Annotated in this window: 115 protein-coding genes and 5 tRNA genes (2 of these 120 only partly in view); 61 read left to right on the forward strand and 59 right to left on the reverse strand. The window is 68.2% G+C overall.

The window, feature by feature from the left end; all coding sequences use genetic code 11:
• The 7 genes from BOSE46_RS20390 to rpmH all read right to left on the reverse strand — a co-directional run.
• Positions 1-871, reverse strand: partial view of a ParA family protein gene (locus tag BOSE46_RS20390; protein ID WP_159542211.1) — the 5' portion only. 92 nt of this gene lie to the left of the window's left edge; the window shows 871 of its 963 coding nt (coding positions 1-871); the start codon lies at positions 869-871; its stop codon lies off the left edge, out of view.
• Between the two features lie 84 nt (positions 872-955).
• Positions 956-1531 carry a 16S rRNA (guanine(527)-N(7))-methyltransferase RsmG gene (gene rsmG, locus BOSE46_RS20395; protein ID WP_236551826.1) on the reverse strand — a complete coding sequence of 192 codons (576 nt, stop codon included), beginning with the start codon at positions 1529-1531 and terminating at the stop codon, positions 956-958.
• 88 nt (positions 1532-1619) lie between these two features.
• The gene (locus BOSE46_RS20400) at positions 1620-2093 is read right to left on the reverse strand and encodes a R3H domain-containing nucleic acid-binding protein (RefSeq protein WP_236551827.1); all 474 of its coding nucleotides are present in this window, start codon (positions 2091-2093) and stop codon (positions 1620-1622) included.
• Positions 2090-3112, reverse strand: a complete 1023-nt coding sequence (gene yidC / locus BOSE46_RS20405; RefSeq protein WP_159542215.1) for a membrane protein insertase YidC — start codon at positions 3110-3112, stop codon at positions 2090-2092. Before yidC ends, BOSE46_RS20400 begins: the two co-directional genes overlap by 4 nt.
• Positions 3097-3339 carry a membrane protein insertion efficiency factor YidD gene (gene yidD, locus BOSE46_RS20410; RefSeq protein ID WP_159542217.1) on the reverse strand — a complete coding sequence of 81 codons (243 nt, stop codon included), beginning with the start codon at positions 3337-3339 and terminating at the stop codon, positions 3097-3099. The genes yidC and yidD overlap by 16 nt, the downstream gene beginning before the upstream one ends.
• Positions 3336-3671 (reverse strand): ribonuclease P protein component, encoded by a 336-nt coding sequence (rnpA, locus tag BOSE46_RS20415; protein WP_159542219.1) that lies wholly within the window; start codon positions 3669-3671, stop codon positions 3336-3338. The genes yidD and rnpA overlap by 4 nt, the downstream gene beginning before the upstream one ends.
• Positions 3672-3675: 4 nt before the next feature.
• Positions 3676-3813: a 50S ribosomal protein L34 gene (gene rpmH, locus BOSE46_RS20420; RefSeq protein WP_056210619.1), complete on the reverse strand. Its 138-nt coding sequence runs from the start codon at positions 3811-3813 to the stop codon at positions 3676-3678.
• A gap of 345 nt (positions 3814-4158) precedes the next feature.
• Here rpmH and dnaA point away from each other — a divergent pair, with 345 nt between their 5' ends.
• From dnaA to BOSE46_RS20445, 5 genes are all read left to right on the forward strand, one after another.
• Positions 4159-5622, forward strand: a complete 1464-nt coding sequence (gene dnaA / locus BOSE46_RS20425) for a chromosomal replication initiator protein DnaA (protein ID WP_159542221.1) — start codon at positions 4159-4161, stop codon at positions 5620-5622.
• 400 nt (positions 5623-6022) lie between these two features.
• A complete protein-coding gene (gene dnaN / locus BOSE46_RS20430; protein ID WP_159542223.1) occupies positions 6023-7165 on the forward strand; it encodes a DNA polymerase III subunit beta in 1143 nt (380 codons plus the stop codon).
• Positions 7166-7185: 20 nt separating this feature from the next.
• Complete coding sequence (gene gnd / locus BOSE46_RS20435; protein ID WP_159542225.1) at positions 7186-8109, forward strand: phosphogluconate dehydrogenase (NAD(+)-dependent, decarboxylating); 924 nt, start codon at positions 7186-7188, stop codon at positions 8107-8109.
• Between the two features lie 3 nt (positions 8110-8112).
• Positions 8113-9237: a DNA replication/repair protein RecF gene (gene recF / locus BOSE46_RS20440; RefSeq protein WP_159542227.1), complete on the forward strand. Its 1125-nt coding sequence runs from the start codon at positions 8113-8115 to the stop codon at positions 9235-9237.
• Positions 9230-9730, forward strand: coding sequence for a DUF721 domain-containing protein (locus BOSE46_RS20445; protein WP_236551829.1), 501 nt, complete (start codon positions 9230-9232; stop codon positions 9728-9730). The genes recF and BOSE46_RS20445 overlap by 8 nt, the downstream gene beginning before the upstream one ends.
• Positions 9731-9738: 8 nt before the next feature.
• Here the strand turns inward: BOSE46_RS20445 and BOSE46_RS20450 are convergent, their stop codons facing one another.
• Positions 9739-10530: a phosphatase PAP2 family protein gene (locus tag BOSE46_RS20450; RefSeq protein ID WP_159542231.1), complete on the reverse strand. Its 792-nt coding sequence runs from the start codon at positions 10528-10530 to the stop codon at positions 9739-9741.
• A 227-nt stretch (positions 10531-10757) separates the two neighbouring features.
• Between BOSE46_RS20450 and gyrB the strand changes: the two genes are divergently transcribed.
• From gyrB to BOSE46_RS20485, 7 genes are all read left to right on the forward strand, one after another.
• A complete protein-coding gene (gene gyrB, locus BOSE46_RS20455; protein WP_159542233.1) occupies positions 10758-12755 on the forward strand; it encodes a DNA topoisomerase (ATP-hydrolyzing) subunit B in 1998 nt (665 codons plus the stop codon).
• 17 nt (positions 12756-12772) lie between these two features.
• On the forward strand, positions 12773-15328 hold the full coding sequence (gene gyrA, locus BOSE46_RS20460) for a DNA gyrase subunit A (protein WP_159542235.1): 2556 nt from the start codon (positions 12773-12775) through the stop codon (positions 15326-15328).
• A complete protein-coding gene (locus BOSE46_RS21530) occupies positions 15325-16143 on the forward strand; it encodes a DUF3566 domain-containing protein (RefSeq protein ID WP_236551830.1) in 819 nt (272 codons plus the stop codon). The genes gyrA and BOSE46_RS21530 overlap by 4 nt, the downstream gene beginning before the upstream one ends.
• 146 nt (positions 16144-16289) lie before the next feature.
• A tRNA-Ile gene (locus BOSE46_RS20470) sits at positions 16290-16364 on the forward strand.
• Between the two features lie 151 nt (positions 16365-16515).
• A tRNA-Ala gene (locus tag BOSE46_RS20475) sits at positions 16516-16588 on the forward strand.
• Between the two features lie 262 nt (positions 16589-16850).
• Positions 16851-17936: an S-(hydroxymethyl)mycothiol dehydrogenase gene (locus BOSE46_RS20480; RefSeq protein ID WP_159542237.1), complete on the forward strand. Its 1086-nt coding sequence runs from the start codon at positions 16851-16853 to the stop codon at positions 17934-17936.
• Between the two features lie 76 nt (positions 17937-18012).
• Positions 18013-18561: an MBL fold metallo-hydrolase gene (locus BOSE46_RS20485; protein WP_201299696.1), complete on the forward strand. Its 549-nt coding sequence runs from the start codon at positions 18013-18015 to the stop codon at positions 18559-18561.
• 10 nt (positions 18562-18571) lie between these two features.
• Here the strand turns inward: BOSE46_RS20485 and BOSE46_RS20490 are convergent, their stop codons facing one another.
• The 4 genes from BOSE46_RS20490 to BOSE46_RS20505 form a co-directional block, all read right to left on the reverse strand.
• Positions 18572-18736, reverse strand: coding sequence for a DUF3618 domain-containing protein (locus BOSE46_RS20490; RefSeq protein ID WP_159542239.1), 165 nt, complete (start codon positions 18734-18736; stop codon positions 18572-18574).
• Complete coding sequence (locus tag BOSE46_RS20495; RefSeq protein WP_159542241.1) at positions 18733-19137, reverse strand: phage holin family protein; 405 nt, start codon at positions 19135-19137, stop codon at positions 18733-18735. Before BOSE46_RS20495 ends, BOSE46_RS20490 begins: the two co-directional genes overlap by 4 nt.
• Complete coding sequence (locus BOSE46_RS20500) at positions 19134-19499, reverse strand: YtxH domain-containing protein (protein WP_159542243.1); 366 nt, start codon at positions 19497-19499, stop codon at positions 19134-19136. Before BOSE46_RS20500 ends, BOSE46_RS20495 begins: the two co-directional genes overlap by 4 nt.
• Before the next feature lie 98 nt (positions 19500-19597).
• Entirely contained in the window at positions 19598-20254 is a 657-nt protein-coding gene (locus BOSE46_RS20505; RefSeq protein ID WP_159542245.1) for an FMN-dependent NADH-azoreductase, read from the reverse strand.
• Between the two features lie 103 nt (positions 20255-20357).
• Between BOSE46_RS20505 and BOSE46_RS20510 the strand changes: the two genes are divergently transcribed.
• Positions 20358-20843 (forward strand): MarR family winged helix-turn-helix transcriptional regulator, encoded by a 486-nt coding sequence (locus tag BOSE46_RS20510; protein WP_159542247.1) that lies wholly within the window; start codon positions 20358-20360, stop codon positions 20841-20843.
• Here the strand turns inward: BOSE46_RS20510 and BOSE46_RS20515 are convergent.
• From BOSE46_RS20515 to BOSE46_RS20535, 4 genes are all read right to left on the reverse strand, one after another.
• Positions 20840-21703 carry an oxygenase MpaB family protein gene (locus tag BOSE46_RS20515; protein WP_159542249.1) on the reverse strand — a complete coding sequence of 288 codons (864 nt, stop codon included), beginning with the start codon at positions 21701-21703 and terminating at the stop codon, positions 20840-20842. The two genes, BOSE46_RS20510 and BOSE46_RS20515, sit on opposite strands and share 4 nt — an antisense overlap.
• 37 nt (positions 21704-21740) lie before the next feature.
• The gene (locus BOSE46_RS21535) at positions 21741-24407 is read right to left on the reverse strand and encodes a dipeptide ABC transporter ATP-binding protein (RefSeq protein ID WP_159542251.1); all 2667 of its coding nucleotides are present in this window, start codon (positions 24405-24407) and stop codon (positions 21741-21743) included.
• Complete coding sequence (locus tag BOSE46_RS20530; protein WP_159542253.1) at positions 24407-25492, reverse strand: ABC transporter permease; 1086 nt, start codon at positions 25490-25492, stop codon at positions 24407-24409. The genes BOSE46_RS21535 and BOSE46_RS20530 overlap by 1 nt, the downstream gene beginning before the upstream one ends.
• Positions 25493-25603: 111 nt before the next feature.
• A complete protein-coding gene (locus BOSE46_RS20535) occupies positions 25604-27220 on the reverse strand; it encodes an ABC transporter substrate-binding protein (protein WP_159542255.1) in 1617 nt (538 codons plus the stop codon).
• A gap of 613 nt (positions 27221-27833) precedes the next feature.
• Between BOSE46_RS20535 and BOSE46_RS20540 the strand changes: the two genes are divergently transcribed.
• From BOSE46_RS20540 to BOSE46_RS20555, 4 genes are all read left to right on the forward strand, one after another.
• Entirely contained in the window at positions 27834-28466 is a 633-nt protein-coding gene (locus tag BOSE46_RS20540; RefSeq protein ID WP_159542257.1) for a response regulator transcription factor, read from the forward strand.
• Between the two features lie 34 nt (positions 28467-28500).
• Complete coding sequence (gene glyA / locus BOSE46_RS20545) at positions 28501-29778, forward strand: serine hydroxymethyltransferase (protein WP_159542259.1); 1278 nt, start codon at positions 28501-28503, stop codon at positions 29776-29778.
• Between the two features lie 76 nt (positions 29779-29854).
• The gene (locus tag BOSE46_RS20550) at positions 29855-30601 is read left to right on the forward strand and encodes an SURF1 family protein (RefSeq protein ID WP_159542261.1); all 747 of its coding nucleotides are present in this window, start codon (positions 29855-29857) and stop codon (positions 30599-30601) included.
• A gap of 4 nt (positions 30602-30605) precedes the next feature.
• The gene (locus BOSE46_RS20555) at positions 30606-30935 is read left to right on the forward strand and encodes a DUF3817 domain-containing protein (RefSeq protein WP_159542263.1); all 330 of its coding nucleotides are present in this window, start codon (positions 30606-30608) and stop codon (positions 30933-30935) included.
• Between the two features lie 12 nt (positions 30936-30947).
• Here BOSE46_RS20555 and BOSE46_RS20560 read toward each other — a convergent pair whose 3' ends face one another.
• Both BOSE46_RS20560 and BOSE46_RS20565 read right to left on the reverse strand, forming a co-directional pair.
• Positions 30948-31724 (reverse strand): enoyl-CoA hydratase/isomerase family protein, encoded by a 777-nt coding sequence (locus BOSE46_RS20560; protein ID WP_159542265.1) that lies wholly within the window; start codon positions 31722-31724, stop codon positions 30948-30950.
• On the reverse strand, positions 31724-31861 hold the full coding sequence (locus tag BOSE46_RS20565; RefSeq protein WP_159542267.1) for a hypothetical protein: 138 nt from the start codon (positions 31859-31861) through the stop codon (positions 31724-31726). The genes BOSE46_RS20560 and BOSE46_RS20565 overlap by 1 nt, the downstream gene beginning before the upstream one ends.
• 107 nt (positions 31862-31968) lie before the next feature.
• On the opposite strand from BOSE46_RS20565, the gene BOSE46_RS20570 reads away from it, so the two are divergent.
• Positions 31969-32499 carry a peptidylprolyl isomerase gene (locus BOSE46_RS20570; protein WP_159542269.1) on the forward strand — a complete coding sequence of 177 codons (531 nt, stop codon included), beginning with the start codon at positions 31969-31971 and terminating at the stop codon, positions 32497-32499.
• A 95-nt stretch (positions 32500-32594) separates the two neighbouring features.
• A complete protein-coding gene (locus tag BOSE46_RS20575) occupies positions 32595-33326 on the forward strand; it encodes a rhomboid family intramembrane serine protease (protein ID WP_159542271.1) in 732 nt (243 codons plus the stop codon).
• 242 nt (positions 33327-33568) lie between these two features.
• On the opposite strand, the gene BOSE46_RS20580 is transcribed toward BOSE46_RS20575, so the two are convergent.
• Positions 33569-33814: a cell division protein CrgA gene (locus tag BOSE46_RS20580; protein ID WP_159542273.1), complete on the reverse strand. Its 246-nt coding sequence runs from the start codon at positions 33812-33814 to the stop codon at positions 33569-33571.
• An 85-nt stretch (positions 33815-33899) separates the two neighbouring features.
• On the opposite strand from BOSE46_RS20580, the gene BOSE46_RS20585 reads away from it, so the two are divergent.
• On the forward strand, positions 33900-34637 hold the full coding sequence (locus tag BOSE46_RS20585; RefSeq protein ID WP_159542275.1) for a DUF881 domain-containing protein: 738 nt from the start codon (positions 33900-33902) through the stop codon (positions 34635-34637).
• An 8-nt stretch (positions 34638-34645) separates the two neighbouring features.
• Here BOSE46_RS20585 and pknB read toward each other — a convergent pair whose 3' ends face one another.
• The 6 genes from pknB to BOSE46_RS20615 form a co-directional block, all read right to left on the reverse strand.
• A complete protein-coding gene (gene pknB / locus BOSE46_RS20590; RefSeq protein ID WP_159542277.1) occupies positions 34646-36427 on the reverse strand; it encodes a Stk1 family PASTA domain-containing Ser/Thr kinase in 1782 nt (593 codons plus the stop codon).
• 96 nt (positions 36428-36523) lie between these two features.
• Complete coding sequence (locus tag BOSE46_RS20595) at positions 36524-37996, reverse strand: penicillin-binding protein 2 (protein WP_159542279.1); 1473 nt, start codon at positions 37994-37996, stop codon at positions 36524-36526.
• Positions 37993-39366, reverse strand: coding sequence for an FtsW/RodA/SpoVE family cell cycle protein (locus BOSE46_RS20600; protein ID WP_201299697.1), 1374 nt, complete (start codon positions 39364-39366; stop codon positions 37993-37995). The genes BOSE46_RS20595 and BOSE46_RS20600 overlap by 4 nt, the downstream gene beginning before the upstream one ends.
• Complete coding sequence (locus BOSE46_RS20605; protein ID WP_159542283.1) at positions 39363-40661, reverse strand: PP2C family serine/threonine-protein phosphatase; 1299 nt, start codon at positions 40659-40661, stop codon at positions 39363-39365. Before BOSE46_RS20605 ends, BOSE46_RS20600 begins: the two co-directional genes overlap by 4 nt.
• A gap of 3 nt (positions 40662-40664) precedes the next feature.
• Positions 40665-41147 carry an FHA domain-containing protein gene (locus tag BOSE46_RS20610; RefSeq protein WP_159542285.1) on the reverse strand — a complete coding sequence of 161 codons (483 nt, stop codon included), beginning with the start codon at positions 41145-41147 and terminating at the stop codon, positions 40665-40667.
• Complete coding sequence (locus tag BOSE46_RS20615) at positions 41148-41870, reverse strand: DUF3662 and FHA domain-containing protein (RefSeq protein WP_159542287.1); 723 nt, start codon at positions 41868-41870, stop codon at positions 41148-41150.
• A gap of 143 nt (positions 41871-42013) precedes the next feature.
• Here BOSE46_RS20615 and BOSE46_RS20620 point away from each other — a divergent pair.
• Positions 42014-42096, forward strand: a tRNA-Leu gene (locus tag BOSE46_RS20620).
• A 243-nt stretch (positions 42097-42339) separates the two neighbouring features.
• On the opposite strand, the gene BOSE46_RS20625 is transcribed toward BOSE46_RS20620, so the two are convergent.
• From BOSE46_RS20625 to BOSE46_RS20645, 5 genes are all read right to left on the reverse strand, one after another.
• On the reverse strand, positions 42340-42507 hold the full coding sequence (locus BOSE46_RS20625) for a hypothetical protein (RefSeq protein WP_159542289.1): 168 nt from the start codon (positions 42505-42507) through the stop codon (positions 42340-42342).
• A 125-nt stretch (positions 42508-42632) separates the two neighbouring features.
• Positions 42633-44474 (reverse strand): phosphoenolpyruvate carboxykinase (GTP), encoded by a 1842-nt coding sequence (locus tag BOSE46_RS20630; protein WP_159542291.1) that lies wholly within the window; start codon positions 44472-44474, stop codon positions 42633-42635.
• A gap of 95 nt (positions 44475-44569) precedes the next feature.
• Positions 44570-45070 (reverse strand): mycothiol transferase, encoded by a 501-nt coding sequence (locus BOSE46_RS20635; protein WP_159542293.1) that lies wholly within the window; start codon positions 45068-45070, stop codon positions 44570-44572.
• Positions 45067-45363: a DUF4235 domain-containing protein gene (locus tag BOSE46_RS20640; RefSeq protein WP_201299698.1), complete on the reverse strand. Its 297-nt coding sequence runs from the start codon at positions 45361-45363 to the stop codon at positions 45067-45069. The genes BOSE46_RS20635 and BOSE46_RS20640 overlap by 4 nt, the downstream gene beginning before the upstream one ends.
• A 99-nt stretch (positions 45364-45462) precedes the next feature.
• On the reverse strand, positions 45463-45747 hold the full coding sequence (locus BOSE46_RS20645; protein WP_159542297.1) for a WhiB family transcriptional regulator: 285 nt from the start codon (positions 45745-45747) through the stop codon (positions 45463-45465).
• Between the two features lie 104 nt (positions 45748-45851).
• On the opposite strand from BOSE46_RS20645, the gene BOSE46_RS20650 reads away from it, so the two are divergent.
• A complete protein-coding gene (locus tag BOSE46_RS20650; RefSeq protein ID WP_159542299.1) occupies positions 45852-46655 on the forward strand; it encodes a crotonase/enoyl-CoA hydratase family protein in 804 nt (267 codons plus the stop codon).
• 44 nt (positions 46656-46699) lie between these two features.
• Complete coding sequence (locus tag BOSE46_RS20655; protein ID WP_159542301.1) at positions 46700-47464, forward strand: bifunctional 2-polyprenyl-6-hydroxyphenol methylase/3-demethylubiquinol 3-O-methyltransferase UbiG; 765 nt, start codon at positions 46700-46702, stop codon at positions 47462-47464.
• A 16-nt stretch (positions 47465-47480) separates the two neighbouring features.
• Here the strand turns inward: BOSE46_RS20655 and BOSE46_RS20660 are convergent, their stop codons facing one another.
• The 3 genes from BOSE46_RS20660 to BOSE46_RS20670 form a co-directional block, all read right to left on the reverse strand.
• On the reverse strand, positions 47481-47753 hold the full coding sequence (locus tag BOSE46_RS20660; RefSeq protein WP_159542303.1) for a DUF2277 domain-containing protein: 273 nt from the start codon (positions 47751-47753) through the stop codon (positions 47481-47483).
• Between the two features lie 41 nt (positions 47754-47794).
• Entirely contained in the window at positions 47795-48919 is a 1125-nt protein-coding gene (locus tag BOSE46_RS20665; protein WP_159542305.1) for a glycerophosphodiester phosphodiesterase, read from the reverse strand.
• A 229-nt stretch (positions 48920-49148) separates the two neighbouring features.
• On the reverse strand, positions 49149-49676 hold the full coding sequence (locus BOSE46_RS20670) for a TetR/AcrR family transcriptional regulator (RefSeq protein ID WP_201299699.1): 528 nt from the start codon (positions 49674-49676) through the stop codon (positions 49149-49151).
• A gap of 100 nt (positions 49677-49776) precedes the next feature.
• Between BOSE46_RS20670 and BOSE46_RS20675 the strand changes: the two genes are divergently transcribed.
• Complete coding sequence (locus tag BOSE46_RS20675) at positions 49777-51303, forward strand: MFS transporter (protein WP_159542307.1); 1527 nt, start codon at positions 49777-49779, stop codon at positions 51301-51303.
• A gap of 128 nt (positions 51304-51431) precedes the next feature.
• Here BOSE46_RS20675 and BOSE46_RS20680 read toward each other — a convergent pair whose 3' ends face one another.
• Together BOSE46_RS20680 and BOSE46_RS20685 are read right to left on the reverse strand one after the other, a co-directional pair.
• Complete coding sequence (locus tag BOSE46_RS20680; protein WP_159542309.1) at positions 51432-51965, reverse strand: hypothetical protein; 534 nt, start codon at positions 51963-51965, stop codon at positions 51432-51434.
• Between the two features lie 32 nt (positions 51966-51997).
• Complete coding sequence (locus tag BOSE46_RS20685) at positions 51998-52903, reverse strand: LysR family transcriptional regulator (RefSeq protein WP_159542311.1); 906 nt, start codon at positions 52901-52903, stop codon at positions 51998-52000.
• A gap of 72 nt (positions 52904-52975) precedes the next feature.
• Here BOSE46_RS20685 and BOSE46_RS20690 point away from each other — a divergent pair, with 72 nt between their 5' ends.
• Positions 52976-53902, forward strand: coding sequence for an EamA family transporter (locus tag BOSE46_RS20690; protein ID WP_159542313.1), 927 nt, complete (start codon positions 52976-52978; stop codon positions 53900-53902).
• On the opposite strand, the gene BOSE46_RS20695 is transcribed toward BOSE46_RS20690, so the two are convergent.
• Complete coding sequence (locus tag BOSE46_RS20695; RefSeq protein WP_159542315.1) at positions 53841-54392, reverse strand: TetR/AcrR family transcriptional regulator; 552 nt, start codon at positions 54390-54392, stop codon at positions 53841-53843. The genes BOSE46_RS20690 and BOSE46_RS20695 overlap by 62 nt on opposite strands.
• A 55-nt stretch (positions 54393-54447) precedes the next feature.
• On the opposite strand from BOSE46_RS20695, the gene BOSE46_RS20700 reads away from it, so the two are divergent.
• The 3 genes from BOSE46_RS20700 (at position 54448) to BOSE46_RS20710 (ending at position 58848) form a co-directional block, all read left to right on the forward strand.
• Positions 54448-55989 carry a carboxyl transferase domain-containing protein gene (locus BOSE46_RS20700; RefSeq protein WP_159542317.1) on the forward strand — a complete coding sequence of 514 codons (1542 nt, stop codon included), beginning with the start codon at positions 54448-54450 and terminating at the stop codon, positions 55987-55989.
• Between the two features lie 73 nt (positions 55990-56062).
• Positions 56063-57916 carry a biotin carboxylase N-terminal domain-containing protein gene (locus BOSE46_RS20705; RefSeq protein ID WP_159542319.1) on the forward strand — a complete coding sequence of 618 codons (1854 nt, stop codon included), beginning with the start codon at positions 56063-56065 and terminating at the stop codon, positions 57914-57916.
• A complete protein-coding gene (locus BOSE46_RS20710) occupies positions 57913-58848 on the forward strand; it encodes a hydroxymethylglutaryl-CoA lyase (protein ID WP_159542321.1) in 936 nt (311 codons plus the stop codon). Before BOSE46_RS20705 ends, BOSE46_RS20710 begins: the two co-directional genes overlap by 4 nt.
• Here BOSE46_RS20710 and BOSE46_RS20715 read toward each other — a convergent pair.
• The gene (locus tag BOSE46_RS20715) at positions 58836-59213 is read right to left on the reverse strand and encodes a hypothetical protein (RefSeq protein ID WP_159542323.1); all 378 of its coding nucleotides are present in this window, start codon (positions 59211-59213) and stop codon (positions 58836-58838) included. The two genes, BOSE46_RS20710 and BOSE46_RS20715, sit on opposite strands and share 13 nt — an antisense overlap.
• 107 nt (positions 59214-59320) lie before the next feature.
• Positions 59321-59995, reverse strand: a complete 675-nt coding sequence (locus tag BOSE46_RS20720; protein ID WP_159542325.1) for an EcsC family protein — start codon at positions 59993-59995, stop codon at positions 59321-59323.
• Positions 59996-60065: 70 nt separating this feature from the next.
• Between BOSE46_RS20720 and BOSE46_RS20725 the strand changes: the two genes are divergently transcribed.
• The 4 genes from BOSE46_RS20725 (at position 60066) to BOSE46_RS20740 (ending at position 63277) form a co-directional block, all read left to right on the forward strand.
• Positions 60066-61034, forward strand: a complete 969-nt coding sequence (locus BOSE46_RS20725; RefSeq protein WP_159542327.1) for a phosphotransferase — start codon at positions 60066-60068, stop codon at positions 61032-61034.
• On the forward strand, positions 61031-61684 hold the full coding sequence (aat, locus tag BOSE46_RS20730; protein ID WP_159542329.1) for a leucyl/phenylalanyl-tRNA--protein transferase: 654 nt from the start codon (positions 61031-61033) through the stop codon (positions 61682-61684). The genes BOSE46_RS20725 and aat overlap by 4 nt, the downstream gene beginning before the upstream one ends.
• A gap of 105 nt (positions 61685-61789) precedes the next feature.
• Positions 61790-62062 carry an HU family DNA-binding protein gene (locus BOSE46_RS20735; protein WP_201299764.1) on the forward strand — a complete coding sequence of 91 codons (273 nt, stop codon included), beginning with the start codon at positions 61790-61792 and terminating at the stop codon, positions 62060-62062.
• 75 nt (positions 62063-62137) lie between these two features.
• The gene (locus tag BOSE46_RS20740; protein ID WP_159542333.1) at positions 62138-63277 is read left to right on the forward strand and encodes a CPBP family intramembrane glutamic endopeptidase; all 1140 of its coding nucleotides are present in this window, start codon (positions 62138-62140) and stop codon (positions 63275-63277) included.
• A gap of 7 nt (positions 63278-63284) precedes the next feature.
• On the opposite strand, the gene BOSE46_RS20745 is transcribed toward BOSE46_RS20740, so the two are convergent.
• The gene (locus BOSE46_RS20745) at positions 63285-63602 is read right to left on the reverse strand and encodes a rhodanese-like domain-containing protein (RefSeq protein ID WP_159542335.1); all 318 of its coding nucleotides are present in this window, start codon (positions 63600-63602) and stop codon (positions 63285-63287) included.
• 166 nt (positions 63603-63768) lie between these two features.
• Here BOSE46_RS20745 and BOSE46_RS20750 point away from each other — a divergent pair, with 166 nt between their 5' ends.
• The 3 genes from BOSE46_RS20750 to lpdA all read left to right on the forward strand — a co-directional run bounded on the left by BOSE46_RS20750 (position 63769) and on the right by lpdA (position 66586).
• Positions 63769-64164, forward strand: a complete 396-nt coding sequence (locus BOSE46_RS20750) for an ATP-binding protein (protein ID WP_159542337.1) — start codon at positions 63769-63771, stop codon at positions 64162-64164.
• 116 nt (positions 64165-64280) lie between these two features.
• Positions 64281-65138 carry a DUF5926 family protein gene (locus BOSE46_RS20755; protein ID WP_159542339.1) on the forward strand — a complete coding sequence of 286 codons (858 nt, stop codon included), beginning with the start codon at positions 64281-64283 and terminating at the stop codon, positions 65136-65138.
• 47 nt (positions 65139-65185) lie between these two features.
• Positions 65186-66586 carry a dihydrolipoyl dehydrogenase gene (gene lpdA, locus BOSE46_RS20760; RefSeq protein WP_159542341.1) on the forward strand — a complete coding sequence of 467 codons (1401 nt, stop codon included), beginning with the start codon at positions 65186-65188 and terminating at the stop codon, positions 66584-66586.
• A gap of 116 nt (positions 66587-66702) precedes the next feature.
• Here the strand turns inward: lpdA and BOSE46_RS20765 are convergent, their stop codons facing one another.
• The gene (locus tag BOSE46_RS20765; RefSeq protein ID WP_159542343.1) at positions 66703-67701 is read right to left on the reverse strand and encodes an IS481 family transposase; all 999 of its coding nucleotides are present in this window, start codon (positions 67699-67701) and stop codon (positions 66703-66705) included.
• Positions 67702-67941: 240 nt separating this feature from the next.
• Between BOSE46_RS20765 and BOSE46_RS20770 the strand changes: the two genes are divergently transcribed.
• Positions 67942-68541, forward strand: coding sequence for a carboxymuconolactone decarboxylase family protein (locus BOSE46_RS20770; RefSeq protein WP_159542345.1), 600 nt, complete (start codon positions 67942-67944; stop codon positions 68539-68541).
• Here the strand turns inward: BOSE46_RS20770 and BOSE46_RS20775 are convergent.
• Entirely contained in the window at positions 68504-69445 is a 942-nt protein-coding gene (locus BOSE46_RS20775) for a sigma-70 family RNA polymerase sigma factor (protein WP_159542347.1), read from the reverse strand. The two genes, BOSE46_RS20770 and BOSE46_RS20775, sit on opposite strands and share 38 nt — an antisense overlap.
• Positions 69446-69449: 4 nt before the next feature.
• Positions 69450-70631 carry an arginine deiminase gene (locus tag BOSE46_RS20780; protein ID WP_159542349.1) on the reverse strand — a complete coding sequence of 394 codons (1182 nt, stop codon included), beginning with the start codon at positions 70629-70631 and terminating at the stop codon, positions 69450-69452.
• A 97-nt stretch (positions 70632-70728) separates the two neighbouring features.
• Here BOSE46_RS20780 and BOSE46_RS20785 point away from each other — a divergent pair, with 97 nt between their 5' ends.
• Both BOSE46_RS20785 and BOSE46_RS20790 read left to right on the forward strand, forming a co-directional pair.
• Entirely contained in the window at positions 70729-71439 is a 711-nt protein-coding gene (locus BOSE46_RS20785; protein WP_159542351.1) for an HAD family phosphatase, read from the forward strand.
• Positions 71436-73967: a glycoside hydrolase family 65 protein gene (locus BOSE46_RS20790; protein WP_159542353.1), complete on the forward strand. Its 2532-nt coding sequence runs from the start codon at positions 71436-71438 to the stop codon at positions 73965-73967. Before BOSE46_RS20785 ends, BOSE46_RS20790 begins: the two co-directional genes overlap by 4 nt.
• A 130-nt stretch (positions 73968-74097) precedes the next feature.
• On the opposite strand, the gene BOSE46_RS20795 is transcribed toward BOSE46_RS20790, so the two are convergent.
• Both BOSE46_RS20795 and BOSE46_RS20800 read right to left on the reverse strand, forming a co-directional pair.
• Complete coding sequence (locus BOSE46_RS20795; RefSeq protein ID WP_159542355.1) at positions 74098-74847, reverse strand: hypothetical protein; 750 nt, start codon at positions 74845-74847, stop codon at positions 74098-74100.
• 224 nt (positions 74848-75071) lie between these two features.
• Positions 75072-77768: a LuxR family transcriptional regulator gene (locus BOSE46_RS20800; RefSeq protein ID WP_159542357.1), complete on the reverse strand. Its 2697-nt coding sequence runs from the start codon at positions 77766-77768 to the stop codon at positions 75072-75074.
• A gap of 392 nt (positions 77769-78160) precedes the next feature.
• Between BOSE46_RS20800 and BOSE46_RS20805 the strand changes: the two genes are divergently transcribed.
• From BOSE46_RS20805 to BOSE46_RS20820, 4 genes are all read left to right on the forward strand, one after another.
• The gene (locus BOSE46_RS20805) at positions 78161-78550 is read left to right on the forward strand and encodes a hypothetical protein (protein ID WP_159542359.1); all 390 of its coding nucleotides are present in this window, start codon (positions 78161-78163) and stop codon (positions 78548-78550) included.
• A 48-nt stretch (positions 78551-78598) separates the two neighbouring features.
• Positions 78599-79606, forward strand: coding sequence for an adenosine deaminase (locus BOSE46_RS20810; RefSeq protein WP_159542361.1), 1008 nt, complete (start codon positions 78599-78601; stop codon positions 79604-79606).
• An 83-nt stretch (positions 79607-79689) separates the two neighbouring features.
• Positions 79690-80022: a helix-turn-helix transcriptional regulator gene (locus tag BOSE46_RS20815; protein ID WP_159542363.1), complete on the forward strand. Its 333-nt coding sequence runs from the start codon at positions 79690-79692 to the stop codon at positions 80020-80022.
• Between the two features lie 4 nt (positions 80023-80026).
• Positions 80027-80506 carry an SRPBCC domain-containing protein gene (locus BOSE46_RS20820; protein ID WP_159542365.1) on the forward strand — a complete coding sequence of 160 codons (480 nt, stop codon included), beginning with the start codon at positions 80027-80029 and terminating at the stop codon, positions 80504-80506.
• A gap of 98 nt (positions 80507-80604) precedes the next feature.
• On the opposite strand, the gene BOSE46_RS20825 is transcribed toward BOSE46_RS20820, so the two are convergent.
• Positions 80605-82221, reverse strand: coding sequence for a phosphatase PAP2 family protein (locus BOSE46_RS20825; RefSeq protein WP_159542367.1), 1617 nt, complete (start codon positions 82219-82221; stop codon positions 80605-80607).
• A 73-nt stretch (positions 82222-82294) separates the two neighbouring features.
• Between BOSE46_RS20825 and serS the strand changes: the two genes are divergently transcribed.
• Positions 82295-83566, forward strand: a complete 1272-nt coding sequence (serS, locus tag BOSE46_RS20830; protein WP_159542369.1) for a serine--tRNA ligase — start codon at positions 82295-82297, stop codon at positions 83564-83566.
• Between the two features lie 76 nt (positions 83567-83642).
• A complete protein-coding gene (locus BOSE46_RS20835; protein WP_159542371.1) occupies positions 83643-84428 on the forward strand; it encodes an HAD family hydrolase in 786 nt (261 codons plus the stop codon).
• On the opposite strand, the gene BOSE46_RS20840 is transcribed toward BOSE46_RS20835, so the two are convergent.
• From BOSE46_RS20840 to BOSE46_RS20855, 4 genes are all read right to left on the reverse strand, one after another.
• The gene (locus BOSE46_RS20840; protein WP_159542373.1) at positions 84425-84829 is read right to left on the reverse strand and encodes a secondary thiamine-phosphate synthase enzyme YjbQ; all 405 of its coding nucleotides are present in this window, start codon (positions 84827-84829) and stop codon (positions 84425-84427) included. The two genes, BOSE46_RS20835 and BOSE46_RS20840, sit on opposite strands and share 4 nt — an antisense overlap.
• Before the next feature lie 57 nt (positions 84830-84886).
• On the reverse strand, positions 84887-85567 hold the full coding sequence (locus BOSE46_RS20845) for a hypothetical protein (protein WP_159542375.1): 681 nt from the start codon (positions 85565-85567) through the stop codon (positions 84887-84889).
• 37 nt (positions 85568-85604) lie between these two features.
• Positions 85605-86162 carry a WhiB family transcriptional regulator gene (locus BOSE46_RS20850; RefSeq protein ID WP_159542377.1) on the reverse strand — a complete coding sequence of 186 codons (558 nt, stop codon included), beginning with the start codon at positions 86160-86162 and terminating at the stop codon, positions 85605-85607.
• A 74-nt stretch (positions 86163-86236) separates the two neighbouring features.
• Positions 86237-86740 carry a bacterial proteasome activator family protein gene (locus BOSE46_RS20855; protein WP_159542379.1) on the reverse strand — a complete coding sequence of 168 codons (504 nt, stop codon included), beginning with the start codon at positions 86738-86740 and terminating at the stop codon, positions 86237-86239.
• A gap of 85 nt (positions 86741-86825) precedes the next feature.
• Between BOSE46_RS20855 and BOSE46_RS20860 the strand changes: the two genes are divergently transcribed.
• Entirely contained in the window at positions 86826-87884 is a 1059-nt protein-coding gene (locus tag BOSE46_RS20860) for an acyltransferase family protein (RefSeq protein ID WP_159542381.1), read from the forward strand.
• Here BOSE46_RS20860 and BOSE46_RS20865 read toward each other — a convergent pair.
• A complete protein-coding gene (locus tag BOSE46_RS20865) occupies positions 87874-88845 on the reverse strand; it encodes an NAD(P)H-quinone oxidoreductase (RefSeq protein ID WP_159542383.1) in 972 nt (323 codons plus the stop codon). The genes BOSE46_RS20860 and BOSE46_RS20865 overlap by 11 nt on opposite strands.
• Before the next feature lie 58 nt (positions 88846-88903).
• Between BOSE46_RS20865 and BOSE46_RS20870 the strand changes: the two genes are divergently transcribed.
• From BOSE46_RS20870 to BOSE46_RS20890, 5 genes are all read left to right on the forward strand, one after another.
• Positions 88904-89806 carry an alpha/beta hydrolase gene (locus BOSE46_RS20870; RefSeq protein WP_159542385.1) on the forward strand — a complete coding sequence of 301 codons (903 nt, stop codon included), beginning with the start codon at positions 88904-88906 and terminating at the stop codon, positions 89804-89806.
• Between the two features lie 66 nt (positions 89807-89872).
• Complete coding sequence (locus BOSE46_RS20875) at positions 89873-90658, forward strand: carbon-nitrogen hydrolase family protein (RefSeq protein ID WP_159542387.1); 786 nt, start codon at positions 89873-89875, stop codon at positions 90656-90658.
• Positions 90655-91710: a hypothetical protein gene (locus tag BOSE46_RS20880; protein WP_159542389.1), complete on the forward strand. Its 1056-nt coding sequence runs from the start codon at positions 90655-90657 to the stop codon at positions 91708-91710. Before BOSE46_RS20875 ends, BOSE46_RS20880 begins: the two co-directional genes overlap by 4 nt.
• A 42-nt stretch (positions 91711-91752) precedes the next feature.
• Positions 91753-91841, forward strand: a tRNA-Ser gene (locus tag BOSE46_RS20885).
• A gap of 1 nt (position 91842) precedes the next feature.
• A complete protein-coding gene (locus BOSE46_RS20890) occupies positions 91843-92274 on the forward strand; it encodes a hypothetical protein (RefSeq protein ID WP_159542391.1) in 432 nt (143 codons plus the stop codon).
• A gap of 1 nt (position 92275) precedes the next feature.
• Here the strand turns inward: BOSE46_RS20890 and BOSE46_RS20895 are convergent, their stop codons facing one another.
• Positions 92276-93631, reverse strand: a complete 1356-nt coding sequence (locus tag BOSE46_RS20895; protein WP_159542393.1) for a hypothetical protein — start codon at positions 93629-93631, stop codon at positions 92276-92278.
• Between the two features lie 152 nt (positions 93632-93783).
• On the opposite strand from BOSE46_RS20895, the gene BOSE46_RS20900 reads away from it, so the two are divergent.
• Positions 93784-93870 (forward strand) — tRNA-Ser (locus BOSE46_RS20900).
• Positions 93871-94110: 240 nt separating this feature from the next.
• On the opposite strand, the gene BOSE46_RS20905 is transcribed toward BOSE46_RS20900, so the two are convergent.
• Positions 94111-94542, reverse strand: coding sequence for a VanZ family protein (locus tag BOSE46_RS20905; RefSeq protein WP_159542395.1), 432 nt, complete (start codon positions 94540-94542; stop codon positions 94111-94113).
• A 73-nt stretch (positions 94543-94615) separates the two neighbouring features.
• On the opposite strand from BOSE46_RS20905, the gene BOSE46_RS20910 reads away from it, so the two are divergent.
• From BOSE46_RS20910 to BOSE46_RS20935, 6 genes are all read left to right on the forward strand, one after another.
• Complete coding sequence (locus tag BOSE46_RS20910; protein WP_201299702.1) at positions 94616-95404, forward strand: MBL fold metallo-hydrolase; 789 nt, start codon at positions 94616-94618, stop codon at positions 95402-95404.
• 48 nt (positions 95405-95452) lie between these two features.
• Positions 95453-97375 carry a CASTOR/POLLUX-related putative ion channel gene (locus BOSE46_RS20915; RefSeq protein ID WP_159542397.1) on the forward strand — a complete coding sequence of 641 codons (1923 nt, stop codon included), beginning with the start codon at positions 95453-95455 and terminating at the stop codon, positions 97373-97375.
• 113 nt (positions 97376-97488) lie between these two features.
• Entirely contained in the window at positions 97489-98937 is a 1449-nt protein-coding gene (locus BOSE46_RS20920; protein WP_159542399.1) for an MFS transporter, read from the forward strand.
• A gap of 54 nt (positions 98938-98991) precedes the next feature.
• A complete protein-coding gene (locus tag BOSE46_RS20925) occupies positions 98992-99549 on the forward strand; it encodes a hypothetical protein (protein ID WP_159542401.1) in 558 nt (185 codons plus the stop codon).
• A 90-nt stretch (positions 99550-99639) separates the two neighbouring features.
• Entirely contained in the window at positions 99640-99822 is a 183-nt protein-coding gene (locus BOSE46_RS20930) for a hypothetical protein (protein ID WP_159542403.1), read from the forward strand.
• 4 nt (positions 99823-99826) lie between these two features.
• A complete protein-coding gene (locus tag BOSE46_RS20935; protein WP_159542405.1) occupies positions 99827-100087 on the forward strand; it encodes a hypothetical protein in 261 nt (86 codons plus the stop codon).
• Here the strand turns inward: BOSE46_RS20935 and BOSE46_RS20940 are convergent.
• The 5 genes from BOSE46_RS20940 to BOSE46_RS21590 form a co-directional block, all read right to left on the reverse strand.
• Positions 100084-101445 carry a CDP-glycerol glycerophosphotransferase family protein gene (locus BOSE46_RS20940; RefSeq protein ID WP_159542407.1) on the reverse strand — a complete coding sequence of 454 codons (1362 nt, stop codon included), beginning with the start codon at positions 101443-101445 and terminating at the stop codon, positions 100084-100086. The two genes, BOSE46_RS20935 and BOSE46_RS20940, sit on opposite strands and share 4 nt — an antisense overlap.
• A 36-nt stretch (positions 101446-101481) precedes the next feature.
• Entirely contained in the window at positions 101482-101760 is a 279-nt protein-coding gene (locus tag BOSE46_RS20945; protein ID WP_159542409.1) for a PqqD family protein, read from the reverse strand.
• A complete protein-coding gene (locus tag BOSE46_RS20950; RefSeq protein ID WP_159542411.1) occupies positions 101757-102686 on the reverse strand; it encodes a hypothetical protein in 930 nt (309 codons plus the stop codon). The genes BOSE46_RS20945 and BOSE46_RS20950 overlap by 4 nt, the downstream gene beginning before the upstream one ends.
• Complete coding sequence (locus BOSE46_RS20955) at positions 102687-103127, reverse strand: lasso peptide biosynthesis B2 protein (RefSeq protein WP_159542413.1); 441 nt, start codon at positions 103125-103127, stop codon at positions 102687-102689.
• 89 nt (positions 103128-103216) lie between these two features.
• Complete coding sequence (locus BOSE46_RS21590; protein ID WP_256366733.1) at positions 103217-103345, reverse strand: hypothetical protein; 129 nt, start codon at positions 103343-103345, stop codon at positions 103217-103219.
• 188 nt (positions 103346-103533) lie between these two features.
• On the opposite strand from BOSE46_RS21590, the gene BOSE46_RS20960 reads away from it, so the two are divergent.
• From BOSE46_RS20960 to BOSE46_RS20975, 4 genes are all read left to right on the forward strand, one after another.
• Entirely contained in the window at positions 103534-104718 is a 1185-nt protein-coding gene (locus BOSE46_RS20960; RefSeq protein WP_159542415.1) for a nucleotidyltransferase family protein, read from the forward strand.
• Positions 104715-106430: an ABC transporter ATP-binding protein gene (locus BOSE46_RS20965; RefSeq protein WP_159542417.1), complete on the forward strand. Its 1716-nt coding sequence runs from the start codon at positions 104715-104717 to the stop codon at positions 106428-106430. The genes BOSE46_RS20960 and BOSE46_RS20965 overlap by 4 nt, the downstream gene beginning before the upstream one ends.
• A gap of 2 nt (positions 106431-106432) precedes the next feature.
• Complete coding sequence (locus BOSE46_RS20970; protein WP_159542419.1) at positions 106433-107452, forward strand: LLM class flavin-dependent oxidoreductase; 1020 nt, start codon at positions 106433-106435, stop codon at positions 107450-107452.
• A gap of 195 nt (positions 107453-107647) precedes the next feature.
• Complete coding sequence (locus tag BOSE46_RS20975) at positions 107648-108568, forward strand: DUF559 domain-containing protein (protein ID WP_159542421.1); 921 nt, start codon at positions 107648-107650, stop codon at positions 108566-108568.
• A gap of 97 nt (positions 108569-108665) precedes the next feature.
• Here BOSE46_RS20975 and BOSE46_RS20980 read toward each other — a convergent pair whose 3' ends face one another.
• Both BOSE46_RS20980 and BOSE46_RS20985 read right to left on the reverse strand, forming a co-directional pair.
• Positions 108666-110486, reverse strand: coding sequence for a phosphoenolpyruvate carboxykinase (GTP) (locus BOSE46_RS20980; RefSeq protein ID WP_159542423.1), 1821 nt, complete (start codon positions 110484-110486; stop codon positions 108666-108668).
• 237 nt (positions 110487-110723) lie between these two features.
• A protein-coding gene (locus BOSE46_RS20985; protein ID WP_159542425.1) for a hypothetical protein crosses the window boundary here: on the reverse strand, positions 110724-111854 show its 3' portion. 744 nt of this gene lie beyond the right edge of the window; the window shows 1131 of its 1875 coding nt (coding positions 745-1875); its start codon lies off the right edge, out of view — the gene reads right to left on this strand; its stop codon occupies positions 110724-110726.

The following is a 111854-nucleotide window of genomic DNA, read 5'->3' on the forward strand; positions in this document are numbered from 1 at the left end:
TGACGGACTGCTGATAGCTCGGTGCCTCGGAAATGCGGACGGACCGGGGTATCGCGGTCTTGAGCACCTTGTCGTCGAAGTGGCTGCGGACCTCCTCGGCGACACCGGCCGAGAGCCGGGTGCGCGCGTCGTACATCGTCAGTAGGATCGTCGAGATCTCGAGCTTCGGGTTGAGGTGTGACCGGATCAGCTCGATGTTGCGGACCAGCTGGCCGAGTCCTTCCAGCGCGTAGTACTCGCACTGGATCGGGATCAGGACCTCACGGCCGGCGACCATCGCATTGACGGTCAGCAGGCCGAGCGACGGTGGGCAGTCGATGAGCACGTAGTCGATGCGGTCGCCCGCGTCGGCACAGTCCGTCAGGTAGGTCTGCAGGGCGCGGTCCAGGCGCGACTCACGCGCGACCAGCGACACCAGCTCGATCTCGGCGCCGGCCAGGTCGATCGACGCCGGCAGGACCGTGAGTCCCTCGATGTCGGGGCACGGCTTGATCAGCTCATCGAGGTCGGTGCCGTCGACGATCGCCTCGTAGACCCCCGGCGTCCCCTCGGCGTGCGGGACGTTGAGCGCGGTCGAGGCGTTGCCCTGCGGGTCGAGGTCGATCACCAGGACGCGCAGACCCTTCATCGCCAGGGCAGCGGCGATGTTGACTGTTGTCGTGGTCTTGCCGACGCCGCCCTTCTGGTTGGCGACGACGAACACCCGGGTCTCGGCCGGCGGGTCGAACCGCGGCGTGGCGGTGGCCCGCTGCACCAGCGCGATGTGCTGCTCGACCTCCGAGGCCAACGGCGTCGAGTCGTCGTGTGACGGCACCGGGACGCGATAGTTGGATGCTGTGCTCGGACCCGGTGGGGGTGAGGTGCTGCTCATGCGGTCCACCTCGACTCGCGCTCGCTCATGAATTCCCCTCGTTGGTTTCACGTGAAACATGCAGATGGCGGGGCGTCGGGGTGCTCACTTGCTGACCTCCACGACCGTCGTCGGAACGTCGCCGTTCTCGTACGTCGTCACCACGATAGTCGTCGCGCCGAGCCTGTGAAGGGTCGCGGTTGCCGCGGTGACCTCCTCCTGCGCCGTACGACCCTTGAGCGCGAGCAGCACGCCACCCTTCGTCACCAGAGGGAGGCACCAGCGACCCAGCTTGTCGAGCGCCGCCACGGCGCGAGCGGTCACCACCTCGTACGTCTCGTCAACCTCCTCGGCCCGGGCGCGCAGCACTGTCACGTTGTCGAGGCCGAGGTTGGCCACGGCCTCGTCGAGGAACCTGGTGCGGCGCAGCAGCGGCTCGACCAACGTCACGTGGAGATCGGGGCGGGCGATGGCCCAGACGAGCCCCGGCAGCCCGGCGCCCGTCCCGATGTCGGCGACGGACGCGCCCTGGGGAACCCGAGGCGCCACGACCGCCGAGTTCATGATGTGCCGGTCCCAGAGGCGCGGGACCTCCCGCGGCCCGATCAAGCCCTTGACCACGCCATCGGTCGCCAGGATCTGGGCGTACTCCTCAGCCAGCGGCAGGCGGGAAGCGAACACCCCCGCCGCGTGCGACGGGGGTGTTTCACGTGAAACATCCGGGCGGCTCGCGCCGCCGGGATCTGATTCAGGCCCTGTCATCGAGGCACTACTCGGCCGCCGTGTGCACGACGACGTAGCGGTGCGGCTCGGTGCCCTCGGACGAGCTCACCAGGCCGTTGTCAGCGACCGCGTCATGGACGACCTTGCGCTCGAACGGCGTCATCGGGTCGAGCGACACCGACGGCTCGCCGGCCTTGACCTTGTCGATCGCACCCTGGGCGATGGTGACGAGTTCCGCGCGACGCGCGGCGCGGAAGCCGGCCACGTCGAGCATCAGACGGCTGCGCTCGCCGGTCTCGCGATAGACGGCCAGACGAGTGAGCTCCTGCAGCGCATCGAGCACCTCACCGTCGCGACCGACGATGTGGTCGAGGTTGCCCCCGACGATCTCCACGGCGGCGCGGTCGCCGTCGACGTCCATGTCGATGTCGCCATCGAGGTCCGCGATGTCCAGCAGCCCCTCGAGGAAGTCTGCGGCGATGTCGCCTTCCTTCTCCAACTTCTTCGCCAGGTCACTCACTTGGTGCCGTCCTTCTCGTCGTCGTTCTTGCTCGTGATGTCAGGCTTGCGCTTCGGCGGCGCCGGCGGCTTCTTCTTGCGCTGGCTACGAGCCTGGTTCTTGGGCTGCTGCCTCGGCGGCGGCTTGGGCGCCTCCTCCTCGACAGGCTTCAAGGGATCCTCGGTGACGGTCTTGCCGTGCTTGGCGTCGCGCTCCTGCTTCGCCTTGAATGCCGGAGTGCCGGGCGCCGGGTTGTTGCGGATGACGTAGAACTGCTGACCCATGGTCCAGAAGTTCGACGTGGTCCAGTAGAAGAGGACACCGAGGGGGAACGCCACACCGCCGACCGCGAACACGATCGGGAGGATGTAGAGGAGCAGCTTCTGCTGCTGCGCGTACTGACCCGTCATCGCATCGGCCGGCATGTTCTTGGACATCAGCTGACGCTGCGTCGTGAACTGCGTGATGCACATGATGACGACGAGCGACATCGTGATGATCTTGGTCTCGGTCGCCGTCGAGTTCACGAACGTGTCAGCGATGCGCGCACCGAGGAGCACGGCGTTGTGGAGCGACGTGGCGTTCTCGGAATTCATGAACCCCTTGTGGAACTCACCGTCCTTGGCGACGCCCTCGTACTTGGACGCGTGATCGATCACGCGGAACAGCGCGAAGAAGATCGGCATCTGCAGGATCAGCGGCAGGCACGAGGCGAACGGGTTGGTGCCCGTCTCCTTCCACAGCTTCATCTGCTCCTGCGTCAGGCGCTCACGGTCGTGCTTGTACTTCTGCTGGAGCGCCTTGATCTGCGGTTGCAGGAGCTGCATGTTGCGGCTCGACTTGATCTGCTTGACGAACAACGGGATGAGGAGTGTACGGATCGTGACCGTCAGACCGACGATCGACAGCGCCCACGTCCAGCCATTGTTCTCGGGCAGCACTGTCGCGAAGATCTTGTGCCAGACCAGCAGGATCCCCGACACCGCGTAGTAGAGCGGCGTCATGATCGCCGATCCGATGTCGCCTAGGAAGCCGAACATTGTTCTCCTCTATGTGACTGTGGCACCGGGTCGTAGCCTCCGGCGCTCCAGGGGTGGCAGCGCAGGACACGACGTCCGGCGAGCCAGGTTCCGCGCACCGCACCATGAGTCTCCACGGCCTGCAAAGCGTAGGCGGAGCAGGTGGGGTGATAGCGGCAGACCTGACCATAAAGCGGGCTGATGGCGAACCGGTACGCCTTCAGCAACCAGATCAAGGGGTGTTTCATCGAGCACCGGCTCGCGCCAGTGCCGCATCGAGATGCTCCGCGAGCGTCGTGGCGCGCACGCCGTGAGCCGCGGGAAGTGCCCGCACCACGACACGGCTGCCCTCTGGCAGCGCGCCGACGCGATCGCGCATCAAGTGCCGGAGCTGCCGCTTGACCCGGTTGCGGTCGACGGCAGAACCCACGGCCTTGCTCACGACGAAACCGACGGACGTGGGTCCGCCGGTTCCCGGAACGACATGTGTGACGAGGGTTGGTTGTACGCCTTTGGCCCCACGACGAATCGTGTGCCGGAAGTCATCCCCGCTGCGCATGCGTTGACTGCGCGCGAGCAAGGGCTCAGGCAGACAGCTTGGCGCGGCCCTTGCGGCGACGGTCCGCGAGGATCGCGCGGCCGGCGCGGGTGCGCATGCGGAGGCGGAAGCCGTGCTTCTTGGCACGACGACGGTTGTTCGGCTGGAAAGTACGCTTGCTCACGATGTGTTCCTCACGGATCTCAGTCTGGGCCGGTCGACGGCCACCGCTCGCCCACGACCGAGAACTGCAGTTGTCGTGGGCATGCGGCGGAAGTCGTTCTAGGACGACTAGACAACGGTACGGGCGCCCCGGACCCCGGTCAAACTGATCCCCATACGCGTCCAGCCCGCTCTCGTCCACACGACACGCCGATTGCTGGGGACGGGCTGGGGAATTCCGCTTGTACGCGTCCCCCATGGCTGCTAGCGTCACCGCGGTATCGACCTTTTCCACAAGGACGCCTCAACTCTCGAGTTCGCATTCACACCATGTGGAAAACCATGTGGACGTGTCGGGAGGCATTGGATGAATGACGGCCAGGAAACCAGCCCGGAAGAGCATCTCAACCGAGTCTGGCAAGGAGCCGTCGACACGCTTTCCCCCGGCGCCAAGGTGTGGGTCTACTCCGCCAAGCCGCTGACGCTGCACAACAACATCCTCATCGTCGCCGTCCAGGACGACCTCACCCGCGCGCAGCTCGAGTCGCGCGTCAGACCGGCGCTGGAGCACGCGATCAGCACGACGCTGCAGCAGGAGACTCGCCTCGTCGTGACGATCGAGCCTTCCTTGATCGAGACACACCAAAGTCGACAAGACGACATGTCGACAAACACCCACAACGCGTACGGGCAGGACAACGACCTCGATGACGAGGACGATGACGACCAGGACGAGTTCGTGCCGACCTGGGCCGAGCGCAAGACCACGCCGCCGCGCATCGGCAGCGTCGCCGAGGCCAGGCTCAATCCGCGCTACCTCTTCGAGAACTTCGTCATCGGCTCGTCCAACCGCTTCGCACACGCCGCCGCAGTCGCTGTGGCGGAGGCACCGGGCAAGGCCTACAACCCGCTCGTGATCCACGGTGAGTCCGGACTCGGCAAGACGCACCTCCTGCACGCAATCGGCCACTACGTCCTCAACCTCTATCCCTCGTCCCGCGTGCGCTACGTCAACAGCGAAGAGTTCACCAACGACGTCATCAACGCGATCCGCGAGAACCGCACCGCCGCCCTCAAGCGCAAGTACCGCGAGATCGACGTGCTCCTCGTCGACGACATCCAGTTCTTGGAGGGCAAGGAGTCGACCCAGACCGAGTTCTTCCACACGTTCAACGCGCTGCACAACGAGAACAAGCAGATCGTGATGACGTCGGACCGGCCGCCCAAGAACCTCACGACGCTGGAGGACCGGCTGCGCAACAGGTTCGAGTGGGGACTAACGACCGACGTCCAGCCGCCCGACCTCGAGACGCGCATCGCGATCCTCCGCAAGAAGGCCGCCAACGAGAAGCTCACGGCGCCGGCCGATGTGCTCGAGTTCATCGCGAGCAAGGTGCAGACCAACATCCGCGAGCTCGAAGGGGCGCTCATCCGCGCCACCGCGTTCGCCAACCTCAACGGCACGACAGTCGACCTGCAGCTCGCACAGATCGTGCTCAAGGACCTCATCGCCGAAGGTGAGGAGCCCGACATCACCGTCGGCATGATCATGGCGCAGACCGCCGCCTACTCAGAGTTCTCGATCGACGACCTCTGCAGCACCAACCGGAGCCGCAACCTCGTGCTCGCCCGGCAGATCGCGATGTACCTGTGCCGTGAGCTCACCGAGATGTCGCTGCCCAAGATCGGCCAGGAGTTCGGCAACCGCGACCACACCACGGTGATGCACGCCGACCGCAAGATCCGCAAGCTGATGGCCGAGAAGCACGCGGTCTACAACCAGGTCACGGAGCTCACGGCGCGCATCAAGCAGCAGGCCCGCCAGTCATGACCCGTGAATGGCCCGACGGGACCATTCGCACCTGGGACATACACAGCTGGGGATGGCGCTGTGGGAAAACCCACGAGTCACGTGGACATCATCGGTCGCTGTGTGAACACCGTGTGAACGCAGAACCGACATCCACAGAAACGTGTAGTTTCGTCGTCCGGCCGGACACAGGTTGTCCACCGGCCCTCGCGCTCTCTCGCCAGCGCAAATGCGGGTTGTCCACCGAATCCACAGACGCTACTACGACTACTACTCTTCTTTACTTCGGCAACCCCCGCGGAAGTCACGTCACGAGCTGTGTGTGGATGACATCTTCCGCACTTCCCCTGAGTACCCCCGGTCACGGATACCGTGGCAGGATTCATCCCGACGGCTCCCGTCCTCGGAAAGGCCCCATCACGTGAAATTCCGCATCGACCGCGACACGCTCGCCGACGCCGTCGCCTGGACAGCCCGCAGCCTGCCCAACCGCCCGAGCGTTCCTGTGCTCGCCGGCCTGCTCATCGAGACCGCCGCGGACGGGCTCACCCTCTCGGGGTTCGACTACGAGACCTCGACGCGCGCCACCCTGCCGGCCGAGGTCAGCGCCGACGGTCGCGCCCTCGTGTCAGGTCGCCTGCTCGCCGAGATCGTCAAGGCGTTGCCGGCCAAGCCCGTCGACATCGCGCTCGACGGCACCAAGGTCCAGGTCAACTGCGGCAATGCCCGGTTCAGCCTCCAGACCATGCCGGTCGAGGAATACCCGCAGCTGCCCGAGATGCCGACGGCTTCGGGCACCATCAAGGCCGACGACTTCGCCACCGCCGTGTCCCAGGCCAGCGCGGCGGCCGGTCGTGACGAGATGCTCCCGCTGCTGACCGGCGTGCGCCTCGAGCTCGAGGGCTCGACGATCTCACTGATGGCGACCGACCGCTTCCGGGCCAGCCTCCGCGATCTCGAGTGGTACCCCGAGGCCAGCGACCTCTCCGCCCAGGCACTCGTGCCGGCGCGGGTCCTCAACGAGACCGCCCGCTCGCTCACCAACGGTGGCGACGTCACGATCGCGGTGTCGTCGGGCGAGTCCGGTGACGGGCTGATCGGCTTCGAGGGCGTCGTCGGCAAGGGCACCCGCCGCACCACGACCCGCCTGCTCGAGGGCGACTTCCCGCGCGTACGCCAGCTGTTCCAGGCGCAGGCCGAGACTGTCGCCTACGTCGAGACCCAGGCGTTCGTCGACTCGGTCAAGCGCGTGGCGCTCGTCGCCGAGCGCAACACCCCCGTACGCCTGTCGTTCTCCGAGGGCCAGCTGCTCCTCGAGGCCGGCAGCGGTGACGAGGCCCAGGCTTCTGAGTCGATCGAGGCCACGGTCAACGGAGCGGACATCTCGATCGGGTTCAACCCGACCTACCTGCTCGAGGGGCTCGCCGTCATGTCAGACCCCGTCGTGCACCTCTCGTTCACGCAGCACACCAAGCCCGCGGCAATCTCGGGTGTCCAGGAGATCGGGGCCGACCCAGACGTCGCGTTCCGCTACCTGATCATGCCCGTACGCCTGCAGAACTGACTCTCGGAGGGATCTCGCACATGGACATCGGACTCGTCGGACTCGGCAAGATGGGTGGCAACATGCGCACCCGTATGCGTAACGGCGGCGTCACCGTCGTCGGCTACGACCGCAATCCCGATGTCTCGGACGTGTCCGGTCTTGAGGAGCTCGTGAGCAAGCTCCCCTCGCCCAAGGTCGTGTGGGTCATGGTGCCGGCCGGCGACATCACCCGGTCGACCGTCGAGGAGCTCATCGGGCTGCTCGGTGAAGGCGATGTCATCGTCGACGGCGGCAACTCCCGATGGACCGACGACGAGAAGCACGCAGCCCTGGCTGCCGAGAAGGGCATCGGCTACGTCGACTGCGGCGTCAGCGGCGGCGTCTGGGGCCTCGACAACGGCTACGCGCTGATGGCCGGCGGCACCGCAGAGGACATCGCCAAGGTGCAGCCCGCGTTCGACGCGCTCAAGCCCGAGGGCGAGTCCGGGTTCGTCCACGCCGGCCGCGTCGGCGCCGGCCACTTCTCCAAGATGGTCCACAACGGCATCGAGTACGCCATGATGCAGGCCTACGCCGAGGGCTTCGAGCTGCTCGAGAAGGTCGACATGGTCGACAACGTCACCGAGGTGTTCGACTCGTGGCGCGAGGGCACGGTCGTACGTTCGTGGCTCCTCGACCTCCTGGTCAAGGCGCTCGAGGAGGACCCGGGTCTGTCCAAGGTCCGCGGCTACGCCGAGGACTCCGGCGAGGGCCGGTGGACCGTCGAGGCCGCGATCGACAACGCCGTCCCGATGCACACGATCGCGGCGTCGCTGTTCGCGCGATTCACCTCCCGCCAGGACGAGTCCCCGGCGATGCAGGCCGTTGCCGCGATGCGTCAGCAGTTCGGTGGCCACGCGGTCAAGGCTGCCGAGGAAAAGGGTCTCGACCCCGCGGCACCGGACCACTCCGATCCCGTTTAGTCAGTGCACGTCAGTCGCCTGACCCTGCACGACTTCCGGTCGTACGACACCGTCGAGATCGACCTGGAGCCCGGAGCGACCGCGTTCATCGGGTCCAACGGGCAGGGCAAGACCAATCTGGTCGAGGCGATCGACTACCTGTCGCGGCTCGACTCGCACCGGGTGTCAGGCGACGCACCCCTGGTGCGATCCGGTGCGGAGCGGGCGGTCGTACGCGCTGACGTCGTCCGCGGCGACCGGAGCGCCCTGCTCGAGCTGGAGATCACGCCGGGCAAGTCCAACCGGGCCCGCATCAATCGCGGGGCCCTCCCGCGGACCCGCGACCTCATCGGCGTGCTGCGCACCGTGATGTTCTCGCCCGAGGACCTCGCTCTCGTCAAGGGCGACCCGTCCGATCGCCGCAGGTTCCTCGACTCGCTCCTGGTGCTCCGCACTCCGCGGCTCGCCGGAGTGCGCGCCGACTACGACCGGGTGCTCAAGCAGCGCAACACGCTCCTCAAGTCGGCGCGCGGCCGGCGCAACGTCGAGATCGCCACCCTCGACATCTGGGACGAGAACCTCGCGCGTACGGGTGCCGAGCTCGTGTCGACGCGGCTGCTCCTCCTCGACGCGCTCGCGCCGCACCTCGCCGAGGCGTACGTCCGGGTCGCCGCTGCGGCCGCGCCCGATCGCCGCGTCGTCACCGCGACCTACAAGCCGTCGCTGGATCTCGACGCCGACCAACGCGACCAGGAGGCGATCCGGCAGGCCCTGCTCGACGAGATCGCGCGGCGCCGCAACGACGAGATGGACCGGGGCATCAGCCTGGTGGGTCCGCACCGCGACGACGTGACCCTGATGATCGGCGAGCTGCCGGCCAAGGGATACGCCAGCCACGGCGAGGCCTGGTCGCTGGCGCTCGCGCTGAGGCTGGCCTCGTTCGAGCTGCTGCGCGAGGATGAGGACGATCCCGTGCTGATCCTCGACGACGTGTTCGCCGAGCTCGACCAGGGCCGCCGCCAGCAGCTCGCCGAGCTCGTCGGCGACGCCGAGCAGGTGCTGGTCACTGCCGCGGTCGCCGATGACGTGCCCGAGGCACTCAAGGGTCACCGCTTCAACGTCGCCGGAGGTGAGGTCGTCCGTGACTGAGCCCACCGAGCCCACACCCGACGACGGACTCGGGCTGGCCCGCGACATCGCCAAGTCCTACCGCGGCAAGGGCTCACCCGTCCCTCCGTCGGCGAAGCGCCGCGTGCGACCGGCCAAGCCGGCGCGCGCTGGCCGCGACGAGCCGAGCCTGCTCGCCGACCTGCTGGGCGAGGTCGTCAACGACCAGGGGTGGGACGAGAGGTTGGCCGCGCAGCGCGTCTTCACCGACTGGGCCGGGATCGTCGGGCCCGAGGTCGCGCAGCACTCCGAGGTCATCTCCTTCGACGACGGCGAGGTCGAGGTGCGTACGGACTCGACGGCGTGGGCCACCCAGCTGCGGTTGCTGGCACCGCGCATCGTCGCCAAGCTCAACGAGCTGATGGGCGACGGCTCGGTGCTCCGCATCGTCGTACGTGGACCGCAGGCACCGTCATGGAAGAAGGGTCCCCGCTCGATCCGGGGCGCCAGGGGCCCGAGGGACACCTACGGATAAGCCGTCGGCTACTCAGCGGGTGAGACTGCGGCGGCGGCCACGACGAAGGCCGCTGTCACGGCGGTGACTGCTCCGAGCACGAGAGACGCCTGGGTGAACCCGACCCAGCCGTACGCCGGGCGCACCCCGATCGCGACGAGGAACGCCAGCGCGGCGCCGCACCCCAGCAGAGCGCTGACGAACGTACCGGTCACCGGTGTGCGAGGGCCGTGCATGCACCACGCGACGAGTCCGGTCCAGAGCAGGCTGACCGCGAGCGCCGCGACCACGTCGGCGGGCCGGTGCCAGCCGGCGACGACGGTCGACGCGCCGGTGAGCGTCGTCGCGAACCCGCCGGCAGCTGCGACCAGTGGACGTATGCCACCGGGTGCCACGAGGAGCGCTGCGCCGACAGCGCTCGCGACGACGGTGGTGTGACCGCTCGGGAGGCTGTTGAGCACGCCCAGGCCGAAGTCGGGCCGGTCGAACACGCGCTTGAGCACCTGCGTCGTGATGTCCGCACCGCCGATGATGACGGCTGCGCCGATCGCGAGCCGGGCCTTGCCCCGCAACAGGGCGACCGCACCACAGGCGATCGCGACCAGGACGATCGCACCGATCGAGACATAGCCGAGTCCGCTCAGCAGGGTGAGCTGGGTGTCGCGACCCGCGACGACGGTGCCCATCGCGTCGTCGTCCCACTGCTGACCTTGCGACGACTGCACGGCGATCCGCACCATGAGGAACAGCGTCACCGCCGCCACGACAGCAACCGACAACGCCGGCAGGGCGGTGTCTCGGCGGGTGGCTGTCGTGGTCATCCCTCTACGATGCCCGATGGGACCCAAGCCCCGCTCGGCGCGTTCACACGGCACGGCCGCATGGGCGACTCGGCGGCCCTTCAGACATACCGGTGATCGGTGGAGGGTCTCCGCCGTCGTCACAGCCGCCGTTTTGTCGCTCTCAGGGGCAACTGACGGTCGCGACGCGCCACCCGGGAACTGTGGGTAAGCGCTGAGACGCACAGAACGGCCCGTATACTGGATAGGTGAGCCAAACTCCAGATCCTGAAGCCTCGTACGACGCCAGCAACATTCAGGTCCTCGAAGGTCTGGAGGCGGTTCGCAAGCGCCCCGGCATGTACATCGGCTCGACCGGTGAACGCGGACTCCATCACCTCGTCTACGAGGTCGTCGACAACTCGGTCGACGAAGCGCTCGCGGGTTACGCCTCCCACATCGCGGTGACCCTCCAGGCCGATGGCGGTGTCCGGGTCGTCGATGACGGCCGTGGCATCCCGGTCGACGAGCACCCGACCGAGAAGATGCCGGCCGTCACGCTGGTCCTCACCTCGCTGCACGCCGGCGGCAAGTTCGGCGGCGGAGGCTACAAGGTCTCCGGTGGTCTGCACGGCGTCGGCGTCTCGGTCGTCAACGCGTTGTCCACCAAGCTGCACGTCGAGATCAAGCGCGACGGCTATCGCTGGACCCAGTCGTTCACCTACGGCGTGCCCGATGCTCCGCTCGAGCGGCACGAGAAGACCGACGAGACCGGCACCACCACGACGTTCTACGCCAGCGCCGACATCTTCGAGAGCGTCGTCTACAGCTACGAGACGCTCAAGACGCGGTTCCGCGAGATGGCGTTCCTCAACAAGGGCCTCGAGCTCGTGCTGCGCGACGACCGCGAGGAGGCCCAGGAGGCCACCGAGGGCGACACCGCGGTCGACGAGATCGAGCGTGACTGCCGCTTCCGGTTCGACAAGGGCCTGGTCGACTACGTCGAGCACATCAACGTCGGCAGCAAGTCACCGATCCACCGCGAGGTCATCTCGATCGAGTCCGAGGACGAGTCCAAGGGGCTGTCCCTCGAGATCGCGATGCAGTGGAACGACAGCTTCATCGAGTCGGTCCACACGTTCGCCAACACGATCAACACGCACGAGGGCGGCACGCACGAAGAAGGCTTCCGCGCGGCCCTGACCTCGACGGTCAACAAGTTCGCGACCGCGCAGGGCCTGATCAAGAAGGCCGCCGACAACCTCTCAGGTGAGGACATCCGCGAGGGGCTCACCGCGATCGTCTCGATCAAGCTCGAGGAGCCGCAGTTCGAGGGACAGACCAAGACCAAGCTCGGCAACAGCGAGGCCAAGTCGTACGTCCAGACGGTCCTCTACGACGAGCTCGGCGCCTGGTTCGAGCAGCACCCGACCGAGGGCAAGACGATCGTCCGCAAGTCGATCGACGCCGCGACGGCCCGCATGGCCGCCCGCAAGGCCCGCGACCTGGCCCGCAACCGCAAGGGCTTCCTGGGTGGTGGAGGCCTGCCCGGCAAGCTCGCCGACTGCTCCTCGCGCAATCCCGAGGAGTGCGAGGTCTTCATCGTCGAGGGCAACTCGGCCGGCGGCTCGGCCAAGGGTGGTCGTGACCCCCGCACGCAGGCGATCCTCCCGCTGCGCGGCAAGATCCTCAACGTCGAGAAGGCCCGCATCGACAAGATCCTGCAGAACGCCGAGGTCCAGGCGATCATCTCGGCGCTCGGCACCGGCGTGCACGACGACTTCGACATCGACAAGCTGCGCTATCACAAGATCGTGCTGATGGCCGATGCCGACGTCGACGGCCAGCACATATCGACACTGCTGCTCACACTGCTGTTCCGGTTCATGAAGCCGCTGATCGACGGCGGCCACGTCTACCTCGCGCAGCCGCCGCTCTACAAGATCAAGTGGAGCAACTCCGCCGACGAGCTGGCCTACTCCGACGCCGAGCGCGACGCGATGCTCAAGGCCGGTGCGGCCGACGGCAAGCGCCTGCCCAAGGAGCTCGGCCAGCAGATCCAGCGCTACAAGGGTCTTGGCGAGATGAACGACAGCGAGCTGTGGGACACCACGATGGACCCGGCCAACCGGATCCTGCGCCAGGTGACGCTCGAGGACGCCGCGATGGCCGACGAGATGTTCACGATCCTGATGGGCGAGGACGTCGAGCAGCGGCGCTCGTTCATCCAGCGCAACGCCAAAGACGTCCGCTTCCTCGACATCTGACCTGACAGGACACTTCAGTGACTGAGACGACACCTCCCGAGCACGACCGGATCGAAGCGGTCGAGCTGCAGGACGAGATGCAGCGCTCCTACATCGACTACGCCATGAGCGTGATCGTGTCCCGCGCACTGCCGGACGTACGCGACGGGCTCAAGCCCGTGCACCGGCGCGTGCTCTACGCGATGTTCGACGGCGGCTACCGCCCGGACCGCGGCTTCTCCAAGTGCTCGCGCATCGTGGGTGACGTCATGGGTCAGTACCACCCGCACGGCGACACCGCGATCTACGACACTCTCGTACGTCTGGCGCAGCCGTGGGTCATGCGCGCGCCGATGATCGACGGGCAGGGCAACTTCGGCTCACCGGGTGACGACGGCGCCGCCGCGATGCGTTACACCGAGTGCCGGCTCGCGCCGATCGCCATGGAGATGGTGCGCGACATCGACAAGAACACCGTCGACTTCCGCCCCAACTATGACGGACGCTCGCAGGAGCCCACCGTTCTGCCGTCGCGCATCCCCAACCTGCTGGTCAACGGCTCGGCCGGCATCGCGGTCGGCATGGCGACCAACATCCCGCCGCACAACCTGCGTGAGGTCGCCGAGGGTGCCCAGTGGGCGCTGGCCAACCCCGACGCGAGCAAGGAAGAGCTGCTCGAGGCGCTGATCGAGCGGGTCAAGGGCCCCGACTTCCCGTCCGACGCGCTGATCGTCGGCACCAAGGGCATCGAGGACATGTACCGCACGGGCCGCGGCTCGATCATGATGCGTGCGATCGTGTCGATCGAGGAGGACACCAAGGGCCGCATCCAGCTCGTCGTCACGGGCCTGCCCTACCAGGTCAACCCCGACAACCTCATGCGCAAGATCGCCGACCTGGTCAACGCGGGTCGCCTCCAGGGCATCTCCGACCTGCGTGACGAGTCGTCGTCGCGCGTCGGACGCCGCATCGTGATCGAGATCCGCAAGGATGCCGTCGCGCGCGTCGTGCTCAACAACCTCTACAAGCACACCGAGCTGCAGACCAACTTCAGCGCCAACATGCTGGCGCTCGTCGACGAGGTCCCGCGCACCCTGACGCTCGACGGCTTCGTCAGCAACTGGATCAACCACCAGGTCGAGGTCATCCAGCGCCGCACCCAGTACCTCCTCGACGAGGCCGAGGCCAAGGCGCACATCTTCCGCGGCTACGCCAAGGCGCTCGACGCCCTCGACGAGGTCATCGCGCTGATCCGTCGCAGCCCGACGGTCGACGAGGCGCGCCAGGGCCTCATCACGTTGCTCGACATCGACGAGCTGCAGGCCAACGCGATCCTGGAGATGCAGCTTCGCCGGCTCGCGGCCCTCGAGCGGCAGAAGATCATGGACACCCTCGCGGAGCTCGAGCGCGAGATCGCCGACTACAAGGACATCCTCGCCAAGCCCGAACGGCAGCGGCAGATCGTGTCGGACGAGCTCGCGGCGATCGTCGACAAGTTCGGCACGGACCGGCGTTCCAACATCATCCCGGCCGACGGCGACCTGTCCGACGAGGACCTGATCCCCGACGAGGAGGTCGTGGTCACGATCACCAAGGGTGGCTACGCCAAGCGCACCAAGACCGACCTCTACCGCGTCCAGAACCGCGGCGGCAAGGGCGTACGCGGTGCGGCGCTGCGCGGTGACGACCTCGTCGAGCACATGTTCCCGACGACGAGCCATCACTGGATCCTGTTCTTCACGACGGCCGGTCGGGTCTATCGCGCCAAGGCGTACCAGCTCCCCGAGGCAGGACGCGACGCCAAGGGCGGGCACGTCGCCGGCCTCCTGTCGTTCCAGCCGGACGAGGAGATTGCGCAGGTCCTCGCGATCCGCGACTATGAGCAGGCGCCCTACCTGGTGCTGGCGACCAAGAAGGGCCTGGTCAAGAAGACCCGGCTCGGCGACTACAACAGCCCCCGCCAGGCCGGAGTCATCGCGATCAACTTCCGCGACGAGGACGACGAGCTGATCGGCGCCGAGCTGGTCACCCCCGAGGACGACCTGATCCTCATCTCGCGCAAGGCGCAGGCGATCCGCTTCCGCGCCGACGACGAGCAGCTTCGTCCGATGGGACGCGCCACCTCGGGTGTCACGGGCATGAAGTTCCGCGAAGAGGACTCGATGCTCTCGATGTCCGTCATCCGCCGATCTGCCGGCGCGTTGGAGTCCGAAGAGGTGCCCGAGGAGGACCAGCTCTACGTCTTCACGGTCACCGACGGCGGCTTCGCCAAGAAGACACCCGTCGAGCAGTACCGCCTGCAAGGCCGGGGCGGTCTGGGCATCAAGGCCATGCAGATCACTGAGAATCGCGGCGAGCTCGTCGGTGGCCTCGTGCTGGTCGACACCGACGACGTCATCTCCGTGACGGCCATGGGTCAGGTCACGCGGAGCCTTGTCTCGGGGGTCAATCCGACAGGCCGTGGCACGATGGGGGTGAGCTTCGTGAAGTTCAAGGGGGATGACCGGGTCGTGACCATCGCGCGCAACACCGAGCTCCCTCAGGACGAGGCGCAGGCCGAACAGACGTCGACCGACGAGGACCAGGATCAGTGACCGAAGACGACAAGCAGGACTCGACCTCAGCGCCGGGCTCCAGTGCGGGAGACGCGGCGCCGACCCAGCAGATCCCCCGCATCCCCAAACCGGTGACCTCACCCGCCAAGAGCTCGACGGGCACCAAGGGTGCGGCGGGCGGCCCCACCAAGAAGGCCGCGGCTGGCAAGTCGGCATCCTCCGGCGGGCCGCAGACCGACAAGGGCCGGCCCCGTCCGGCGCAGCCGGCGAAGGCTGAGCCCGAGGCAGAGGACAAGAAGTCGTCCGAAGGCGACGACACGTCGTCCGACAGCCGCCCCCTCACCGCGGCCGACTACGCGCGTACGACCAAGCCCTCGCCGTCGACCACCGCGGTGATCCCGGCGGTCAAGGACAAGGTCGGCAACGACCGCGAACAGGTCAAGACCAAGTCTGGCGCGACCCTCACGCGCTCGCCCGAGCCGGAGTCGACACGGCGCGCCAGCCTGCGCCTGACCCACATCGAGCCCTGGTCGGTCACCCGCCTGGCCTTCGCGATCTCGGTCGCGATGATGATCGTGGCAGTGGTCGCGGTCTCGATCTTCTGGGTCGTGATGGAGGCGACCGGGGTCTGGGACCAGATCAACGGCAGTGTCACCTCCGTGCTCAGCGATGACTCCTCGAGCTTCAACATCACGGACTACCTCGGCTTCGGCCGCATGGTCGGACTGACCCTCGTGCTGTCGGCGATCAACGTCATCCTGACCACGGCGCTGGCCACGATCGGTGCGCATCTCTACAACTTGGCGGCGCAACTGCTCGGTGGTGTGGACGTCACGTTCGCCGAAGAAAAGTAGGGCGCGCGGCTCGTTCCTCGCCGCCTCAGCGACTTCGTCGCTGCCGGGCTGCGCCCGGGCGCCTGGCCTCGCTGGCGCTCGGCCCTATGGTCGGGGTCCCGATTGGTACTTGGAGAAGTGGTTGAGGTAAAGTTCACCGCTGTTGCGGGCGTATAGCTCAGCTTGGTTAGAGCGCATCCCTGATAAGGATGAGGTCCGAGGTTCAAGTCCTCGTACGCCCACTCGCACAGGAGGTTCCATGAAGAAGATCATCGCCCTCGGGCTCGCTGCGGCCGGTGTCTTCTGGGCCGTGTCGAAGTCCAAGCAGGGCAAGCCCGCCGACACGTGGGCCGCCGCCAGCGACAAGGTCTGACCCGGGACCAGCACGATCACGGGGCCGTGGCGCAATTGGTAGCGCACCTGCTTTGCAAGCAGGGGGTTAGGGGTTCGAGTCCCCTCGGCTCCACTGAATGAGAGACGCCCTCCCACTTGAGTCCAAGTGGGAGGGCGCCTTTTCATGCGGGCCGGGTGGGAGGGCGTCTCTCATTCAGTGAATCCAAGCGAGTGACTCGAGTCGGGCCCCATCAACGCGGACGCCCTTCCGCGCCGAAGGCGCCACCGGTGTTCGCCCGACAAGGGATCCCCGAGGCCCCGAGTCGACCGCTCGCGCGGGTACGTCGCCCTCACCGGCTACCGTGACGTGAACCACGCCATATGAGGGAGCCCGCATGCCGCAGACCGTACGAGGGGTGATCGCCCGCGCCAAAGGTGCGCCGGTCACCGTCGAGAACATCGTGATCCCTGACCCGGGCCCTGGCGAGGCCGTGGTCGACATCGCTGCGTGCGGGGTCTGCCACACCGATCTGCACTACCGCGAGGGCGGCATCAACGACGAGTTCCCGTTCCTGCTGGGCCACGAGGCCGCTGGTGTGGTCGAGTCGGTCGGCGAGGGCGTCACGGACGTGGCGCCGGGCGACTTCGTGGTGCTCAACTGGCGTGCGGTGTGCGGCCAGTGCCGGGCCTGTCTGCGGGGACGGCCCTGGTACTGCTTCAACACGCACAACGCCACGCAGAAGATGACACTGGAGGACGGCACTGAGCTCTCCCCGGCACTGGGCATAGGGGCGTTCGCCGACAAGACGCTGGTCGCGGCCGGCCAGTGCACCAAGGTTGACCCGTCGGCCTCGCCGGCAGCCGTCGGCCTGCTGGGCTGCGGTGTCATGGCCGGACTCGGAGCGGCCATCAACACCGGCAACGTGCAGCGCGGCGACTCCGTCGCCGTCATCGGCTGCGGTGGGGTCGGCAGTGCCGCGATCGCGGGCGCACGCCTGGCCAACGCGGGCACGATCATCGCGATCGACGTCGACGACCGCAAGCTGGAGTGGGCGCGCGGCATGGGCGCGACGCACACGATCAACGCCACCGAGGGCGACGTGGTCGAGGCGGTGCAGGCGTTGACGGGCGGCTTCGGGGCCGATGTCGTGATCGACGCGGTCGGCCGACCGGAGACGTGGAAGCAGGCGTTCTACGCCCGCGACCTGGCCGGGACCGTCGTGCTGGTCGGCGTGCCGACGCCCGACATGCATCTGGAGATCCCCTTGCTCGACGTCTTCGGCCGCGGCGGCTCGCTCAAGTCGTCCTGGTACGGCGACTGTCTGCCGAGCCGCGACTTTCCGATGCTGGTCGACCTCTACCTGCAGGGCCGCCTGGATCTGGACGCGTTCGTGACCGAGACGATCGGCATCGACGACGTCGAGGCGGCCTTCACCAAGATGCACGAGGGCGGCGTCCTGCGATCGGTGGTCGAACTGTGACCTCGGCGCGCATCGACAAGGTCGTGACGTCCGGCCAGTTCGCGCTCGACGGTGCAGCTGGGACGTCGACAACAACGTGTGGCTGATCGGCGACGATGCCGAGGTCATCGTGATCGACGCCGCGCATGACGCCGACGCGATCCTGGACGCCATCGACGGCCGTACGGTGCTGGCGATCGTCCTGACACACGGGCACAACGACCACATCAACGCCGCCGTGGAGCTCGGCCGCGAGTCCGGCGCGCAGGTATGGTTCCCGGCGGCCGATCGCATGCTGTGGGACGCGGAGCACGACACAGCGCCGGACCGGGCGCTGCAGCCCGACGCGACGTTCGAGGTCGCCGGAACCACGCTGCGGGCCATCCCCACGCCCGGCCACTCCCCGGGCAGCACGTCCCTGTACGCCGAGGAGCTCGGCGCGATCTTCACCGGCGACACGCTCTTTGCGGGTGGCCCCGGCGCCACGGGCCGCTCCTACTCGGATTTCGACACGATCATCGCGTCGATCCGAGACCGTCTGCTGACGTTGCCGGGCGAGACTGTCGTGCATACGGGGCACGGTGACGACACCACGATCGGCGCCGAAGCACCCCACCTCGACGAGTGGATCACCCGGGGCAGCTGAACCGGTCACCTCAGCCGAAGCGACGCCAGAGCACGAAGGCGGCCACCGCAGCGACGCCGACCAGAGCCACGATGCCGGCGCGGTGCTTGCCGGTCTCGGCCTTGGCCGCCAGCGCATCAACGGTCTGACCGAGGTGCTCGCGGGTCTGCTCGATGTCGCGCTCGATCGTGCTCATGACGTTGCTCCGTGTCGGGCCGCGGCAACATCGGCCTTGACGCTCTCGACCCGTTCGCGCGGGGCCTCCGCGACCTTGCTGACGCGCATCTTGCCGATGAGAGCGGCCAGGCCGGCGAGGACGAACAGTCCGCCGCCGACGATCAGCGCGGCGAGCCAGGCGTCGAGCGCCTCCGCGATGCCGAGGATCCCAGCCGCGACGAGGGCGCCCAAGCCGTACAGCGCCAGGGTGCCGGCGACGCCGAACAGACCGGCCCCGACGCCGAGCCGCTTGCCGCTCGCGGCCAGGTCCTTCTTGGCCAGCTGGATCTCGTTGCGGATCAGCGTGGAGACGTCCTCGGTGGCCTGGGCGATCAGCTGTCCGGTCGAGGCCTGGGACGTCTGGACGTCGGGACCCGTCATGACATGCCCTGTCGGTGGGCATCCGCAATGGGAGACTCACCCGGGACCGGTGGTGGGCCGATGACCTCGTCGCCCGGACGGTAGTTGTCTGAGGCGGGATCGGTGTCGTGACCCTTGACCTTGTCGGCGATCTTGGACTTGGCTTCGCCGGCAACATCGGCGACCTTGGCGCCGACCTTCGACCCGACCTCGGAGCCGGTGTGCTTGGCCTGGGTCTGGACGTCGTCGACGGCGCTCTGCACCTTGGGATTGTTCCAGACCTTGTCGGCCTGGCGCTTGATCTGCTCGTACCGTTCGCGTCCGGCGCGGGCACCGAGGACGTACCCGGCTGCACCGATCGCGAGCACTGACAACTTCTTCACATTGACCACTCCTTCGAGGCGGGCTTACCCCGTTGAGCAGTGGTCACACATGACGGTGCGCCGGGCCGGGGAGACCTGGCCTCCCCGGCCCGCGGGGGTCAGGCTGCCGAACGGAGCTTGATCGTGACCGACCGGCCGCTCTGGCGCGCCGACTCGTGCGACTCGGCGAGCTGCTCGCGCGCGAGGTCGCGCAGCTCGGCCATCTGCGGCGTGACCTCCGCCAGCGTCAGCTCGGTCTCGATGACGTCGAGGTCGAGACCCCAGACGTCCTCGAGGATGCGGCGCATCCACGCCGTGGCGTGGTCCCAGCCCTCCCGCGGAGTGCCGGCTCCGTATCCGCCTCCACGCGCGGTCACGAGGAAGGCGGGCTTGCCGGTGACCTGGCTCTGGCCGACCGCCAGCCGAGGATCCGTCGCGACGACGTCGTACCAGGTCTTGAAGTGCTGGGACACCCCGAAGTTGTACATCGGCACGGCGAAGATCAGCACATCAGCGGCGACCACCTCGTCGGCGAGTGCAGCCGCGGTCCGCTGCGCGTCCAGCTGAACAGGCGTCCGCTGCTCCTCCGGCGTGAAGCCGGCGAACGCTGCCGCTCCCCAGACGGCGGGATCCACCGGGTCGAGCCCGAGATCACGACGTACGACGGCGGGACTGCCGAGCTCCTCGGCGATCGCGGACTGCAGGGTGTCGGCGACGGCGCGGGTCACCGAGCCCTGCTGGCGGATGCTGGCGTCCAATCGGAAGATCGTGCTCATGCGTGCTCCTTGAACTAGATGGTCTGTCAAAAAGATCATATGCTACCCAGACGATCTAGAAACGTGACGATCGGCACAACGTACGACTGGCTACACTTGCGGCATGACCGAGACAGCTGCGACGCCGACGGAGCAGGCCTCCATCGACTTCGGCCAAGCCCTCGGGAGCATCCTCCGGAGCTATCTCGACAACGCGCGCGACGCCGTCAGTGACCTCCCTGGCGGCCCGCGTGCCTATCAGGTCATGTCGGTCGCCAACGGCGACGAGTGCAGCAACCAGGTCACGATCGCCACACGCCTTGGCATCGATCGCACCGTCATGACATATCTCGTGGACGACCTCGAGAAGGCCGGCCTCGTCACCCGCCGTCCGGACCCGGCGGACCGGCGATCGCGCCAGGTGGTGCTGACCGCCAAGGGCACCAAGACGTTCGCCGCCGCATCCAAGCGGATCGCCGACGTCGAGCGGGCCGTGCTCGGGAACCTGCCCGACGAGGATGCCGACACGTTCCGCCAGCTGCTCCTGCGCGTCGCCGCTGCCGGACCCGTCGTCGAAGCGTGCGACGTGCCCGGCGTCGCCGACTGCTAGTCGCGCTGCGGAGGGCCTGAGCCCATCGCCCAGCGGATCGCCTCGGTGATCACCACTCCGCTCGTACGCACGGCAGTCGCCTCCACGAGCGGCAGGTAGGGCAGCCGCAGCGGCCACCGCGTCCAACGCGGCATCATGCCGACGGCGGCCGCCGACAGCAAACCGTACGGAGCGCGCAGGGTCAGGGGCACCGGTGGGTGCACGAGGATGAACCGGGCTGCGCGTCGCGCCGCCGGGGTCCCGTCGAGCTCAGGGCGATAGTCCGCGAGGACCCGGTCGAGCTCGGCGACGGTCTCCGGCACGTTGACCGCCCCCAGGGCGCGCGCGACGTGCGCGGTCTGTGCGACGTACGCATCACACCCATCGGCGTCGAGCGGCTGCGAGCCGTAGCGGTCATGGGCCTTCAGGAAGCTGTCGATCTCCGCAACATGCACCCACCGCACCAGATGTGGGTCCGAGGCCGCGTACGCCCGCCCGTCCGGCGCCGTCCCCCGCACCCGGTCGTGCACCGCGCGGACGACGGCCACGGCCCGGTCGGCATCCTCGATCGTGCCGAACGTGGTCTCGGCGAGGAAGGTGCTGGTGCGCTGCAGCCGTCCCCACGGATCGCCCCGGAAGCCGGAGTGCGCATCGACGGCGGCCATCGCGAGCGGGTGCATCGACTGCAGCAGCAGCGCTCTGATCCCGCCGACGAACATCGATGCGTCCGAGTGCACGCGGTGGATCGCCGAGCCCGGTTCGAACCGCCGCGGTCCCTCGCTGAAGTGGATGCGGTCGCGGCGGGCCGGTCCCTCTTCACCGGCGACGCGCGAGAAGATCGTCTCGCCCACGCGCCGGCGTACGAGCTCGAGGGGATTCATACCTCGAACGTACGCCGGGCGGCGTGGGTCCGCTTGGTCAGGAGATGTCGGTCAGCAGGTGCCCGCGTGCCTCGCGGCGGCGACGCTGCTCGTCGGGGTCCGGCACCGGCACGGCCGCGATGAGCCGCTTGGTGTAGTCCTCCTGCGGGTTGCCGAGGACCTGGTCGCGCGGGCCGATCTCGACGAGCTTGCCGTGCTGCATCACCGCGACCCGGTTGGCCAGGGTGTCGACGACCGCGAGGTCGTGGCTGATGAACAGGCATGCGAACTGCAGTCGCTGCTGCAGCTCGGTGAACAGCTCGAGCACCCGCGCCTGCACCGACACGTCGAGCGCCGAGGTCGGCTCGTCCGCGATCAGCAGGTCGGGATCGAGGGCCAGGGCGCGGGCCAGGCTGACGCGCTGGCGCTGGCCACCCGACAGCTCGTGCGGGAACCGTTCGACGTACGAGCCGCCGAGCTCGACGCTGTCGAGGAGCGACCGCACCTTGGCGTCGATCTCCGACTGCTTGAGGTCGGTCTGGACGTGCAGCGGCTCGGCGACGCACTGCCCGATCGACATACGTGGGTTGAGTGATGACGCCGGGTCCTGGAACACGAACCCGAATCGCGAGCGGAACGGCCGCAGCTGCCGGTCGGAGAGTCCGGAGATCGTGTTGCCGGAGACGTGGATCGTGCCGCTCGTCGGCTGCTGGAGCCCCACGGTCGTACGCCCGACAGTCGACTTGCCCGAGCCGGACTCGCCGACGAGGCCGAGGACCTCGCCCTTGCGGATCTCCAGCGTCACGTGGTCGACCGCGCGGAAGGCCGGCTGGCCCAGGCCGCCGGGGAACTCGACGACCAGGTCCTCGACCTTGAGCACGAGGTCGTTCTCGTCGACCAGGCCCGGGCCGTTCTCGCGGCCGAGGTGCGGGACGGCGTCGAGGAGCGCGCGGGTGTAGGGGTGCTTCGGCTCGGCGAAGAGCTCGCCCGCCGGTGCCTGCTCGACGATGTTGCCGCGATACATCACGACGACTCGGTCGGCCATGTCGGCGACGACGCCCATGTTGTGGGTGATCAGCACGATCGCCGTGCCGAGCCGGTCACGCAGTGACAGCAGCAGCTCGAGGATCGCGGCCTGGACCGTGACGTCGAGGGCGGTCGTGGGCTCGTCCGCGATGATGACGTCGGGATCGCAGGCGATCGCCATCGCGATGACGACGCGCTGCTTCTGCCCGCCCGAGAGCTGGTGCGGGTAGTAGTCGACGCGGTGCTCGGGATCGGGCATGCCGACCAGCTCGAGCAGCTCGATCGCACGCTTGCGGGCGTCCTTCTTGGACACGTCCTTGTGCGCCTGGATGCCCTCGATGATCTGCCAGCCGACGGTGTAGACCGGGTTGAGGGCCGTCGACGGCTCCTGGAACACCATGGAGACCTGGTCGCCGCGGATCGGCCGGATGTCGTTGTTGGACATGCCGAGCAGCTCGCGGTCGCCGAGTCGGGCCGATCCGGTGACCGCGGCGGTCGACGGCAGCAGGCCCAGGACCGCGCGGGAGCTGACCGACTTGCCGGAGCCGGACTCGCCGACGACGGCGACGACCTCACCGGGCGCGACGTCGAAGCTGATGCCGTTGACGGCATGGATCTGCCCTGCGTCGGTCCGGAACGTCACCGCTAGATCCGTGAGGGCCAACGCGGCGACGCGCTTCTCGGCGTTCGCGGCCTCGTTGCGGACCTCGACGGACGGTTCAATGTCGCCGGTGAGCTCTTCGAACTCGTGGGTGATCTCGGCCTCGTCGGCCGACGTCGTGTCGGCGCCGCGGGTGCGCAGGAGGGGGTTGAGGATGTCGTTGAGGCTCTCGCCGACCAGCGTCACGCCCAGCACGATCAGGACGATCGCGGTGCCGGGGAAGACGCTGGTCCACCAGATGCCGTTGGACGCGTCCGGCAGTGCCTTGTTGAGGTCGAAGCCCCACTCGGCGGCCGCGGACGGCTCGATGCCGAAGCCGAGGAAGCCCAGGCCGGCCAGGGTGAGGATCGCCTCGGACGCGTTGAGCGTGCCGATGACCGGCAGGTTCTGCGCGACGTTGGAGAAGATGTGGCGGCCGAGGATGCGCGGCGTGCGCACGCCGACGACGCGGGCCGAGTCGACGTACGGCTCGACCTTGACGGCGAGCGTCGCGCTGCGGATCACGCGGTAGTACTGCGGCACGAACACCACGGTGATCGATATGGCCGCGGCGAGGATGCCACCGACCGCCCCGCTGGACCCGCCGGTGAGGACGATCGAGACGACGATCGCGAGCAGCAGCGACGGGAAGGCGTACAGGGCGTCCATGACCAGCACGAGGACGCGATCGAGCCAACCGCCGAGGAAGCCGGACAGCAGGCCCAGCGGCACGCCGACCAGGCTCGACAGCACGACCGCGAGGATGATGACCTCGATCGCGGTCCGGGTGCCGTAGACGACGCGGGACAGCACGTCGGTGCCACCGACCGTCGTGCCGAACCAGTGATCGGCCGACGGCGCCTGCTGGGTGCCGAAGAGGACACCGCCCGAACGGTCGTCGTTGAATCCGTAGGGCGCGATCCACGGCGCGAAGATCGCGATGATCAAGAAGGCGGCGATGATCGCGAAGCCCAGGAGCAGCATGAAGCGCTGCAGGCCGTGGGACTGGCGGACGACGGCGGGTACGGCTTTCGACAAGCTCAAGCGGCGGGTAGGCATCAGAACCTCACTCGGGGGTCGACGAGGGCGACGATGGCATCGATCAGGAGACTCGCGACGCAGACGATGACGGCGATCGCGGTGACGATGCCCTGCACGGCGAGGAAGTCGCGGGCCTTGAGGTACTGCGTCAGCTCGTAGCCGATGCCCTTCCACTCGAACGTCGTCTCGGTCAGGACGGCGCCGGCCAGGAGCAGCGCGATCTGCATGCCCATGACCGTGACCACCGGGACGAGCGCGTTGCGGAACGCATGCTTGCGCACGACCCTCCGCTCGGACACTCCGCGAGCTCTCGCCGCGGTGACGTAGTCCATGCGCAGGGTCTGCAGGAGGTTGATGCGTACGAGGCGCAGGAAGACGCCACCAGTCAGCAGGCCCAGCGCGACCGCGGGCAGCAGGGCGTACTGGAGGACCTCGAGGATGATCTTGGGGTCTCCCCACAGGAGCGCGTCCACGATCATGATGTTGGTGTGCGGGTGGACGTTGTCGAGGGTCAGCTCGGTCTGGGTCGAGGAGCGACCTGACGACGGCCAGCCGAACGGCGTGAAGGCCAGCTTGAGGAGCAGGCCGACGAAGAAGACGGGCGCGGCGTAGATGAGGATCGCGAACAGCCGCAGCACGACGTCGGGCAGCCGGTCGCGGTAGCGGGCGGCGAGCCGGCCCAGCGGGATGCCGACGGCGAACGCCACGAGGAGCGCCCAGAACGACAGCTCGAGCGTGGCCGCGCCGTAGTGGGTCAGGATCCCGGAGATCTCACGGTGATCCGTCAGGGTCGTGCCGAAGTCGCCGTGGAGCAGCCCGGTGATGTACTCCCAGTACTGCGTCAGCATCGGCCGGTCGAGCCCGGCTGCGTGCTTGCGCTCGGCGATCTGCTCGGCGTTGAGGCGGCCGCCCTGGGCCGCGGTCACGGGATCGCCGATGACGCGCATCAGCAGGAACACCATCGTGACGAGCACCCAGAGCATCGGGATGATCAGCGCGACACGTACGAGCATGTAGCGGGCGAGTGGGCTGAGGGGGCCACGCCTCTTGCGGGACGGCTGGGCGGGCGTCGGTTCGAGCGGCGCGAGGACTTCGGCGGTCATGAGTTCCTCAATTTCGGTTCTTGAGAGGGTCGGGTCCCTTCGACAGGCTCAAGGACCCTGGAAACAACATACGGAAGGGGCGGGTCCAGTGGACCCGCCCCTCCTTCGTGATTACTTCGACAGTGACGTGAAGCGGAACTTGAACGCGGGGTCGAGAGTCTCCTCGACGCCCTTGACGTCCGTGCCCGCCACCGCGACCTGTGCGCCGGTGAGCAGCGGCAGGATCGGCACCTGGTCAGCGACCAGGTCCTGGATCTTGCCGAGCGTCGCGACACGCGAGGTCTTGTCGGCGTCCGTGGCTTCCGACTTCAGCAGCTTCGTCATCTCCGGCACCGGGTTGTCCTTGGCCGAGAAGTTGTAGTGCGACTGCAGGAAGTTGTTCTCACCGAAGAACGGCGTGACGTAGTTGTCAGCGTCCGGGAAGTCCGGGAACCAGCCGAGCTGGAACATCGGGTAGGCATCCTTGACGCGCTCCTCGGAGTACGTGACGTACTCCGTGGACTGCAGGTCGACCTTGAACAGGCCGGTGTCCTCGAGCTGACGCTTGACCATGTTGTACTCCTCGGTCGACGAGGAACCGTAGTGGTCGGTGTTGTACTGCAGCTTCAGCGTGACCGGGGTCTTGACTCCGGCGTCGTCGAGGAACTTCTTGGCCTCGTCCTTGTTGGGCTTGTCGCCATACTTGTCCTTGAACGGCTCCGTGGCGCCGACCTGGCCCTGCGGGACGGCCGAGTACGCCGGCGTGTAGGTGCCCTTGTAGACCTGCGTCGAGAGCTCGTCGCGGTCCAGCGAGGACGCCATCGCCTGGCGGATCGCCAGCTTCTGGTCGTCGTCGTCGCCGGGCATCGTCTTCATGTTGAAGACGATGTAGCGCAGCTCGCCACCGGCACCCTTGTGGACCTTGACCTTGTCGTCCTTGCTGAGGCTGGCGATGTCGGTCGGGGTCAGCGAGCGCCACGCGACGTCGATCTTGCCGTTCTGGACGTCGAGTTTCAGGTTGTTGGCGTCGGCGTACGTCGACAGCGTGATCGTCTTGGTCTTCGGCTTGTTGTAGGCACCGTCGTAGGTGTCGTTGGCCTTGAACTCGGCGATCTGGCCCTTGGTGTACTTGCCGATCGTGTAGGGACCGGAGAAGCCCTGCGCCTTGACCGCGGCGTCATCGTCCAGGACCTTGTCGGCCGGGTAGGTCTCCTCGTCGACGATCGGTCCGGCGGAGGTGACGAGCACCTGGCCGAACGTCTGGTCGTTGGGCGAGTTGAGGGTGAACGTGACCGTCTTGTCGTCCGTGGCCTTGACCGACTTCATGTTGCCGAGCAGCGAAGCCGGGCCGTTGGGGTCGTTGATCTTGACGATGCGGTTGAAGGAGAACGCGACGTCGGACGCCGTCAGGGCGTGGCCGTTGGCGAACTTCAGCCCGTCCTTGATCGTGCAGACGTACTCGGTCGGCTGCGCGAAGTCACACTTCGACGCGGCGTCGGGCGTGAGCGTCGTGCTGCCGGCCGGGAAGTTGAGGAGGTACTGGTAGACCTGCGTCTGCACCGTCAGCGAGCCGTTGTCGTACGAGCCGGCCGGGTCGATCGAGACGACCTTGTCGGTCGTGCCGACGACGAGGTTCGAGCCACCCGCGTCCTTGTTGTCGTCGTCCTTGCTTTGTCCACACGCGGCCAGCGCAAGGCCGGCGAGCGCAGACACCGCGATGATCGCGGTACCACGACGGAAGTTCTTCATTGCTCTCCTACGAGTCGAGCCGCAACGCGTGGTTGCGGCGGGATTGTCCACATGATGGGACTGAGCCTTCCCGCACGCTACACGCGCCCGTGGTGGCTGAACCGACCTGCCAGATTGCATTTTGGTTACTGATTCGCAGGCCGCGACGGCGGCGCGGGGCGAAAGGAAGAGGCAGGGCGGGCCCTGTGCGGCGGTCGGTGCGACGGCAGCTCAGTCGACGCCCGAGGATGTTGAGAACTTGGGAGTTCCTCGGAGCGAGTACGCGGGAGGGAGATCCCACGGCTGCAGGGCCCTGCCCTGACCCTGCAATCCTTCCGTACGGATCGGCGGATGGGTGAGGGACCTAAGTCCCGAATGCTGTCGGCGTACGGCCCCGCACGCCATCGAAAGGACTAGACCGGACTAGTCATTCCGACGGAATTCGCAGGATCGCCTGGCCCGAACGAGTGGATTCTGCGAGCCGGCGCCCGAATTCGTGACGTTGCCTTCACGCAGGTCGTTAATCTGCGCATCGGAAGGATCCCATGCACGTCACTCCCACGATCGTGGTCGTTGAACCATCGGGTCCGCTTCCGTACGCCCCTCGCCATGCGCTGATGCCCAGGGGCACGCCGTGATCAGGGTCTTCGTGCTCGACGACCACGAGGTCGTGCGTCGCGGCCTGCGGGACCTCCTCGAGGAGGACGGTGACGTCGAGATCGTCGGCGAGGCCGCTCTGGCTGCCGACGCCCTGCTCCGCATCCCGGTCGTCAACCCCGACGTCGCGGTGCTGGAGGCCCGTCTCCCCGACGGGTCGGGCATCGACGTGTGCCGTGCGGTTCGCGCCGCCCACCCCGACATCGCGGTCCTGATCCTGACGGCGTACGACGATGACGAGGCGCTGTTCGCGGCGATCATGGCCGGCGCCGCGGGCTACCTGCTCAAGCAGGCGCGTGCGCCAGAGCTCGTCGCGGCAGTACGTCAGGTGGCGAGCGGCAAGTCGTTGCTGGACCCTGGCGTGACCCAGAAGGTCCTGGCCAGGATTCGCGACGGTGAACCACCCGCCGACCCCCTCGACCTGCTGACTCCGCAGGAGAGCCGCATCCTCGAGCTGATCGGTGAGGGCATGACCAACCGGCAGATCGCCGACGAGATGTTCCTGGCGGAGAAGACGGTCAAGAACTACGTCACGCACCTCCTCGCCAAGCTCGGACTCAAGCGCCGCACCCAGGCCGCCGTGCTCGCAGCGAAGCGGCGCCGGTCCTAGGCCGGCGGCACGGGCGGCCCGATACCCTTGGGTCATGAGCCACAACCAGCATCTCTCCGAGTTCGACCCTGACATCGCCGCGCTCCTCGACGCCGAGCTGCACCGTCAGCAGTCGACGCTCGAGATGATCGCGTCGGAGAACTTCGCGCCCGTCGCCTCGCTCGAGGCACAGGGCAGCGTCCTGACCAACAAGTACGCCGAGGGCTACCCCGGCAAGCGCTACTACGGTGGTTGCGAGTTCGTCGACCAGGTCGAGACCATCGCGATCGACCGGCTCAAGGAGCTGTTCGACGCGGGCTACGCCAACGTGCAGCCGCACTCGGGCGCCACCGCCAACGCCGCAGCGCTGCACGCGATCGCCACTGCCGGCGACACGATCCTGGGCCTCGACCTCGCCAACGGCGGTCACCTGACCCACGGCATGAAGCTCAACTTCTCCGGCAAGCTCTACAAGCCCGTCGCCTATCACGTCGTGCCGGAGACCGGCCTCGTCGACATGGACGAGGTGCGCACCCTCGCGCACGAGCACCAGCCGACCGTCATCATCGCCGGCTGGTCGGCGTACCCCCGCCAGCTCGACTTCGCGCTGTTCCGCGAGATCGCCGACGAGGTCGGTGCCAAGCTGTGGGTCGACATGGCGCACTTCGCCGGACTGGTCGCCGCCGGCCTGCACCCGAGCCCGCTGCCGCACGCGCACATCGTCACGACCACGACGCACAAGACACTCGGCGGACCCCGTGGCGGTGCGATCCTGACCAACGACGAGGACATCGCCAAGAAGATGCGCTCCGCGGTGTTCCCCGGCCAGCAGGGTGGTCCGCTCGAGCACGTCATCGCCGCCAAGGCCGTGGCGTTCAAGATGGCCCTCGAGCCGGAGTTCAAGGAGCGCCAGGAGCGGACGATCGAGGGCGCCAAGATCCTCGCCGAGCGCCTGGTCGCTGCCGACACGCGCGCCGCGGGCGTCAACGTGCTGACCGGCGGCACCGACGTGCACCTCGTGCTGGTCGACCTCCGCGAGTCCGAGCTCGACGGTCAGCAGGCCGAGGACCGGCTCCACGAGGTGGGCATCACGGTCAACCGCAACGCCGTGCCCAACGACCCCCGCCCGCCGATGGTGACCTCGGGTCTCCGCATCGGCACGCCGGCACTCGCCACGCGCGGGTTCGGCGCCGAGGAGTTCACCGAGGTCGCCGAGATCATCGCCGCTGCACTGCTGCCCGGCGACGTCGACATCGAGGGACTGCGCAAGCGGGTGACCGTGCTGGCCGAGCGCTTCCCGCTCTACCCGGACGTCGCGCCCTTCATCAAGTGAGCGAGCGCTAGCGAGTGAACCATCAGGCACTCGCGACGACGCCTTTGTATCGTTGGTCTTCTTCGAAGGCGTCGGAGTGAATCGAGGCACGGCGAGGCTCTGGCTCCGGCCGGGCCTCGTCGGTCTGCACGTCTTCGCCGTCGTCGCTGTGGCGTTCTGCGTGTTCATGGGGCTGTGGCAGCTCGGGGTCTACGACTCCCGCCAGGAGCACGAGCGCGCCGACAAGCAGCACGTGCCCCGTGTCGCGCTGGCCGGGCTGTGGGGTCCGGACCAACCGTTCGAGGCGACACTCAACTACCGCCCGGTGACGGCGACGGGCACGTTCGCGCCGGCGGCGCAGCAGGTGTGGGTGACCGACAAGCAGCAGGACGGCCGCACCGGTGCATGGCTGCTCGCCCCACTGCTCGTCGACGGTGACGACCACGCACTGCTCGTCGTACGCGGGTGGGCACCGTCGGCGACCGATGACCGGCCGCCCGTGCCAGCCGGCGAGGTCACGATCAACGCCGTGCTCCAGCCCGGCGAGGCGGGCGGTGCCGCGTACGACCCGGACCGTCGCGAGATCGGCTCGGTCCGCATCCCGGCGCTGACCAACGAGCTGCCGTACGACCTCTACTCCGGGTTCGCGATCAGCACCAGCAAGGCAGCCGCCGGCGGCCTGGCACTCGTGCCGCCACCCAAGCCGGGTGACGTGTCGTGGACCGTCGGTCTGCGCAACCTTGCGTACGCCTTCCAGTGGTGGATCTTCGGCGCCTTCGCGGTGTTCATGTGGTGGCGGATGGCGACCGAGAGCGTGGCGGCTTCGCGGCCGAAGGTAGCCTGACGAGGTGAGTGGAGTAGCCAAGGCATACCGTGTCGTCGCCTACATCGTGGGCATCAACCTGATCTTCGTGATCGGCGCGTGGCTCGCGCAGCTGAGCACGGACGACTCGTCGTGGTGGAACCGCAACTCAGGCGCGATCGGGATCGTCGACATGATCCACGGTTACCTCTTCATGGCGTTGCTCGTGTTGATCGCCGTGCTTGCCCGTCGGCACCGCTGGAAGCCGGCGTTCATCGTCACCACGATGTTGTTCGCGACGATTCCCTTCGTCAGCTTCTGGGCGGAGCACCGCGCGACCAAAGCAGTACGCGAGGCAGAGTCCGCCACAGTGTGAGTGGGGCCGACTTCAGCGACCCGTGAAGGTGGCCTTGCCGGGGCCGTCGCGCAGGAACGACTCCATGCCGTGCTGCAGGTCCTGGGTGTCGAACAGCCCGGCGGCGATAGCCGTCACATGAGCGTTGGCCTCGGGCACTCCCCCGGCCTCGAAGTGCCGCAGGATGTCCTTGGCAGCGCCGAAGGCCTTGGTCGGCCCGGTAGCGATCTGGTCGACGAACGCCAGCACCGCGGCGTCGAACCCCTCGACCGGCAGGACGCGGTTGACGACGTTCCACCGCTCGAGCGTCGCGGCGCCGTAGAGGTCACCGGTGAACACGAACTCCTTGGCGCGACCCACGCCCGCGCGAGCGGCGAGCCGCTGCGTGCCACCCATCGTCGGGGTGAGCCCGATGACGCGCTCGACCAGGCCGAACTTCGCCTTCTCGGACGCCAGGATGAGGTCGCAGGCGACGGCGACCTCGAACGCCCAGGTCAGGGTCAGCGCATGCGCGGCGAACACCGTCGGGAACGGCAGTGCGTCGATGCGGTTCGGGAGCTCGATCATCCGGTCGTACAGCTGCTGGGTGTCGGCTTGGGTCGTGCGGGCGTGGAACTGCGCGACGTCGACGCCGCCAGAGACGATCTTGCCCTCGGCGCGGATGACGAGTGCGCGCGGCGCGGCCGCCTCGATCTCGTCGAGTGCGCCGTCGAGCTCGTCGTGCAGCTCGAGGGAGTAGAGGTTGACCGGTGGTGCGCTGAACGTGAGGATCGCGACGTCTGAGTCGGTACGTTCGACAGTGACCGGCATCAGCGCTCGTTCGCCTCGTTGGGGTCGTACGAGCCGCCCTTGTCGGAGACCGCGTTGCGGACCGCGACGACTGCGCCGGCGATCAGGGCGAACAGGAAGAACTTACGGACGGGATGTCTGCTTTCCGACTTCGACATGCGGGTCACGATAGCCCTCGAACCCGGCCGTCCCGCGCCCGACCGCCGTCCCTGATCTCTTGGCGTCTCATGAAAAGATGGGCGCAGCAACCGAAAGGAATCCCCCTGTGGCCTCGCAGCTCATCGCGACCTTCACGACCAACCACGGCGCCATCGTCGTGGAGCTCTTCCCCAACCACGCCCCCAAGACCGTCGACAACTTCGTCGGCCTGGCTGAGGGCACCAAGGACTGGATCGACCCGGCCACCGGCCAGATCTCGAACAAGCCGTTCTATGACGGCATCGGGTTCCACCGCATCATCCCCAACTTCATGCTGCAGGGCGGCGACCCGCTCGGCACCGGCACCGGCGGACCGGGCTACGAGTTCGAGGACGAGTTCCACCCCGACCTCCGCTTCGACAAGCCCTACCTGCTCGCGATGGCCAACGCCGGACCCGGCACCAACGGCTCGCAGTTCTTCATCACGCTCGTGCCGACCGACTGGCTCAACCGCAAGCACACGATCTTCGGTGAGGTCGTCGATGCCGACAGCAAGGCCGTGGTCGACGCCATCGGCGCGACGGCGACGGACGGCTTCGACCGCCCGATCGAGCCGGTCGTCATCGAGAAGCTGACGATCGAGCGACGCGAGGCGTGAACCTCCCGGCTTCGGACTATCGCTGCTACCGGCACCCTGACCGCGAGGCGTACATCTCGTGTCAGCGGTGTGAGCGGCTGATCTGTCCGGAGTGCATGAACGACGCGTCGGTCGGGTTCCAGTGCCCGTCGTGCATCGCCGAGGGTGCCAAGTCCGTCAGGGCTCCCCGGACGATGGCCGGCGGCCTGGTCTCGGCCAACACGGCCGTCGTGTCGATGACGCTCATCGGCATCAACGTCGTCGCCTTCGTGCTGCAGCTGGCGTCCGACGACCGGTCGGGCGACATCTACCAGCAGGGCGCGATGCAGGGCTACGCCGTCGCCGACGGCGACTACTGGCGCCTGCTGACCGCCGCGTTCCTGCACGCCAGCATCCCGCACCTCTTCTTCAACATGCTGACGTTGTACTTCTTCGGCCCGTTCGTCGAGCAGGTCCTCGGCGTGTGGCGCTATGTCGTCGCCTACCTGACGATGGCGGTGTTCTCGTCGGTGTTCGTCTACGTCATCAACGACCCGTTGACGGTTACCGTCGGCGCCTCAGGTGCGATCTTCGGCCTCATGGGCATTGCGCTGGTCGTCCTGCTGAAGGCGAAGCAGGACGTGCGGACGCTGCTGGTGCTGCTCGCGATCAACGCCGTGATCAGCACGCAGGGCAACATCAGCTGGGAGGGTCACCTGGGCGGGTTCATCGGCGGCCTGATCCTGGGTGCCGCGTTCGCGTTCGCCCCGCGCGACCGCAAGCTCATCACGCAGGTCGCCGTCATCGCGGCCATGTGGATCGGCATCGCCGTCGCGGTCGTCGTACGGACCGGACAACTCACCGGTTAGTCCACAGATGTGAATGACACGGGTGTGATTATCAACAGCTGTGCACACAGGTGTGGATAACTACAAGGGTGTAACTAGAGGTGTTGTCGGCACGGGCGCCGATGAAGCGAGCGGACCGAAGGTGCCGTCACGGCAAGGCAGAGGAGGGAGACGCACCGGGGTTGTGCGGCGACCGACGATAACGCCGCCGGGGCGGTGCATGCGGTCCGCGAGTCAGGCGACATCCGTGCCGACGAGACCTCTTACTCCCACTTCATGGCGAAGCCGAAGGCCGCCACGATGAAGCCCATGCCGACCACGAGGTTCCAGCTGCCGAGGTCGTCGTACCACTTGAGGAACGACGGATAGTCGATCGTCTGGTTGCTCAGCGTGTAGAACACGACGATCCACACCAGCCCGATGATGCCCGAGGTGACCATCGCCGGACCTGCCCAGCGGTTGCCGATCTTCTGGGTCTTCGGGCCCTTGGGGGCCTTGTCTTTCGCCACGACGTCTCCGGATGGTTGCTGCGGCGGGGCCGCATCGATAGGTGCTCTCGGATAGCCTAGGCCATCGATCTACAAGGAGTTCGGCGTGGCAAAGGCGGGGTCGCACGTACGTCAGCGGTGGCCGCTTGCCGTGCTCGTGATCTTCGCCGTCGCCGGGTTCCTCTTCGTCGCCGCATCGGTCAGTGCGGACGGGGGTGATCTCCGCCCGGCCGGTGGAGATCCCAGCTCGTTGGCCAAGGAACGGGCCGACCGGATCAAGGACCGCCGGGCGGACGCCCGCCAGCTCCGCGACGACATCGACGAGCTGACCGCGAGTGTCTCCAACGCGAAGCTCAAGAAGCTGCGCGCCGAGGCCAAGGACCTCGAGGAGCCGACCGGGCTCACCCCGCTCGAGGGACCGGGCGTCCGGGTGACGCTCAACGATGCCCCGCCGACGGTCAAGCTGCCCGACGGCGAGAATCCCAACCTGCTGTTCGTGCACCAGCAGGACATCCAGGCGTACGTCAACGCGCTGTGGGCCGGCGGGGCCGAAGCCGTCACGCTGCAGGGGCAGCGGCTCATCTCGACAACCGGCATCAAGTGCGTCGGACCGACCGTGGTGCTCGACGGCGTGCCCTACTCACCGCCGTACGTCATCGAGGCGATCGGAGATGTCGGCGCCATGAACACCTCGCTCGCGACGTCGCCGACCACTGTGACGTTCGCCAGCTACGCCGCTGACCCCGAGTTCCAGCTCGGCCTCAAGATCGAGAACGTCGACAACGTCAAGGCACCGGCCTACACCGCTGCCGTCAGCCTCAGCTACGCCAAGGCCACGAGCTAGCCGTACGCCTAGCCGTCCGTGTCGGTGCCGAGCACGTCGGCACCATCGGCACCGCCATCGGTGTCGCCCGGATCGGTGTCCTGACCCGGGTTGGCCGAGACGGTCAGCTGGATCGTCGTGCCGGGTGCGACCTTCTCGTTGGGCGCGATCGTCTGCGCCGTCACGGTGCCGTCAGGTGCCGTGGCCGCTGGATCGTCCTTGGTCGTCACCTTGAGACCGAGGTCCTCCAGTGTCTTGGTGGCCTCGTCGATGGTCTGTCCGACGACGTTGGGGACTGTGACCTGACCCTTGGACACGAACAACGTCACCGAGGATCCGACATCGACCTGCTCGTCGGCGAACGGGGTGCTGTTGATGACGACCCCGCGGTCGGCGCTGTTGTCGACCCATTCGCGCTTGACCTTGAACTTGCCCTCGCCGTTCTCGAGCTGTTCCTTGGCGACCTTGAACTGCAGCTGTCGCACGTCAGGCATCGAGACCTGCTGGGGACCGGCACTGACGATCAACGTGACGGTGCTGCCCTCGTCCTGGCTCTCGCCGGCGGGCGGATCGGTCTCGATGACGAGTCCCTTGTCGACCTTGCTGCTGGCCTGCTCCTGCGTCTTGGGGCTGACGACGAACTTCTTGTTCTCGAGGGCTCGCGTCGCCGTGTCGACGTCCTTGCCGGCGACGTCAGGAACCGTGACCTGCGTCGGCGGCGCGGGCGACTCGGTCGCCTTCCAGATCGCGAACGCGATCCCGGCGAGCAGCAGGACGGCGATCGCGCCGATGATCCACCACTTGGCGCGGCTCTCGGGCTCGTCGTCCTCTTCGTCGGGATCGGGCTCCGCACGGCGGGCACCGCCGGCGACCGGCAGCACGGGTGCCGCCGGAGCGACCGCCGTACCGCCCACGATCGCGGTGGCAGCAGCCGGCGCCTCGACGGCCTGGCCGGCGAGCACACGCTCGATGTCCTTGCGCATGTCGGCGGCGCTCTGGTAGCGGTCCTCGACACGCTTGGCCAGCGACTTCGCGACGATGTTGTCGATCGCGGCGCTGACGTCGGGGTTGAGCTGCGACGGGGGCCGGGCCTCCTCGCGTACGTGCTGGTAGGCCACCGACACCGGGCTGTCGCCGACGAACGGCGGGCGACCGGTGAGCAGCTCGTAGAGCAGGCAGCCGGTGGAGTAGATGTCGCTGCGGGCGTCGACGGTCTCGCCGCGCGCCTGCTCAGGCGAGAGGTACTGGGCCGTGCCGATCACCGCGGCGGTCTGCGTCATGGCCGATGAGGTATCGGCGATGGCCCGGGCGATGCCGAAGTCCATGACCTTGACCTGGCCCGACGGGGTCAGCATGACGTTGGCCGGCTTGATGTCGCGGTGGATGATGCCGGAACGGTGGCTGTAGTCGAGGGCGCTCAGGACGTCGGCCGTGATCGACAGGGCCCGCTCGGGCAGGATCTTGCGACCGTTCTCGGCGCCGCGCAGGATGTCGCGCAGGGTCTGGCCCTCGACGTACTCCATGACGATGTAGGGCACGTGGCTGCCGTGCTTGTCGATCGACTCGCCGGTGTCGTAGACCGCGACGATCGACGGGTGGTTGAGCGCTGCGGACGACTGGGCCTCACGACGGAAGCGGGCCTGGAACGTGTCGTCGGCTGCGAGGTCGCCGCGGAGCTGCTTGACCGCGACGGTGCGGCCGAGGCGGAGGTCGCGGCCCACACGCACATCGGCCATGCCGCCACGTCCGAGCAGACCGCCGAGTTCGTAGCGGTCGCCCAGGCGGATGGTCTCGTCGCCGGATTCGGTCATGGTGTCAGTCTCCCAGACTCATTGGTGCAGTAGTTTTGCCACCCGCGCATAGGCATATCGTCGCCAAGCTCGCTCGTGGACTCACGAAGTTCGTACTCACTTTCCGAGCACCGCTTCCATGACGGACCTCGCGATGGGTCCGGCCAGGCGGCCGCCGGCGATCTCGTCGCGCGCGGTGTCGCTCGACTCGACCAGCACCGCGACCGCGACCTTGGGGTCCTTGGCGGGGGCGAACGACACGAACCAGGCGTACGGCGGACGGTCAGCGGTCGACTGGGCGGTGCCGGTCTTGGCACCGACCTCGACTCCGGCGATCTTCGCCGACGTCGCGGTGCCGACGTTGACCGTGCTGATCATCATCTCGCGGAGCTTTGCGGCGTTGGAGCTGCTCATGGCCTGGCTGAGTCGCTCGGGGTTGCCCCGCTCGAGGACGCGGAGGTTGGGCGACCGGACGGTCTTGACGACGTACGGCTTCATGACGTCGCCCCCGTTGGCGATGCCGGCTGCCACCATCGCCATCTGCAGGGGCGTCGCGGCGACCTCGTACTGGCCGATGCCGGACTGGGCGAGCTGCGGCGCCTCGAGCTTGTTGTCGCCGACGGTGAACCGGCTGGCGTTGGCGGCCAGGCCGTCGAGCGGGTCGGTGCCGAAGCCGAACTTGGCGGCCTGCTCGGCGAGCCTCTTCTGACCGATCTTGCCGGCGAGCGCGCCGAAGGCGACGTTGCACGAGACGTTGAGCGCGCGCTCGAACGTGATGCGGTCACCGCCGCAGTTGCCACCGTTCTCGTTGGGCAGCGTGTACTGGATGCCCGGGAACGTCAGCCGGGAGCCGGCCTTGATCTGGTCGTCGATGTTGTCGACGACGCCGTCCTCGAGGGCCGCTGCGGCCGTGACGAGCTTGAACGTCGAACCGGGGGGCAGCGTCTGCTGGGTCCCGCGGTTGATCATCGGCTGGTTCTTGTCCTTGGTCAGCGCGTCCCACGACTTCTGGACGGCGCTGAAGTCGTGGCTGGCCAGACGGTTGGGGTTGTACGACGGCTGGTTGACCATCGCGAGGATCGCGCCGGTCTGCGGGTCGAGCGCCACGACGGAGCCCTTGGTGTTCTTGCCGAGCCGTTCGAGTCCCTCGGCGGCGGCCTTCTGCGCGAGGGGGTCGATCGTGAGCTCGACGCTGCCGCCCTTGGGCTGCTTGTTGGACACGAGGTCGACGACGCGGTTGACGAAGAGCCGGTTGTCGCTGCCCGACAGGACGCTGTTCTGCGAGTTCTCGAGACCGCCACGCCCATAGACGTACGAGAAGAAGCCGGTGAGGGGCGCGTAGAGGCCGCCGTCGGGGTAGCGCCGCTGGAACTTGTAGTCGTCCTTGGACTTGACGCTCTCGGCGACAGGCTGGCCGTCGACGAGGATCGCGCCGCGGTCGCGGGAGAACTCCTCGTTGATGACGCGCTTGTTGCCGTTCTTGGCGTTGAGGCTGTCGGCCTCGACGAACTGCACGTAGTTGATGTTGACCAGCAGCGCGACGAACAGCACGAGGCAGGCGATGGCGATGTTGCGGATCGGGCGGTTCACGACAGCTTCACCACCTGTGTCTCCTCGTCACTGTCGAACGTGGAGATCTCGGGAGCGGGGCGACGCGTCTGGTCGCTGATGCGCAGGAGCAGGCCGATGATCGCCCAGTTCATCACGACGGACGACCCCCCTTGGGCCATGAACGGGGTGGTCAGGCCCGTCAGCGGAATGAGCCGGGTGACGCCGCCGACCACGACGAAGACCTGCAGCGCGAACGAGAACGCGAGGCCGGCGGCGAGCAGCTTGCCGAACGCGTCGCGGCAGGTCAGCGAGATGCGCAGGCCGCGCTCGACGATAAGGCCGTAGATCACGATGATCGCCATGAGGCCGGTGAGCCCGAGCTCCTCGCCCATCGACGCGGCGATGAAGTCGGAGTAGGAGAACGGGGTGAGCTGCGGACTGCCCTGACCGAGGCCCTGCCCGAGGACACCGCCGTGCGCCATGCCGAACAGGCCGGTCACGAGCTGATAGCCCTTGGGCTGGTTGAACGGGTCCTGCCACGTGTCGAAGCGTTCCTGCACGTGGCCGAACGCGAGGTAGCCGAACCAGGTGCCGGCGGCGAACAGCAGCGAGCCGACGACGAGCCAGCCGGGACGCTCCGTGGCGACGTAGAGCATCACGACGAACAGGCCGAAGAACAGCAGGGACGAGCCGAGGTCGCGCTGGAACACGAGGATGCCGACGCTGATCAACCAGCCGGCCAAGATGGGTCCGAGGTCGCGGCCGCGCGGCAGGTCGATGCCGATGATGCGCCGGCCGGCCAGCGCCAGGGCATCACGCTTGACGACGAGATAGCCCGCGAAGAAGATCGCCAGGCAGATCTTGGCCGCCTCACCCGGCTGGAAGTTGAACGGGCCGATCGCGATCCAGATGCGGGCGCCGTAGAAGTTGCGGCCGATGACCGGCATGAGCGGGAGCACCAGCAGGGCGATCGCGGCGAACCCGAACGTGTAGGTGAACGCCTGGAGCCGGCGGTGATCGCGGATCAGGACCAGGATGCCGGTGAAGGCGACGATGCCGAGCCCGGTCCACATCAGCTGGGCGTTGGCGTGGGGCGAATAGGTGCCGCACCCGCCCTCTTCGCAACCCAGGTCGATCCGGTAGATCATCGCCAGGCCGAGGCCGTTGAGCGCGATGACCAGCGGCAGCAGCACCGGATCGGCGTACGGGGCGACCCGGCGCACGATGAGGTGTGTCGCGATGGCCACGACGATCAGCGCGCCGCCGAGCTTGTAGGTGTCGGCCGGGATCGTGCCCTCAGCGCCGAGGCCCACTGCTGCGTACGCCGCGATGCCGATGAAGACCGCGAGCACGGTCAGGAAGAACTCGGCTCCCCGCCGTTTGCGAGGAACCCATGCGGGTGTGGTCATCGCTGCCATACCGTGTTGGACGCCGTCGACTTGGTGGACTTGGTCGGCGTCTTCTTGGTGGGCGTCTTGCTGGGTGTCGGCGTCGGCTCGACGGCCAGGTCGTCGAGCTCGGCAACGGTCTTCTCGGCGTCGGCCTTGCTGGACGCCTCGATGCCGGCCTCGACCTGCTGGCGCCGGAATGTCGGGAGGCTCGTGAGCTCGACGTCGGTCACCTGCTCGACGTGCTGCAGCGTGATGCCCGGGATGTCGGCCTGCACGCCCTTGAAGATCGCCACCTTGCCGTCCTCGGCGGCGACGAAGTACTGCGTCTGCGACCACTTGTAGGCCCAGGTGCCACCCGCGGCGAGGATCAGGGCGAGCACGACGGCCACGGCGGCCCAGCGCAGCCAGCGCATGCGGCTCGGCGGGCGGGGGGCGTATCGGAGCTCTTCGGGGTCGTACGCGGACGGGGTCGTGGTGGCGGAGTCGCTGCCGCTGGTGCCCTCACCCGTACGCGGGCGGGCCTGTCCTGCAGCAGCGCCGACGAGCTGGGGCTGGCCGTCGGACGACGACAGCCGCTCGTCGGGCTCGGTGCCGGCCTCGACGAACTCGCCGATGACGACCGTGACGTTGTCGTAGCCGCCGGCCTCCAGCGCCAGGCGTACGAGCTCGGTCGCGGCCATGTCGATCGTCTCGGCGAGCAGGGCGCCGCGGATCACCTCGTCGGTGACCATGTCGGTGAGACCGTCGCTGCACAGCAGGTAGCGATCGCCGAGCATGGGCTGGACCCAGCTGAGGTCGGCGCCGTTGTCGTCGCGGCCCAGCATGGCTCGCAGGATCAGGGAGCGGTGCGGGTGGACGCGTGCCTCGGCCGGGGTGAGCCGGCCCTCGTCGATGAGGCTCTGGACGAACGTGTGGTCCTTGCTGATCTGGGTGAGCTCCCCGCCGCGCAGGCGGTAGACGCGCGAGTCGCCGATGTGCGCGAACGCGAACTTCTCACCGTCCCACAGCAGGGCGTCGAGGGTCGTGCCCATGCCCTCGACCGCAGGGTCGTCGGCGATGAGCTGGCCCAGCCGGGTGTTGGCCTTGGTGACGGCCTGCTCCAACGCGGCGACGGCGTCGGCATCGACCGTGTCGGTGTCGAGCTCGCGGATGATGTGCATGACCTCGGACGACGCCAGGTCACCCGCTGCCGCTCCGCCCATGCCGTCGGCGATCACCAGTAGGCGCGGGCTCGCATAGCCGGAGTCCTGGTTGGCGGATCGGCGCAGACCGGTGTCGGTGTGCGCGACGTAGCGAAAGGTCAGAGCGGTCATGGACTACTTCTGCAGCTCGACGATGGTCTTGCCGAGTCGGACGGCGATGCCGAGGCCGATCGGGACGGGTGAGGTGATGCGCTGGCTGCCGAGGTAGGTGCCGTTGGTCGAGCCGAGATCCTCGACGAACCACTGCTCGCCGTTGGTCGCGAAGCGGGCGTGCCGCGTCGAGACGTAGTCGTCGTCGAGCCGGATGGCGGCGTCGGTGCCGCGGCCCAGCAGGATCGGCTTGTCGCCGAGCGGCACGCTCTGCCCGGCGTTGGGACCCGACACGACCTGGAGCTTGGTGGGTACGCCGCGGGGTGCCTTGCGGCTCTTGGCCTTGGACTTCGCGGGGGCCTTCTGCTTGTTCTTGGCCGGGCGCGGTGCGGCCGGTGCCTTGGTGCCGAAGATGTCGGACCGGATGACCGACACCGCCGACAGCACGAACAGCCACAGCACGGCCAGGAAGCCGAGCTTGATCAGCGTGAGAGTGAGCTCAGACATCTAGACGCCGGCCTCGGTCATGCGGATCACGATGACGGTGTTGCCCAGGCGGATCTCGGATCCGTCGGTGACGACCCCCGTCGCGACCTTGTGACCGTTGAGCACGACGCCGTTGGTCGAGTTGAGGTCGACGACCGTCACGGTCGTCTCGGCCCCGCTCTGGTGGATCTTGATCTCGGCGTGGCGCCGAGAGATGCCCGGATCGTCGATCTTGAGGTCTGCCTCGTTGCCACGCCCGATCACGACGCCGGGAGCGTCGATCGGGTGCTTCATGCCGTTGACCTCGAGCAGCACGTTGGAGCTGCGGATCGCCGTCTCGGTCATCCGCTGCCCGGCCACCGGCGTGACGGAGGCGTTGGTCTTGCTGCGTACGCGGAAGCGGCCCGTGCTGAGCTCACCGGTCTTGGTGAACGCGATCTCGAGCGGGCCGGCCATCGTGTAGCGCTGCTCGGACACGTGCTCCTTTACGAGCGTCGCGAGCTCGTCGGCCAGCGTCGTGCTGAACGGGTTGAGCCGGTCGAAGTCGGGCGGCGACAGCTCAACGGTGAAGACGTTCGGCACCAGCATGCGCTCGCGGGACAGGATGTGGGCCGAGTTGTCGACCTCGCGCTGCAGGGCAGCGGCGATCTCGACTGGCTGCACGGCGCTGCGGAACGCCCGCGCGAACGCGCTCGTCACGGCGCCCTCGAGGCGTTGTTCGAATCGCTGGAGCACCCCCGCCATCAGCCTCCACCTTTCCTGTCATCGTGGTTCTACCCTGCGATCGTATCGGGAGTGCCCATCCTCGCTACTTCGCGCAGGGGCGGGCGTGAGGAATAGCACCTGAATCCGCCTGTTAGACTTGCGAACCGGTCCTGCGGGACCACGCGCGGGTGGCGGAATGGTAGACGCGCTGGCTTCAGGTGCCAGTGTCCGCAAGGGCGTGGGGGTTCAAATCCCCCCTCGCGCACAGAATGACAACGGGGCTCCGACATGGTTTTCGTCGGAGCCCCGTTGTCATCTGTAATTGATTGGTGGATTTGGGAGGAGCCGAGAGCGGAGCGGCTGCTCGTTCCTCCAGCCGGTTGGTTGAGTGTGCCGCGTAGCGAAGGCGACGGCTCCCCCCTCGCGCACAGAACGACAGCAGGGCCTCGACATGGTTTTCGTCGAGGCCCTGCTGTCATTCTGTGTCTGATTGGTGACGGGCGAAGCACTATCGGCGCTTGAGGCGGTTCAGCAGGCGGCGCAACCGGCCGACGTGCGGCTGGAACTGGGAGTCCCGTTCGAGCGCGTCCTGCCGGTGCGCGGTGGTCTCACCGACCTGGACCGGGTCGTACGGGTTGTCCGTGCGTCGCGGGTCGGAGTAGCCGAACTCTGACATGGTGCCCCCTCGAGTCGTCGTCCCATCATGCACTGGTTGGAAGCGACCAAGCCGTCTCGAGATGACCCACACAGAAGACACGACCCCCGGACCGCAAGGGTCCGGGGGTCTGTCGTTCCTCGTGGCTACGCCTGATCGGCGTCCAGGGCGGCGGACACGCGACGGTGCGCCTCCCAGATCTCTTCGGGCATGTTGTCGAACTGCTTGAGGTGCTCCTCGCGGAACCCCATCTCCTGGCGCCAGCGCTCGTTGTCGATCGACAGGATCGTCTCGAGGTCCTCGGGCGTGATGTCGACGCCGTCGAGGTTGAGCTCCTCGGCGGTCGGGATGATGCCGACCGGTGTCTGGCGACCGGTGACTTCGCCGGCCTTGAGCTGCAGGAGCCACAGGAGCGGCCGCAGGTTGTCGCGGTAGCCGGGCCACAGGTAGTGACCGTCCCCCGGATCCTTCTGGAACCAGTTGACGTGCGCGAAGATCGGCAGGTCCTTGGCGGCCCCGACGATGTTGAGGTAGTGCTGGGCGTAGTCACCCTCGCCGTACGCCATGAACGGGCGGTTGGACATCGGGTCGTAGCGCAGCATGCCCTCCTTGCCCTCGGCCGCAGACGTGGCCTCGGCACCCAGCGTCAGGCCGTCGTAGACGCCCTCGGCCAGGTCGGTGATGGCGCGGATCAGCGGCTCACGGTCGCGCGTACGGCCACCGAAGATGATCGCGTCGATCGGCACCCCGGCCGCTGCGTTGTAGTCGTCGGCGATGTTGGGCACGTTGTCGAGCTGCGTCGTGAAGCGGCTGTTGGGGTGCGCCCACGGGCTCTCGTCGCCGTACTCGCGATCGGCGATCGGTGAGCCGGTCCAGTCGAGCCAGCCGTGCTTCTCAGCCGGCGGGTGCGGCGTACGTCCCTCCCACCACACCTCGTGCGTCTCGACGTTGTAGGCGATGTTGGTGAAGATCGCGTGCGTGCCCTCGGCGATCGACGCGAGCGCCGTCGGGTTGGTGCCCTCGTTGGTGTCCTTGGCGACGCCGAAGACCCCGTACTCGGGGTTCATGCCGTAGAGCTTGCCGCTCTCCTCGTCGACCCACAGCCACGCGATGTCGTCGCCATAGAACGACACGTGATAGCGGTCGCCGAGCACGTCGGGCGCCAGCATCATGGCCAGGTTGGTCTTGCCCGAGGCACTCGGGAAGCCGCCGCAGATGTGGTAAGTCTTGCCGGTCTGCTTGTCCTTGATGCCGATCAACATGTACTGCTCGGCGAGGAACTTGCGCGACGCCCAGCCGTCGTACGCACCCTGGCGAAGGCCATGGGCGATCTTGCCGAGCAGGGCGTTGCCGCCGTAGGACGAGCCGAAGTGCAGGATCGTACGTTCGTCGGCGACCGTCACGAAGTAGCGCTGGTCGTTGGGTGTGCCTTGGCCAAGGTTCTCCAGGTCGCCGGTCACGTGCACGGCGCGCACGAACTGCTCGGGGTCCTCCAGGGCCTCGAGGAACTCGGCGCCGACGCGGGCCATACGGATCATATGAAGCACAACCGTGCGGGTGTCGGTCACCTGCACGCCGGCCGCCCACGGTGCGAGAGCGTTGCCGGGAGGCGACATCAGGTAGGGGATGACGTACATCGTCTTGCCCGCGGACGCGCCGCGCATGCGGTCCTCGAGCATGGGCCGCATCTCCGACGCCGGGCGCCAGTTGTTGTAGACGCCCTTGTCCTTGGGGTCGTTGGTGGCGACGATCGTGCGCTCCTCGGAGCGCGCGGTGTCCTTCACATAGCTGCGGGAGTAGTAGAGCCCTTCGCCCGCGGGCTCCAGCTCACCCGCCTCCAGAGCCTCGGCGATGAGCCGGGCGTCATCGGCGGCGCTGACCACCTCGACCCGCTCCGCTCCGGTCAGTTCGGCCCAGTGATGCACGTACTCGCGCACGTGTGGGTTCTTGATTCCTGCTTCGTCCAGTGCTGCGTCGACATCAACCATCGCTCGATCATGCCCTCTCGAGCGGCGGAACGCACGGGTCTATTTCACACGTGGCATATGTCTCGTAATTTGTCTTTGCGGACTGCAAATTCGGGTCAGAGCAGACCGCGTACGTACTCGGCCTGGCCGAGGTGTTTCAGGTCGTCTCCGATGACGCTGACGAGGCGAACGGCGAGGGTCACCGGCGGGTCCCACGAGTCGTCGACGACGCGATCGAGGTCGGCGTCGGTGAGGCCCTCGACGTACCGGAGCGTCACGTCGGTGACGGCTTGCGCGTATCCGACGAGCAGCTCGGCCTGGACGTGCACCGTGTCGACGTCGTCCCGGCTGTGGCCGTAGCCGGTCGCCCGCTCGCTGAAGGGCAGGCCGAAGCGCTTGTACCAACCGGCCGAGCTCCAGACCTCGTCCGAGCCGGCGGCGTCGGCGATGTGGTTGTCCTGCACCCGCATGAGGTGCCAGACGAGCCAGCCGATCGTGTTGGCGCCGGGCGCCACGCGCTGGCTGAGCTCAGCGGGTGAGAGGCCGTCGACGACCAGCGCCGAGCCCTCGTTGATGCGACCGAACGCATCGACCATCAGGTCGGCTGGCGACGTCATGAGCCCGGCCACTCACCGGTGGCGCGTTGGAACCCGCGCGCGCCCTGTCGCTGGATGATCGCCTTGACGCCCGAGAAGATCGCGCCCTGCAGGAGCGCCGCGATCAGGATCTCCTTGAACGCGTACTCCGACTGCAACGGCGTGGGCGGGTCAGAGTTGTCGCCGCGGCTCACGCGCTTCCAGATCTGCTTGAACAGCAGCGAGGCGATCAGGCCGCCGACGATCGAGCTGACGATGCCGACCGGGCGGTAGAGCAGCTTGGCGGACGTGCTGGGCTGTTGTGCGGCTGGCATACGCATCAGACCTTCGCGAAGACGTGTCGGGATGTCGGTGTGGTCGTGTCATTCCTTTGTACACCGGGCGCGGCAACCCGGCGGGTGCGTCCGGAGTCGTCAGCTGGCGACCTTGTGACCCGTCAGGGCCGCGCGTTCGCCCTCGGTCATGCCTCCCCAGACGCCGTACGGCTCCTGCACCGTCAGTGCGTGCTCGCGGCAGCGATCGATGACGGGGCACGTGAAGCACACCTTCTTGGCGTTCTGCTCCCGGCGCTCGCGCTTGGCGCCGCGCTCGGCCTCAGGCGAGAAGAACACCTCGCTGTCGGCTCCCATGCAGGCACCTTGGTACTGCCACTCGTACGTCTCCATGAGCGGGAGGGGGAGTCTCTTGACGTTGACCATGCGGGGGTATTGCCCCCAGGTTGCATTTTCAAACATCTGTGGGTGAGGTCTTTCTGCGCTGGTCAGACCGTTGCCGGGCGTACGGGCCGGATAGCCTGACCGGCATGACAGAACCCCGTGTCCTCACTGAGATCGACGGCCCGATCGCGTACGTCTGGCTCAACCGCCCGGACAAGCTCAACGGCGTCGACCTCGAGCTCATCACCGAGCTGATCGCCGCCGCGGAGGCGCTCAGGGGCAACCGCGACATTCGCGCCGTGGTGCTGCAGGGCAAGGGTCGCTCGTTCTGCGCCGGCCTCGACTTCGCCGCGGCGTTCAAGGACAAGCGGCGGGTCGCCAGGTTCTTCTTCGCCGGGCCACGGACCGTCAACCAGTTCCAGAAGGTCACCCAGATCTGGCGGACCCTTCCGGTGCCGGTCATCGCGGTCGTCCAGGGGCATTGCTACGGGGCCGGCCTGCAGCTCGCGGCGGGCGCGGACTTCCGGTTCACGACGCCGGACGCCACGTGGTCGATCCTCGAGGCGAAGTGGGGCCTCGTGCCTGACATGGCGGGCACCGTCCCGTTCGGCGAGCTGCTCCCGGCCGACGTCGCGATGCGGCTGTCGATGACCGGCGAGTCCTTCACGGGCGAACGGGCCGCCGAGCTCGGCCTGGCGACGGAGGTCAGCGACGAGCCCCTGAAGGCAGCCCTCGCCCTCGTCGACCAGATCATCGAACGTTCGCCGGACTCGGTCGCGGCGACCAAGCAGCTGATCTACGGCAACCGTCATCGCGGCCTCCGCGGGGCGTACCGGCTCGAGCGCAAGCTGCAGGCGGCGATGTTCAAGTCGAAGAACACCACGATCGCCCGCAAGGCCGGCACGGCCAAGGAGACCCCGGTCTTCGGGCCCCGTACTTTCGGTTCCTAGCGACGATTTATAGGAGTGCGTGGGTCGTTGTTACTGTGGTCGGCGTGAGTGAAAAAGAGCCTTCCAAGAAGGTCGCCAACCAGTACGAGCGCAACTACGACTACACCAAGTACTGGGACAACCGCGACTACGAGAACGCCGCCGAGCACATCGCGATCCGGCGACTGCTGAAGGGCAACCACTTCCGCAAGGCCGCCGACATCGGTGGCGGCTTCGGGCGCCTGTGCATCCTGCTGCGTACGTTCTCCGACGAGGTCACGCTGGCCGAGCCGGCCGCGACCCAGCTCGAGGCGGCCAAGAAGGTGCTCGAGGGCACGGACATCAAGCAGGTCCAGATGCAGGCCGACGACCTCAAGTTCGAGGACGGCGAGCTCGACCTCATCACGATGGTCCGGGTCATGCACCACCTGCCTGACCCGACGGCGGAGTTCGCCGAGATCTCGCGCGTGCTCGCGCCGGGTGGCACCGCGATCATCGAGGTCGCCAACTACGGCCACTTCAAGAACCGTCGCCGGCACAAGAAGGAAGGCACCCCGCTGCCGACCGAGCCGGTCAACATCCGCAAGACCAAGGCCGATGAGCCCGACGCGATCGCGTTCGTCAACCACAACATCGACACCGTCGTGGGTCAGCTCGGCGCCGCCGGGCTCAAGCTCGAGAACAAGCTCTCAGTGTCCAACCTGCGCAGCCAGACCCTCAAGCGGGCCTTGCCGACCAGCGCGATGCTGGCGGCCGAGCGTCTCACACAGCGTCGTCTGGCGCGCAGCAACTTCGGGCCGAGCATCTTCCTCAAGCTCCGCAAGCCCTGACGCAGTCGGCTGGCTCCTAGGCGGAGGCGAAGCGGGCGGCGGAACGCGCCTTGGCCTTGGCGGCCTCGACCTCGCGGTCCTTGGGTGGCGCGGTCGTCACCAGGTCCTCGAGGAGATGCCCCGTGATGTGGGCGATCTCCGCGACGGCGCGGTTGAACGCCTCCTCATTGGCCTTGGAGGGCTTGGACGCCCCGCTGATCTTGCGTACGTACTGCAGCGCGGCGGCCTGCACCTCGTCGTTGGTGGCGGCGGGCTCGAAGTTGTGCAGGGTACGAATGTTGCGGCACATGCCTCAACCCTAGAACTCCGAGCCCGCCTCCGACAGTCCTGCTAGCTCTCTTCCCACCAGTCGCGCGCGGCGTCGGCGCTGTCGGTGTAGTCGGCGAAGACGCCGTCGAGGCCGGCCTCGAAGAACGTCTTGAGCTCGCCGAAGATGTCGCCCTTGGTGTTCGGATCGGTCCCGTCGCGGAAGTCGGCCGGCAGGAACTGGTTCTCGTCGCGGAACGTGTAGGCGACGACCTTGAGCCCGGCCCGGTGCGCATCCTTGACCAACGGAGTCGGTGTCGTCAGGAACCCCTGGGCGTCACGCGGGATGATGCTGTTCTTCTCCGGACCGAGCCAGCTGGCGTACGTCGCCACGTCGCGCAGACCGGCCGGCGTCATCAGGTCGGCGTACGTGCGGGGGTTGCCGGCGGCGGTGAAGTCGTACGGCGCGCCCGTTGCCGAGGTCAGCTGGACGAGCGGGACGCGGGTCTGCCGGGCGAGCTGTCGCAGGTTCGACACCTCGAACGACTGGATGACGACCTTGCCGTGCCGTGAGTTGCGCCCGGCCTTGGTCAGCGACCGCAGGAGCGGCTTCTCCAGCGGGAGGCCGATCGACCGGAAGTAGGTCGGGTGCTTGGTCTCCGGCGCGACACCGATCGCCCGGCCGCGCTTGTGGCTCTCGGAGTTGGCGAGCGCGAGGACCTCGTCGAACGTCGGGATCTCGTAGCGGCCGTCGTACCGGGTGTTGCCGGGGCGCACGGCTGGCAGTCGCTCCTTGGCGCGCAGCGTCTTGAGCTCCTTGAGGGTGAAGTCCTCGGTGAACCAGCCGGTCTCGGCGATGCCGTCGACGGTCTTGGTCGTCTTGCGCTGCGCGAACTCCGGGTGGTCGGCGACGTCCGTCGTGCCGCTGATCTCGTTCTCGTGCCGGGCGACCAGCACGCCGTCCTTGGTGCTGACGAGGTCGGGCTCGATGTAGTCGGCGCCGAGCTTGATCGCCAGGGCGTACGCGGCGAGGGTGTGCTCGGGCCGGTAGCCGGAGGCGCCGCGGTGCGCGAACACCGTGACGGCCTGGTGATGTGTCTTGGCGGGTGCCTTCTCGGCGGCGGTCGCGGGTACGGCGACGGCTCCGGTGGCGATGGCGGCGACGCCGAAGGCGTGCGCCGTGCGGCGGACGTACGGATGAAGTGTCATGCCACCGAGTCCAGGGGCGGCGAGTGACGTACGCGTGCACGTGGTGCCGCCGGCCGGTGAACGTCTAGGGCATGTCTGCCAATTCACGGCCGGGGTGCGCGGCCCCGCATCCCGCCCGGCGGCGTTATCGTCGGTCGCCGCACAACCCCGGTGCGCCTCCCCCCTCTGCCTTGCCGGATCGGGCCCGGATGCCACGCACCCTCATCGACCGCCAATTGGCAGACATGCCCTAGAGGACGTCGAGGCGTTTCAGCACGGCGCGGACGTGCTTGAGGGCATTCTTCTCGGTTAGCCCCGTGGTGTCGTCGAAGTAGAGGCCGTCGCCGATCAGCTGGATCGTGCGGGCGAGCGACTCGTCACCGAGGTGCTCGCGCAGCACCGTGAACCAGCCCTCGCGGAGATCAGCCAGCGCCGCGGCTGCGCGGGAGTCGTTCTCCTGGGCGATGCGGCCGGCCGCGATGAGCGCCCGGTCGAAGTTGCTGCCGGTGTTGACCGAGGTCGCGAGATAGAACTCGACCGGACCCTTCTTGGCGGTACGCATCTTGGCCACGTCGGCCTCGCCCTGCTCACGGAGCCGGGTCAGCATGCCCTCGACGAGCTCGTCCTTGCTGTGGAAGTGATAGAGGAGTCCGCCCTTGGACACCTCGGCCTCCGCGGCCACCGCATCGAGGGTTGCCGCGCGGCTGCCGGCCGTCACGAGAAGGGTCTCGAAAGCATCGAGCAGACGATCGCGCGTCGAACGCTCGGTGGCCACCATGCGCACACCTTAACGGAGAGGAATATCACGGCCTCTCGGCTCGTTGACTGTACCGTCTGGACGGTATAGTTGGACCGTTCCGAAACGAGAGGAGGCCCCCATGACCACGATCGACCCGCGCTACCGCGCCGAGCAGCTGGATGCGCCCCGAGCAGGACTGCGTGAGTGGTTGGCTCTGGGCGTCCTCATGCTGCCGGTTCTCCTGACCTCGATCGACAACACCGTGCTGAGCTTCGCGCTCCCGCAGGTCAGCACGGCGCTGCACCCGACCGGCGAGCAGCTGCTCTGGCTCGTCGACATCTATCCCCTGATGCTGGCCGGCCTGCTGGTCGCGATGGGCAGCCTCGGCGACCGCATCGGCCGCCGCCGGTTGCTCCTGATCGGTGCCGTCGGGTTCGGTGTCGCATCGGTGTGCGCCGCGTTCAGTCCGAGCGCCGAGGCGCTGTTCGCCTCGCGCGCGCTGCTCGGTGTGTTCGGCGCGACCCTGATGCCGTCGACGCTGTCGCTGATCCGCAACATCTTCACGCACGGCGACGACCGCCGGCTCGCGATCGCGACCTGGGCGGCCATGTTCGCCGGCGGCGCCGCACTTGGCCCGGTCGTGGGCGGCTGGCTGCTCGAGCACTTCTGGTGGGGCTCGGTGTTCTTCATCAACGTCCCGATCATCGCTATCTTCCTGGTCGCCGCGGTCCTGCTGCTGCCGGAGTCGCGCGACCCACGGCCCGGACGCATCGACCTGATCAGCATCGTGCTGTCGATGACGGCGATGCTGCCATTCGTGTTCGGCATCAAGCAGGCCGCCGAGCACGGCCTGAGCGACCCGGCGATGATCGGATTCGGCATCGGCATCGCCAGCGGTGTGCTGTTCGTACGACGGCAGCATCGCCTCGTCGACCCGTTGATCGACATGACCCTGTTCTCCGACCGGGTCTTCAGCGGCGCGATCGTCGCCAACCTGTTGAGCCTCATGGGCTATGCCGGCTTCGTCTACTTCGCTGCGCAGTTCCTGCAGCTCGTGGTCGGCCTCTCCCCGTTGTCGGCGGCGACGGTCCTGCTGCCGGGCCTGCTGGTCACGGTCATCGCAGGCTTCGCGGCGGTCCGCCTCGTGCGGCACTTCCCGGCGCGGGTACTGGTGGCCGGCAGCTTCGGCCTGTCCGCGGCCGGCTATGCCATCGCGGCGTTCATCGGCACGCCGTCGACGATGTCGATCATGATCGCCTTCGCCGTGCTGGGCCTCGGCATCGGCCTGGCCGAGACCCTGACCAACGACCTCATGCTGTCGAGCGTCCCGCCCTACAAGGCCGGTGCCGCCTCGGCGATCTCCGAGACCGCGTACGAGGTGGGTGCCGTGCTGGGCACGGCGGTGCTCGGCAGCATCCTGACCTCGACCTATCGCTCGCACCTGACGATCCCGGCGGTTGCCCAGTGGGGCGAGAACGACTCGTCGTTCGAGACCTTGGGCGGGACCGTGGAGTACGCGAAGTTCTATCCCAACGGTGTCGGTGAGTCGATGCTGCGCTCGGCGCACGAGGCCTTCGACCTCGGCGTGCAGCTCACCTCAGCGACCGCGATCGTCGTCGCCCTCGCCGCTGCCCTGGTGTCCTGGCGGACTCTCAAGGGTGCCTGACCTCTGATCGGTGGTTGACGTGCGGAGGCCGTCCGCGGCCGATGGGGGCACCTCCCGCGAGCGCTAGCGAGTGGGGACTCGAAACCACAGTGGTTTCGAGGCTTCGCTCGCAGAGCTCGCTACGCACCTCAACCACCGGTGGCGACGAAGCCTTGCGCCTTGCTCGCTGAGGTGTCGAGGCTGTCGCCGAGCTTGCCGAGGGCGGCGCCGACGTTGCCGAGGATCTCGGCGAGGCCGACCAGGTCGTCCGCGAGGCCGCCGAGACCCGAGGTCGTCTCGCGGATGGTCTTGGCGGCGCCCCCGAGCTGCTTCGCCGGGCCGCCCATCATCGGGACCTTCTCGACGTCGTCAGCGGCATCGGCGACGAACTTCGCGACGCTCGTGAGGTTGTCGGCGATCGAGCCCAAGGTCGTGGCGCTGCTGCCCAGTCGCGTCGTGGCGCCCGACTTGCCGTCCTCGCCGATCAAGGCGAGCCCGGCGGCTCGAGCCTGGTTGCCGGCCTCGGAGAGGCCACTGGCGAGCGTACGGATGAAGTCGGGGATCTCCTTGGCGAGCTTGGCGCTGTTGGCCAGGTCATCCTTGTTGTCCCACACCAGGTCGACGACCTGTTGCACCTTCTTGATGTCGAGGCTGCCGCCGAGCAGCTTGCCGAGGTTGACCATGGTGCACTCCTGTCAGTCGCCGTGACAGCACCCTAGGCGACGGGCGGGAACAGGTCCTCGAGCTCGCGGTGCACGTGCAGGCGAGCCGGGTTCTCCCGGCTGGAGGCCCGCCAGAGCGAGGCGACCCGGCGCGTCGGTGTGGGGTCGACGACTGGCACGGCCCGGACGCGCGGCGACAGCGACTCCCGGCCGAGTCGCGGGACCAGCGCCACCGCGACGCCGTGCTCGACCATCGCTGCGTGCGTCGAGTAGGACCCGTCGAAGTAGCGCATGTCGGGCCGGACCCCGTGCATCGCGAACATGTGCACGAGCCAGTCGTGGCAGATCGTGCCCGCCGGGGTCGTGATCCAGCGCTCGTGCACCAGGTCCATCGGGGTGACCGAGTCGCGCAGGCTCAAGGGGTGGTTCCACGGCAGCAGCACGTCGGCACGGTCGACGTGCACCTCGTGCTGCTCGAGGGTCGTCGGCACCTCGAGCGGCATCGTGCTCCAGTCGTGCACGATCGACAGGTCGGTGCCGCCGCGTTCGACCAGCGTGACGGCCTCGCGCGGGTCGACCTCGAGCACCGTGACGTCGAGGTCGGGAGCGGTCGCCCGCACCCGCGCCACCAGGGGCGCCACGATGCCACGCGATGCCGTCGAGAACGAGGCGATCCGGAACGTGCCGCGCAGCTCCTCGGCGCCACCGACGGCGATGTTCTCGACCTGCTCCAGATCGGCGAGCAGGAGCCTCCCCCGCTCGGCGAGCAACCGGCCGCGCTCGGTGAGTATGACGCTGCGGCCGACGCGCTCCAGCATCGGCGACCGGCTCTGCCGCTCGAGCTTCTTGATCTGCTGCGAGACCGCCGATGGCGTGAAGTCGAGCGCTGATGCCGCCGACACGATGCTCCCGTGGTCGCGTACGGCGATCAGTGCACGCAGCGCGCCCAGGTCGATCATGAAGCAACTGTACGCTGTTTCATGCAGAGACCGTCGTTGGTGCTTCATGGTTGAGCGAGAGACACTGAGGACATGTCCCCCAAGCACAGCATGCTCGCCGTCCTCGCCATGCTGATCTGGGGCGCCAACTTCGTGGTCATCGACGAAGGTCTCGCCGACGTGCCGCCGCTGCTGTTCCTCGCGATGCGCTTCACCTTCGTCGCCCTGCCGCTCGTGTTCTTCGTGCCGCCGCCTCGCGCCGGCTGGCGCACCGTCGTCGCAGTGGGCACGTTCATGAGTCTTGGCCAGTTCGGCCTGCTCTACCTCGCACTGGACCTCGGCATGCCCGCGGGGCTGGCGTCGTTGGTGCTGCAGGCGCAGGTCATCTTCACGATCGTCATCGCCGCGATCGTGATCAAGGAGGTGCCGAGCCGCCGCCAGGTCGTCGGCGCGACGATCGGCACGGCGGGCCTGGTGCTGGTCGTGGTCGCACACGGCGCGTCAGCGCCGGTCGTGCCGCTGCTCGTGCTGCTGGGAGCGGCGACCTCCTGGGCGATCGGCAACGTCATCGCCCGCCAGGCCGGCGTCTCCTCCGGCTTCTCGCTGGTGGTGTGGTCCGCCCTCGTCGTGCCGCTTCCGGCGCTCGTCCTCTCGTTGCTGGTCGACGGTGGCGGCGAGGTGGGCCGGGCACTGACGCACCTGTCCGGCGTCGCGATCGCCAGCACGGCGTTCACCGCGATCGGTGCCTCGCTCGTGGGCTACGGCATCTTCAACTCGCTGCTCGCCCGCTATCCCGCCAGCGCCGTCGTGCCGTTCGTGCTGCTGGTCCCGGTCATCGGCATTCTCACCGCCTGGATCGTGCAGGACGAGGTGCCGACCGTGCTCGAGCTGGTGGGCGGGACCGTGATGCTGGTCGGTGTTGCGGCAGCGACCATCAGTCGGCGACTCGCGGGCGGCTCTACGCGAGGAGAGCCGATCTCGCCATCAGAGCCAGTCGGGTCCGCATCGCCGACTCGCTGATGCGAGCACTGTGGGGCGTGGAGTTGAGCAGGCCGAAGGTCGCCTGCACCACGGCACGCGCCTCGGCGGGACCGAGGTCGTGGCGCAGCAGGCGTACGACGTCGACCCACACGTCGATGTAGGCCAACTGCAGTGAGCGGACCTCCTTGCGTCCTGCGGCGTTGAGGTTGGCCCACTCGCGTTCCTGGATGACGATGAGCGCGGGGTGGCCCAGGGCGAAGTCGATGTGCCACTCGATGAGGGCATCGAGCGCCGCCGCCGGGTCGGTGGCAGCAGTGGCTCGGGCGGTGCCTTCGGCCAGGAGCTCCTCGCTGATGGCGGTGAGCGCCTGCGTGAGGATGTCGTCCTTGCCGGCGAAGTGCTTGTAGAGCGCCGGGCCCGAGATGCCGCACGCCCCGCCGATGTCGTGGACCGAGACGCCGTGGAACCCCCGCTCGGCGAAGAGTGTCGCGGCAGTGTCGAGGATCTGCTGGCGACGGGTCGTGGTCACCACGACACTCTAAGGCCAGTGGCGCGAAGTGGTTAACAACTGTTAACCTCACGTCATGCGTGAACTCGTCGAGGAGCTGCGTGCGCGGCTCGAAGTCGCCCGTATGGGCGGGAGCCAGGCAGCCCGCGACCGCCACGTCGCGCGAGGCAAGCTGCTGCCGCGCGATCGCATCGAGCACCTCCTCGACCCCGGGTCACCCTTCCTCGAGATCGCTCCGCTTGCCGCCGACGGCGTGTATGACGACGACGTGCCGAGCGCCGGGATCATCGTCGGGATCGGGCGGATCAGCGGGCACGACTGCGTCATCGTGGTCAACGACGCGACGGTCAAGGGCGGCACCTACTTCCCGCTGACGGTCAAGAAGCACCTGCGAGCCCAGACGATCGCGGAGGAGAACAACCTGCCGTGCGTCTACCTCGTCGAGTCGGGCGGCGCGTTCATCCCGATGCAGGACGAGGTGTTCCCCGACCGCGAGCACTTCGGCCGCATCTTCTTCAACCAGGCCCGCATGTCGGCCAAGCAGATCCCGCAGATCGCAGCGGTGCTGGGCTCGTGCACGGCCGGCGGGGCGTACGTCCCGGCGATGAGCGACGAGACCGTCATCGTCAAGGAGCAGGGCACGATCTTCCTGGCCGGCCCGCCGCTGGTGAAGGCCGCGACCGGTGAGGTCGTGACGGCCGAGGCCTTGGGTGGCGGCGACGTGCACGCCCGTGTCTCCGGGGTTGTCGATCACCTGGCCGACGACGACGCGCACGCGCTGCAGATCGTACGGTCGATCGTCGGCACGCTCGAGCGACCGCCGAGCCCTGAGCCGCCGCACGATCCGGTGCCGCCGGCCGAGGACCCCGAAGGCCTGTACGACGTCGTGCCGATCGACTCCCGCACGCCGTATGACGTGCGCGAGGTCATCCGCCGGGTCGTCGACGCGTCCCGGCTCCACGAGTTCAAGCCGCTCTACGGCGAGACGCTGGTCTGCGGCTTCGCCCGGATCTGGGGCTACCCGGTGGCGATCCTCGCCAACAACGGCATCCTGTTCGGTGAGTCGGCGCTCAAGGGCGCGCACTTCGTCCAGCTGGCCAACCAGCGCGGCATCCCCCTGGTGTTCCTGCAGAACATCACCGGCTTCATGGTCGGCCAGGAGTACGAGAACCGCGGCATCGCCAAGGACGGCGCCAAGCTCGTCACGGCCGTCGCCTCGTCGGTCGTGCCGAAGTTCACCGTGGTGATCGGCGGCTCGTACGGCGCCGGCAACTACGGCATGTGCGGGCGGGCGTACGACCCGCGGTTCCTGTGGATGTGGCCCAACGCGCGCATCTCGGTCATGGGTGGCGAGCAGGCGTCGGCGGTCCTGGCCACGGTCAAGCGCGACGGCATCGAGGCTCGCGGCGGTGAGTGGTCGGCCGAGGACGAGGCCGCGTTCCGTGAGCCCATCCGCGAGAAGTTCGAGCACCAGGGCTCGCCCTACTACTCCACCGCACGGCTGTGGGATGACGGGATCATCGACCCGGTCGACACCCGGCGCGTCCTCGGGATGGGCCTCCAGCTCGCCGCCGCCACACCGACCCCCGCGCCGCAGTTCGGCCTCTTCAGGATGTAGTCGCCGAAATGGTTACGTCGCGTTGTTTCTTCCGAACTGAGCTCGTGGTCTCACCACGAGGAGGTGAGATCGCATGAAATTCTCGAGTGTGTTGGTCGCCAACCGGGGCGAGATCGCCCGGCGGGTCATCCTCGCGTGCCGCGAGGCCGGGCTGCGCAGCATCGCGGTCTACTCCGATGCCGACGCGGATGCCCCATACGTACGCTTCGCCGACGACGCGGTGCGCCTCGGGCCGACGCCGGCGACGGAGTCCTATCTCTCGATCGAGCGGGTCCTGGCCGCCGCGAAGGAGTCCGGCGCCGAAGCGATCCATCCCGGGTACGGCTTCCTGTCTGAGCGTGCCGAGTTCGCCCGCGCGGTCACCGAGGCCGGGCTGGTCTTCATCGGGCCGACCGCCGAGGTCATGGACGCGATGGGCCGCAAGGACCGCGCGCGGGCCATCGCGGAGCGAGCGGGCGTACCGGTGACGCCGCAGTTCGACGCCCTCGCCGTGCCGGCCGACGCCTACCCGGTCCTCGTCAAGGCGGCAGCCGGCGGCGGCGGCAAGGGCATGCGCATCGTGCGCGAGGCCGCGGGACTGGCCGCAGCCATCGAGGCCGCAGGGCGTGAGGCGGCCGCGGCGTTCGGCGACGACACGTTGCTGGTGGAGAAGTACGTCGAGGCCGGCCGGCACGTCGAGGTCCAGGTCTTCGGCGACACCGCGGGCAACGTCGTGCACCTCTTCGAGCGCGACTGCTCGGTGCAGCGCCGGCACCAGAAGGTCGTCGAGGAGGCGCCCGCGTACGGACTGACGGACGAGCTGCGCCATACGTTGCACGAGTCGTCCGTCGCGCTGTGCCGCGAGGTCGGCTACACCGGGGCCGGCACGGTCGAGTTCCTCGTCGCCGACGGCCGGGCGTACTTCCTCGAGATGAACACCCGCCTGCAGGTCGAGCACCCCGTCACCGAGGAGATCACCGGGCTCGACCTGGTGCAGTGGCAGCTGCTCGTCGCGGCCGGCGAGCCGTTGCCGTTGACCCAGGACGAGATCACCGCGACGGGTCACGCGATGGAGGTCCGGGTGTACGCAGAGGATCCGTATGCCGGGTTCCTGCCGCAGGCCGGCCACGTGCTCGACGCCGCCTGGCCCCTCGGAGCCCGCGTCGAGACCGATCTCGGCGCCGACCAGGAGGTCTCCACGGCGTACGACCCCATGCTCGGCAAGATCGTCGTCGCCGGCGCCGACCGCGAGGATGCGCGCCGCCTGATGGTCGAGGCCCTGGACGACACCGGGATCTTCGGGGTGACCACCAACCTCGGCTTCGTACGCCGACTGGTCGCGAGCCCCGACTTCGCCGACGGCGACGTGCACACCGCGTGGCTCGACAGCGACGCGTCGATCGACCTGCTGACTCCGCCGAACCTGCCGGCCGAGGCGGCGCGCACCGCGGCGCTGCTGTGGGCGGGCTTCACCGTCTCGGCGGGAGACTCTCCGTGGTCGGCCGGTGACGGCTGGCGCTCGGCGGCGGACCCCGCGCCGACCCGCATCGCGTTGATCGACGAGTCCGGCGCGGCGTGGGAGTTCGGCTTCACCGACGACGACGAGCTCGAGGACGGGCTGTTGGCGATCGCCGACGACGACAGCGTGACGATCGCGTGGCAGGGGCAGAACTGGCGGCTCGAGGCGCCCGATCCCATGCGTGGCGGCCACCGCGCCGGAGCGGCGACGGACGCCGATCTCGTGTCGCCGATGCCCGGCACGGTCCTGCGGATCGACGTGGCGGAGGGCGAGACGGTGGCTCTCGGCCAGCAGCTCGGCGTCGTCGAGGCGATGAAGATGGAGCTCGCGATGCTGGCCCCGTACGACGGTGTGGTCTCCCACGTCGGCGCTGCAGTCGGCGAGCAGGTGCCGATCAAGCACCTCCTCTTCACGGTGGACCCGGCATGACCACGGCAGCGGTTGTCCGCGACCCGGCGTTGCCGGAAGCCGTCACGATCTATGAGGTCGGGCCGCGCGACGGGCTGCAGAACGAGTCCGCGATCGTCATGCTGGACGACAAGGCGGAGTTCATCGGCCGGCTCGTCGCGGCGGGGTTGCCGATCGTCGAGGCCACGAGCTTCGTGCACCCGAAGTGGGTGCCCCAGCTCGCCGACGCCGCCGAGCTCGTCGCCAAGCTGCCGCTCGACGGCCCGACCCCGCTGCCGGTGCTGGTGCCCAACGAGCGCGGCCTCGACCGCGCGCTCGAGGCCGGGTGCAGCCACATCGCGATCTTCGGCAGCGCCACGGAGACGTTCGCCCAGAAGAACCTCAACGCGTCGCTCGACTCGCAGTTCGCGATGTTCGAGCCCGTTGTGAGCCGGGCGCGTGACGCCGGCCTCGACGTCCGGGCATACGTGTCGATGTGCTTCGGCGACCCGTGGGAGGGCGAGGTGCCGATCGACCAGGTCGTGACGACCGGCAAACGACTGCTCGACCTCGGCGCCACCCAGCTGTCGATCGGCGACACGATCGGGGTCGGCACCGCTGCGCACGTCGGCGCGCTGATCGACGCGTTCGGTGCCGCCGGCGTCGGGGTCGACCGGCTGGCGATGCACTTCCACGACACGTATGGGCAGGCGCTCGCCAATGCGTACGCGGCGCTGCAGCACGGCATCACGACGTTCGACGCGTCGGCCGGCGGCCTCGGCGGCTGCCCGTACGCCGAGAGCGCGACTGGCAACCTCGCGACCGAGGACCTGGTGTGGATGCTGACCGGCCTGGGCATCGAGCACGGCGTCGACCTCGAGGCGCTGGTGCGCACCAGCGTGTGGATGTCGGGTGTGCTCGGAAAGGAGCCGGCCAGCGCCGTCGTGCGCGCGCTGGGCTCTCAGGCCGACTGAGCCAGCCGGGCCGAGACCCGGGACGACAGCAGCGTGTATTGCCGGTCGAGCCGCGTCGGACCCGTCGGGCGCACGACGTCGATGCTGCCGACGACATGCTCGTCGGGGCCGAACTGGTCGAGGGTGATGTCGACTTGCTCACCGTCGGGCAGCCGGTTCCACCAGTGGAAGTCGGTGCGCTCACCAGCCGTGAAGACCTCACCGGTGACGAGCGAGCCGCCGAAGAAGTCGTGGATGACCAGGGCCGTCGTGGCGCACTGACCGCGGGCCGGGTTGTCGGGCGTCCAGTCGGCGACGTCCTCCGGCGCGCAGGTGTCTGGTCCCCAGGACTCGCGCAGCGCGAGGATCACGGCTTCGAGCGTCATGCGTACGACGGTAGGTGCCGGGTGTGACATCCTTCGCTCGCTCGTTCCTCGCTCGTTCCTCGCTCGCTCCCGGTCGGCCGCGGGCGGCCTCCCTAGGAACCGGCAGCTCAAGTCACCTTGCGCCGGTCGCGGAGCTCGTCGGCGGCGTACTGGCCGATGTGCCACGTCGCCAGCGCGTCGCTGGAGCCGCCGACGGCACCTCCGAGCAGCGGGACGCGCCGGCCGATCAGCGTGATGGCCCGCCGGCCGGCCGTGCGTGCGACGAGCTCGGCGGTCACCTCGCGCGACAACGTCGCATCGAGCTCGGGGTCGTGCACCGGCGAGGTGGCCAGCGTCATCGGCGAGGACGGCAGCCGGTGCCGCTTGACGAGCGCCTTCACGGCATCCTCGCCGAGCATGCAGGCGAGGATCGCGTTGCGGACGCGCGGGTCCTCCAGGTCGTAGCCGCGCAGGTGCGCGATGCCGGCGACCAAGTGGCACTGCACGAGCGTCACGCCGACGACGTTGGCCGGCACCGACAGCGCAAGAGTCGAGAAGCCGCCCAGGTTGGTGACGAATCCCTGCACCCCGGCGAGGCTCGTGTGCATCCGGACGAGGCCGCGAATGGCCTTCTCGACGTCACCACCGTGGTCGACGAGCTTGGTGTCGGCCGACGAGGCGGCCGACCGCAGCGGGCCGAGGCCGTCGATCGCGTGATCGAGGACCGTGCGCACATGGCCGGAGGCGATCGCAGGAGCCAGCTTGGCGCCCGCGGTGACAGCGACGGTGCGGCGAACTCCCATCCGTCCAGCATAGGTCGGTGCCGCCGGTCGGCATCCTCTGGAGCCGCGTGCGCTGGCCTACGCTGTGGACATGGGCCGCCCCTTCTCCGCGCGCGTGGTGGACGGTGACTGGCGGCAGGCGGCCGAGGCCTGGATCCACGACCGGCTGGACCAGCACGGTGACGTGCTCGACGGTCCGATCGAGCAGCCGCGCGTACGCCCGTGGTCGACGCAGCTCACGGTCCCGACCACTGCCGGGCGGCTGTGGTTCAAGGCGAACGCGGCAGCGCTGGCGTTCGAGCCGGCGCTCCAGCTCGAGCTCGCCGGCCTGGTGCCCGATGCCGTCGATCCGCCCTACGCCATCGACGCGGCACGCGGCTGGATGCTGACGCGCGACCGGGGCGTGACCCTCCGCGAGACCCGGGAGCCGACCCTCGCCGACTGGCAGCGGATCGTGGTCGAGGTTGCCACGATCCAGCAGGCGGCGGCTCCGCACCGCGACCGGCTGCTGGCGATCGGGCTGCCGGACTACTCCCCGGCGACGGTGCTGGGCCGGTTCGACCGCGTCGTCGAGATCTTCTCGCACCATCCCGCCGACCATCCGGCCCACGTCGATGCCGAGCTGCGGCGCCGGCTGGCTGACGCTCGTCCGGTCCTCGCGGATGCCGTCGAGGTGTTGTCGCAGGGCCCGCTGCCGACCACATGGCAGCACGGTGACGTGCATCCCAACAATGTCTTCGCACTCGAGGACGGGTCGATGCGGGTCTTCGACTTCGGCGACGGGCAGTGGGCCAACGCAGCGGAGGCGATGTGCGTGCCGTTCGGCTGGATCACCTCGCTCACCTCGCTGCCGTGGGATCCCGTCCTCGAGGCGTACGCCGACGCCTGGGACCTCGAACCGCGCGTCATGCGAGAGGTGCTCGTCTCGGCGGAGCTGACCCAGGCCGTCAACCGCGCCGCGAGCTGGTCCACCTTCCTCGACGAGGCGACGGCTGCCGAGTGGCAGACGTGGGGCGACGGCCCGGTGCGCCACCTGTCCCGCGTCCTCGATGCGCCATGACCCGCGCCGCACTGCCGCCGACACCGTGGCTGTTCGACCCCGAGGGCTGGCCGGCCGAGGACTGCATCGCCGTCGGCGCCGACCTCGAGCCCGGCACGCTGCTGGAGGCATACCGGCAGGGCGCCTTCCCGATGCCGCACGACGGGATGCTGCTGTGGTGGTCGCCGATGCAGCGCGGCGTGCTCGTCCCCTCCGAGCTCCGCGTCAGTCGATCCCTGGCGAGGTCGCGCCGACGCTTCTCGGTGACGATCGACGAGTCGTTCGAGGAGGTCATCGACGCGTGCGCCGATCCCTCGCGGCCCGGCGCCTGGATCGACTCGTCGATCCGTGAGGCGTACGTGCGGATGCACCACCTCGGCTGGGCCCACTCGATCGAGGTGCGCGACGCGGAGGGGCAGCTCGTCGGCGGCTTGTACGGACTCAGCGTCGGGCGGCTGTTCGCCGGTGAGTCCATGTTCCACTGGGCATCGGACGCCTCGAAGGTCGCGCTCATGGGGCTCGTCGAGGTGGTCGGCGATGAAGGGTTGATCGACACGCAGTGGCGCACCGAGCACCTCGCGTCCTTGGGCGTGACGGAGTGGCCGAGGGACCGCTACCTGCGGGAGATCGCGACGCTCGTCGACAGCGAACCGCCCACGATCTGGGGTTGATAGCAGGTGAACGATCCGGGCTGCTGTGGGGGCGCGATTGAATCGTTGCCGTGACTTCATAGACTGTCGAACACACCCATTCACTCACAAGGAGCTTTTGTGGCTATCTCACGCAACGACCTCGTCGCTGCCCTCGCTTCGAAGGCCGGCACCAGCAAGGCCGAGGCTGACGCAGTTCTCTCGTCCTTCAGCGAGATCCTGCTCGACTCCGTCAGCAATGGCGAGAAGGTCTCGATCCCCGGCATCCTGTCCGTCGAGCGCGTCGCACGTGCCGCTCGCACGGGTCGCAACCCCTCGACCGGCGAGACGATCGACATCCCCGCCGGCTTCGGCGTCAAGGTGAGCGTCGGCTCGCGCCTCAAGGCCGCCGCCAAGTAGGACCGCACGAACCGCGCAGCGCCATCGGGATCTTCCCGGTGGCGCTGTTTCATGTCTGGTGTGAGGATGACGCCCATGTCCACGCGCTATCACCGCCTCGCGCGCGAGACACCCGCGTACGCCTGGTGGAAGCTCCCGCTCGCCGGCCTGCTCGCCGTGCCGATCTACTTCGGCGCGATCATGGTGCTGCTGGTGGTCGCCCTCATTGTGTTCGCCGCGGGTCCGGGGGTCGACCAGCTGGATGCCTGGACCGACGCGTCGGGCGACCTGGACCTGCAGCACCTCGACTTCTTCGCGCTCGACATGGTCGGGCTGGCGCTGATGATCCCGGCGGTGCTGGTCGCGATCCTCATCACCGGACCGCGCCCGATCGGCTACCTCTCGTCCGTCGCCGGCCGTCTGCGCTGGCGCTGGCTGGCCCGCACCGCCGTGATGGCGTTCGTGGTGTTCATCCTGACGATCGGCGGCTCGGTCGCGCTGGGCGAGGTGACGGATCCGTCGGAGGTCAGCTCACCCGACGTCAGCACGCGGGCGCTCGTCGCGATCGGCCTCGTCCTGCTGCTGACGCCGTTCCAGGCCGCCGCGGAGGAGTACGTCTTCCGCGGCTACATCCTGCAGCTCGTCGGCTCGTGGACCCGCTTCGCGATCATCCCGGTCGTCGTCTCGGTGCCGCTGTTCGTCGCCGGTCACACGTACGAGCTGTGGGGCCTCGTCGACGTCGGCATCTTCGGTCTCACGGCGGCGGTCCTCACGATCCGCACCGGCGGGCTCGAGGCCGGCATCGCCGCGCACACCGCCAACAACGTCGTGCTGTTCGTGCTGGATGCCTTCGGCATGATCTCCGCGACGGACGACAGCGGAGCCGGTCCGCTGGACCTCATTCCGACGATCATCTCGAGCGCCCTGTTCCTGGCCTGGGTCGAGTGGGCCGCACGACGTCAGGGGCTGGAGCGGACCCGGCCGCCGATCACACCGCCGCCGACGCCACCGGCACCGATGTGGCCGCCGCCTCCGTACGCCTACTGGTGGCCTCCGGTCCAGCAAGCTCCACCGCAGTGGCAGCCGCCGTCGGCACCCCAGCAGGCGTGGCCACCGCCGCACGTACCCGCGGCACCGCCGACCGCACCTGCTCCTCTGCCGCACATACCCGCTGGCTCCGGGATGCACCCCGAGACGCCGCCCTACCCGGGCGACCTGCCGCCCGACTGGAACTGACGGACAGCTAGTGGGCGACGGGCCTGCCGGCCTGCTCCCAGGCGTCCATGCCGCCCTCGAGGTTGGTCACGTCGTAACCCTGTGCGTGCAACCAGGCCGTCACGCGGGCGGACCGGCCACCGACGTGGCACACGACGAGCGTCGGTGCGGACGGATCGAGCTCGCCCACGCGTGCCGGGATCTCGCCCATCGGGATGTGGACGGCACCTTCGATGTGCCCGGCCGCCCATTCGTGGGGCTCGCGCACGTCGAGCACGACGAGATCGGTCGGAATCACCTCTGGGATGACGGTGATGTCAGTGGTCGGGATGGCCGAATCGCTCATACGACCATGGTCCCTCGCGCCGTGTGATGGGACACGTACGGGGGTCTTCTTTGCCCAGGGAGTAGCGATGAACCCCCTCGAGTAGTTACTTTGGGCTATGTACGTGTCGCTTTCCGAACCTTCGGAACCAGCGGCACCTCCTGTTGATCGGCAGATTGGTGGTGTCATGAAGGCTCATGACACGATTCGTCTGCCCTTCGCGTTCTCGACGCCGGGCATCGCCCGCACCCGTCTCGCGGCGTTCCTGACGGTCAACCGGGCGTCCAACGACGTCATCGACGACGCCCTGATCGTCATCAGCGAGATGATCGCCAACGCGGTCAGCCACGGTGTCCCGACGTCCGACGGCACGATCGAGATCTCGTGGGCCATCAACGGCACGTTGCTCGAGCTCAGCGTCTACGACGCCGGACAGGGCGGATCGCTCAAGCCGATCGACTTCGACGAGGACTCGCTCAGTGGTCGCGGACTCTCGATCATCAACCGCGTCGCCGACCGCTGGTGGGTCGACATGTCGACGGGCACCCGGGTCAACGCCGAGCTCGGCCTCAGCCCCCACTGATCCTCCTTCGGCTCGCTGGCGCTCGCCTCCCGGTCGGCCGCGGCCGGCCTCCCTAGGATCTGGATGACCGCTCCGCGGTGAAGAGACCTCGGACTGGTCGCCTAGACTCGCCCGTCATGGGCAAGAAGTCGCGAATCAAGAACAAGGCCGCCAAGAAGGAACGCATGCCGTTCGTGGCGCGCACCTTCGAAGGGCTCCCCCACGAGGCTGACTGGATCGCCTTGCGGGAGTTCGTGCCCTCAGCAACCGCCACCATCACGCTCGCCTCGGGCGAGACGGTCAAGGTGTGCTCGCTGCTGCCCGGCAACGGCGCCGGCATCGTGCGCCCGGACGGCGAGATCTGGGTCGGCCTGCAGGTCGCCCACAACTTCGGCGACATCAGCCGCGACCTCGCGTACGTCGTGGAGACCGCCCGCGAGATGGAGCCCGGTCAGCCCGTCCCGATGGGCGAGCCCGGGGTCGGCCCGCGCCTGCAGGACCTGATCGACCCGTCGAGCGGTTTCGACGTGACGGTGCACGAGGGCTTCGACTTCTGGGTCGAGGGCACCGATGAGCGTCCCGAGACGGCTGACCTCCTGGCCGAGGCCAACCAGACGATCGCCCCGACGATCAAGCTCGACTCGGTCGAGTCGGCGTACTGGACCGAGATGGGGTCCCAGCGGTTCCTCCGCTGGGTCATGACCGACGACGAGGCGCCGCTGCTCGATGCGCTGGCCCGTCTGCGAGCGCGTGGCGAGGAGACGCTGGGTGAGGGCACCAAGCTGATCGGTCACTTCCGCACTCACGGCCGGCTCGTGCCGGTGTGGGAGTTCCCTTCGACAAGCTCAGGACAAGCGAATGTCGGAGACCTGGAGAAGCCGGCTCAGGAGTTCCGCGCCCGGCTCGACAAGGCACTCGCCGAGGACGCCCCGCTGACGCCGGAGCAGCGCTCGGCCCGCAACGCGATCGTCAGCGGCCAGGTCCCCATCCGCTGAGACGGATCCCCGGGAATCCCGGCCTTCCTCACGCGGTTGAATGAGGTATGACGAGTTCTTTTGACGTGGTCGTGCTCGGCGCCGGCCCCGGTGGTTATGTCGCGGCCGTTCGCGCCGCCCAGCTCGGCCTGAGCGTAGCCGTGGTGGAGGAGAAGTACTGGGGCGGCGTGTGCCTCAATGTCGGGTGCATCCCGTCCAAGGCGCTGCTGCGCAACGCGGAGCTGGCGCAGATCTTCACACACCAAGCCGACACGTTCGGCATCCGCGGCGACGTCAGCTTCGACTACGGCGTCGCGTTCGACCGCAGCCGTGGGGTCGCCGACGGCCGGGTCAAGGGCGTGCACTACCTGATGAAGAAGAACGGCATCACCGAGTTCGACGGCCGCGGGACGTTCACCGGCCCGAACTCGCTCGACGTCGCCCTGACAGCCGGCGGCACCGAGACCGTCGAGTTCGCCAACGCGATCATCGCGACGGGCTCGACCGTGCGCATGCTGCCCGGCGTGAAGCGCAGCGCCAACGTCGTGACGTACGAGGAGCAGATCCTCAACCGCGACCTGCCCCGCACGATGCTCGTGGTCGGTGCCGGTGCGATCGGCATGGAGTTCGCGTACGTGCTCAAGAGCTACGGCGTCGACGTGACCATCGTGGAGTTCCTCGACCGGGCGCTGCCCAACGAGGACGTCGAGGTCTCCAAGGAGATCACCAAGGCCTATCGCAAGCTCGGCATCCCGATCCTGACGTCGACCAAGGTCGAGTACGTGACCGATCACCGTGACGGCGTGACGGTGACCTACACCGGCAAGGACGGCACCAGCACCACGATCGAGACCGACCGCGTGCTCGTGTCGGTGGGCTTCGCGCCACGCGTCGAGGGCTTCGGGCTGGAGACGACCGGCGTGGAGCTGACCGAGCGCGGCGCCATCGCGATCGACGGGCGGATGCGCACCACCGTGCCGCACATCTACGCGATCGGTGACGTCACCGCCAAGCTGCAGCTCGCCCACGTCGCCGAGGCGCAAGGCGTCGTCGCCGCCGAGACGATCGGCAACGCCGAGACCCAGGAGCTGGGTGACTACCGCATGATGCCGCGGGCGACGTTCAGCCAGCCGCAGGTGGCGAGCTTCGGGTTGACCGAGCAGCAGGCACGCGACGAGGGGTATGACGTCAAGGTCGCCAAGTTCCCGTTCACGGCGAACGGCAAGGCGCAGGGTCTCGGCGAGCCGGGCGGGTTCATCAAGCTCATCGCCGACGGCGAGCACCTGGAGCTGCTGGGCGGGCACCTGATCGGCGCCGACGTCGCCGAGCTGCTGCCCGAGCTGACGCTGGCGCAGAAGTGGGACCTCGGAGCGCTCGAGCTGGCCCGCAACGTGCACACGCACCCGACGCTCAGCGAAGCGCTGCAGGAAGGCTTCCACGGCCTCGCCGGCCACATGATCAACCTGTGACCGGAGTTCCCGACCCCTAGGGAGGCCGCCCGCGGCCGACCGGGAGCGAGCTCTGCGAGCGAAGGGTGGCGAGTGACATGCTCGCCCGACCCTTTCGTCGTACGCCCCTTCGGTCGCTAGCTGTGATGTCCGGGCAGGTTGTTGAGTCTGCTGATGGGTGTGCCGCCGATGGCGGAGTGGATCCTGTGGTGATTGTAGAAGTGGATCCAGCCCGGGAGCGCTGTTCGGCGGGCGGTTTCTGAGTCGTAGAAGCGGGCGTATGCCCAGCCGTCGGCCAGGGTGCGGTGGAATCTCTCGATTTTCCCGTTGGTTTGGGGTCGGTAGGGCCGGGTTCGTTTGTGGGTGATGCCGAGCTCGGCGCAGGCGTCTCGCCAGGCGTGGGAGCGGTAGCAGCCTCCGTTGTCGGACAGGACGCGTTCGACGGTGACGCCATGGTCGGCGAACCATTCGATGGCGCGATGGAGCACTCCGACCGCGGTGTCGGCCTTCTCATCGGCGCAGATCTCGACGTAGGCGACGCGCGAGTGGTCATCGATCACGGTGTGCACGAACGCTCTGCCGATCACCGGTTCATATGTTCTGCTTCGCGGAGCTCCGGTGCGCACGATCGTCGCCACGCGGTTCCGGTCTCCCTGCTGTTTGCCGACGTAGCGCCACCCACCACCGTCAGGGATGTTGCCGAACTTGGTGACATCGACATGGATCATCGACCCGGGATGGGGGTGTTCGTAGCGGCGGATCGGTTCACCGGTGACCCTGTCGATGCGGCTGAGCCGGTTCATCCGACACCGCACCAGCACCGCGTGGACCGTCGAGGCCGGGATCCCGAGCCGGCCTCCGATCTGCACCGGTCCGAGGCGGTGCCGCCACCGCAGGCGCACGATCTGCCGCACCACGGCAGGTGGCGTCTGATTCGGGCAGGAACGTGGCCGCGAGGACCGGTCGGCCATCCCGGCCGGGCCTTCGTCTCGGAACCGGGCAGCCCATTTGCGGGCCGTCACGGTCGAGACCATGAACATCTTCGCCGCCTCCGGCGGCGACCAGCGATCCTCAACGATCAGTTTCGCGAGCCTCAAACGGGCACGAGGGGTCAAAGCAGCGTTAGCGTGGGACACGAAGGCCTCCTGTGTGCGGAGCGGTTACTAGACATCTCCACTCCACAACCGGAGGCCTTCGCCGTCCAGCAGATCAGGTCCGTGTCGCGAAACAACGTCCCTGGACATCACAGCTAGCGCTCCCTCCCGCCCTCGTCCCTCGGGCTAGGGGCCGGATCGTAGGCGCTGTCACACATCCTGAGGGTGCGTCGTCTGGGGGGTGAGCGGCGCACAGTGCGCCGCAGGACAGGAGAAGGCGTCATGCCCCGCATTCCCGCACTGGCTCCCAAGGACGCCGGGACGATGGTCAAGATCGGCTACCGGATGGCCCGCAAGCAGCTGGGCGAGGTGCCCGAGCCGTTCGCGATCATGGCGCACCACCGCAAGATCTTCGTCCTGGCTGCGCGGCACGAGCTGGCGCTGCAGAAGGCCATGCACGTCGTGCCGCCCGCGCTGATCGAGCTCGCGGTCTACCGCACGGCGTGGACCGTCGGCTGCTCGTGGTGCGTCGACTTCGGCGCGATGCTGCAGCGCATGGACGGCCTCGACATCGACCGGCTGAAGGAGATCGGCGAGTTCGAGACGTCCGACAAGTTCACCGAGGCCGAGCGCGAGGTCATCCGCTACTCCGACGCCATGACGGAGACGCCGATGGCGGTGACCGACGAGCAGGTCGCCTCGCTCGTCGAGAAGTACGGGCACGACGGCGTGCTCGAGCTGACGTACCAGATCTCGCACGAGAACCAGCGCGCCCGGATGAACCACGCCCTCGGCATCACCGACCAGGGCTTCAGCTCCGGCGACCAGTGCCGGGTGCCCTGGGCTACTGACCTGGCCGAGCCGGCCAGTCAGGCAGTCTGACGCCCGACCACTTCTCGGGGTTGGCGACGTCGTACGTCGCGCAGACCAGGCCGTCGCGCACCGCGAATCCCGCGACGCGCGGCGGCGAGCTCTGCCGGGCCGACTCGCCCTGCCAGCCGTATGTCGCGACGCCGAGCTGACCGTTGACCAGGACGAGCTCCAAGGTCGACAGGGCGTCGGGCCCGTAGCGACTGAGGAGTCCGAGGTAGAACCGGGCGAACTTGGTGGCGCCGTGAATGACGTTGACTGCCGTGTTGGTGGTGCCGTTGGCGTCGCCCATCACCAGCGCGTCGGGGTGCAGCGTTGCGAGGACGGCGTTGAGGTCGCCGGTCGCCATGGCCTCGAGGAACCGGCCGACGGCGGCGTTGTGCTCCTCGTCGGGCACGGGCGGCGGCGGATCCGCAAGGCTCCGGCGAGCGCGCGAGGCCAGCTGCCTCGCGTTGGCCGGCTCGATGCCCAGCACGTCCGCGACCTCGCCGAACGGCACGCCGAACGCGTCGTGCAGCACGAAGGCGACCCGCTGATCGGGTGGCAGGACGTCGAGCACGACCATGGCCGCGAGCCGGTTGTCCTCGTCACGGACGACCGCCTCGAGCGGGTCCGGCGTTGCGCTCGACGACACCAGGGGCGTGACGATGGGTTCGGGCAGCCACTGTCCGACGTACGTCTCCCGGCGCGCGACGGCCGACGTCAGTCGGTCGAGGCAGAGGCGGCTCACGACGGTCGTGAGCCAGGCCTGCATGTTGTCGATGTCCGCTGCGCCGGTTGAGCCCGTCGAAGCCCGGTCCAGCCGCAGCCATGCCTCCTGGACCGCGTCCTCCGCATCGGCGACGCTGCCGGTCAGCCGGTAGGCGACGTTGAGCAGGCGGGGACGCTCGGCCTCGAACGTGTCGACCAGGGTCATGGCTTCAGTCGCGCTCCACCGGGCACGACATGCAGCGCGGTCCGCCACGGCCGGACCCCAGCTCCGAGCCACTGATCGCGACGACCTCGATGCCGTGCTCCTCGAGGCGGGCATTGGTCTGCTCGTTGCGCTCGTACGCCACGGCGAGCCGGGGGCCGATCGCCAGGGTGTTGTTGCCGTCGTCCCACTGCTCGCGCTCCGCCGTGACGGGGTCGAGGCCCGTGTCGATCTGGTGCAGCGTGTCGATGCCCATCGCCTGGGCGGCCGCGGTGAAGAACGACTGCTCATCGGCCACGACCAGCTGGTCGCCGGTGAACGTCACGGCATGGGCGCGGAGGTTGTCGGCCATGTTGGGATAGATCACGACGGTGTCGATGTCGACCATCGTGACGATCGTGTCGAGGTGCATCGTGGCACGCTCCTGGGCGATCGGCACCGCCAGCACGGTGTGCGCGAGGCCGCCGGTCAGCACCTGGCGGGCGAAGCGCTCGAAGCCGGCTGGGGTCGTGCGCTCGCCGACGCCGACCGCGATGACACCGGGAGCCAGCAGCAGCACGTCGCCGCCCTCGACGTGCTCGAGGTGCGGGCCGTGGACGCGCGGGACGTCGGCGAAGCGGGGGTGGTGCTCGTAGATCAGCCCGGTCAGCTGCGTCTCGCGGACGCGGGCCGGCATCGCCAGGCTCGTGACGGCGACGTGGCCGGGCAGCCACACGGACGAGTCGCGGGTGAACAGCAGGTTGGGCAGCGGCTCGATGAGGAAGTCCTCGGGCGGAAGCAGGCTCGTGACGATGCTGCGGAAGCTCGTGACCTCGTCGTTGCGCAGCCCGGCGGTCAGCGTCAGCGCGAGCTCCTCAGGCGCGAGATCCGTCATGACACGGGCGATGTGCTGCCGCAGACCGTCGCCGAGTCGCAGGCTCGCGGTCGTGCTCTCGATGATCGTCGCGCGGGCCTCCTCGACGGCGAGCGACTCGACCAGCAGCTCGACGAGATAGAGCACCTCGACGTCGCGATCCCGCAGCGCCTGGGCGAAGGCGTCGTGCTCGTCCTGGGCCCGGCCGAGCCACGGAATGCCGTCGAACAGCAGCTGGTCGTTGTTGCGCGGAGTCAGCCGTCCGAGCTCGGGGCCCGGCCTGTGCAGCATGACCGTACGCAGGCGACCGACTTCACTGTCCGCTCCGAGACCCATGCAGTTCACCCTAGGGGACGGCGGGGCTCGTTCCTGTGTCGAGAGACGCACCCGATTCCTTAACGGTCGAGGCCCTGTCGGGCATACGCTCGTACGTGTGGATTGGAACGACTACGACGCTGCCCTCTTCGACCTCGACGGCGTGATCACGCCGACGGCCGAAGTGCACATGCGCGCCTGGGCCCAGATGTTCGGCGACTTCCTGAAAGAGCGCGGGATCGCCGAGCCCTACACGGATGACGACTACTACACGTACGTCGACGGCAAGCCGCGCTACGAAGGCGTGCGTTCCTTCCTCGAGAGCCGCGGCATCGAGCTGCCCGACGGCGATCCGGCCGACCCGCCGTCGTCCGACTCCGTCGCCGGTCTCGGCAACCGCAAGAACGCCGACTTCGAGCAGATCCTCGAGACCGACGGTGTCGAGCCCTATCCGGGTTCGGTCACGCTGGTCAACGAGCTGGTCGAGCGCGGCACCAAGATGGCCATCGTCTCGAGCTCGCGCAACGCCCCGGCCGTGCTGCGCGCCGCCAAGATGATCGACTTCTTCCCCGTGATCGTCGACGGCAAGGTTGCCGCAGAGCGCGGGCTCGCCGGCAAGCCCAAGCCCGACACGTTCCTCGACGCCGCCGAGCAGCTCGGCGTGCCCAAGGAGCGAGCCGTGGTGTTCGAGGACGCCCTGTCGGGTGTCGCCGCAGGGCGCGCGGGTGACTTCGGGCTCGTCGTCGGCGTCGACCGCGGCGCCGGCCCGGACAAGCTGCTCGAGAACGGCGCGGACGTCGTCGTCAACGATCTGGACGAGCTGGCATGACCGCGCATCCCAAGACGGAGCACCCCAAGAGCTTCGACGGCGTGAGCGGGCCCTCGCACGTCGCGCCGCAGGTGCACGACTTCCTCGACCGCTCGCGCTATCCCGTCGACGAGTGGGCTCTGGTCGAGAACTACATCAACAGCGAGGACCTCGGCACGACTGAGACGCTGTTCTCCGTCGGCAACGGCTACCTCGGGCTGCGCGGCAACGTCGACGAGGGCCGCGACTCCTACTCGCACGGCACCTACATCAACGGGTTCCACGAGACCTGGCCGATCCAGCACGCGGAGGAGGCGTTCGGCTTCGCGCGCGTCGGCCAGACGATCGTCAACGCCCCCGATGCCAAGGTCATCCGCCTCTACGTCGACGACGAGCCGCTGCTGCTGCAGATGGCCGACCTGATGGAGTACGAGCGTCGCCTCGACTTCCGCTCCGGTGTGATGTCACGCGAGATCCTCTGGCGTACGCCCGGCGGCAAGCGGGTGCAGATCCGCTCGCGCCGCATGGTCTCGTTCACGCAGCGCCACCTGGCGATCATGACGTTCGAGGTCACGATGCTCGACGACTACGCGCCGGTCGCGATCTCGTCGCAGATCCTCAACCGCCAGGACGGCGAGGACGAGTACCACGTGCGTTCCAAGGCGATGGGCGAAGGCGTCGACCCGCGCAAGGCCAGCAGCATGCGGCATCGCGTGCTGATCCCGCAGAGCAACTCCGGCAACGTCGCCGACGGCCGGGTCGGGCTGGGCTACCAGTGCACCGAGAGCGGCATGACGATCGCGGTCGCGGCCGACCACCGGCTCGAGACGGCCAACAACTACACCAAGCGCATCCAGACCGATGACGACCTGGCCAAGATGACCTACCGCATCGATGCCGAGCCGGGTCAGCCCATCACGCTGACCAAGATGGTCAGCTATCACACGTCGCGTGGCGTCCCGTCCCGTGAGCTGCTCGACCGCTGCAACCGTACGCTCGACCGCTCGCAGGACGAGGGCCTCGACCAGCAGCTCGCCGACCAGCGCCAGTGGCTCGACGACTTCTGGGAGCGCTCGGACGTCGAGGTGCCCGGCCAGCCGGAGGTGCAGCAGGCGGTGCGCTGGAACCTCTTCCAGCTCGCCCAGGCCTCGGCCCGCGCCGAAGGCACCGGCATCCCGGCCAAGGGCGTGACTGGTTCGGGTTACGGCGGTCACTACTTCTGGGACACCGAGGTCTACGTCCTGCCGTTCCTGACCTACACGACCCCGCGCGCAGCGCGCAACGCCTTGCGGTTCCGCTACAAGCTGCTCGACGCGGCGCGGACCCGGGCGAAGCAGCTCGCACAGCACGGCGCCCTGTTCCCGTGGCGGACGATCAACGGTGAGGAGGCCTCGGCCTACTACGCCGCCGGCACCGCGCAGTATCACATCGACGCCGACATCTCGTACGCGTTGAGCCAGTACCTCGCGGCGACGGGTGACACCGACTTCCTGACCCGCGAGGGCATCGACGTGCTCGTCGAGACGGCACGCATGTGGGTCGACCTCGGCTTCTGGCGCAACGAGGAGGACGGCACCTTCCACATCCACGGTGTGACGGGTCCCGACGAGTACACGACGGTCGTCAACGACAACCTCTTCACCAACGTCATGGCGCGCTTCAACCTGCGCCGTGCGGCCGAGGCCGTGCGCGACCTCGCGATCCGCGACGGCGTGCAGTACGACCAGGTCGTCCGGCGCCTCGACCTCGACGAGCGTGAGGTCGCCGACTGGGAGCGCGCCGCCAACGACATGGCGATCCCCTATGACGAGCACCTCGGCGTGCACCCGCAGGACCAGCACTTCCTGGAGCGCGAGGTGTGGGACCTGGCCAACACGCCGATGGACAAGCGTCCGCTGCTGCTGCACTACCACCCGCTGGTGATCTACCGGTTCCAGGTGCTCAAGCAGGCGGACGTCGTGCTGGCGCTGTTCCTGCAGGGCGACCAGTTCGATCCCGAGGAGAAGCGCGCCGACTTCGAGTACTACGACCCGATCACGACAGGCGACTCGACCCTGTCAGCGGTCGTGCAGTCGATCATCGCCGCCGAGGTCGGCTACCACGACCTCGCGCTGCGCTACTTCCACTCCGCCCTGTTCGTCGACCTCGCCGACCGGCACCACAACACCTCCGACGGTGTCCACGTGGCATCGACCGGCGGCGTCTGGGGTGCTTTGGTCAACGGGTTCGGCGGTTTCCGCGACTACCGAGGCGTGTTCACGCTCGACCCGCGACTGCCCGAGTCGTGGGACTCCCTGATCTTCCGCGTCACCCTGCGGGGCACGCGCGTACGTGTCACGGTCCTGCCGGACAGCGTCGAGCTCAGCGTCGAAGAGGGCAAGGAGGCCACGATCTCGATCCGTGGCCAGGAGATCACGGTGCTGCCCGGCGATCCGGTATCGGTCCCGCTCGACGGCCAGGGGCCCCGCATCGAGGGCGAGCCACCACCCGTACCGGGCCGCCGGCGGGCCGACGGCACGGTCATCGCGGCCATCGTCCCCGGCACCTGAGCTCGCCGCACGTCCCCCAGCCCAGGGGAGTAGTCCGGGCTGGAGGGCGGCGGTGACACGGGCAATCGCTCCTAGGACGCACAACACCCGTGCCAGTTGGGGGGAGACCTCCGCTACGGGCCTTCGCGGCTCATGTGTCGACCTTCATCGATCGACGGATGTCGGCGAAGTCGTTGGCGACTGCGGTGCTGACCGCTCGGAACGTGTTCTCCAGCAGCTTGGCCATCTCGGCGATCGCCAGGGACGGCACCTCGTCCACGCTCGCGGTGTGGACATGGAGCGTCTCGACCGCACGCTGGGCGCAGGTCGGCATGGCGCCGCCGACGACGAACGACCGAATGTCCGGCCCGCCTGTCGTGCTGTCCGACTCGATGAGCTCGGCGCAGAATGCCACGTGGACGTCCTGGCCGACCTCCAGGCCGCGCTTGGCGAGGGGCCGGACGAGCAGCTCGTGGGTGCACCCGACGTACGTCGTGGAGGTGAGGATCAACAGCTGACCGGGGCGCGCATGCTGAGTGACGGTGGCGCAGGCTCGCTTGAGTGGGTTGAGGTCTGGGGCGAAGTACTCGTTGACCGGCGCGGGCACGCAGATGATGACCGCGCGGGCCTCACCGAGCGTGGCGTGGTCGGCCGTCATCTGGAACCGGTCATCCGTCAGGGCCTGGTCGAGCTGCTCGCGATCCGCGTCGGTCAGGTCAGCCATGCCGGCACCGACCGAGATGAGCCGGTCCGCCGAGGCGTCGATGCCGAGGACGGACAGACCGCTGGCGAAGTACGTGAGCGCGGTGTGCAGGCCGACGTATCCCAGCCCGATGATGCAGACGTCGTACTGGAAAGGTGACTCGTGCGACGGTCGTACGTGGGTGTCCCCGATGGCCATGATTAGCTCCCCTGCTGCTCGATCGCGTGTGTCGAAGTCCTCCCTCGAACTGCCTGGCGGTGTGCGAGCACTTGGGATATCCGAAACACTGCTGCCTCCGCGACTGGCTGGCACGAAAACTGGCGTTTACTACGGACCCCCGCAATGTGCGCACGCGTGGCCTGCGAGATCCCGCTACGGGTTGCGGCTCTCCGCCATCGATTGCGGGCCGATTCCCGGCTTTGTCAGGATTGCGGCTGGGTGCCGTCAGGCGGTGCAGTGCCGGTCGCGACGGCCCCGGTCAACGCTGCGACGAGCTGGGCACGGGACTGCACCCCGAAGGTGCGGTAGATGTGGGTCAACCGCAGCTCGACGGTGCGCACCGAGACGAAGAGCTCCTGGGCGATCTCCCGGTTGCGGTGGCCCTTGATGACCCGGATCGCCACGTCGCGCTCGTCGGAGGACAGCTGGTCGAGGAGCTGGTTGTCGCCGCTGGCCGCAGCGACCACAGTGTCAGGAGGATCGGCGTGCGCCGCCCATGCGTCGGCGCCGGACGCCTCGAAGGCCGCGACGGCGGCCATCCGGGTCAGGCGGCTCTCGACAGCCATCCCGAGCTCGGCCTGGCGGTTGGCGAGGCAGCGCAGCGTTCGGCCGAGCTCGTATGGCAGCTCGTCGCGCTCGAACTCCTTGACGGCTGATTCGAAGAGCGCGAGAGACGGCCGGCCGCTCTCGACCAAGGCCCGACACCGCAGCAGGGCGAGCTCTCCCCACCTCGAGCGATGGACCGACAGGCGCCGTTCCAGCGCCGTCACGGTGGCCGCCGCCTCCTGCACACGACCAGTGGCGATGCAGGCCTCGGTGTAGTCCGCCCAGTGACGCAGCAGCGTGGGGTTGCGGAACCTGGTCGACGCCGCGCTGACCTGTCGCAGGACCATGACCGCCGCATCGGCGTCTCCGGTGCGCAACCGCAGCGCTCCCCGAAGCGCAAGAGCGCGTGCACGGAGCGCCTGGCACGCCTCGGCAGACGCCAGCTCGAGGCACGTGTCGATGAACTCCTCGGCGGCCGTGTCGTCGCCGATCGAGCTCGCGTACCAGGCCTGGATGTAGGCGAATGCCGACGTGCCACGAGTCAGTGAGGGCGCCGTCGCCCCCCACGTGTCCACGGCCGCCCGGGCCAGACGGAACTCGCCCGAAGCGATCTCGTTGCGGATCGTCCCGTACGTGGCGAGGTCCTTGCGGAGCCCGTCGCGGCTCGACGGGTGATTGGCGACCACGGTGAAGAGCTGGCGGGCCTCCTGGTAGGCCTCGCGCACGGTCATGGCGCGGCCGCGGAGGAGGAGCAGGTCCGGGTCGATCGCCATGGAGTCGGCGTCCAGGTCGGTCGACGTGGGTGCGGACTCGATCGCCGTGCCGTCGAGGCCGTCGACGATGTCGCGCATCGCCGTCAGCTTGAGCCGGGTGGACTCGGCCACGTGGTCGGCGAGCATCAGGCCCTGGTTGGTGAGCTTGCGAGCCTCCTCGATCTCCCAGCGCTCCGCACGATAGGCAGCTCCGAGGCAGAGCATGCTGCACGCCCCCTCTGGGTTGGCCTCGGCATGCAGGTCCGCGAGGGTGAGCAGCTCGTCGTTGACGACATGTCGCCTGCGGAACAGGTGGGACATGAGCCTGATGTTCAAGATGTCCATCGACTGCTCAGGCGTCGTGGTGCCGGACCTCGTCTGGGCGCCGTAGCGATCCGCCAGCCCCAACAGGCCGTCCCTCAGCAAGCGGTTGCAGAGCAGGATGAGGAGCGTCGCGTGCTCCTCGATGCGCTCGGCGCGGCCCAGCGCTCGCTCGGTGAACTCGACGGCGGCGCAGGTGCGCGCCTCGTCGATGAACGAGACGGCTGCGCTCAGCAGCTGGTCGACGCTCTGCGGTCCGCGTTCGGCCGAGCCGAGGTGCCAGGTCGCCAGGCGTTCGTCGAGACCGACGTACGCCTTGGCCAGGTTGGCGTGGTGCTCCCGGCGTGACCGAGAACCCTGGTCCCAGTAGAACCGGCTGCGCAGGCGGTCATCGGTGAAGGTGAGGTAGGAGGCACGGCGCTTGAGCACGCCGGAGTCGATGAGGTCCTCCACGTCATCAGTGGCATCGGGAATGACCGCACTGATCGCCGTGGCGTGGGCCATCGGCGACAGCGCAACGAGCTCGAGGATGTCGTGAGCTGCGCTGCTCAACCGGCTCAGAGTGTCGGTCGTGACCTGTTCGATCGTCGGTGTCGGGCGCGGCGGGAGCAGCAGCGGGGCCGTACCGCTGAGCTGGTCGTCGTGCAGTCGGCCGACCTGCTCGGACATGATCCTCGGGTTGCCCCCCGAGTAGCTCGCCAGGATCCGCATCGTCGGTTCGTCGTGGTCGTGCGTGCCGGCGACGACGTGAACGAGCTCGCTGCCGGTCAGCGGTGCGAGTCGGGAGGTCGAGAAACCCGCGACGGTCTCCTTCGACTCGACACTCGTTGCGGTGGCGACGAGCCACAGCGACGTGCCCGCCATGTGCGAGGCGATCGTGCCGAGCACGGTGCGACTCGCGCTGTCCATGCGGTCGAGGTCGTCGATCAGCACGACCGTGGGCGGCAGGTCGAGCCCGCGGATCAAGGCAAGGAGATCGTGGCCGGCAGCGAAGAGGCCTGCGGGCTCTTCGGAGCGCAGCGAGAAGTAGCGGTGGAACTCGGTCGCCGGCGCCTGGCTGAGGGCGGCGAACATGGAGGCGAAGCCGGCCAGCGGGAATCGCGACTCGGCGGGGTGGACACGCACGAGCACGGAAGGGGTTGCCGGGTTGGCATGTGCTCGTTCGAGCAGGTGCGTCTTGCCCGCGCCGTGCTCTCCGAGCAGCAGCAGGGCAGTCTCTTCCCCCGACTGGGGAAGCGACTCTATCGTCGCGAGGAGATCAATTCGACTGATCGACTCCATGCGTCGTCGCTCCTCACGCCTTGGTCCCCTGGCATCACGGCTACGCCGACTGTGATCGGCGCGCACATCCCCTGGATTGACTGCATCCGTTGTCCTGTCTGCTTGAGGCTCGTCAGCGGTTGTGCCGCTCAGAACCTGTCAATTCACGCAATGGTCACTATTAGTTGTGAGAGACGACATACATCTTCGTGACGCAATCTTGATGCAAAAGGTTGTATCATTCGAGGTTTTTCCGCAAAGAGATGTGCTTCGTGGGGCGAGTCTGTGTGCCCGCTGTGCGCCTGGATCATCGCTCTGGTCCTTTCGAGTCATAAATCTGCGGTTCGGACGTCTCCTTCATGCGAACGACCTACCCTGAAATCGGGAGACGAGGCCCAACGAGAGGCAATGCAGTGATCACCGTGATGTGGAAGACCGCCGATGGTGAGACGGGTGAGGTCCTGCTCGACGGCGACGCCAAGTGGACGTTCGGCCGCACCGGCGGGGCAGAAGACCTGACGGTGTCGGTCGACAACCCGGCGGTCAGCCGTACGGCTCTCGTGATCCGCGACGCAGGACCGGGGCCCGTCGTGTTCCGCGGACAGACCGACAACGGCGCCAAGGTCGCCCTCGTCAGTGTCATCGGCTCGATCACGTGGCTCGACGAAGGCACTGCCGGCAACCTGACGGCGGAGGAGAACCGGGTCGAGTTCTCGATCAACGACGAGGTCCTCGTGACGATCGACGTCGAGTTCGAGCAGCGCGGCAGCGTCGTCGAGCGCCAGCAGTCCGCCGGGGCCTGACCCCCCGGTCGCGAAGCCGAGAGAAAGCACGCTCGCTACCCTCGAACCATGTCGTTCGTCTCCGGCCTGCCCAAGGCAGAGCTCCACGTCCACCACGTCGGTTCGGCCTCGATGCGCACCGTCGCCGAGCTGGCCGAGCGGCACGCCGGCAGCACCACGGTCCCGACCGACCCGGAGGCCCTAGCCCGCTTCTTCACGTTCACCGACTTCGCCCATTTCATCGAGGTCTACCTCTCGGTCGTCGACCTCCTCCGCACGCCCGAGGACCTGTGGACACTGACGTACGACGTGGCGCGTGACCTGGCGGGGCAGAACGTTCGCTATGTCGAGTTGACCTGTACCCCCTACACCTCCATCGCAATCGGGATCAGCGCCGAGGCGTACTGCGAGGCGTTGGAGGACGCGCGCCGCCGCGCTGAGGCCGACTTCGGGCTCACGATGCGCTGGTGCTTCGACATCCCCGGTGAGTCCGGCCTGCCGTCGGCCGAGGTCACGCTCGACACCGCGTTGCGTCTGCAGCCCGACGGACTCGTGAGCTTCGGTCTCGGCGGCCCCGAGATCGGCGTGGGGCGCGAGCAGTTCAAGCCGTACTTCCAGCAGGCCAACGCGGCCGGGCTGCACAGCGTCCCGCACGCCGGTGAGTCGACGGGTCCCGAGACGATCTGGGACTCGATCAACCACCTCGGCGCCGAGCGCATCGGGCACGGCATCGCGGCGGCACAGGACCCGGCGCTCATGGCGTACCTCGCCGAGCACCAGATTGCCCTCGAGGTGTGCCCGACGTCCAACGTCTGCACCCGGTCGGTGCCCTCGCTCGCCGAGCACCCGCTGCCCGCGCTGGTCGCTGCCGGCGTGCCGGTGACGATCAACTCCGACGATCCCCCGATGTTCTCGACGACGCTCAATCACGAGTACGAGGTCGCCGCCGAGCTGCTCGGGCTCGACGACGACGGCGTCGCCGACCTGGCGCGCGCGTCCGTACGGTCATCGTTCGCCGACGACGCGACCAAGGCCGCGATCCTCACGGAGATCGACGCCTACGCCGCTGGCGCCTGACCCCCTTTCCCCGGAAGGGTTGACGGGTGCATCACCTCGTGGTTGTCTATAACCATCAAGTTACATAACGGATTGGTTATTGAATGACCGACGACCAGCTCGACCTCGTGTTCGGCGCCCTCGCCGACCGCACGCGCCGCGCCATCCTGGCCAGGCTCGCGCAGGAGGACGCCAACGTGGGAGACCTCACGGCGCTCTTCACGATGTCGCAACCGGCGATCTCCAAGCACCTCAAGGTGCTCGAGCAGGCCGGACTGATCTCGCGCAACCGGCAGGGGACCATGCGCCTCAGCCACCTCGAGGCCGCGCCCCTCAGGGACGCCACCGGATGGCTGGCCGACTACCGGGCGTACTGGACCGAGAGCTACGCGCGACTCGATGAGCTGCTCGAGTCACTCAACGAGAACAAGGAGTAGGACGATGGACACGACGGACACCCTCACGATCACAGCCGTACCGGGCACGCAGAACATCGAGATGACTCGCGAGTTCGACGCCACCCGCGAGCAGCTCCTGAAGGCCCACATGGACCCGGAGCTCTTCGCCCAGTGGGTCGGGCCGCACGGGTACCAGATGGTCATCACGCGGTTCGAGCCGCACCACGGCGGCGCCTACGCGTTCGAGCACCGCAACCCCGAGGGCGATGAATTCGCCTTCCGCGGTGTCTTCCACGGTGAGCCGAGCGTCGAGGGCTTCAGCCAGACCTTCGAGTTCATGGGCGCGCCGGGAGAGGTGTTCTATGAGACCTTCACGTTCGAGGACCTCGGCAACCGCCGCACGCTCTTGCGCGCTGTCTCGGTCGCGCCGTCGGTCGAGGTGCGCGACTCGATGGTCAGCTCGATGGAGACGGGTGTGCGCGACGGCTACGAAAAGCTCGACGCAGCCCTGGCGAACCTCTGACAGCTACCCGTCCCCAGTCTTTGGGCAGTTGTGCACCGATCGCCGGAGCAGATCCGTACGCAAGTGCCGAAAACTGGGGACGTTGGGTCCTCGCTGACTCAGATCGCGGTGGCGGGTGCGGGAGCCAGTGGCACGCGTACGAGGAGCACGCCGGGCTGGACCTCGGCAGTGATCTCCTGGCCCTCCCCCACCGGATCGCCGTCGAGCTGCATCGGCATCATCTTCTCGGCCTTGATGTGCACCTTGTGGCCGGTGAGCCGGTCGAGCCGCTCGTTCGTACGCTTCTGGCGACCGATGACGCGCACGATGATCGCGAGCCAGCCGATGAAGCGCTTGGGCGCGAGCACGACGACATCGAGGCGTCCGTCGTCGATCTGGGCGTCGGGCAGCAGCGGGATGCCGCCTTGCAGGAAGCCGACGTTGCCGACGACGACCGTGCGAGCGCGGAACTTCTTGAACTCACCGTCGTCGACCGAGATCTGCACCTTCATCGCCGGGAAGCGGGCTGCCTTGACCCCGCTGACGAAGTAGGCGAGCCAGCCGACCTTGGCCTTGAGCTGGTCATTCACGCCGGTCATGATCGCGGCGTCCATGCCGAGGCCGGCCATGACGAGGAACGTGGTGTTGGTGCCGGAGTCGGTCTTGAGCGTCGACAGGTCGATCGCCCGATCCTGGCCGCCGAACACGACGTCGAGCGCGTCGCGGGTGTTGAGCGGGATCGACAGGTTGCGGGCCAGCAGGTTGCCGGTGCCGTGCGGGAGGATGCCGACGGCCACGCCGGTGCGGGCGACCTCTTCGCAGACCGCGCGGACCGTGCCGTCGCCGCCGGCCGCGACGATGAGGTCGACGTCAGCACGCAGTGCTGCACTGGCCTGGCCGTGGCCCGGGTCCTCGATCGTCGTCTCGAACCAGAGCGGTTCCTTCCAGCCGTCACGCTGGGCCACCAGTCGCACGCGCTCCTTGAACGCCTCGACATCGGCGATCTTGGACGGGTTGAGCACGACGGCGGCTCGCTTGCGGCCGGTGCCGGTCAGGGCCGCGAGCTCGTGCGGCAGCCGGGCGGCGTCGGTGACCAGCAGGATCCACAGGCCCAGCGCGACGGCGGTGCCGAAGCTGAGGCCCGCGACGACGTCGCTGAGGTAGTGCACGCCGAGGAAGATGCGGCTCGCGCCGACGCCCACGCCGATCAGGGCGAGGAGCGTGATGATGATGCGGCGCTTCCAGCCGCGACCCGTCAGCACGATCGTCAGCAGGATCGCGACGGTGACCAGCATCCCGGAACCTGACGAGTGCCCGCTGGGGAACGAGTAGCCGCCGATCTCGTGGAGCGGCTCGTCGAAGACCGGGCGCTGTCGCTCGTACGCGAGCTTGATCAGTGCGTTGCCGGCGATCGCGACGACACCGCTGGCGACGATCCAGATCGCGACGCGACGCTCGTGGCGCCACAGGGCGTACGCCGCGAGCAGCGCCAGGACGATGCCGGCGCCGAGGTTGCTGAACACGACGGCGACGACCTCGAGGAAGTCGACGAAGCTGCCGTGGCGGGACGCATAGTCGTACGCATCGCGGGCGACGTCGTGGTCGAGGTCGGTGATCGCGTCGGCTCCCATGCCGATGCAGATCGCGAGGATCGCGAACAGCGCCGTGGGGACGGCGAGGACCCACGGGAGGATGGACCGGCGCGCAGGCGCGGCGCGGCGCAGATCGAACGACAAGCTTTCCTCCTCAGGGGTCGACCCAGCCTAATGGACTGATTTGGGAGCGCGAGCCGGGCGATAGGCTGAGGCAGTGATCGACGCCCGAATCCTGCGACAAGACCCCGACTCCGTACGCGCCGCTCAGCGTCGCCGCGGTGAGCCCACCGAGCTGGTCGACGAGCTGATCGTCGCGGACGAGCAGCGGCGCTCGACGATCTCCGCGTACGAGGCGGTCCGCGGCGAGCAGAAGAACCTCGGCAAGCTGATCCCCAAGGCGCAGGGCGACGAGAAGCAGGAGCTGCTCGCCCGCGCCAAGGAGCTCAGCCAGCAGGTCAAGGACACCGAGGCCGCCCAGATCGATGCGGCCGAGACGTTCGACCGGCTCATCAAGTCGCTGCCCAACCTGGCCTCCCCCGACGCCCCCGAGGGTGGCGAAGAGGACTTCGTCGTGCTCGAGACCGTCGGCACCCCGCGCGACTTCGCGGCCGAGGGCTTCGAGCCCCGCGACCACCTCGAGCTCGGCCAGCTGCTCGGCGCGATCGACTCCGAGCGTGGCGTCAAGGTCAGCGGCTCGCGGTTCTACTTCCTCACCGGAGTCGGCGCGCAGCTCGAGCTGGCGCTGACGCAGCTCGCGATGAGCAAGGCAGCAGAGTGGGGCTTCACCCCGATGATCCCGCCCGCACTCGTCAAGCCCAGCGCGATGGAGGGCACCGGCTATCTCGGCCAGGGTGCGGCAGACGACGTCTACTACCTGGAGAAGGACGACCTCTACCTCGTCGGCACGTCCGAGGTCGCCCTCGCGGCCTATCACTCCGACGAGATCCTCGAGGCCGAGTCGCTGCCGCGCCGCTATGCGGCCTTCAGCCCCTGCTATCGCCGCGAGGCCGGCTCGTACGGCAAGGACACCCGCGGCATCTTCCGCGTGCACTGGTTCGACAAGGTCGAGATGTTCGTCTACACGACGCTCGAGGAGTCCTACGCCGAGCACCAGCGCATCCTCGGCTGGGAGAAGGCCTGGCTCGACGCACTCGAGCTGCCCTACCGCGTCATCGACGTGGCGTCGGGCGACCTCGGCCTGTCGGCGATCCGCAAGTTCGACTGCGAGGCGTGGATCCCCACCCAGGGCAAGTACCGCGAGGTCTCCTCGGCCTCCAACACCACCGAGTTTCAGGCCCGCCGTCTCGACATCCGCGTACGCGGCGAGGAGGGCACCACGCCGGCGGCGACGCTCAACGGCACGCTGTGCGCCATGACGCGCACGATCATCGCGCTGCTCGAGAACGGTCAGCAGGAAGACGGCTCCGTACGCCTTCCGGCGGCGCTACACCCCCTGCTGGGCGAGGTCCTGAGGCCCCTCGCGTGACCGAGCGCCAGCGAGGGAACCATCGGACACTCACGGCGCTGCCGTCGTATCGTTGGCTCTTCTTGGCGGTAGCGCCGTGACCTGGAAGCCCCGGCTGATCGCGCTCGACGTCGACGGCACGCTGGTCGACGGCGAGAACGTCATGTCCGAGGCCGTACGTTCCGCGGTGCACGCCGTGCGTGAAGCCGGCATCGAGACCGTCATCGCCACCGGTCGCGGTGTGCCCGGGGTCATGGACGCCGCCGACAACCTGCGGTTCACCGAGGGCTACGGCGTGGCGAGCAATGGCGCCGTCACGTTCCGCTACGACCCCGAGGTCGAGCTGCTCGACGTCGTGACCTTCGACGCCAGCGAGGCCGTACGGCGGGTCCTCGAGCACATGCCGGAGGCGCTCGTCGCGGTCGAGGAGGTCGGGATCGGCTTCCGGCTCAACAAGCCGTTCCCCGACAACGAGATCCTGGGGCAGTTCGTCGTCGAGGACGTCGAGTCGCTGATCGCCGAGCCGGTCGCCCGCGTCGTCATCCGGTCGGCCGAGCACAGTCGCGACGAGTTCACCGCGATCGTCAGGGACCTGGGCCTGACCGGCACCAACTACTACATCGGCTACTCCGCGTGGCTCGACCTCGCGCCCGAGGGGGTCTCCAAGGCCTCGGGCCTGGAGTACCTCTGCGGCAAGCTGGGCATCGAACGGTCCGAGGTGCTGGCGGTCGGTGACGGCAACAACGACCTCGAGATGATCGAGTGGGCCGGCCGCGGCGTGGCGATGGGTCAGGCACCCGACGACGTCAAGGCCGTGGCCGACGCCATCGTGGGCACGATCGACGAGGACGGCCTGGTCGCCGAGCTCAGCAAGTACGTCTAGCCCTGCAGGAAGCTGAGCCGCACCTCGCGGTCGGGGTTGTCGACGTTGGTGTCGACGAGGCACACCGACTGCCAGGTGCCGAGCTGGAGCCGTCCGCCCAGGACCGGCACGGTCATCGACGGGGCCAGGAACGCCGGGACGACGTGATCGCGGCCGTGGCCTGGCGTGCCGTGCTGGTGGACCCAGCGGTTGTCGCGCGGCAGCAGGTCGTCGAGCGCGGTCAGCAGGTCGCCGTCGCTGCCGGCACCGGTCTCGATGATCGCCACGCCTGCGGTGGCGTGCGGCACGAACACGTGCAGCAGCCCGTCCTGCTCGTCGCGGACGAATGCCGAGCACTCCGAGGTCAGGTCGTGGACGACCGAGCGCCCACCCGAACGAACAGAGATCGTCTCACTACGCATACAGACGATCGTTGCACGAGAACGGGGATGAGCCCGATGGTGGTCAGCTGGCGTCGGTCACTGATCCGGGCGAGTCGTGGAGATGCCGTTCCGATCGAGAACCTCGAGTGCGGCTGCGACGGCTTGCTCCGGATCGAGCCTCGGAGAGGCGACGATCAGCGTGCCGCCGCTCGCCTTGATGAACTCGACCCCGTCGACGGCAGCGACCGGGGAACCCAGCTCGCTGCCCACCCACGTGACCTGTCCGACGAACGGTGCCCAAGCTCCCCGGCCCTTTGACGCCATGGTCGCCCGCTCGTCCCGCACTGATGCGGAGGTCGGCGACCATGCCTCGGTGAACACCCGGAAGAGCGCAACGATGTCGTCGTGGCGAGGGCCTCCCGTGAGGAAGAGGGTGAAGCGATTGGCCGGTACGCGTCGGCCAGGAACGCCACGGCCAGCCTTCACCGTGAGGCCGACGCCGAGTCGGCCCTGCTTCGAGACCGACATCGAATATCCGTCCTCGGGGACCGGGTCGCCATGGTCGTCGCGGCTCATGTGTGCGGCGACAAACGGCTCCAGGTCGACGGAGGGGTCGATCGGCTCGCCATCGGGCGTGACCCACGTTCCACCTGCACCGAGCTGGTCGATGCCGTCGAGCGCGCGCTTCAACCGCACGGCGAGCTGGGTCGACGACTCTGCGCGAGTGTCCCAGACCCCTACGGCCATCGGGCTGGGGTCTGTCCAGAGCGGCTTCATGACTGCCGCTCACTTTAGGCGATCGGGCCGCGCCAGCTCAGGCGACCTTGCTGGACTCCAGCTCGTCGAACATGTCCAGCACGGCGTCGACCGACGGCAGGCTCGGCGCCGAGGGGGCGACCGCGTCCTCACGCTTCTGCTCGCGAGCGCGACGCAGGTGGCGCTTGATCGTCGAGGTCGAGCAGCCCAGCCGGTCGGCGAGCTGGTGGCAGGTGTCCTTGGGGTACGCCTGGCGCGCCGTCATGACGGCCTCGTGGCTCACCGGTCCCCCGCCGACGCGGGCCGCGCCGTACGCCACGGTCGTCGGCTCATGGATCTCGATGCCGAGCCGGCGCCGGATGCTGAGCCGGTCACTCTCGGTCGTACAGGCGACGTAGCCCGAGACGTCCATCTCGACGACTGCCCGGTAGAGGCACTCGACCATGAGGGGGCAACCCGCGCACTGCCGGTGCGCCGTCGCTCGTTTGACTGTCAGCTTCTCCCACTCGGCGGCGGTGATGTCGGTCCGCGCTGGTGGTGAGTGCAACAGCTCGTCCTGATAGACCTCCGGCACGAATGCGCACGGAGGTGTCGTTGTGTCGACCACGATGGTCATGGGCTCCCTCTTCCCAATCGAGAACCGAGGCGGCGACACTCCTGCGCCGTTCTCCGTTCACATCGTGGACAACTCTAGAGGTACATGCCCCCTGAGCCACCATTTTCGCCCGACGTTTCCGAATCTTCACCTTTGGTGTCGTTTGGACCCGGTAGAGCCAGCCTCATGTTCTGGAACTGCGCCTGCGCCTGCACCTGCTGGGCGTAGAGGGCGGCCTGGATGCCGTGGAAGAGGCCCTCGAGCCAGCCGACGAGCTGGGCCTGGGCGATGCGGAGCTCGCCCTCGCTGGGCGTCTCCCCGTCGAACGGCAGGCTCAACCGCTCGAGCTCCTCGATCAGCTCAGGAGCGAGGCCGTCCTCGAGCTCCTTGATCGACTGGAGGTGGATGTCGCGCAGGCGTACGCGGCTCGCCTCGTCGAGCGGGGCTGCCTTCACCTCGTCGAGGAGCTGGCGGATCATCCCGCCGATGCGCATGACCTTGGCGGGTTGCTCCACCAGGTCTCCGAGCGGCGTGGTGTGCGCCGAAGGAGTGACGGCCGTGCCGTCGGGACCGATGATCTCGGGCGATTGCTCAGTCATTTCTCCAGCCTATCCAGCCGATGATCGAGCCGCCGATCTGGAACGTGACGACCGTCTCTTGAACGGGGTTGCCATGGTGGGAGAGATGCCCCGAACCCGTGATCGCCGACTCGACCTGCTCAAGGGACTCCTCATCGCCGGCGTCGTGCTGGGCCACTTCCTCGAGACCTCCGGTGGCCAGGCCCCGGGCGCGCTCTACTCGGGATGGCACCACGAGCCGCAGCGATGGATCCTGACGTTCCTCTACCTGTTCCACATGCCGCTGTTCGTGTTCCTCGCGGGCGTCACGGCACGTCCGCGCCGGCTGGCTCACCGTCTGGTCGAGATGGTGGGTCTGTACGTCGTGCTCCAGACGACGTACGTCGCGCTGCGGTTCGGCGTGGCCGACCTGAGCGTGGAACGCCTGCTCCATCCGACGTACGCGTTGTGGTTCCTGCTCGCGATGGGGTGGTGGCTCATCGCGCTGCCGTTCGTCGCGCGCCTCGGTGCGTACGCGTTGCCGGCCGCGACAGCCGTGGCGGTCCTCGCGGTGCTGCTGCCCTACCCGGACGGCGACCTGGTCGCCTGGTCGCGTGCGCTCTGCTACCTGCCGTTCTTCGTCGCCGGACACCTGTACGGCACGGGCGCCCTCCGGCGTACGGCCGAGACCTCGACGATCGTCATGGCGTCGGCGGCCGCCTGTTTGGTGACCGTGACGACGGTCGTGGTCCGCACGGGCCTCGATCCGCGCTGGATCCGCGGCGCCGACACCGCCGTGTCGATGGGCGTGACGGGTCCTGAGGCGATCGCGTTCCGGGTGCTGTGCCTCGCCCTCGCGACCCTGTGCGGCGCGTGCATCCTCGCCGTCGTGCCCTCCCGGCTCCGCCACATGGAGGGGCTGGGTCGTCGCAGCCTGGCCGTCTACGCGTTGCACATCCCGGTCGTCTTCGTGCTGCAGGACACCTTCCAGGGCGCAGGCGTCGCTCAGGTCGAGGCGACGCTGCTGGCCCTGGCGGTCACGGTCGTCGTGCTCCGGGTGCTCGCACACCCGTTCTTCGACCGCGCCATCCGGCGTACGACCTCGACGATGGCTCAGGTCGCGTTGCCGCCACCGCTGCTGCAGGCCGGCGAGCGCGTCGTCGAGCGGGTCAAGGTCAAGGCGTGAGCAGGACCTTGCCGATGTGGCTCGACTCCTCGAGCACCTGGTGCGCCTGACGTACGTCGTCCAGTGCGTACGTCGCGTGGATGATGGGCCGCACCGTGCCGTCGGAGATCAGCGGCCAGACCTGGGCGACCATCGCTGACACGATCGCCGCCTTCTCGGACGACGGACGGGCGCGCAGCGTCGTCGCCATGACCGCTGCGCGCTTGGACATCAGCGCGCCGAGGTTGAGCTCGGCCTTGACGCCACCCTGCAGGCCGATCACGACGAGGCGTCCGGCGGTCGACAGCACCGAGACGTTCGCCTCGAGGTACTTCGCGCCGATGATGTCGAGGATGACGTCGGCGGTGACGCCGGCCGCCTTCATCTCGGCGGCGAAGTCCTGCTTCTTGTAGTCGATCACCACGTCGGCACCGAGCTCTCGGCAGAAGTCGCCCTTCTCCTTCGAGCCGACCGTGACGATCACGCGGGCACCGAAGGCCTTGGCCAGCTGGATCGCCATCGTGCCGATCCCGCTGCCGCCGCCGTGGATGAGCAGGGTCTCGCCGTGCTGCAGCTTGCCCATCATGAAGACGTTGGACCAGACCGTGGCGGCGACCTCCATCAGCCCGCCGGCGTCGACCAGCGAGATGCCCAGCGGCACCGTCGCCACCTGCCCGGCGGGCACCGTGACGTACTCGGCGTAGCCGCCACCCGCCAGCAGCGCCACGACATGTGTGCCGGGCGGCAGGTCGGTGACTCCCTCGCCGACGGCGACGATGTCGCCGGAGCACTCGAGCCCGAGGACGTCGGAGACTCCCGCCGGTGGCGGGTAGAGGCCCTGGCGCTGCAGCAGGTCTGAGCGGTTGAGGCCGGCCGCAGCGACGCGGATCAGCACCTCACCCGGCCCTGGCTCGGGCTGGGGCAGGTCGACGACCTCGAGGACTTCGACGCCTCCTGGCTTGGGAGCGATGACGGCGCGCATCCCCGCAGGTTAGCCGCCCGGTGCCCTCCGCGCTCCCCTCACCTCTAGCATTTCTCCCATGAGCCGCGTGGACGTGCGCTTCGCATCGGGACCGGGCTGGTGCGCCGGCTGGTGGTACGAGCCGGAGTCCGGCAATGCCCCAGGCCCGGTCGTGATCATGGGACACGGCCTCGGTGGCGTGAAGGCGATGCGCCTCGATGCGTACGCCGAACGCTTCGTCGCCGAGGGCTATCGCGTGCTGGTGTTCGACTACCGGCACTTCGGTGACAGCGACGGCGAGCCTCGCGACCTGCTCGACATCCAGCGACAGCTCGACGACTGGGCCGCGGCGATGCACCACGTCCGCTCGCTCCCGCAGGTCGACCGCAAGCGGATCGTGCTGTGGGGCACGTCGTTCGGCGGCGGCCACGTGATTGAGGCAGCGAGCCGCGACGGGGGCGTCGCCGCGATCATCTCGCAGTGCCCGTTCACCGACGGGTTCGCCTCGTTGCGCACGATCGGCTTGCGGAGCCTCGTGAAGCTGACCGTCCTCGGCGTACGCGACGCTTTGCGCGGATTCCGTGGCCGCCGTCCGGTACGCATCGCAGTGGCCGGGCGTCGTGGGGACGCCGCGCTGATGACCGCGCCGGACGTGCTCGACGGCTATGCGGCGCTCGTCCCGGAGGGCCAGGCGCAGCCGGGCAAGGTTCCGGCGCGGGTGGCCCTGCGGATCCCGCTCTACTATCCCGGGCGCGCGGCCGCCTCGTTGGAGTGCCCCGCACTGTTCTGCGTCGCGATGAAGGACAGCGTCGCCCCGTCCCGGTCGACCATCTGGCACGTACGCAAGGCGCGGCACGGCCGGATCAAGCGCTATCGAACGGGCCACTTCGACCTCTACGTCGAGCCATGGTTCGACGAGGTGGTCTCCGACCAGATCGACTTCCTGCGCGAGAACGTCCCGGTCTCTCGACACGCTCCTTGAGCCTGTCGAAAGGCGGGAGCCCCGACCTCGCACCGCCCTCAGGGCGCACCTGCGAAGATGGAAACCATGCGCGTTGCACTGGTTCAGCTCGTCTCGGCGACTGACTCAGCGGCCAACCGTGAAGACATCCGGTCTCGAATGGCAGCGCTCGATCCCGCCGATCAGCTCGACCTCGTGGTGCTCCCAGAAGCTGCGATGCACGACTTCGGAGCGACCGACCACGACCTCGCCGCCGTGGCCGAGCCGCTCGACGGCCCTTTCGTCCAGCTCATCGCGGACGAGGCCCGGCGACTGGGTGCGACGGTCGTGGCGGGAATGTTCGAGCGTACCGACGACCTTCCGTTCAACACCTTGATCGTCGTCGGACCCGACGGCGCGCTCCGGCAGACATACCGGAAGATCCACCTCTACGACTCGTTCGGCTACAAGGAGTCCGACCGGCTGCGCGCCGGCGACATCAGTCCGGTCGTGGTGGACATCGCCGGCACCCCGACGGGCCTCATGACCTGCTACGACCTGCGGTTCCCGGAGCACGCACGGGCGCTTGTCGACGCCGGCGCTGAAGCGATCGTGCTGCCGGCCGCGTGGGTGGCCGGCGACCTCAAGCTCGATCACTGGCGCACACTGCTCGCGGCCCGCGCGATCGAGAACACCGTCCACGTCGTGGCTGCAGCGCAGGGTGGTGACCGATACACCGGCCACTCCTTGGTTGTCGATCCGTGGGGCTCTATCGTGGGCGAGGCGGATCTGGCTCCCGACATCATCCGTGCCACCCTCGAGCCCGAGGTGCTGGCGCGTGCGCGGGAGATCAACCCGTCACTGGCCAATCGAAGGATCCTCAACCAACCATGAGCCGCGCCCCCAAGGGTGGACGCCGTCGTCTCGACGCGTCCGTTCCCCCGGAGTACGACCTCCCGACCCGTGAGCCGCGCATCGAGTCGGCGCGGACGGCTCGGTTCCTCATGGGCGTGGTGTTCCTCGGCTGGCTCGCCGGGACTGCGGGTTCGGCCACCTCGATCCTCGCGGTCGACACCCCCGCCTGGATCGAGCGCCCGTCGGCCGCTCTGCTGATGGTCGTCTTCGCGATCGGCCTGACCCATCGCGGTGGTGGTCACATGCGCTTGTGGCTGCCGATGACGGCGGTGCTGGGCGCCGCTGCCGTGGGGCTCGAGACCAACGTCCTGCTGGCGGCAGCAGCTGCCGTCACCGCGGTGCTGGCCTCGGTGTGGGCGGTCCTCGTCACGCGACCGGTGGCGACCGTGGTGGGTGCGATCCGTGAGTACTCCCTGGCCCTGTTGGTCGCGCTGAGCGGCACGGTCGGTGTTGCCGCCTGGAACGCGCCGGTCAACTACCAGCGGTTCAACCTCATCGTCCTCACGGTCTCGCTCGGCCTGGCGATCACGCTGGTGTGGAACCTCGGCGCCGGACTCCACGGCCTGGGTCGACAGAACCTCGCGATCCTGCTGGGTGTCGCGGGGCTCGTGATGCTGGTCATCGCCTACAGCAGCTTCGTCCGTACGCATGGCTCGCAGTCGCTCGTCCAGGCGTTCACCGACACGGTCCTCTGGACCCGGCGGACGTTCCACGGGGCACCGCGGCCGATCGAGGTGCTCATCGGGTTCCCGGCCCTGATCGTCGGTGTCTCGCTGCGCTCCAAGCGGCGAGAGGGCTGGTGGGTCCTGGTGTTCGCCGTCATCGGCACGGCGGTGCTGACGACGTCGCTGGTGTCACCCGGTGCGTTCCCCAAGTACATCGCGCTCTCGACGCTCTACTCCGGTGTCCTGGGGTTGGTCGTGGGGCTCGTGCTGCGGCGTCAATTCATGAAGGAGCCCTCGTCCCGGGCGGCCCGAGCCATCGCGCCGGTCGCACGCGTGGAACCTCCCCGTTTCGCCGCGCTCAAGTAGTGCGATAATCGACGCGGCGCAGCGCCTTGGTGCTGCCACCCAGGAGGGGTGCCGGAGCGGCCGATCGGAAGCGCCTTGAAAGCGCTCGCTGGCAGCAATGTCAGCCGCGGGTTCGAATCCCGCCCCCTCTGCTTGACGAACTATCGACTCGACCGCAGATTCGTGCTGCTCGCTGTCGGCACCAACGTGATGGTCGCCGGCGTCGCCGCAGCCCTGGCCCTCTTCCTGTCATCCGTCGCCGTGCTGGCCTGGATCTTCGGCCTGCTGGCCCTCGCCGCAGTGGTGAACGCCGTGCGAGTGTTCGCCTTCCCCCCGGTGGTCGTGCGTACGGATCCGGGTGGCTTGCGCCTCGGCGGACCGCTCACGGTCAAGCCGATCCACGTGCCATGGCTCGACGTCGAGGACGTCACGATCGACAGTGCACGCCTGTTCGTCGACCGCGGCGGTGACGCCGTGATCGCGTTCCCGCTGGCGTACGTCGGCAGTCGTGCCACCGAGCTGCTCCGCGACATCTACGACCGGCTCAACACCGCCAACGGCTACCGCCGCTTCACCCCCAGCTGAGTCAGTCGACCTTGACGCGTCGTAAGTACGTGCTGCCAGCAATGGTGCTGGTCGATGAGAGAGTCGCCCGGAAGTAGAAGTACTTGTGTCGTGGGAGGTTCTTGACCGTGATGGTCGCCTTGCCCTTGCGGAACGTGACCGTTCGACTGGCGTTGGGATACCGCGAAGAGAGGCCATAACGCAGCTTGACCTTGCCTGCCGGCGACGTGATGCCGGTGACCTTGACCGTGAGCTTGAGTGTGACCTTGCCCTTCGAGGGCGAGGTGCCGGACAGGTATACCGATGAGCCGCGTTTGACGGATCTGCTGAGATTGCTGGTTGCCTCGACGCTGGGAGTGCCTGCCTGCGAAGCGGTGACCACCACCTGCAACTTCTTCCCGATGTCGGTGGAGGATACGCGCCTGGTGTTGCTCGTGGTGGGCTTGCCGAGTGGCGTCGAAACGCCGTTGCTCACCCTCATCCACTGGTACGTGTAGGTCGCGCTGTTGGAGGACCAGTCCCCTTCCCAAACACGGGCAGTGCCACCCGCGGAGAGGTCCCACGAAAGCTGGGGTGCGTCCGTGTTCGAGAGCGGAAGCGGTGCGAGGACCGCATCCTTGCCTGTGAGTGCGACACCGGACGTGGCGTCGAGCGCGGTGGCTTCAGCCCACGAGGTGGTGTGATCGAAGTACTGGTCGACGTAGCCCCCGCTGTCCTGGGAGAAGTGCAGCCAGAGGGGTTTGCCCCGCGTTCGCAGGGTGTACTGCCCCTGCTCGTTGGTGTATGTCTGCACGTCGGGGTCGTAGTTCTTGGGTTCCTCGTCGCCGTAGGTGCGGGACGTGGAATAGCCGTAGACCTCTGCGAAGTCGACCGGTTTGCCGTCGACCCCCGTGACAGTGCCGCTGATCGTCCCTCCGGTGTAGCGCAGGTGGACGTCGTCAGCAGCGGTCGATGCGTCAGCGGTGACCTCGAGGGACTGTCCCGTTTCAACAGTCTGCGCGTCGCCGTAGAACTGTCCCTTGAGCAACCCCTCCAGGATCTCGCCCTCAGACCCGACAAGGAAGCCCAGCCGATAGGTGCCCGGGGGCAACGTGATGTCGTACTTCCCGACGAGCTCCGGATGCGTGCCAGACGGATCGTCGAAGGTCTCGTCCTCCCGCTGCAGGCGCTGCCATGGGTGGTCTGGGTCAGAAGTGGCTTTGAAAACCACGACGTCGACCCCCTTGACGCCCTTGCCGTCCGGACCGAACACGAAGCCACTGATCGTGCCGTCGCCGTCCGCTGCCTGAGAGACCGATGACGTCAGGCCGATGAAGCCGACGACGAGGAGAAGTGAGGCGCACGCGGCGAGGGCGCGGCGCAGGGCATGCGAGAGCAAGAGGTGCCTTCCGAGACAGCCGCCAAGACTGGCTGTCTGGGCTTCGAGAAACTCTATAGATCATCCTGGACCAACGGAGCGGAATGCCCGATTCGTCGGACTGGAGTCGCGGTCGGTATCCTGTTCCGGTTGCCGGTTTCGATCGGCGGCGGGGAGGTGTCGCATAGTGGCCTAGTGCGCCCGCCTGCTAAGCGGGTTGAGGTTTAAACCTCTCGCGAGTTCAAATCTCGCCACCTCCGCTGCCACGCAAGAAGCAGCAGCGAAAATGACCAGTCACCCAAGGTGGCTGGTCATTTCGTTTGGTGACGACAGAGGAGCTTGCTCCGCGACAGGAGTCGCATGCCCGACGAAGGAAAGACCGCGACCTGCCAAGCCCGCCGACCAGTCACCCAAGGTGGCTGGTCATTTCGTTGGTAAGGACAGAGGAGCTCGCTCCGCTCCGGGATATGAACGCTCGCCGCGGGAAAGACCGCGAGCCATCAAGCTCGTCGTGCCCGCCTTCGCGCGTACCGGCGCCACACCACGACGCCCAGCGCGCCGATGATCCCGCCGAGCGTGTTGTTCAGGACGTCCCGGAGGCTGGCCGTACGACCAGGCAGCGCCACGCCCTGGAACAGCTCGATGCCGATCGAGACCACGAGAGCCACCGCCGTGGCCCGGAGCCAGGTCATGCGCAGCGAGCCCAGCATCAGCAACGCACCGAACGGGATGAACAGGATGACGTTGGCCGAGGCCTCGACCAACTCGTACGCCCGATTGGGCGGCAGGCCCAGCTCGATGAGCCACGTGCCCGGAGGCGAGTCGAGGGAGTTGATGTTCTCGTCGACGTGCGACGGCCAGGCCGCGATGAGGGCCAGGGTGAGGCCGTAGATCGCGGCCGCCAGGAGAACGAGGCGCGATCGGCGAGTCACGGTTGAATCGTAGCCACGCCCGAAATACGCGTTCGGGTGACGCGTCACGGGCAACTCCGACAGGATCGAGCCCATGCGCGTTCACCACCTCAACTGCGGGTCCTTCCACCCGCGCGGCATGCCGGAGGTCGTCTGCCACGTGCTGCTGTGCGAGACCGCGGACGGGGTCGTGCTCGTCGACAGTGGTCTCGGCCGGCACGACATTGCTGACCCGAAGCGCATGGGTCCGGCCAGGTTCGTGATGCGACCCAACCGGGACGACGCCAGAACCGCGATCGGACAGATCGAGGCGAGGGGCTTCGCCGCCTCGGACGTGCAGCACATCGTCCTGACGCACATGGACTTCGACCACATCGGCGGCCTCGCCGACTTCCCGGAGGCGACGGTCCACACGACCGCCGACGAGTACGACTGGGCAGTCGTCAATCCGGACTTCACCGCACGCCGTCGCTACTCCCTGAAGCCGTTGTCGCACGGCCCCCGCATCCAGACCCACGCCGGACCTGGTGAGCAGTGGCGGTACGGCCTTCGCGGCATCGAGGTGCTGCCCGGCATCACCTACCTGCCGATGCCGGGTCACACCAAGGGCCACGCGGCCGTCGCCGTCGAGTCGCCTGACCGCGACCTGCTGGTCCACGCTGGCGACGCAGCCTTCGACGTCACCTCCTACTCGCCGACATTGCCCTCCGGCACCTCCGTGTCGAAGTCCAGGAGCCTCAGGGCCATCGAGACGTTCGCGGCGGTCGACCGCAAGCAGGTCATCGCCAACCACACCACGCTGCGCCGCCTCAACGAAGAAGCCGGCGTCACGGTGTTCACCGCGCACGACAAGCGCATCCTCGACGATCTCCTCGGGAGCTGAACCATGGGTAGAACCGGTCAACAGATGCGGCAGCGGACGCTCAAGACCATGAAGCAGTCCGCGACTGCAACGCGTACGAAGCCTCGCAAGACGCCGGACCGCAACGCCCGGCTGCGCTACTGGTTCGACGGGACGATGGCCCGAGGCACGTCGGCGTTGGTGATGTGGCTCGCCGCCGTGACCTTGGTGCTGATCCTGGTGTTCACGGTCTTCATCCTGATCACGCAGTGGGCGCCGGAGAACGAGGACGGCAGCAAACCGGGCTTCTTCAAGCAGCTCTTCAACAGCCTGATGCACGCGCTCGACCCCGGCACGGTCGCCGGCGACACCGGCGGTTGGTCGTTCCTCATCACGATGCTTCTGCTGACTCTCGCTGGTCTCTTCATCGTGAGCGCGTTGATCGGCGTCATCGCGACGGGTATCGACTCCAAGCTCGACGACCTGCGGCGCGGCCGTTCGCTGGTGATCGAGAACGATCACACGGTGATCCTGGGGTGGTCCGACTCGGTCTTCGCGATCGTGCGGGAGCTGTCGATCGCCAACGAGAGCCGCCGCAGGCCGGCGGTCGTGATCCTTGCGGAGCAGGACAAGGTGGAGATGGAGGACGAGCTGCGCGAGAAGGTGCCGCAGCTGCGTGGCACCCGCGTGATCTGCCGCACGGGCTCGCCCCTCGACCTCGGCGACCTGGCGCTCAGCAACCACGGCGACGCCCGCTCGATCATCGTGCTGTCCCCGGATGGCGATGAGCCCGACACCGAGGTCATCAAGACGCTGCTCGCGCTGACCCACGAGGGGGCGGACGCGTCGGCTCACATCGTCGCTGAGATCCAGGACCCGCAGAACCTCGATGCAGCGCGGCTCGTCGGCGGCGACCGTACGGTCATCGTCGACAAGCGGGAGACGATCGCCCGCCTGATCGTCCAGACCGCGCGCCAGTCGGGCGCCGCCGCGGTCTACACCGAGCTGTTCGACTTCGACGGCGACGAGGTCTACTTCCATGCCGATCCCTCGCTCTCGTCGGCCACGTTCGCCGAGGCCGTCAAGGCGTACGAGACCGCCTCGATCATCGGTCTGGCCGGGGCGGACGGGTCGGTCCGGCTCAACCCTCCGGGCACGGCGATCGTCGGTGACAACGAGATCATCGCCATCGCGGAGGACGACTCGGCGCTCGAGACGGCTGAACGCAGCAGCGCCACGATCGACGAGGGGCGGATCAGCGCGATCCCACCGGTGCCCGAGGAGCCGTCGAAGGTGCTCGTCCTCGGCTGGAACGAGCGTGCCCACACCGTCGTGCGAGAGCTCGATGAATATGCAGCGCCGGGTTCGACGCTCGAGATCCTCACCGAGTACGGGAAGCCCGATGTGCCGGCGCTCAACAACCTGACGGCGACCGTGCGGCACGGCCGGACATCCGAGCGCGCGAGCCTCGATGCGTACCCGATCGGTGAGTACGACCAGGTGATCGTGCTCTGCTACTCCGACGAGCTGACCGCGCAGCGCGCCGACGCCCGCACCCTCGTCACGCTCCTGCACCTGCGCGAGATGGTGGGTGACCGCACCAAGGGTGCCCGGCCGTCGATCGTGAGCGAGATGTTGGACGACCGCAATCGCGCACTCGCCCAGGTTGCCCACGTGGACGACGTCATCGTGTCCGACGAGATCTTGAGCCTGATCCTCTCGCAGCTCTCGGAGAACGCGAGACTCGAGGCAGTCTTCCAGGACCTGCTCGACGCCGACGGCTCCGAGATCTACCTGCGGCCGGTCGAGCACTACGTGACGGCGGGCGACGCGGTGACGTACATGACGATCGTCGAGGCAGCAGCGCGTCGCGGTGAGACGGCCATCGGCTATCGCGTCTCGGCCGAGGCAGACGACCCGGCGGCAGGATTCGGCGTCCACGTCAGTCCGGCCAAGTCGGCCCGGTTCGTGATTGATCCGCTCGATCGCGTCGTCGTGCTGGCCGAGGACTGACGGCCCCCAGGGTGACGAGGCGCACGTAGCGATCCGGAGGACGACTCCGTATAGTTGGTTGCGCGGAGCAATCACCGTCTCCGCACCACCCTCGTTCTTCCTGGAGAATTCCTGTGCCTTCGTCGACCCGACGCACTCACTACTGGCTGACCTTCGCCGTGCTCGCGGTGGCGGTGTCGTCGTACTCGCTCATGCAGTCGCTCACGATCCCGGTGCTGTCCGAGATCGAGCACGAGCTCAACACCGACCAGAACACCGTGACGTGGGTCCTGACGGCGTACCTGCTGTCGGCATCGGTCTTCACGCCCATCATGGGCCGGCTCGGCGACATCTTCGGCAAGGAGCGGCTGCTGGTCTTCTCGCTCGTTGCGCTCGCCGCCGGGTCGCTGCTGGCAGCCCTCGCGGGCAGCATCGGCGTCCTGATCATCGCCCGCATCATCCAGGGCGTCGGCGGCGGCGTGCTCCCCTTGGCCTTCGGCATCATCCGTGACGAGTTCCCGCACCACAAGGTCGGCGGCGCCGTCAGCGTCGTCTCGTCGCTGCTGGCAGTCGGCTTCGGCGCGGGCATCGTGCTGGCCGGCCCCATCGTGTCTGGACTCGGCTACCACTGGCTGTTCTGGCTGCCGTTCATCGTCACGTCGGTCGCGGCCGTGGCAGCAATCGCGTTCGTGCCGGAGTCGCCCATGCGTACGCCGGGCCGCATCTCGGTGCTCCCCGCCGTGCTCCTGTCGAGCTGGCTCGTCGCCCTGCTGCTCGCGCTCAGCGAGGCTCCGAAGTGGGGCTGGGGATCCGGCCGGACGATCGGGCTGCTGGTGCTCGCCGTCGCGCTGATGGTCGCGTGGATTCAGGTCGAGCAGCGCGCCGCCGTCCCGCTGATCGACATGCGCATGATGCGGCTGCCCGGCGTGTGGACCACCAACCTGGTCGCGCTCCTGGTCGGCGTCGGCATGTACGCGTCGTTCGGCTTCATCCCGCAGTTCAACCAGACGCCGAGCGCCAGCGGGTACGGCTTCGGGTCCAGCGTGACCGAGTCCGGCATGCTGATGCTGCCCTCGGCCGTCGCAACGTTCCTGACCGGTCTCGTGGCCGCCTCGATCGCACGTCGCATCGGTCCCAAGACCGTCGTCGTGTTCGGCTCTGTCCTCGCCGCGGGCGGGATGTTCATGCTGGCGTTCTTCCACGACACCAAGACCGAGGTCGCAGTGTCGAACGGCATCACCGGCGTCGGCATAGGGCTGGCCTTCGCCTGCCTCGCGGGTCTGATCGTCGGCGCCGTGCCGCCTGAGCAGACCGGCGTCGCGAGCGGCATGAACGCCAACATCCGTACGATCGGCGGCTCGGTCGGCACCGCGGTCATGGCGAGCATCGTCACGGCGCACTTCCTGCCTAGCGGGTTCCCCAAGGAGATCGGCTACACGGCCGGTTTCGCGGTGCTGGGCGGCGCCCTGTTGCTCGCGGCGATCGCCGGACTCGCGATCCCGACGATCTCGGCCGAGAAGCTCGAGGAGCAGCTCGAGCAGGAGCCCTCCCCGGAGTCGATCCTGGAGCCGGCAACCGCCTGATCACCACCCAGCCTTCCCCTCCGCTACGTTGTGGCTCGAGGGGAAGGCTGCGGTATGTCCGAAGGTGTGGCGGCGACACGATCGCCCGTGCTCGTCGGCGCGAACCCCGGCCTGCGCCTGTACGACGGGGAGACTCTCACGGCGTACGTATCGGTGTGGCGTGTCGACTGGTCGGTCCACGGCAGTGGCACCGCCGTCGTCCTGTGGCGCGACGGCCAGGTCCATGTGTACGGCGCGGACGCTGAGCTCGCGACCTGGCTCGAGCACGACTTCGTGCGCCACTTCCCCGAGGCTGACGGACTGGAGTGGCCCGACCCGGTCGTCGTACGACAGGACGTCGAGGTCGCCATCGACCTCGCGACCGGGATGCACGCGCGGACGGCGGGCCTCGAGCTGCACATGTCGGACGTGCTCGACCGGCGTACGTTCGCCACCGATGAGTTCCCCCTCGACGGCGTCGACCACAGCCTGAGCCTCGTGCTGGCGCCGTGCCGCAGCGCCTCGCTCGTCGACGACGGACGGCGGATCGCGGGCGTGCCGCAGGTCAGCGGCACCGCGGAACGGCCGTCGTCCTCGGCGTTCCTGGCGGTGGCGGAGGTCTGGAGCGGCTGAGCCTGTGGCGCTCCGCATGATGCGTGCGGCAACCCACAAGGTGGGCCCCGATCGGTGTCCGCGGGCCCGCGGAGCGCGTAGACCGGAGACATGGTCATCCTGCTGTGGGTTGCGGTCGCGATCGTCGTCGCGAACGCCATCTTCGGCGCGTTCCTGGTGATCAGGTACCGGGGTGAGCAGCGACGTGCCGCTGAGGCGCGCCACCGCCTCCCGGAGTCGGCGCGGTGGAGGGCCCGCTCGGCGGGCGGCTCCTCGCACCTGCACCTAACATGACTGGGTGATCCACCTCGGCTCGTTCTTCCGGGACGAGTCCGGTCGGCTCGTGCTGTTCCAGGTCCCCAACCCCGCCCTGTGCGTCTGGCTGGCGGCAACGGTGCTGCGGTGGAGCCCGTACGACTCGCGCGATGGCGAGCTGCGCTGGATCGGCGCAGGCGCGTTGATCGTCTGGAGCCTCGACGAGCTGGTACGCGGAGCAGCTCCGTGGCGCCGACTGCTGGGTGCCGTCGTGCTCGCCTGGCAGCTGTGGAACCTCGCCTAGCCCTCGGAGAGCTCGGTGACCAGGTCCATGAAGCGCCGCGCCGGCTCGGCGCGATCGGGCCCGCCGAGGTAATGATCGGCGCGCTCGACCCGGGTGCCGGCGAACGGATCGTCGCCGAGAGCGGCGTCCAGCGCCTCGTCGAGGTGCACGAGGTCGCGGTCGATGACGTATGCCGCGGCCGACGTCGGGTGCGCGTCGCGGAAGGCGTCGGGGTCGGCGAACTGCGCGGCGTACATCACCAGCGGTTTGGTGCTGGCCATGAAGTCGACGACGATGCCCGACACGTCGGAGACCATCGCGTCGACGGAGTTGAACGCGTCGATCAAGGGCTCGTCCACCGCAGACTGGCCCCACCGGTGCGAGCGCCCGGTCGCCGCGGCGTCGGCCTCGAGCAGCTCGTTGACGCGGACGATCATCGCCTCGGCCTCGACGTGGTTCTGGCCGGCGAAGTGGCGCCGGAACACGACGGTGCAGCCGCGGTCGAGCAGGGCCTGGACGATCCGGTCGGCGACGGCCAGCGACGAGACGTTGAGGCTGTCGTCGGCGTGCCGCCAGGTCGGGGCGTAGAGCGCGGTCGCTGGTTGCGGGACTGGCCCGTCGGCGGGAACGATCCCCTCGGTCTGGGGCCGGCCGATGATGCGCAGCTTGTCTGCGGGGATCGACAGCCCGGCCGCGACGAACCGGTCGATCGCCGCCTGGCCGGCGACCGCGACGAGGTCGTACTGCAGCACCCGCTCGGATGCACTGAGCGGCTTGTCGCTGTCGCCATGCCCGAGGAACGCGTGCGTCGCGGACGATCCGGCGATGAAGTCGGTGTTGGCCGCCGCACCGTGCGGATAGAGCGCGCCACGTACGCTCGCCGGGATCTGTCCCTGCGCGATCGGCACAGTGGGATACATGTCGGCGAGCTGTCGGAACAGCGCAGGCGTGCGGGCCACGATGCACCAGTGCACGCCGGTGCGCTCGACCCACGGCGACCACATGCCGATGTGGACGCCGACCTTGCCTGCATACGGGATCGCGATCGTGGGTGCGTACGCCTTGACGGCCGCGTCGGCCTCGGTGCACTCACGGGCGTACCGGTGCATCGTGCCGGCGATCACGGCGAGCGCGAGGCTGCCGACGACGGCGATGACCAGTGCGACTCCGGGCTGCAGCAGCACGTCGATCAGCACGGCGAGCGTCAGCGCGGCGGCGACGATCGCCCAGACCCGGAAGCGCAGCGGAGGCTTGTCGGCGAGGTGGGCCCGCTGGCCGGGGAAGTGTGCGGCGAGGGGCGGACGGGCCGACGCGCTGGAGCGAGCCACGATGCCGGTTGCGAGGCCCAGGGCGAGCACGAGCAGGGCGGCGACGATCACGCCCCGACTCTATGCGAGACCGTTCGAGGCGATGTCTCAGCCGGCGGTGTCGACGAGCCGGCGCGCCACCAGGTCACCGACGAAGACGTCGACGTCGGAGCGGCAGTCGGCGGGCGTCGTCTCGTACTCCTCGGCGACGAGCGTGCAGAGCTCGTCGACGTTGCGCGGCTCGTCGAGGTGCTGCCAGATCGACGCCGCCACGCCACGCATGCCGAAGTACTCGCCCTGCTCGAGTCCCATCATGACGAGCTCGCCGTCCATCTCGACGGCGTCCAGACCTGGGCGGCGGACGTATCGGGCAGCGGTGCTCGTCATGAGCGGACCCTTTCGGTTGGTCGGTCGGAGGTCGACCGCTCGGCGATGTCGGTGAGGATCGCGTCGGCGGTCGCCTCGGCGGACATCGCCGCGGACGGACGCAGGACGCGTACGACCGCGGCCCGCCCTGCCACGGCGGCGCACTGCTGCAGGTGCTGCCACGACGCCTCGCGATCCGCGATGAGCTCGCGGCGATAGGTGTTCGCGCGGAGCAGGTCGAAGGCGTCGACACCGTGCAGCGGCAGCAGCCCGACCTCGGCTCCGTCGTGCACGTCCAGCCCGTAGACCCAGCGCAGCGGCAGCGCCGCCAGCGACCCGCGCTCGACCGGTACGTGGAACTTGGCCCGTGCCCCGGCGACCCGCTCGTAGTCGGCGAAGTCCAGGCCGAGGCGTACGAGGGCGTCGTCCCACAGCTTGATCTGCGGATATCCCGGCAGAGCCCGCCCGTCCTGGTCGATCGGCACGACGTCGTCCGACAGCAGGTCGAAGCCGCGCCTGGCGAACTCCGCTGCAAGCGTGGACTTGCCGGCACCCGAGCGGCCGACCACGACTGCTGCGGAGTCGCCGACCCGGATCGCGTTGCCGTGCAGGACCAGGTGGCCACGTTGCATCATGAGCGAGCCCAGCATCGTGCCGAGGACATACAGGCGTACGTCGCGGTCGTCCGCGCCCGCATGACGTTGGATCGTGATGCGCCGTCCGTGGCGCACCTCGAAGCGCACGACATCCGGGATGTCGCCGCCGCACACGTCGCCGAGACGCCATAGACCCCACGGCAGCTCCGCGGCCCCGGCAGCAGGCGGGCCGACGACGCCCTCCGCAATCACCACGTCGGCGTACGGGGGCGGGTCGGCGATGCTTGCACCCAGCTCGGGCAGGTCGAGATCACTCTCGATCGTCAGGCCGTAGCACCCGTAGACGGCCATCTAGGGAGTCCGCTCAGATCGCGGGAGCCAGGTGAACGCGCCGACCACGGTGTAGTCGACCGGATCGCCGCCGGTGACAGGGAGCCCAGCCGCGGCCACCCAGGAGTGTGCGGTCAACCGGTCGTCGACGCGGCGGAGCCCGAACGACACGGTGTGCGGCACGCGAAGCAGGCGCAGCTGGAGGTGCGCGGTCAACGCCTGTGGGTAGCAGTCGGATCGCCAGGGTGTGTGTCTCGCCGCCCGCCGCACGTTCTGGCCGACGTCACGCGCGCGCTCGGACTGGCGGCGCGTGCCCGGCGGCAGGGGCATCGGGTCGGTACGTCCCTCGCCGAGGAGTCGTCGGACGGCGGAGAACGGCAGCACCACGATGACCGCCCGCATCAGTCCGAGCAGCACCCACGAGACGACGTACCCGGCCTGGGCGCGCGGTCCCAGGCGCATGAAGCGCCCGAGACGTCCGAGTGGAGCGCGCGAGCCCACGGTGAGGAGCGGCATCGTCACAAGGAGGTGGGTGGCGGGCGGTGGAGGACCTAGCTGCCGAGTCCGATACCGATGCCGATCCCGATGTCGATGCCGATGTCGCCGTCACGCGTCTCGCGCAGGCTGAGGACGTCGAGGCTTGGGGCGACGTACGTCTTGCGGGTGGTGGAGTCGTTCACGTGGTGCTCCTGTGTCCAGCCCCCGAAGCTGACATCCGATGCATCACAAACGAGCGTTGGCCCGGGTGGTTACGGTCCGCCGGCAACTCATCGGCCCGCGACCGCAGGCAAATGTCGGCATACGAGCGCTCGCGGGGTGATCGGACGATTCCACGATCCGGGCTCTCGGCGCTGCGTAGGATGCTCGCGTGTGGCCCACCCCGTCAGCAACACAGCGCGTGCGTGACTGGAGCCGGTCGGCACTCGCAGCCGAGGAGGGGGAGCCGGTCACCCCGGTCACGCCGGCAGAAGAGGTCGGCGACCTGCTCGCTGCCGTGCGCCGTCAGCGCGCTGCCGAGCTGCTCCAGCCGTGGGCCGCGGCGCTCGGGCTGCCCGACGAGCTGACGGCAGCCCTCGACGACATGCGTACGGCCGGGCGGCGCGCGGTCATGGTCCGGTCGCTCGAGCAGGCCCGGCTTGGCGCTGCCCTGGACGATGCCGGCATCCGGTGGCTGGCGATCAAGGGATCGGCGCTCGCGGTGCAGACCACGGGCGATCCGACCGGGCGAGGAGCCGGCGACATCGACGTGCTGGTGCCGGTCGAGACCGTCGCCAATGCGTACGCACTGCTGCACGACTTCGGGTGGATCGCCCGACCGGTGGGCTCCGCGGCGCCAGGGACGTGGGCCTGGCGGCACATCGTCGACACGTTCCACGAGATGACCTTCGACAGTCCTGCCGGCACGGTCGACCTCCACTGGCGCCTCGACCCGACGTACGATGCTCTGCCGTCGTTCGACCCGTTGTGGGAGCGGCGTCAACAGGTCGAGCTCATGGGGTCCATCGCGTGGACCCTTGCGCCGTCCGATGCGCTCACACACACATGCCACCACGCGGCGAGGGACGACTGGCGGTGGCTCCGCAGCCTGTTCGACGTACGCCGCCTCGCCCGTGATCCGGCCGCATGGGAGGCCGGGCCACTTGCCCCGGTCACCACCGCGACCCTGCGGGTCACCGACGACTTGGTGGGTCTGCCGGCCGCGACGCCGAACAGGGTCGGGGCGGGGTTCCGGTCAGTGCCGGGCTCGACCGTACGCCGTGCAGTCTCCGCCCAGGACCGGCCGGTGATCGCGGCCTACCCCTTCCCGGCGGCGCAGACCGTGCGCGATCTCCGTTACCGATTGTCGGCCAGTCGTACGCCGGGCGATGTCCGTCGCACGGTCGTCGCAGCGATCCTGCCGCCCAAGGTCGTCGCCGGGCTGGAGGACCCCACCGTGCGCACGGCGCTGCCGCGTGTCCTGGCCCGCCGCCTCACCTGGCTCGTGCGGCGGTCGTTCGCCTGGCTGCGTCGGGTCCCCGGTGCGTCTGTCGTCCAGACGACGGGCCAACGATGATCCGGCGCGCTCGCGCGTACTTCGCGTTGATGGCGACGACCGCCGGCACCGGCGCCGTGGCCCGGCTGCTCCTGCTGCAGCTGGTCGTGGCCCTGATGGAGGCCACCGGCCTCGCGCTCCTCGTGCCGATCCTGCAGTCGCTCGACGGGCGGGACCATCTGAGCCTGCCCGGTCTCGACCTGCGGCTGTCGGTCGGTCAGGCGTTCGCGCTGGTCATCGCCGTCGTCCTCGTCAGGGCGCTGGGCCAGTGGCGGGTGGCGGTGCGGTCGGTCGACATCCGTCTCGCCACGATCGACACGCTTCGCCTCGGCCTGGTCGACGACCTGTACGCCGCCGAGTGGACCTACCTCGCGGCACAACGTCGCAGCCATGTCATCCAGCGCCTGACGACCGAGGTGGAGCGCGCGCACGCTGCGTTGATCATGCTGATCCGGGTCACCGTGGGTGTGCTGGTGCTGATCGCCACGACCGCCGTCGCGATCCTGCTGTCGCCGGTCATCGGCGGGATGGCTGCACTCGGCCTGCTGCTCGTCGTGCTGGCCGGGCGTCGCTCGCTGCGCTCCGCCGTCAGTCTCGGCAAGGAGATGACGGACCGGATGGATGATCTCGGCGCCGCCCTGACCGACTCGCTGTCCTCGGCCCGGCTGATGCGCGCCCATGACGCCTCCGCGGCGTGGTCCGACCTCGTGGCCGCCGAGGCGGGGCGGGTGCGTACGGTCCGGCGCTCGTTCGTACGCAGGTCGGCCGGTATGAACGCGATCCTGGGTGTCGTGTCGGTCGTCGCCGTGCTCGTGCTGATCCTGGTGGGCCGGGCGGCCGGGATGAGCATGGCCGAGCTGGCGGCGCTGGCGGTCGTGTCGACGCGCCTCCTCACGTCTGCGCAGTCGGTCATCGGCTCGGCCCAGGTCTTCGCCAACGAGGCGCCGGCGCTCGACCGACTCACGGAGTTCGGGGCCGAGGTGCGCGAGCACCAGCAGTCGCCCTTCCCGCCGGCCCCGGCCCTGCAGGCTCGGTCCACCTCGGCCCTCGTGTCGCTGCGCGACGTGACGGTGCGCTACGCCGCCGATCTCGAACCGGTGCTGCACGCGGTCGACCTCGACATCCCGCACCGTGGACTCGTGACCCTCCAGGGTGAGAGCGGGTCCGGCAAGAGCACGCTGGTCGACGTCGTGCTGGGCCTGTTGCGGGCCGAGTCGGGCGAGGTCCTGGTCGATGGCGAACCTCGTCGCGACCTGGTCGCCTGGCGCCGGCGCATCGGCTACGTCCCGCAGCAGACCGTCCTGGTGCCCGGCACGGTGTGGCAGAACCTCACCTGGTCGCTGCCGCCGGGCCGGGTGGTGACGGAGGAGGAGGTGTGGGATGCGCTCCGATCCAGCCAGATCGCCGACGAGATCGCCGCACTGCCCGGAGGATTGTCGGCGCCGTTGCATGAGATGACCGCCTTGTCAGGGGGTGAGCAGCAACGGCTCAGCATCGCCCGCGCGATCGTGCGTGACCCAGAGCTGTTGGTGCTCGACGAGGCGACCAGCGCGCTCGACCCCGGCACGGAGGATCGGGTGCTCGACGGCATCCTCGACGGCCGCCGCGCGGTCCTGATGGTGACGCACCGGCTGTCCGCGCGCGTACGTGCCGACGTCGCGGCTCGACTCGATGACGGCAGGCTCACGATCGGCGATCACGGAACAGCAGCCGCGCCCACGTCGTTGACCTAGGCATGAAGAACGTCGGCTTCCTGTCCTTCGGCCACTACCAAGCCGTCCCCGGATCACAGACGCGTACGGCCGGTGACGTGCTGCTGCAGTCGATCGACCTCGCTGTCGCGGCTGAGGAGCTGGGGCTCGACGGTGCGTTCTTCCGCGTGCACCACTTCGCCCGCCAGCTGGCGTCGCCGTTCCCGTTGCTGGCCGCGGTCGGCGCGCGTACGAGCCGCATCGAGATCGGCACCGGCGTGATCGACATGCGCTACGAGAACCCGCTCTACATGGCCGAGGACGCCGCGGCGGCCGACCTCATCAGCGGTGGCCGGCTCCAGCTCGGCATCAGCCGCGGATCACCCGAGACCGCGCTCCGCGGCTACGAGTCGTTCGGCCACGTGCCGGAGGACGGCCGGAGCGATGCCGACATGGCCCGGGCGCACACCGAGCTGTTCCGGCACGCGATCGCCGGGGCCGGTGTCGTGATGTCCGATCCCAAGATGACCGGGCAGTCCGTTCCGCTGCCGATCATGCCGCAGGCGCCGGGCCTGTCCGATCGCATCTGGTGGGGCTCAGGCACCCGAGCGACCGCCGAGTGGACCGCGGAGCAGGGCATGAACCTCATGAGCTCGACGCTCCTTACCGAGGACACCGGTGTGCCGTTCGACGAGCTGCAGCTCGAGCAGATCCAGCGCTTCCGCGCCGCATGGGCCGAGGCCGGCTGGGAGCGCGAGCCACGGGTGTCGGTCAGCCGCAGCGTCATCCCGATCCTCGATGCGCAGGACCGTGCCTACTTCGGCGAGCGCAGCGGCGAGGACCAGCTCGGCCACCTCGACGGCGGCATCGCACGGTTCGGCAAGTCGTACGTCGGTGAGCCCGACGCGCTGGCCGACGAGCTCGCGCAGGACGTCGCGGTGCGTGAGGCGGACTCGCTGCTGCTCACGGTGCCCAACCAGCTGGGCGTCGACTACAACGCGCGGCTGCTCGGCGCACTCGTCGACCACGTCCTCCCCGCGATCGGCTGGAAACCCCGTACCTGAGCCCCGCCCGTCGCCTGCCCAGTTTTTGGGCACCTACGTACGACTCGGTCACGCTCAGCCGTACGCAAGTGCCCACAAGGTGGGCGCCGCGTTCGTCGTCCTGCCGAGGTGCACAGGTTCCGCGTCGCGGCTGGCTGTCCACAGCGGAGCGAGTCAGTTCTGCCGTCGACGCCGCAGCCGGCACAGAGTCGTGGGGTGATCCTCACACCGTCGCAACCGTTCACCCGCGAGCAGGCCGTGGCGGCCGGCATCACGGACGCCCAGCTGCGCGGTCGGACGGCATATCGCCGCCTGTTCCGCGGGGTCTACGTCGGTGCCCGCGTCGAGCTGACCTTGGCGATCTGGCTGCAAGCCGCCCTGCTGGCGTCGCCACCGGGATCGGTCGTCAGCCACGTCACGGCACTGCGGTGGTACGGCTATGAGCTCGGCGCGTTGTGGCCGTTGCATGTCTCGTCGCGCACGACGACGCACTCACGTCAGAAGCAGCTGACTGCGCACCGCAGGCGTGATGTCATCCGAACCCGGATCCTTCGCGGCGTGCCGGTGACCGAGCCAGACCGGACGCTCGTCGATGTCGCGTATGACGTCACCGTCCCGGAGCTCATTCAGGCGATCGAATGGATGCTGCTCCGCGGCTACACAACGCTCAGCTTGTTGACCACGTGCGCCCTCGACCACCATCTGCGTGGTGTGCGGCGGGTGCGTCAGGTGATCGGGTTCGTCCGTGAGGGTTCGGAGTCACCGATGGAGACCCGCGTACGACTGATGATCCGGTTCGCCCACCTGCCCGAACCCGCACCGAACGTCGTCCTGAGAGACGATCAGGGACACTTCCTGGCCCGCGGCGATCTGGTCTATGCGCGGTGGAAGGTTCTCGTCGAGTACGACGGGTGGCACCACGAACGCGACGCGGGTCAGCGGCAGCGCGACATCGGTCGGCGCGAACGGCTCGAGGCGGCCGGGTGGCGGGTCATCGTGGTGACTGTCGCCGACCTCAAGGCGCCCAGGCTGATCGTCCACCGGGTGCACGGCGTGCTCGTGGCGCGGGGCTACGCCGGACCTGGCCCGGTCTTCAGCGTCGTCTGGGACATCTGGTTCCCCACCACCGCCAAGTGACCGATCGCCCCGCCCTCAGTTTTCGGGCGGTTGTGTACGGATCAGCAACAGCGATCGGTACACAACTGCCCAAAAACTGGAGGGAGGGGGCAGACGACTAGCCCTCGAGGCGGGCCTTCAGGGCGTCGAGCTCGGTCCAGAGGACGGTCGGCAGCTTGTCGCCGAACTTCTCGAACCACTCGTTGATCTGCGGGATCTCGGCCTGCCACTCGTCGACGTCGACGTGCAGCGCCTTCTCGAGCTGCTCAACAGTGACGTCGAGCCCGTCTGTGTCGATCGCGCCGGGTGTCGGCACGAGGCCGATCGGCGTCTCGACCGCCTCGACCTTGCCCTCGACACGCTCGATGACGTACTTCAGGATGCGGCTGTTCTCGCCGAAGCCGGGCCACAGGAAGCCGCCGTCCTCGTCGCGACGGAACCAGTTGACGTAGAAGATCTTGGGGAACTTCGACTCGTCGTTGTTCTTCGCCATGTTGATCCAGTGGCTGAAGTAGTCGCCGGCGTCGTAGCCGATGAACGGCAGCATCGCCATCGGGTCGCGGCGGACCACGCCGACGGCACCCGTGGCCGCGGCCGTGGTCTCCGACGACAACGTCGCACCCATGAACGTTCCGTGGGTCCAGTCCCGGGCCTCCGTCACGAGGGGGATCGTCGTCTTGCGACGACCACCGAAGAGGATCGCGTCGAGCGGTACGCCGTTGGGGTCGTCGTACTCGTCGGCCAGGGTCGGGCACTGCTTGATCGGCGTGCAGAACCGGCTGTTGGGGTGTGACGACACCTCGTCGGACTCGGGCGTCCAGTCGCGACCCTTCCAGTCCGTCAGGTGCGCGGGCGCCTCGTCGGTCATGCCCTCCCACCAGACGTCACCGTCGTCGGTCAGCGCAACGTTGGTGAAGACCGAATTGCCCTGGTCGATCGTGCGCATCGCATTGGCGTTGGTGTCCCAGCCCGTGCCGGGAGCGACGCCGAACAGGCCGAACTCGGGGTTGACGGCATACAGGCGGCCGTCGGCGCCGACGCGGATCCAGGCGATGTCGTCGCCGATCGTCTCGACCTTCCAGCCGGGCACCGTGGGCTCGACCATCGCGAGGTTGGTCTTGCCGCACGCGCTCGGGAAGGCCGCGGCGACGTACTTGACGACGTTCTCGGGTGACGTGAGCTTGAGGATCAGCATGTGCTCGGCCATCCAGCCCTCGTCGCGCCCCATCACCGAGGCGATGCGCAGCGAGTAGCACTTCTTGCCGAGCAGGGCGTTGCCGCCGTAGCCCGAGCCGAACGACCAGATCGTGCGCTCCTCGGGGAACTGCACGATGTACTTGGTGTCGTTGCACGGCCACGGGACGTCCTGCGCACCGTCGGCGAGCGGGGCGCCGATCGAGTGGAGCGCGGGCACGTAGTCGGCCTCCAGCTCCTCGATGCGGTCGAGCACGTTCTTGCCGACGCGGGCCATCACGGTCATCGACGCGACGACGTACGCCGAGTCGGTGATCTCGACACCGAACATCGGGCTGTTGGAGTCGAGGTGACCCATGACGAACGGGATGACGTACATCGTGCGGCCCTGCATGCAGCCGTCGTAGAGGTTCGTCATGATCGCCTTCATGTCCGAAGGCTCCATCCAGTTGTTGGTCGGGCCGCAGTCGGCCTCGTCAACACTGCAGATGTAGGTACGGTCCTCGACCCGGGCGACGTCGCTCGGATCGGACGCGCACCAGAACGAGTTGGGCTTCTTGGACTCATCGAGTCGTACGAAGGTGCCGGAGGCGACGAGGTCATCGGTCAGGGAGACCCATTCCTCGGGAGTGCCTTCGACCCAGTGGATGGCGGCTGGCTGAGTCAGGGCGGCGACATCATCGACCCAGGCCTGGAGCCTGGGGTGCGTCGTCCGGTAGGTGGACAGGGAGGTGTCTGCGGACATGTGTGAACTTTTCCTTCTCGCGCATCGCGAACCAAGCGCATTGATTCGCACTCCCTCGGCATGCGGGCCTCGGGTAGCTGATGTGTGATGAATCGGCACCGACGGGCGATGACGATTCAGCCGACTTTACGGGTCGCATCGCGCATATGGGCTGGTCGGAAGGGGTGAACATAGTCACACACATGTCAGGAGGGGCGGCGCCTCGCGGCACCGCCCCTCCGTCATGACTCCTGCTGGCTACTTGGTGTATCCGAGCCGGATGTAGGCCGACCCGGAGGTCACCGCCGACGTGTCGACGGCCTTGCGTGAGATCCGATCGGTGCCGGACCTCGTGGTGTACTGCTGCGCGCTGCGAGCGGAGTCGTAGCGCACCTGTGCCTTCAGCGCGGCGAGCACCTGGGCGAGTGTCAGGGGCTCCTCGTCGCCGTAGTAGAACTCCTCGTCGTCCTCGTCGATGTCGATCGTGAACTCCTCGGAGTCGTCGTAGTAGTTCAGGCCACCGACGAACGAGACGATGCCCGTGCCGTATGCCGACGTGGAGATCGTCTGGTCGAGCCGCTTGATCTCCGGAGCAGCGGTCGAGTCACCGTTGGCCGGGACCAGGTGGACCTGCACCGGGAAGGCCTTGCCGCGACGGGCCGGGACCTTGGTGCCGTTCTTGACCTTGACCCACGCGCCGTTCTTGCGGATGTCGATCTGCGAGATGCGCAACGCGTTGTAGTCCGGCTTCAGCTCGGTGTTGATCGTGACCGAGTTGATCGTGACCTTGGTGTCGGATCCGGTCTGCAGGAACTCGACGTCGCTGGCCACGTCGTACGGGGCCTGCTCGGCGAAGGCCTCGTTCGTCGAGACCCGCTGGGTCCGTGTGTACGTCGCCGCCGAACCGCCCTTGGGCGTGTAGTTGATCGTCCAGGTCATCAGCGCCTCGCCACCTGCGGAGTAGGCGTCGAGCCCGGCGATCACGTCGTTGAACACCTGGTTGCCGACAGCGGAGCCGAGGGCGGCGGGAACGGCGACGTTGGTCGTCGCGCTCGTGGTGGTGCCGTCAACGGTCGTGTTCGACGTGACCACCGTGGTCGTCGGCAGCTTGGTGGTGTCTCCCATGATGCCGCTCAGGCGATCCTGGGTGACCTGTCCGACCGGGTCCATGTCGATGTTGGCGAGCTTGTACGAGCCGTTGGCCGAGTCCTCCTGGATGAAGGCGGCGCTGGCTGCGTGGAACGTCTCGGTCGACGACCCGCTGAAGTCATCCGGGTGACCGAAGGCGAACACCTTGGTGCCACAGACGGCCGTGATCGTGCCGACCGATGCCATGGCGACATCGCCGTACGACCACGCGGTGGCGATGTTGCCACCCGGGACGATCGC

Origin of the sequence: Aeromicrobium sp. 9AM (assembly GCF_902506105.1) — a bacterium.
Lineage (GTDB): Bacteria > Actinomycetota > Actinomycetes > Propionibacteriales > Nocardioidaceae > Aeromicrobium.

Coding starts and splice junctions, on each gene's coding strand:
- yidC (WP_159542215.1), bottom strand. CDS start 3,112: ATGTTCGGCTTCCTAGGCGACATCGGATCGGCGATCATGACGCCGCTC.
- yidD (WP_159542217.1), bottom strand. CDS start 3,339: ATGAAACACCCCTTGATCTGGTTGCTGAAGGCGTACCGGTTCGCCATC.
- dnaA (WP_159542221.1), top strand. CDS start 4,159: ATGAATGACGGCCAGGAAACCAGCCCGGAAGAGCATCTCAACCGAGTC.
- gnd (WP_159542225.1), top strand. CDS start 7,186: ATGGACATCGGACTCGTCGGACTCGGCAAGATGGGTGGCAACATGCGC.
- BOSE46_RS20450 (WP_159542231.1), bottom strand. CDS start 10,530: ATGACCACGACAGCCACCCGCCGAGACACCGCCCTGCCGGCGTTGTCG.
- BOSE46_RS20480 (WP_159542237.1), top strand. CDS start 16,851: ATGCCGCAGACCGTACGAGGGGTGATCGCCCGCGCCAAAGGTGCGCCG.
- BOSE46_RS20490 (WP_159542239.1), bottom strand. CDS start 18,736: ATGAGCACGATCGAGCGCGACATCGAGCAGACCCGCGAGCACCTCGGT.
- BOSE46_RS20495 (WP_159542241.1), bottom strand. CDS start 19,137: ATGACGGGTCCCGACGTCCAGACGTCCCAGGCCTCGACCGGACAGCTG.
- BOSE46_RS20505 (WP_159542245.1), bottom strand. CDS start 20,254: ATGAGCACGATCTTCCGATTGGACGCCAGCATCCGCCAGCAGGGCTCG.
- BOSE46_RS20510 (WP_159542247.1), top strand. CDS start 20,358: ATGACCGAGACAGCTGCGACGCCGACGGAGCAGGCCTCCATCGACTTC.
- BOSE46_RS20515 (WP_159542249.1), bottom strand. CDS start 21,703: ATGAATCCCCTCGAGCTCGTACGCCGGCGCGTGGGCGAGACGATCTTC.
- BOSE46_RS21535 (WP_159542251.1), bottom strand. CDS start 24,407: ATGCCTACCCGCCGCTTGAGCTTGTCGAAAGCCGTACCCGCCGTCGTC.
- BOSE46_RS20530 (WP_159542253.1), bottom strand. CDS start 25,492: ATGACCGCCGAAGTCCTCGCGCCGCTCGAACCGACGCCCGCCCAGCCG.
- BOSE46_RS20535 (WP_159542255.1), bottom strand. CDS start 27,220: ATGAAGAACTTCCGTCGTGGTACCGCGATCATCGCGGTGTCTGCGCTC.
- glyA (WP_159542259.1), top strand. CDS start 28,501: ATGAGCCACAACCAGCATCTCTCCGAGTTCGACCCTGACATCGCCGCG.
- BOSE46_RS20560 (WP_159542265.1), bottom strand. CDS start 31,724: ATGCCGGTCACTGTCGAACGTACCGACTCAGACGTCGCGATCCTCACG.
- BOSE46_RS20565 (WP_159542267.1), bottom strand. CDS start 31,861: ATGTCGAAGTCGGAAAGCAGACATCCCGTCCGTAAGTTCTTCCTGTTC.
- BOSE46_RS20575 (WP_159542271.1), top strand. CDS start 32,595: ATGAACGACGCGTCGGTCGGGTTCCAGTGCCCGTCGTGCATCGCCGAG.
- pknB (WP_159542277.1), bottom strand. CDS start 36,427: ATGACCGAATCCGGCGACGAGACCATCCGCCTGGGCGACCGCTACGAA.
- BOSE46_RS20600 (WP_201299697.1), bottom strand. CDS start 39,366: ATGACCACACCCGCATGGGTTCCTCGCAAACGGCGGGGAGCCGAGTTC.
- BOSE46_RS20605 (WP_159542283.1), bottom strand. CDS start 40,661: ATGACCGCTCTGACCTTTCGCTACGTCGCGCACACCGACACCGGTCTG.
- BOSE46_RS20610 (WP_159542285.1), bottom strand. CDS start 41,147: ATGTCTGAGCTCACTCTCACGCTGATCAAGCTCGGCTTCCTGGCCGTG.
- BOSE46_RS20615 (WP_159542287.1), bottom strand. CDS start 41,870: ATGGCGGGGGTGCTCCAGCGATTCGAACAACGCCTCGAGGGCGCCGTG.
- BOSE46_RS20625 (WP_159542289.1), bottom strand. CDS start 42,507: ATGTCAGAGTTCGGCTACTCCGACCCGCGACGCACGGACAACCCGTAC.
- BOSE46_RS20630 (WP_159542291.1), bottom strand. CDS start 44,474: ATGGTTGATGTCGACGCAGCACTGGACGAAGCAGGAATCAAGAACCCA.
- BOSE46_RS20635 (WP_159542293.1), bottom strand. CDS start 45,070: ATGACGTCGCCAGCCGACCTGATGGTCGATGCGTTCGGTCGCATCAAC.
- BOSE46_RS20640 (WP_201299698.1), bottom strand. CDS start 45,363: ATGCCAGCCGCACAACAGCCCAGCACGTCCGCCAAGCTGCTCTACCGC.
- BOSE46_RS20645 (WP_159542297.1), bottom strand. CDS start 45,747: ATGGTCAACGTCAAGAGACTCCCCCTCCCGCTCATGGAGACGTACGAG.
- BOSE46_RS20650 (WP_159542299.1), top strand. CDS start 45,852: ATGACAGAACCCCGTGTCCTCACTGAGATCGACGGCCCGATCGCGTAC.
- BOSE46_RS20660 (WP_159542303.1), bottom strand. CDS start 47,753: ATGTGCCGCAACATTCGTACCCTGCACAACTTCGAGCCCGCCGCCACC.
- BOSE46_RS20665 (WP_159542305.1), bottom strand. CDS start 48,919: ATGACACTTCATCCGTACGTCCGCCGCACGGCGCACGCCTTCGGCGTC.
- BOSE46_RS20670 (WP_201299699.1), bottom strand. CDS start 49,676: ATGGTGGCCACCGAGCGTTCGACGCGCGATCGTCTGCTCGATGCTTTC.
- BOSE46_RS20675 (WP_159542307.1), top strand. CDS start 49,777: ATGACCACGATCGACCCGCGCTACCGCGCCGAGCAGCTGGATGCGCCC.
- BOSE46_RS20680 (WP_159542309.1), bottom strand. CDS start 51,965: ATGGTCAACCTCGGCAAGCTGCTCGGCGGCAGCCTCGACATCAAGAAG.
- BOSE46_RS20685 (WP_159542311.1), bottom strand. CDS start 52,903: ATGATCGACCTGGGCGCGCTGCGTGCACTGATCGCCGTACGCGACCAC.
- BOSE46_RS20690 (WP_159542313.1), top strand. CDS start 52,976: ATGTCCCCCAAGCACAGCATGCTCGCCGTCCTCGCCATGCTGATCTGG.
- BOSE46_RS20700 (WP_159542317.1), top strand. CDS start 54,448: ATGCGTGAACTCGTCGAGGAGCTGCGTGCGCGGCTCGAAGTCGCCCGT.
- BOSE46_RS20705 (WP_159542319.1), top strand. CDS start 56,063: ATGAAATTCTCGAGTGTGTTGGTCGCCAACCGGGGCGAGATCGCCCGG.
- BOSE46_RS20710 (WP_159542321.1), top strand. CDS start 57,913: ATGACCACGGCAGCGGTTGTCCGCGACCCGGCGTTGCCGGAAGCCGTC.
- BOSE46_RS20715 (WP_159542323.1), bottom strand. CDS start 59,213: ATGACGCTCGAAGCCGTGATCCTCGCGCTGCGCGAGTCCTGGGGACCA.
- BOSE46_RS20720 (WP_159542325.1), bottom strand. CDS start 59,995: ATGGGAGTTCGCCGCACCGTCGCTGTCACCGCGGGCGCCAAGCTGGCT.
- BOSE46_RS20725 (WP_159542327.1), top strand. CDS start 60,066: ATGGGCCGCCCCTTCTCCGCGCGCGTGGTGGACGGTGACTGGCGGCAG.
- aat (WP_159542329.1), top strand. CDS start 61,031: ATGACCCGCGCCGCACTGCCGCCGACACCGTGGCTGTTCGACCCCGAG.
- BOSE46_RS20740 (WP_159542333.1), top strand. CDS start 62,138: ATGTCCACGCGCTATCACCGCCTCGCGCGCGAGACACCCGCGTACGCC.
- BOSE46_RS20745 (WP_159542335.1), bottom strand. CDS start 63,602: ATGAGCGATTCGGCCATCCCGACCACTGACATCACCGTCATCCCAGAG.
- BOSE46_RS20750 (WP_159542337.1), top strand. CDS start 63,769: ATGAAGGCTCATGACACGATTCGTCTGCCCTTCGCGTTCTCGACGCCG.
- BOSE46_RS20755 (WP_159542339.1), top strand. CDS start 64,281: ATGGGCAAGAAGTCGCGAATCAAGAACAAGGCCGCCAAGAAGGAACGC.
- lpdA (WP_159542341.1), top strand. CDS start 65,186: ATGACGAGTTCTTTTGACGTGGTCGTGCTCGGCGCCGGCCCCGGTGGT.
- BOSE46_RS20770 (WP_159542345.1), top strand. CDS start 67,942: ATGCCCCGCATTCCCGCACTGGCTCCCAAGGACGCCGGGACGATGGTC.
- BOSE46_RS20775 (WP_159542347.1), bottom strand. CDS start 69,445: ATGACCCTGGTCGACACGTTCGAGGCCGAGCGTCCCCGCCTGCTCAAC.
- BOSE46_RS20780 (WP_159542349.1), bottom strand. CDS start 70,631: ATGGGTCTCGGAGCGGACAGTGAAGTCGGTCGCCTGCGTACGGTCATG.
- BOSE46_RS20790 (WP_159542353.1), top strand. CDS start 71,436: ATGACCGCGCATCCCAAGACGGAGCACCCCAAGAGCTTCGACGGCGTG.
- BOSE46_RS20795 (WP_159542355.1), bottom strand. CDS start 74,847: ATGGCCATCGGGGACACCCACGTACGACCGTCGCACGAGTCACCTTTC.
- BOSE46_RS20800 (WP_159542357.1), bottom strand. CDS start 77,768: ATGGAGTCGATCAGTCGAATTGATCTCCTCGCGACGATAGAGTCGCTT.
- BOSE46_RS20810 (WP_159542361.1), top strand. CDS start 78,599: ATGTCGTTCGTCTCCGGCCTGCCCAAGGCAGAGCTCCACGTCCACCAC.
- BOSE46_RS20815 (WP_159542363.1), top strand. CDS start 79,690: ATGACCGACGACCAGCTCGACCTCGTGTTCGGCGCCCTCGCCGACCGC.
- BOSE46_RS20820 (WP_159542365.1), top strand. CDS start 80,027: ATGGACACGACGGACACCCTCACGATCACAGCCGTACCGGGCACGCAG.
- BOSE46_RS20840 (WP_159542373.1), bottom strand. CDS start 84,829: ATGCGTAGTGAGACGATCTCTGTTCGTTCGGGTGGGCGCTCGGTCGTC.
- BOSE46_RS20845 (WP_159542375.1), bottom strand. CDS start 85,567: ATGAAGCCGCTCTGGACAGACCCCAGCCCGATGGCCGTAGGGGTCTGG.
- BOSE46_RS20850 (WP_159542377.1), bottom strand. CDS start 86,162: ATGACCATCGTGGTCGACACAACGACACCTCCGTGCGCATTCGTGCCG.
- BOSE46_RS20855 (WP_159542379.1), bottom strand. CDS start 86,740: ATGACTGAGCAATCGCCCGAGATCATCGGTCCCGACGGCACGGCCGTC.
- BOSE46_RS20860 (WP_159542381.1), top strand. CDS start 86,826: ATGCCCCGAACCCGTGATCGCCGACTCGACCTGCTCAAGGGACTCCTC.
- BOSE46_RS20865 (WP_159542383.1), bottom strand. CDS start 88,845: ATGCGCGCCGTCATCGCTCCCAAGCCAGGAGGCGTCGAAGTCCTCGAG.
- BOSE46_RS20870 (WP_159542385.1), top strand. CDS start 88,904: ATGAGCCGCGTGGACGTGCGCTTCGCATCGGGACCGGGCTGGTGCGCC.
- BOSE46_RS20875 (WP_159542387.1), top strand. CDS start 89,873: ATGCGCGTTGCACTGGTTCAGCTCGTCTCGGCGACTGACTCAGCGGCC.
- BOSE46_RS20880 (WP_159542389.1), top strand. CDS start 90,655: ATGAGCCGCGCCCCCAAGGGTGGACGCCGTCGTCTCGACGCGTCCGTT.
- BOSE46_RS20910 (WP_201299702.1), top strand. CDS start 94,616: ATGCGCGTTCACCACCTCAACTGCGGGTCCTTCCACCCGCGCGGCATG.
- BOSE46_RS20915 (WP_159542397.1), top strand. CDS start 95,453: ATGAAGCAGTCCGCGACTGCAACGCGTACGAAGCCTCGCAAGACGCCG.
- BOSE46_RS20925 (WP_159542401.1), top strand. CDS start 98,992: ATGTCCGAAGGTGTGGCGGCGACACGATCGCCCGTGCTCGTCGGCGCG.
- BOSE46_RS20930 (WP_159542403.1), top strand. CDS start 99,640: ATGGTCATCCTGCTGTGGGTTGCGGTCGCGATCGTCGTCGCGAACGCC.
- BOSE46_RS20945 (WP_159542409.1), bottom strand. CDS start 101,760: ATGACGAGCACCGCTGCCCGATACGTCCGCCGCCCAGGTCTGGACGCC.
- BOSE46_RS20950 (WP_159542411.1), bottom strand. CDS start 102,686: ATGGCCGTCTACGGGTGCTACGGCCTGACGATCGAGAGTGATCTCGAC.
- BOSE46_RS20955 (WP_159542413.1), bottom strand. CDS start 103,127: ATGCGCCTGGGACCGCGCGCCCAGGCCGGGTACGTCGTCTCGTGGGTG.
- BOSE46_RS20965 (WP_159542417.1), top strand. CDS start 104,715: ATGATCCGGCGCGCTCGCGCGTACTTCGCGTTGATGGCGACGACCGCC.
- BOSE46_RS20970 (WP_159542419.1), top strand. CDS start 106,433: ATGAAGAACGTCGGCTTCCTGTCCTTCGGCCACTACCAAGCCGTCCCC.
- BOSE46_RS20980 (WP_159542423.1), bottom strand. CDS start 110,486: ATGTCCGCAGACACCTCCCTGTCCACCTACCGGACGACGCACCCCAGG.